The 114072-nt window shown below is 65.1% G+C and carries 105 protein-coding genes, 1 tRNA gene and 1 riboswitch (2 of these 107 only partly in view); of the genes, 43 read left to right on the forward strand and 63 right to left on the reverse strand.

Going from position 1 to position 114072, the window contains the following annotated elements; translation table 11 throughout:
- The 6 genes from E3T39_RS11575 to E3T39_RS11600 all read right to left on the reverse strand — a co-directional run.
- Positions 1-1276, reverse strand: the 5' portion of a protein-coding gene (locus E3T39_RS11575) for a DUF7059 domain-containing protein (RefSeq protein ID WP_134515420.1). It extends 281 nt beyond the left edge of the window; the window shows 1276 of its 1557 coding nt (coding positions 1-1276); it begins with the start codon at positions 1274-1276; its stop codon lies beyond the left edge, outside the window.
- A gap of 40 nt (positions 1277-1316) precedes the next feature.
- Positions 1317-2459: an FAD-dependent oxidoreductase gene (locus E3T39_RS11580; RefSeq protein WP_134515422.1), complete on the reverse strand. Its 1143-nt coding sequence runs from the start codon at positions 2457-2459 to the stop codon at positions 1317-1319.
- Positions 2452-3180 (reverse strand): class I SAM-dependent methyltransferase, encoded by a 729-nt coding sequence (locus tag E3T39_RS11585; RefSeq protein ID WP_134515424.1) that lies wholly within the window; start codon positions 3178-3180, stop codon positions 2452-2454. Before E3T39_RS11585 ends, E3T39_RS11580 begins: the two co-directional genes overlap by 8 nt.
- Positions 3181-4401, reverse strand: coding sequence for a type III polyketide synthase (locus E3T39_RS11590; RefSeq protein ID WP_134515426.1), 1221 nt, complete (start codon positions 4399-4401; stop codon positions 3181-3183). It lies immediately after the preceding gene.
- 51 nt (positions 4402-4452) lie between these two features.
- Complete coding sequence (locus E3T39_RS11595; protein ID WP_166784112.1) at positions 4453-5319, reverse strand: phosphatase PAP2 family protein; 867 nt, start codon at positions 5317-5319, stop codon at positions 4453-4455.
- Positions 5320-5415: 96 nt separating this feature from the next.
- Complete coding sequence (locus tag E3T39_RS11600) at positions 5416-6330, reverse strand: NADP-dependent oxidoreductase (RefSeq protein WP_134515430.1); 915 nt, start codon at positions 6328-6330, stop codon at positions 5416-5418.
- A gap of 174 nt (positions 6331-6504) precedes the next feature.
- On the opposite strand from E3T39_RS11600, the gene E3T39_RS11605 reads away from it, so the two are divergent.
- Positions 6505-7443, forward strand: a complete 939-nt coding sequence (locus E3T39_RS11605) for a phosphodiesterase (RefSeq protein WP_134515432.1) — start codon at positions 6505-6507, stop codon at positions 7441-7443.
- Here E3T39_RS11605 and E3T39_RS11610 read toward each other — a convergent pair.
- The 5 genes from E3T39_RS11610 to E3T39_RS11630 form a co-directional block, all read right to left on the reverse strand.
- Positions 7373-9169 (reverse strand): stealth family protein, encoded by a 1797-nt coding sequence (locus E3T39_RS11610; protein WP_134515434.1) that lies wholly within the window; start codon positions 9167-9169, stop codon positions 7373-7375. The genes E3T39_RS11605 and E3T39_RS11610 overlap by 71 nt on opposite strands.
- 247 nt (positions 9170-9416) lie before the next feature.
- The gene (locus E3T39_RS11615) at positions 9417-9845 is read right to left on the reverse strand and encodes a DUF1761 domain-containing protein (RefSeq protein ID WP_134515436.1); all 429 of its coding nucleotides are present in this window, start codon (positions 9843-9845) and stop codon (positions 9417-9419) included.
- A 53-nt stretch (positions 9846-9898) separates the two neighbouring features.
- Complete coding sequence (locus tag E3T39_RS11620) at positions 9899-11890, reverse strand: thioredoxin domain-containing protein (RefSeq protein ID WP_134515438.1); 1992 nt, start codon at positions 11888-11890, stop codon at positions 9899-9901.
- A gap of 23 nt (positions 11891-11913) precedes the next feature.
- Entirely contained in the window at positions 11914-12576 is a 663-nt protein-coding gene (gene pnuC / locus E3T39_RS11625; RefSeq protein WP_134515440.1) for a nicotinamide riboside transporter PnuC, read from the reverse strand.
- Between the two features lie 81 nt (positions 12577-12657).
- Positions 12658-13491 carry an aldo/keto reductase gene (locus E3T39_RS11630; RefSeq protein ID WP_134515442.1) on the reverse strand — a complete coding sequence of 278 codons (834 nt, stop codon included), beginning with the start codon at positions 13489-13491 and terminating at the stop codon, positions 12658-12660.
- Positions 13492-13592: 101 nt separating this feature from the next.
- On the opposite strand from E3T39_RS11630, the gene hrpA reads away from it, so the two are divergent.
- On the forward strand, positions 13593-17609 hold the full coding sequence (gene hrpA / locus E3T39_RS16485; RefSeq protein WP_134515444.1) for an ATP-dependent RNA helicase HrpA: 4017 nt from the start codon (positions 13593-13595) through the stop codon (positions 17607-17609).
- Between the two features lie 10 nt (positions 17610-17619).
- On the opposite strand, the gene E3T39_RS11640 is transcribed toward hrpA, so the two are convergent.
- Genes E3T39_RS11640 through E3T39_RS11650 form a run of 3 tightly spaced genes read right to left on the reverse strand, consistent with a single transcriptional unit; the run spans position 17620 to position 20297 of the window.
- Entirely contained in the window at positions 17620-18387 is a 768-nt protein-coding gene (locus tag E3T39_RS11640) for an amino acid ABC transporter ATP-binding protein (protein ID WP_134515446.1), read from the reverse strand.
- Positions 18387-19382 (reverse strand): amino acid ABC transporter permease, encoded by a 996-nt coding sequence (locus tag E3T39_RS11645; RefSeq protein ID WP_134515448.1) that lies wholly within the window; start codon positions 19380-19382, stop codon positions 18387-18389. The genes E3T39_RS11640 and E3T39_RS11645 overlap by 1 nt, the downstream gene beginning before the upstream one ends.
- 21 nt (positions 19383-19403) lie before the next feature.
- Entirely contained in the window at positions 19404-20297 is an 894-nt protein-coding gene (locus tag E3T39_RS11650; RefSeq protein ID WP_134515450.1) for an ABC transporter substrate-binding protein, read from the reverse strand.
- Positions 20298-20459: 162 nt separating this feature from the next.
- Here E3T39_RS11650 and E3T39_RS11655 point away from each other — a divergent pair, with 162 nt between their 5' ends.
- The gene (locus tag E3T39_RS11655) at positions 20460-20981 is read left to right on the forward strand and encodes a GNAT family N-acetyltransferase (protein WP_134515452.1); all 522 of its coding nucleotides are present in this window, start codon (positions 20460-20462) and stop codon (positions 20979-20981) included.
- On the opposite strand, the gene E3T39_RS11660 is transcribed toward E3T39_RS11655, so the two are convergent.
- From E3T39_RS11660 to E3T39_RS11680, 5 genes are read right to left on the reverse strand one after another with little or no spacing between them, the layout of a single operon-like run.
- Complete coding sequence (locus E3T39_RS11660) at positions 20974-21987, reverse strand: iron-siderophore ABC transporter substrate-binding protein (RefSeq protein WP_134515454.1); 1014 nt, start codon at positions 21985-21987, stop codon at positions 20974-20976. The two genes, E3T39_RS11655 and E3T39_RS11660, sit on opposite strands and share 8 nt — an antisense overlap.
- Positions 21988-22005: 18 nt before the next feature.
- Entirely contained in the window at positions 22006-22803 is a 798-nt protein-coding gene (locus tag E3T39_RS11665) for an ABC transporter ATP-binding protein (RefSeq protein ID WP_134515455.1), read from the reverse strand.
- Entirely contained in the window at positions 22803-23822 is a 1020-nt protein-coding gene (locus E3T39_RS11670; protein WP_134515801.1) for a FecCD family ABC transporter permease, read from the reverse strand. Before E3T39_RS11670 ends, E3T39_RS11665 begins: the two co-directional genes overlap by 1 nt.
- On the reverse strand, positions 23822-24874 hold the full coding sequence (locus E3T39_RS11675; protein WP_134515457.1) for a FecCD family ABC transporter permease: 1053 nt from the start codon (positions 24872-24874) through the stop codon (positions 23822-23824). Before E3T39_RS11675 ends, E3T39_RS11670 begins: the two co-directional genes overlap by 1 nt.
- Positions 24871-25848, reverse strand: coding sequence for a siderophore-interacting protein (locus E3T39_RS11680; RefSeq protein ID WP_134515459.1), 978 nt, complete (start codon positions 25846-25848; stop codon positions 24871-24873). Before E3T39_RS11680 ends, E3T39_RS11675 begins: the two co-directional genes overlap by 4 nt.
- Positions 25849-25967: 119 nt before the next feature.
- Between E3T39_RS11680 and E3T39_RS11685 the strand changes: the two genes are divergently transcribed.
- Complete coding sequence (locus E3T39_RS11685) at positions 25968-27176, forward strand: MFS transporter (protein ID WP_134515461.1); 1209 nt, start codon at positions 25968-25970, stop codon at positions 27174-27176.
- Positions 27177-27268: 92 nt separating this feature from the next.
- Here the strand turns inward: E3T39_RS11685 and E3T39_RS11690 are convergent, their stop codons facing one another.
- From E3T39_RS11690 to E3T39_RS11735, 10 genes are all read right to left on the reverse strand, one after another.
- Complete coding sequence (locus E3T39_RS11690; protein ID WP_134515462.1) at positions 27269-28447, reverse strand: putative Ig domain-containing protein; 1179 nt, start codon at positions 28445-28447, stop codon at positions 27269-27271.
- A 387-nt stretch (positions 28448-28834) separates the two neighbouring features.
- Positions 28835-29821 carry an aldo/keto reductase gene (locus E3T39_RS11695; RefSeq protein ID WP_134515464.1) on the reverse strand — a complete coding sequence of 329 codons (987 nt, stop codon included), beginning with the start codon at positions 29819-29821 and terminating at the stop codon, positions 28835-28837.
- 72 nt (positions 29822-29893) lie between these two features.
- On the reverse strand, positions 29894-31198 hold the full coding sequence (locus tag E3T39_RS11700) for a thymidine phosphorylase (RefSeq protein WP_134515466.1): 1305 nt from the start codon (positions 31196-31198) through the stop codon (positions 29894-29896).
- On the reverse strand, positions 31195-31623 hold the full coding sequence (locus E3T39_RS11705) for a cytidine deaminase (protein ID WP_134515468.1): 429 nt from the start codon (positions 31621-31623) through the stop codon (positions 31195-31197). Before E3T39_RS11705 ends, E3T39_RS11700 begins: the two co-directional genes overlap by 4 nt.
- Positions 31620-32918: an ABC transporter permease gene (locus tag E3T39_RS11710; protein ID WP_134515470.1), complete on the reverse strand. Its 1299-nt coding sequence runs from the start codon at positions 32916-32918 to the stop codon at positions 31620-31622. The genes E3T39_RS11705 and E3T39_RS11710 overlap by 4 nt, the downstream gene beginning before the upstream one ends.
- Positions 32915-34222 carry an ABC transporter permease gene (locus tag E3T39_RS11715; protein ID WP_134515472.1) on the reverse strand — a complete coding sequence of 436 codons (1308 nt, stop codon included), beginning with the start codon at positions 34220-34222 and terminating at the stop codon, positions 32915-32917. The genes E3T39_RS11710 and E3T39_RS11715 overlap by 4 nt, the downstream gene beginning before the upstream one ends.
- Positions 34219-35769, reverse strand: a complete 1551-nt coding sequence (locus E3T39_RS11720) for an ABC transporter ATP-binding protein (protein ID WP_134515474.1) — start codon at positions 35767-35769, stop codon at positions 34219-34221. The genes E3T39_RS11715 and E3T39_RS11720 overlap by 4 nt, the downstream gene beginning before the upstream one ends.
- Before the next feature lie 157 nt (positions 35770-35926).
- Positions 35927-37033 (reverse strand): BMP family lipoprotein, encoded by a 1107-nt coding sequence (locus tag E3T39_RS11725; RefSeq protein WP_166784113.1) that lies wholly within the window; start codon positions 37031-37033, stop codon positions 35927-35929.
- A 141-nt stretch (positions 37034-37174) separates the two neighbouring features.
- Positions 37175-38251 carry a BMP family lipoprotein gene (locus tag E3T39_RS11730; RefSeq protein ID WP_134515476.1) on the reverse strand — a complete coding sequence of 359 codons (1077 nt, stop codon included), beginning with the start codon at positions 38249-38251 and terminating at the stop codon, positions 37175-37177.
- A 40-nt stretch (positions 38252-38291) separates the two neighbouring features.
- The gene (locus tag E3T39_RS11735) at positions 38292-39413 is read right to left on the reverse strand and encodes a mannose-1-phosphate guanylyltransferase (protein WP_134515478.1); all 1122 of its coding nucleotides are present in this window, start codon (positions 39411-39413) and stop codon (positions 38292-38294) included.
- Between the two features lie 96 nt (positions 39414-39509).
- Here E3T39_RS11735 and E3T39_RS11740 point away from each other — a divergent pair, with 96 nt between their 5' ends.
- The 10 genes from E3T39_RS11740 (at position 39510) to E3T39_RS11785 (ending at position 48621) form a co-directional block, all read left to right on the forward strand.
- Positions 39510-40682, forward strand: coding sequence for a glycosyltransferase family 4 protein (locus E3T39_RS11740; protein WP_134515480.1), 1173 nt, complete (start codon positions 39510-39512; stop codon positions 40680-40682).
- Between the two features lie 110 nt (positions 40683-40792).
- Complete coding sequence (gene sdhC / locus E3T39_RS11745; protein WP_104191172.1) at positions 40793-41206, forward strand: succinate dehydrogenase, cytochrome b556 subunit; 414 nt, start codon at positions 40793-40795, stop codon at positions 41204-41206.
- Between the two features lie 11 nt (positions 41207-41217).
- Positions 41218-41670 (forward strand): succinate dehydrogenase hydrophobic membrane anchor subunit, encoded by a 453-nt coding sequence (locus E3T39_RS11750; protein WP_134515481.1) that lies wholly within the window; start codon positions 41218-41220, stop codon positions 41668-41670.
- A gap of 17 nt (positions 41671-41687) precedes the next feature.
- Complete coding sequence (gene sdhA / locus E3T39_RS11755; RefSeq protein WP_134515483.1) at positions 41688-43496, forward strand: succinate dehydrogenase flavoprotein subunit; 1809 nt, start codon at positions 41688-41690, stop codon at positions 43494-43496.
- Positions 43496-44257, forward strand: coding sequence for a succinate dehydrogenase iron-sulfur subunit (locus E3T39_RS11760; RefSeq protein WP_134515485.1), 762 nt, complete (start codon positions 43496-43498; stop codon positions 44255-44257). Before sdhA ends, E3T39_RS11760 begins: the two co-directional genes overlap by 1 nt.
- Positions 44258-44331: 74 nt before the next feature.
- The gene (locus E3T39_RS11765) at positions 44332-45405 is read left to right on the forward strand and encodes a YihY/virulence factor BrkB family protein (protein ID WP_134515487.1); all 1074 of its coding nucleotides are present in this window, start codon (positions 44332-44334) and stop codon (positions 45403-45405) included.
- 9 nt (positions 45406-45414) lie between these two features.
- Positions 45415-46269 carry an exodeoxyribonuclease III gene (locus tag E3T39_RS11770; RefSeq protein ID WP_134515489.1) on the forward strand — a complete coding sequence of 285 codons (855 nt, stop codon included), beginning with the start codon at positions 45415-45417 and terminating at the stop codon, positions 46267-46269.
- Complete coding sequence (gene trpS, locus E3T39_RS11775) at positions 46266-47270, forward strand: tryptophan--tRNA ligase (RefSeq protein ID WP_134515491.1); 1005 nt, start codon at positions 46266-46268, stop codon at positions 47268-47270. Before E3T39_RS11770 ends, trpS begins: the two co-directional genes overlap by 4 nt.
- Positions 47270-47875 (forward strand): GNAT family N-acetyltransferase, encoded by a 606-nt coding sequence (locus E3T39_RS11780; protein WP_134515493.1) that lies wholly within the window; start codon positions 47270-47272, stop codon positions 47873-47875. The genes trpS and E3T39_RS11780 overlap by 1 nt, the downstream gene beginning before the upstream one ends.
- Positions 47872-48621 (forward strand): HAD family hydrolase, encoded by a 750-nt coding sequence (locus E3T39_RS11785; protein WP_134515495.1) that lies wholly within the window; start codon positions 47872-47874, stop codon positions 48619-48621. Before E3T39_RS11780 ends, E3T39_RS11785 begins: the two co-directional genes overlap by 4 nt.
- Before the next feature lie 80 nt (positions 48622-48701).
- On the opposite strand, the gene E3T39_RS11790 is transcribed toward E3T39_RS11785, so the two are convergent.
- The 4 genes from E3T39_RS11790 to E3T39_RS11805 form a co-directional block, all read right to left on the reverse strand.
- Complete coding sequence (locus E3T39_RS11790; protein WP_134515497.1) at positions 48702-49643, reverse strand: endonuclease domain-containing protein; 942 nt, start codon at positions 49641-49643, stop codon at positions 48702-48704.
- Between the two features lie 391 nt (positions 49644-50034).
- Positions 50035-51549 carry a glycerol kinase GlpK gene (gene glpK / locus E3T39_RS11795; protein WP_134515499.1) on the reverse strand — a complete coding sequence of 505 codons (1515 nt, stop codon included), beginning with the start codon at positions 51547-51549 and terminating at the stop codon, positions 50035-50037.
- Between the two features lie 67 nt (positions 51550-51616).
- Complete coding sequence (locus E3T39_RS11800; protein WP_134515805.1) at positions 51617-52351, reverse strand: MIP/aquaporin family protein; 735 nt, start codon at positions 52349-52351, stop codon at positions 51617-51619.
- Between the two features lie 185 nt (positions 52352-52536).
- Complete coding sequence (locus tag E3T39_RS11805; protein ID WP_134515500.1) at positions 52537-54276, reverse strand: glycerol-3-phosphate dehydrogenase/oxidase; 1740 nt, start codon at positions 54274-54276, stop codon at positions 52537-52539.
- 194 nt (positions 54277-54470) lie between these two features.
- On the opposite strand from E3T39_RS11805, the gene E3T39_RS11810 reads away from it, so the two are divergent.
- The 7 genes from E3T39_RS11810 to E3T39_RS11840 all read left to right on the forward strand — a co-directional run bounded on the left by E3T39_RS11810 (position 54471) and on the right by E3T39_RS11840 (position 61027).
- Complete coding sequence (locus tag E3T39_RS11810) at positions 54471-55373, forward strand: sugar-binding transcriptional regulator (protein ID WP_241979690.1); 903 nt, start codon at positions 54471-54473, stop codon at positions 55371-55373.
- Between the two features lie 84 nt (positions 55374-55457).
- Positions 55458-55600, forward strand: a riboswitch (FMN riboswitch).
- A gap of 87 nt (positions 55601-55687) precedes the next feature.
- Entirely contained in the window at positions 55688-56731 is a 1044-nt protein-coding gene (gene ribD, locus E3T39_RS11815; RefSeq protein WP_241979664.1) for a bifunctional diaminohydroxyphosphoribosylaminopyrimidine deaminase/5-amino-6-(5-phosphoribosylamino)uracil reductase RibD, read from the forward strand.
- 7 nt (positions 56732-56738) lie between these two features.
- On the forward strand, positions 56739-57398 hold the full coding sequence (locus E3T39_RS11820) for a riboflavin synthase (RefSeq protein WP_134515504.1): 660 nt from the start codon (positions 56739-56741) through the stop codon (positions 57396-57398).
- Entirely contained in the window at positions 57395-58654 is a 1260-nt protein-coding gene (gene ribA, locus E3T39_RS11825) for a GTP cyclohydrolase II (protein ID WP_134515506.1), read from the forward strand. The genes E3T39_RS11820 and ribA overlap by 4 nt, the downstream gene beginning before the upstream one ends.
- Positions 58654-59130, forward strand: a complete 477-nt coding sequence (ribH, locus tag E3T39_RS11830; protein ID WP_134515508.1) for a 6,7-dimethyl-8-ribityllumazine synthase — start codon at positions 58654-58656, stop codon at positions 59128-59130. The genes ribA and ribH overlap by 1 nt, the downstream gene beginning before the upstream one ends.
- 33 nt (positions 59131-59163) lie before the next feature.
- Positions 59164-59520: a hypothetical protein gene (locus tag E3T39_RS11835; protein WP_134515510.1), complete on the forward strand. Its 357-nt coding sequence runs from the start codon at positions 59164-59166 to the stop codon at positions 59518-59520.
- A 154-nt stretch (positions 59521-59674) separates the two neighbouring features.
- The gene (locus E3T39_RS11840) at positions 59675-61027 is read left to right on the forward strand and encodes an MFS transporter (protein ID WP_134515512.1); all 1353 of its coding nucleotides are present in this window, start codon (positions 59675-59677) and stop codon (positions 61025-61027) included.
- 58 nt (positions 61028-61085) lie between these two features.
- Here the strand turns inward: E3T39_RS11840 and E3T39_RS11845 are convergent, their stop codons facing one another.
- From E3T39_RS11845 to E3T39_RS11855, 3 genes are read right to left on the reverse strand one after another with little or no spacing between them, the layout of a single operon-like run.
- Complete coding sequence (locus E3T39_RS11845) at positions 61086-61925, reverse strand: ABC transporter permease (protein ID WP_134515514.1); 840 nt, start codon at positions 61923-61925, stop codon at positions 61086-61088.
- Positions 61922-62785: an ABC transporter permease gene (locus tag E3T39_RS11850; RefSeq protein WP_134515516.1), complete on the reverse strand. Its 864-nt coding sequence runs from the start codon at positions 62783-62785 to the stop codon at positions 61922-61924. The genes E3T39_RS11845 and E3T39_RS11850 overlap by 4 nt, the downstream gene beginning before the upstream one ends.
- The gene (locus E3T39_RS11855; RefSeq protein ID WP_134515517.1) at positions 62782-63723 is read right to left on the reverse strand and encodes an ABC transporter ATP-binding protein; all 942 of its coding nucleotides are present in this window, start codon (positions 63721-63723) and stop codon (positions 62782-62784) included. Before E3T39_RS11855 ends, E3T39_RS11850 begins: the two co-directional genes overlap by 4 nt.
- Positions 63724-63790: 67 nt before the next feature.
- On the opposite strand from E3T39_RS11855, the gene E3T39_RS11860 reads away from it, so the two are divergent.
- The gene (locus E3T39_RS11860) at positions 63791-65743 is read left to right on the forward strand and encodes an ABC transporter ATP-binding protein (protein ID WP_134515520.1); all 1953 of its coding nucleotides are present in this window, start codon (positions 63791-63793) and stop codon (positions 65741-65743) included.
- Between the two features lie 181 nt (positions 65744-65924).
- On the opposite strand, the gene E3T39_RS11865 is transcribed toward E3T39_RS11860, so the two are convergent.
- Entirely contained in the window at positions 65925-67775 is a 1851-nt protein-coding gene (locus E3T39_RS11865; protein WP_134515522.1) for a phosphoenolpyruvate carboxykinase (GTP), read from the reverse strand.
- A 179-nt stretch (positions 67776-67954) separates the two neighbouring features.
- Here E3T39_RS11865 and E3T39_RS11870 point away from each other — a divergent pair, with 179 nt between their 5' ends.
- On the forward strand, positions 67955-69397 hold the full coding sequence (locus E3T39_RS11870) for a helix-turn-helix domain-containing protein (RefSeq protein WP_134515524.1): 1443 nt from the start codon (positions 67955-67957) through the stop codon (positions 69395-69397).
- A gap of 118 nt (positions 69398-69515) precedes the next feature.
- Here E3T39_RS11870 and E3T39_RS11875 read toward each other — a convergent pair whose 3' ends face one another.
- The 4 genes from E3T39_RS11875 to E3T39_RS11890 form a co-directional block, all read right to left on the reverse strand.
- Positions 69516-70313, reverse strand: a complete 798-nt coding sequence (locus tag E3T39_RS11875) for a 3-hydroxyacyl-CoA dehydrogenase (RefSeq protein ID WP_134515526.1) — start codon at positions 70311-70313, stop codon at positions 69516-69518.
- Positions 70313-71497, reverse strand: coding sequence for a thiolase family protein (locus E3T39_RS11880; RefSeq protein WP_134515528.1), 1185 nt, complete (start codon positions 71495-71497; stop codon positions 70313-70315). The genes E3T39_RS11875 and E3T39_RS11880 overlap by 1 nt, the downstream gene beginning before the upstream one ends.
- Positions 71498-71548: 51 nt before the next feature.
- Positions 71549-72355: a TrmH family RNA methyltransferase gene (locus E3T39_RS11885; protein ID WP_134515531.1), complete on the reverse strand. Its 807-nt coding sequence runs from the start codon at positions 72353-72355 to the stop codon at positions 71549-71551.
- Positions 72356-72420: 65 nt separating this feature from the next.
- Positions 72421-73902: an NAD-dependent succinate-semialdehyde dehydrogenase gene (locus E3T39_RS11890; protein ID WP_134515532.1), complete on the reverse strand. Its 1482-nt coding sequence runs from the start codon at positions 73900-73902 to the stop codon at positions 72421-72423.
- A gap of 176 nt (positions 73903-74078) precedes the next feature.
- On the opposite strand from E3T39_RS11890, the gene E3T39_RS11895 reads away from it, so the two are divergent.
- From E3T39_RS11895 to E3T39_RS11925, 7 genes are all read left to right on the forward strand, one after another.
- Positions 74079-75545, forward strand: a complete 1467-nt coding sequence (locus tag E3T39_RS11895; RefSeq protein ID WP_134515534.1) for a fumarylacetoacetate hydrolase family protein — start codon at positions 74079-74081, stop codon at positions 75543-75545.
- Positions 75530-76246: a GntR family transcriptional regulator gene (locus E3T39_RS11900; protein ID WP_134515536.1), complete on the forward strand. Its 717-nt coding sequence runs from the start codon at positions 75530-75532 to the stop codon at positions 76244-76246. Before E3T39_RS11895 ends, E3T39_RS11900 begins: the two co-directional genes overlap by 16 nt.
- A 3-nt stretch (positions 76247-76249) precedes the next feature.
- Entirely contained in the window at positions 76250-77764 is a 1515-nt protein-coding gene (gene hpaE / locus E3T39_RS11905) for a 5-carboxymethyl-2-hydroxymuconate semialdehyde dehydrogenase (protein ID WP_134515538.1), read from the forward strand.
- A 62-nt stretch (positions 77765-77826) separates the two neighbouring features.
- Positions 77827-78903, forward strand: a complete 1077-nt coding sequence (gene hpaD / locus E3T39_RS11910) for a 3,4-dihydroxyphenylacetate 2,3-dioxygenase (protein ID WP_134515540.1) — start codon at positions 77827-77829, stop codon at positions 78901-78903.
- A 12-nt stretch (positions 78904-78915) separates the two neighbouring features.
- Positions 78916-79701: a 2-oxo-hept-4-ene-1,7-dioate hydratase gene (gene hpaH / locus E3T39_RS11915; RefSeq protein ID WP_134515542.1), complete on the forward strand. Its 786-nt coding sequence runs from the start codon at positions 78916-78918 to the stop codon at positions 79699-79701.
- The gene (locus tag E3T39_RS11920; protein ID WP_134515544.1) at positions 79686-80507 is read left to right on the forward strand and encodes an HpcH/HpaI aldolase family protein; all 822 of its coding nucleotides are present in this window, start codon (positions 79686-79688) and stop codon (positions 80505-80507) included. Before hpaH ends, E3T39_RS11920 begins: the two co-directional genes overlap by 16 nt.
- A 54-nt stretch (positions 80508-80561) precedes the next feature.
- Positions 80562-81302, forward strand: a complete 741-nt coding sequence (locus E3T39_RS11925) for an IclR family transcriptional regulator (protein ID WP_241979665.1) — start codon at positions 80562-80564, stop codon at positions 81300-81302.
- On the opposite strand, the gene E3T39_RS11930 is transcribed toward E3T39_RS11925, so the two are convergent.
- Positions 81303-82580, reverse strand: coding sequence for a hypothetical protein (locus E3T39_RS11930; protein WP_134515546.1), 1278 nt, complete (start codon positions 82578-82580; stop codon positions 81303-81305). It abuts the gene before it with no gap.
- A gap of 234 nt (positions 82581-82814) precedes the next feature.
- Between E3T39_RS11930 and E3T39_RS11935 the strand changes: the two genes are divergently transcribed.
- Positions 82815-84161, forward strand: a complete 1347-nt coding sequence (locus tag E3T39_RS11935) for an MFS transporter (protein WP_134515548.1) — start codon at positions 82815-82817, stop codon at positions 84159-84161.
- Between the two features lie 297 nt (positions 84162-84458).
- On the opposite strand, the gene E3T39_RS11940 is transcribed toward E3T39_RS11935, so the two are convergent.
- The 6 genes from E3T39_RS11940 to E3T39_RS11965 form a co-directional block, all read right to left on the reverse strand.
- On the reverse strand, positions 84459-85901 hold the full coding sequence (locus E3T39_RS11940; RefSeq protein ID WP_134515550.1) for an aldehyde dehydrogenase family protein: 1443 nt from the start codon (positions 85899-85901) through the stop codon (positions 84459-84461).
- Between the two features lie 130 nt (positions 85902-86031).
- The gene (locus E3T39_RS11945) at positions 86032-86763 is read right to left on the reverse strand and encodes an alpha/beta fold hydrolase (protein ID WP_241979666.1); all 732 of its coding nucleotides are present in this window, start codon (positions 86761-86763) and stop codon (positions 86032-86034) included.
- Positions 86760-87350: an isochorismatase family protein gene (locus E3T39_RS11950; RefSeq protein WP_134515552.1), complete on the reverse strand. Its 591-nt coding sequence runs from the start codon at positions 87348-87350 to the stop codon at positions 86760-86762. The genes E3T39_RS11945 and E3T39_RS11950 overlap by 4 nt, the downstream gene beginning before the upstream one ends.
- Before the next feature lie 18 nt (positions 87351-87368).
- Entirely contained in the window at positions 87369-88862 is a 1494-nt protein-coding gene (dacB, locus tag E3T39_RS11955) for a D-alanyl-D-alanine carboxypeptidase/D-alanyl-D-alanine endopeptidase (protein ID WP_241979667.1), read from the reverse strand.
- Positions 88863-88895: 33 nt separating this feature from the next.
- On the reverse strand, positions 88896-89882 hold the full coding sequence (locus tag E3T39_RS11960; RefSeq protein ID WP_134515556.1) for a Gfo/Idh/MocA family protein: 987 nt from the start codon (positions 89880-89882) through the stop codon (positions 88896-88898).
- Entirely contained in the window at positions 89879-91261 is a 1383-nt protein-coding gene (locus E3T39_RS11965) for a DHA2 family efflux MFS transporter permease subunit (protein WP_134515558.1), read from the reverse strand. The genes E3T39_RS11960 and E3T39_RS11965 overlap by 4 nt, the downstream gene beginning before the upstream one ends.
- Positions 91262-91319: 58 nt before the next feature.
- On the opposite strand from E3T39_RS11965, the gene E3T39_RS11970 reads away from it, so the two are divergent.
- Complete coding sequence (locus E3T39_RS11970) at positions 91320-91589, forward strand: hypothetical protein (RefSeq protein WP_134515560.1); 270 nt, start codon at positions 91320-91322, stop codon at positions 91587-91589.
- Here the strand turns inward: E3T39_RS11970 and arsA are convergent.
- Together arsA and arsD are read right to left on the reverse strand one after the other, a co-directional pair.
- Entirely contained in the window at positions 91586-93337 is a 1752-nt protein-coding gene (gene arsA, locus E3T39_RS11975; protein WP_134515562.1) for an arsenical pump-driving ATPase, read from the reverse strand. The genes E3T39_RS11970 and arsA overlap by 4 nt on opposite strands.
- A gap of 4 nt (positions 93338-93341) precedes the next feature.
- Positions 93342-93734: an arsenite efflux transporter metallochaperone ArsD gene (arsD, locus tag E3T39_RS11980; protein WP_134515564.1), complete on the reverse strand. Its 393-nt coding sequence runs from the start codon at positions 93732-93734 to the stop codon at positions 93342-93344.
- Positions 93735-93830: 96 nt separating this feature from the next.
- On the opposite strand from arsD, the gene arsM reads away from it, so the two are divergent.
- From arsM to E3T39_RS12015, 7 genes are all read left to right on the forward strand, one after another.
- Positions 93831-94583 (forward strand): arsenite methyltransferase, encoded by a 753-nt coding sequence (gene arsM / locus E3T39_RS11985; protein WP_134515565.1) that lies wholly within the window; start codon positions 93831-93833, stop codon positions 94581-94583.
- 364 nt (positions 94584-94947) lie between these two features.
- Complete coding sequence (locus E3T39_RS11990; RefSeq protein ID WP_134515567.1) at positions 94948-95187, forward strand: hypothetical protein; 240 nt, start codon at positions 94948-94950, stop codon at positions 95185-95187.
- 217 nt (positions 95188-95404) lie between these two features.
- Entirely contained in the window at positions 95405-95866 is a 462-nt protein-coding gene (locus tag E3T39_RS11995; RefSeq protein WP_241979668.1) for a DUF305 domain-containing protein, read from the forward strand.
- A gap of 140 nt (positions 95867-96006) precedes the next feature.
- Positions 96007-96858 carry a M23 family metallopeptidase gene (locus E3T39_RS12000; RefSeq protein WP_134515571.1) on the forward strand — a complete coding sequence of 284 codons (852 nt, stop codon included), beginning with the start codon at positions 96007-96009 and terminating at the stop codon, positions 96856-96858.
- Between the two features lie 121 nt (positions 96859-96979).
- Complete coding sequence (locus tag E3T39_RS12005) at positions 96980-97804, forward strand: F510_1955 family glycosylhydrolase (RefSeq protein WP_134515573.1); 825 nt, start codon at positions 96980-96982, stop codon at positions 97802-97804.
- A 68-nt stretch (positions 97805-97872) separates the two neighbouring features.
- Complete coding sequence (locus tag E3T39_RS12010; protein WP_134515575.1) at positions 97873-98127, forward strand: SHOCT domain-containing protein; 255 nt, start codon at positions 97873-97875, stop codon at positions 98125-98127.
- Entirely contained in the window at positions 98124-99587 is a 1464-nt protein-coding gene (locus E3T39_RS12015) for a multicopper oxidase family protein (RefSeq protein ID WP_338145278.1), read from the forward strand. Before E3T39_RS12010 ends, E3T39_RS12015 begins: the two co-directional genes overlap by 4 nt.
- On the opposite strand, the gene E3T39_RS12020 is transcribed toward E3T39_RS12015, so the two are convergent.
- Both E3T39_RS12020 and E3T39_RS12025 read right to left on the reverse strand, forming a co-directional pair.
- Positions 99584-100252, reverse strand: a complete 669-nt coding sequence (locus tag E3T39_RS12020) for a DUF4166 domain-containing protein (protein ID WP_241979669.1) — start codon at positions 100250-100252, stop codon at positions 99584-99586. The genes E3T39_RS12015 and E3T39_RS12020 overlap by 4 nt on opposite strands.
- Positions 100249-100857, reverse strand: coding sequence for an SRPBCC family protein (locus tag E3T39_RS12025; RefSeq protein WP_134515579.1), 609 nt, complete (start codon positions 100855-100857; stop codon positions 100249-100251). Before E3T39_RS12025 ends, E3T39_RS12020 begins: the two co-directional genes overlap by 4 nt.
- 275 nt (positions 100858-101132) lie before the next feature.
- On the opposite strand from E3T39_RS12025, the gene E3T39_RS12030 reads away from it, so the two are divergent.
- Positions 101133-101546: a hypothetical protein gene (locus E3T39_RS12030; RefSeq protein WP_134515580.1), complete on the forward strand. Its 414-nt coding sequence runs from the start codon at positions 101133-101135 to the stop codon at positions 101544-101546.
- A gap of 184 nt (positions 101547-101730) precedes the next feature.
- Here the strand turns inward: E3T39_RS12030 and E3T39_RS12035 are convergent, their stop codons facing one another.
- Entirely contained in the window at positions 101731-102804 is a 1074-nt protein-coding gene (locus E3T39_RS12035; protein WP_241979670.1) for a tellurite resistance/C4-dicarboxylate transporter family protein, read from the reverse strand.
- Between the two features lie 420 nt (positions 102805-103224).
- Between E3T39_RS12035 and E3T39_RS12040 the strand changes: the two genes are divergently transcribed.
- Positions 103225-103938, forward strand: coding sequence for a hypothetical protein (locus E3T39_RS12040; RefSeq protein WP_134515584.1), 714 nt, complete (start codon positions 103225-103227; stop codon positions 103936-103938).
- A gap of 89 nt (positions 103939-104027) precedes the next feature.
- Positions 104028-104510, forward strand: a complete 483-nt coding sequence (locus E3T39_RS12045) for a hypothetical protein (RefSeq protein ID WP_134515586.1) — start codon at positions 104028-104030, stop codon at positions 104508-104510.
- A 557-nt stretch (positions 104511-105067) separates the two neighbouring features.
- On the opposite strand, the gene E3T39_RS12050 is transcribed toward E3T39_RS12045, so the two are convergent.
- The 6 genes from E3T39_RS12050 to topA all read right to left on the reverse strand — a co-directional run bounded on the left by E3T39_RS12050 (position 105068) and on the right by topA (position 112392).
- Positions 105068-105143: transfer RNA gene (locus E3T39_RS12050), tRNA-Thr, on the reverse strand.
- 46 nt (positions 105144-105189) lie between these two features.
- A complete protein-coding gene (locus E3T39_RS12055) occupies positions 105190-105828 on the reverse strand; it encodes a TetR/AcrR family transcriptional regulator (RefSeq protein ID WP_134515588.1) in 639 nt (212 codons plus the stop codon).
- A 36-nt stretch (positions 105829-105864) separates the two neighbouring features.
- Entirely contained in the window at positions 105865-107400 is a 1536-nt protein-coding gene (locus E3T39_RS12060) for an alpha/beta hydrolase (RefSeq protein ID WP_134515590.1), read from the reverse strand.
- Between the two features lie 63 nt (positions 107401-107463).
- The gene (locus E3T39_RS12065; protein ID WP_134515592.1) at positions 107464-108651 is read right to left on the reverse strand and encodes a DNA polymerase III subunit delta'; all 1188 of its coding nucleotides are present in this window, start codon (positions 108649-108651) and stop codon (positions 107464-107466) included.
- A 133-nt stretch (positions 108652-108784) separates the two neighbouring features.
- Positions 108785-109402 (reverse strand): dTMP kinase, encoded by a 618-nt coding sequence (gene tmk / locus E3T39_RS12070; protein ID WP_241979671.1) that lies wholly within the window; start codon positions 109400-109402, stop codon positions 108785-108787.
- Complete coding sequence (topA, locus tag E3T39_RS12075; protein WP_134515595.1) at positions 109399-112392, reverse strand: type I DNA topoisomerase; 2994 nt, start codon at positions 112390-112392, stop codon at positions 109399-109401. Before topA ends, tmk begins: the two co-directional genes overlap by 4 nt.
- A 206-nt stretch (positions 112393-112598) precedes the next feature.
- Between topA and E3T39_RS12080 the strand changes: the two genes are divergently transcribed.
- The gene (locus tag E3T39_RS12080) at positions 112599-112835 is read left to right on the forward strand and encodes a hypothetical protein (RefSeq protein ID WP_134515597.1); all 237 of its coding nucleotides are present in this window, start codon (positions 112599-112601) and stop codon (positions 112833-112835) included.
- 30 nt (positions 112836-112865) lie between these two features.
- Here the strand turns inward: E3T39_RS12080 and E3T39_RS12085 are convergent, their stop codons facing one another.
- The 4 genes from E3T39_RS12085 to E3T39_RS12100 all read right to left on the reverse strand — a co-directional run.
- Positions 112866-113216, reverse strand: coding sequence for an Rv3654c family TadE-like protein (locus tag E3T39_RS12085; RefSeq protein WP_166784114.1), 351 nt, complete (start codon positions 113214-113216; stop codon positions 112866-112868).
- Between the two features lie 23 nt (positions 113217-113239).
- Positions 113240-113590, reverse strand: a complete 351-nt coding sequence (locus E3T39_RS12090) for a TadE family type IV pilus minor pilin (RefSeq protein ID WP_241979672.1) — start codon at positions 113588-113590, stop codon at positions 113240-113242.
- Positions 113571-113774 carry a DUF4244 domain-containing protein gene (locus tag E3T39_RS12095; RefSeq protein ID WP_104127989.1) on the reverse strand — a complete coding sequence of 68 codons (204 nt, stop codon included), beginning with the start codon at positions 113772-113774 and terminating at the stop codon, positions 113571-113573. The genes E3T39_RS12090 and E3T39_RS12095 overlap by 20 nt, the downstream gene beginning before the upstream one ends.
- Positions 113775-113859: 85 nt before the next feature.
- On the reverse strand, positions 113860-114072 hold the final stretch of the coding sequence (locus tag E3T39_RS12100; RefSeq protein WP_134515601.1) for a type II secretion system F family protein. It continues 861 nt past the right edge of the window; the window shows 213 of its 1074 coding nt (coding positions 862-1074); its start codon lies off the right edge, out of view — the gene reads right to left on this strand; its stop codon occupies positions 113860-113862.

Below are 114072 nucleotides of genomic sequence, written 5' to 3' on the forward strand. Positions count from 1 at the left end.
GGGTGAGCTGTGTGCGCAACAGGCGCGCGTCATCCGCTTGAGCCTGCCAGTCGTGGGCGGCGAGGCACTCAGCGAGGTGCGCGCCGAGGCCGGCCGGGTTGTGGCCGAGGGCATCCGGCATGCGTTCGAGGCGACGCAAGACGGGGGCAGCGAGACCCGCGTGCGGCAGCCGCAGCAGCAGGTAACCGAAGCCGACCCGGCGCACGCCGCGTGCGTCAAAGTCATTCAGCCAGGCGTCGTAGAGCCGGTCGAAGTCGGGGCCGGGCCGGGTGCCGCCGTCGCGAATCCAGGTTTCGGCGTATTCGCCCGGTGATTGCACCTCGCGTTCGATGATCCACGCGTCGAGCAGAGACTCTCCAGGCCCCGGCGTGAGCCAGCGCTCGAGGCGCTCGAAGGCATCCGTTTCGCCGTGGTACTCCCAGTTGCCGAGCAGCTGCGCAACGCCGCCGGGCGTGAGATGGTCGGCTGCCCCGCGCACGACGGCCTCGACCAGGGCGTCGCCGACCATTCCGCCGTCGCGATACTCGTAGCTCGGCACGCCCTCGGCCCGAGGCGTGATCACGAACGGCGGGTTCGAGATGATGTGATCGAACCGCTCCCCCGCCACCGGCTCGAACAGGCTGCCGAGCCGAAACTCGATATTGTCGATCTCGTTGAGTTTCGCGTTCAGCGCCGCGAGTTCGAGCGCCCGCACCGAGATATCGGTAGCGACGACGTACTCGGCGTGTCGCGAGGCGTGCATGGCCTGAATTCCGCAGCCGGTGCCGATATCGAGCACGCGCTCCACCTCGCGCGGCATCATGAGTCCGCTCAAGGTTAGAGAAGCTCCGCCGATGCCGAGAACATGGGTTTCGCCGAGCGCATGCCCTAGCGCCAGCTCCCCGAGATCGCTCACAATCCACCAGCTATCGGCGCCGTGGGCGTCGATGAAGCTATACGGGCGCAGGTCGACGAGCGGACGCACTCCCGAGTTATCGTCGGCGCCCACAAGACCGAGTTCGAGTGCGCCGCCCGCCCCGAGCGACGGCAGCGCGGCGTCAAGGTCAGCGCGCGAAACCGGATCTCCGAGCAGGAACAGCCGGGCCAGGGTCGCGGAGGGCTCGTTTCGGCCGAGTTTGACAGCGAGGTCGGCGAGTGCCCGCCGGGCCGGAACCCGCTGATTGCGGTGCAGCGCGGCATCCGCTTCGATCCCCCACAGTCCGGTCAGGCCGGGAACCGAGAAGTGGGCGGCAGCGAGGTCGGTGCGCAGACGAGGGATGAGGGTTGCAGAAGTCACCCGTCTATTCAACTCGATGCGCGGCCGGTACCCGCACCAGTCACAGCCATCGCATGGTGAACGCCCTGGCGACGATCGCGTTGGCCGGCGGTAGCGTGAGTGAGCGCACGACGGCGTTGCGGGCGCCGAGCCGCACCCCGTGGGCGGGGCGGCCCATACTCATATTGAATCCGGCCTGCAGAGCAGCGCGACGCCCTGCACTGCGACGGGTGCGGTCGTACTGTGCCAGAACGGATGCCGCCGCCCCCGGCTCGAGCAACGCCCGCTGCAGCGCCGGCCCGAGTGCAACGGCGTCGAGCCAGCCGAGATTCATGCCCTGCCCGCCGATCGGACTGATCTCGTGCGCCGCGTCGCCAACCAGCACGATGCGGCCCGCAGCGTGCAGGGGCTTCGAATGCATGCGCCGCGCCAGCCTCTGCTGCACGGCGAACGCGCTGGCGGCCCCGAGTGGTTCGAGTACGCTCACCCCCGTTCGATGACGGATGAGCGCGGCCAGGTCGGCGCTGTCGGCATCCGTTGCGAGAAAATCGGTCATCGCCACCCAACGGCGACGACCACCGGGCAGCGGAAACGACTCGACCACGCCGCCACGCTCGAAATAGAGCACCGCGCCGGTATCGCCCAGACCAGGGTCGACGAAGTCGCCCATGAGGTAGGTTTCGCTGCGTCCAAGCTGCCGCCAGGCGATGCCCGCCGCCTCGCGCACCCGGCTCCGCGCTCCGTCTGCCCCGATCACGTAGCGGGCCTCGATCGGGCCGGAGTCGGTCGACACCACGACGGCGTCACCGCGGTCGCGCACCCCGGTCATCGTCACGCCGCTGCGATACCGTCCGGGCCGGAGCGCCTCGAATCGCGCGCGCAATAGGGCCTCCGTCTCGTACTGCGGCAGGGCGACCACGAACGGATATTTCGGTGCTGCCCGCTCAAACGACAGTTGCCCGAGCCTACGGCCGTCAGAGCGCACCTCCCCCTCGCGAATGCGCACGGCTCGCTCGAGGAGGGCGTCGGCGACGCCGATTGCGGCGAGGGCCCGCAGCGACGGCGGGTGAATGCCAATCGCCCGCGAGCGGAGCGACGGCTCTCCACGCTGCTCGAGCACCTCAACGTCAAGCCCGCGGACGGCGAGCACGCAGGCGAGCATCGTACCAACCGGCCCCCCGCCGACGATGACAACGTCACGCATCCGGCGTAGGAGCTGCCGGCTGCCTCGGAGCTTCCCAGCGCAGCTCCAATCGAGAGGGGAGGCCGCGCGACACGGTCCACTTGGCCGGCACAACCGCCCGCAATTCTTCGGCGGTATAGCTGCGTCGAATCGAGGTCAGCCCATCGGGGCGTATATAGGAGTGCCGAAAGAACGGCGAGGTCGCCGCCGCGAACCCGAGATAGGCGAAGTTCGATCGCTCGAGGTCGGCGTGCAGCACCCGGCGGCGGGCGAGCGCCTCCGAATCCACGAGCAACCCTTTTAGCTCGTCGACGCTCAAATGGTGCAGCACGTGATTCGAGACCACGAAGTCGAAGCGCTCGCCGTCCGCTACGAGGTCAGAGCTGAGCGCCCGCTGAAATGACAGCCCGGCGATTTTTGGCTGGCTGGTCGCGAACACGTGCGCGCGGGCATCCGGATCGATGCCGGTCACCGTGAGCCGCAGACCGTCTCGCACGGCCCAGCGAGCCAGCGACCGCGAGACGTCGCCACCCCCGGAACCGACGTCGAGCAGCGTCATCTCGGTCGTCGTCGATAGAGCGGGGCGGATGTTGCGGCGATAGATCCCCCACCATCCAGACACGACCGCGTTGACCACGCGAAAATCCTGATACGTGCGAGTGAGCATGGCCGGGTCGCACAGTGGAGAATCCATGAGTTCCACGGCCCTGTGCGCCCGCACGCGGAGCGACGGAAGCGCCATTCAGCCCTCGATCACAGTCATCAGGGCGGATTCCACGGTGAGGCCGGGGCCGAACGCCATGGCGCAGACCCGTTCGCCATCGGCCGTGGCCGCGCCGTCGAGAATGGACTTCATCACGAACAGAATGGTCGCGCTGCTCATATTGCCGTTGGTGCGCAGAGTTTCCCGCGATGGATTCAGCTGGTCAGCGCGCAGTTCGAGCTTCGCTTCGGTTTTGTCGAGAATGCTCCGGCCGCCCGGGTGGATCGCCCAGTGCTCGATCACCGAGCTGAGCGAGGCCGGGGGCGCGAGGGTGAGAACCCGGGCGGCCACAGTGCCATCGTCAGCTGATTCGCTCGTCTCCTCGGAGAGCCCAGCGGCGAGCTGCGCAGTGATCGACGCATCGCGGGCGAACAGCGGGGCGAGGGCGCCCTCGATGTGCTCGTCGATGATGTGCGGCACATAGGTGCTTAAAACCATCTCGAAGCCCTCGTCGCCGATCTTCCACGCCATGTCGCCCTCGCCGACCGGGGTGATCACCGTTTCGAACAGGTCGAGGCCGAGGGCCTTTTCGCCGGGCAGCGGGGCTCTGGCGCTGACGATGCCGGCGGCGGCACCGTCAGAAAACAAGGAGGAGGCAACGATGGTGTCCGGGTCGCTCGAGGAGCGCAGGTGCAGCGAGCAGAGTTCCGCGCTGACCACGAGCACGACGGCGTTCGGGTCGGCCTCGACGAACTGCTTCGCGGTGCGGAGGGCCGGCATCGCCGCGTAGCAGCCCATGAATCCCAGGTGGTAGCGCTGGGTACTGGCTTTTAGCCCGAGCTCCCGCACCAGCATGTAGTCGGGGCCGGGCGCGTAAAACCCGGTGCAGGAGACGGTAACGACGTGGGTCACATCTTCGGGCCGGATATCGGGGCAGGCCGCGAGCGCCCGGCGGCCAGCCTCAACGAAGAGTTTGGTGGCCTCGGTGATATACAGTTCGTTGCGCACTTTGGTGCCCGGCACCAGCAGAAGCTGCTGCCGCGCATCGAAGAACTGCGGTTCGGTCGCGTCGTTGTCGATGGTGAGTTCGGCGATAACGGTATGTCGGGTCTCGATACCCGACACGTTGAAACTCGTGCTGACCAGTCGTTGAGCGAGTCGGCTCAGCCCAGGCTGGGCGGCGAAGATGTCGCGCACCTGTTCCTGGATCAGAATCGTCGGGGGAACTACGGTCTGGAGCGCTCTCAGCGTGACGGCCATGAGTCAGTGTCGCACGTGGCTTCGATTGAGTACACCCCTGCTGCGCCGAATCTAGGGCAGGCGGGCGAACAGTCGGGTTCCGCTGAGCGCGAGCAGCAGACCGGCGGTCACGATGGCCGCAACTCCGCCCAGGTACGCGATGATCGTTCCGAGCGTGCCGACGCGCTCGAACAGGCTGCTATCCAGCACGAGAGTTGCGATGAGGGCCATGGCAGAGAGCGCCCCACAGCCGATCGACATCCACCGAACAACGCGAATCGTCGACTGGCGCAGCCCGGTGAAGGCCCGGCGCTGGGCTGTCGCTGCCGGGGTCGCAGTATCCGCTCGCGTCACGATGCCCGGGCGCGGCCAGGCCAGCACCGCCCCGGCTAGACACCCCCACACGGCGACCCAGAGCAGGGCTGCGATGACGTCGCTCGGCCGATGCCACTGGTTGGCGAGCGTCGCCACACCGGCCAGCACGGCGAAAGCTGTGCCCCAGCCGGCGACCATCGGGCGCAGTCGCGGGCTCGCGACCAGAAATACCACGAGAGCGGATGCCGCCGCCACCGTCGTATGCCCCGACGGGAATGAGTTTCCGGCATACCCTTCAACCGCGAGATCGGGTCGTGCCAGAATGCCGTATTTCAGCAGTTGGGCCGAGGCCGTGGCCGCCGCGGCCGCGACAAGCGCAACGATGAGGGTGCGCCAGTTGCGGCGCACGCGCGCGATGACCGCGGTCAGGACTACCCCGAATACCACGGCGATATCCGGCACGGAGTCGAGCACTCGGCCGGTGAACGGCGTGATGCTGTGGCGGCCAAAGTCGGCGCCGTCATAGGCGAGCTGGTCGGCTTCCTGGCCGGCGTGGCTGCGCACAAAGAAAAGATAGAGACCGAGGAAGGCGAGCGTGGCCAACGACGCCCCGACGAGGTACACCAGCGGTCCCTGCCTGAGGGAGCTTCGAGGAGACCGATTGCGCACGGTCAAGCATGCCACGTGTTTCTGGGAGGCGGTGTCTGCGGGTGCCGCTTATCAGGTGGCGAGCACGACCTTACCGCGCAGGTGTCCTGCCATGAGGTAGCGGTAGGCGTCCTGCACCTGCTCGAGCGGGAAGACCCGGTCGATGGGCAGCACGATCTCCCCGGCCGCAATCAGCCCGGCCAGCGCGTCGAGATCGTCGATGTTCGCAGCTTGACCGCCCACCTCGGTGATTCCGGTACCCGCACGATGGCCGCGCGCGGCGATCGTGTTGATGCGCGTGCCGGGAACGCCGAGTTCGAGGGCCGCGTCGATCGTGGCGGCGCCGTTGTAGTCGAGGGCAGCCGTCACCGTGGGGCCGGCGGCCAGCACCCGGTCGACCAGGCCGTCGCCGTAGGCCACGGGAATGACGCCGAGCCCGCGCAGAAATTCGTGATTGACCGGGCTCGCGGTGCCCACAACTCTCGCCCCGGTGCGTACGGCAAGCTGGCAGGCGAGGATGCCGACACCACCGGCGGCAGCACCGATCAGCACGGTGTCATCGATGGTCAGGCCAAGGGACGCAACGCTAGCCCAGGCGGCCCGTCCCGCAATGTCAAGACCCCCCGCCTGTTCAAAGGTGAGGGCGTCCGGCTTCTTGAGGATGCGCGTCGCGTCAACGACGACGAAGTCTGCCTGGGCATGCATCCGCTTGCCGCCGAACACGGCGTCACCGATGTGAAAACCCGAGACACCATCGCCCAACTCGTCGATGACGCCGGAGAAATCGTTGCCGTTGCCGCAGGGCGGAACCGCCTCGTACCGCAGTGCGGCCGGGCCGCCGTGAAAGATCTTGTAGTCGACTGGATTCAGGCCGGCAAAGTGCACGCGCACCCGCACCTCTCCACGCCCGGCCTGCGGCTGAGCATCGTGCACGATGCTCAGCACCTCGGGTCCACCAAATTCATCAATTTGTACGTAGCGCGCCATGCCGCCAGCCTAGGGCCACCTCTGATCGCACACACTTTTTTCCCATTTACCCCCATCGACGCCTGATTAATGCGTGGCGTACACCCGTTGTTCAAGAACTTCTGATCGAATAGTGTGAAGAATCGTGACGGTGTGCCAGAGAGAGCACGCCCGCGACAAACGAATGGACGCTCTGTGAGCTTTCGAACGGCTGAATACCCCCGGCCGGACCACTTTCTGTTGCACCTGAGCGACACCCACCTGCTGGCGGGAGGCTCGAAGCTCTATGGCAGCGTCAACGCTGAAAACCATCTGGCCGATCTTTTCGCCGAGGTCGAGGCCTCCGGCGTCCGGCCCCAGGCCATCGTCTTTACCGGCGATCTCGCCGACAAAGGCGAACCGGGCGCCTACGAACTGCTGCGTGAGATCGTCGAGCCGGCCGCTGCCCGCCTCGGCGCCCGCGTTATCTGGGTGATGGGCAACCACGACAACCGCTCGGCGTTTCGCGCTGAACTGCTCGACCAGGTGCCCAGCGAGGCGCCGATTGACCGATCGTATGACCTCAACGGTTTGCGTCTGATCACGCTCGACACCTCGGTGCCCGGCCACCATTATGGAGCGGTATCCGACGAGCAGCTGCTCTGGCTCGCTGAGGAACTGCGCGTACCAGCCCCCGACGGCACGATTCTCGCCATGCATCACCCACCGATCCCGAGCGTGCTCGACCTCGCGACCGTTGTCGAGCTGCGCGACCAGGATCGCCTGGCCAACGTGCTGCGCGGCTCCGACGTGCGCAGCATCATCGCCGGACACCTGCATTACTCATCGATGGCGATGTTTGCCGGCATCCCCGTGTCGGTGTCGTCAGCGACCTGTTACACCCAGGACCTCAACGTTCCCGTCGGCGGTACCCTCGGTCGCGACGGCGCCCGCGCGTTCAACCTCGTGCACGTCTACCCGGGTACCGTGCTGCACTCCGTGGTACCACTCGGCCAGTTTCCAACGCTTGAACACGTCGATGCCGCCGAAAGCGCGCGTCGTCTGCGCGCTTCCGGCGTCGAGGTTACGCCGTCGGAGACTCTGCCTGCATTGCGCGAGCCGCCAATGACCCGGCCAATCCCGGTTCTGCACTAGATACGACGCTGGCCCGTTCCCACGGTGCCACGATCGGAAAGTACAGCTCGAGAAATTCGGTGACCGCGGCGCGACGCACCTCGGTAGAGATCTCCGGGTGACTGCCGTCGTTTAGGCAGAACATGTCCTGATCGCGACGCTTGCGCAGATGGTTCATCTGTCGCAGGGCGATGCGCAGCGTCGTCTCGATGTAGAGCGAGCGCACCTGCGTCTGCGCGACCGCGCGACCGGTCATCAACGCGTAGTAGTGATAGAGCGAGTTGGTGACCGAGATGTCGGTCGCCGAACGGAACCGGCTGGCGGCTGTGCGGCTGAAGTCCTCGGGAAACTCCTGTTCCAGCTCAAGCAGCACGCTCTTGCGCATGGGTGCAGGCGTGTGCTCAAGGTGCCGAGTGGTGACCTTGCCGAAGCGCCCGCGCAACAGCGCCCGATTCACCCGAGCGGCGTTCTCGAACCCGCTGCGGGTCGGATCGTTCTCGCCCAGCCCGATACGAGTGGCCGCCTCCACGAACTTGGTCACCCCGCCCGGCGAGAAGAACAGCTCTGGGCCGACCGGGCGACCGAAGAACATGTCGTCATTCGAGTACAGAAAGTGCTCGGCCAGGCCCGGAATGTGATGCAGCTGGCTTTCCACGGCGTGCGAGTTATGAATGGGCAGCACGCTCGTGTCAACGAAGAAATCTTCACTGCGCATGATCGTGACGCGTGGGTGCTCGGCCAGCCACTCGGGCGCGGGCGAATCGGTCGCGATGAAGATCCGGCGAATCCACGGGGCGAACATATAGACACTCCGCAGCGCATACTTGAGCTCGTCGATCTGGCGAAAACGGGCGTCGGAATCGTCACCCTCACCGACTACGTAAGACTTCATACGCTTGGCACGTTCCCGCTGAAATTCGTCGCTCGACCCGTCGACCCAGCTGAACACAAGGTCGATGTCGAAGGAAACGTCGCTAGCCAGGTCGTCGAACATGTTCTGCAGGGTCAGCCACGTGCGCCCATACCGGTCGATGGTCGTTTCACGAGCTTCAGCGCGCGGCAGCCGGGTGCGCATGAGGGCGTTTTCAACGGGGGCGATGATTTCGTCTTCGCCGAAGCGCCACATCTCCAGCTGGAAAGCCGTCTGGGCGCCGTAGCGCAGGCGGCCGATCGGTTCGATGCGCGGCCGGTAGACGCGAAACACGGAGGACTTGCGCAGGGTCGTGAGAGCGCCGTCGGCGAGCAGAAATTGCTGGCTGACGTTGCCATCGAGCGGCTTGGCGTAGAAGGGCTCGTTGGCGAACGCCCGGCTCAATACCTTGGTGATTTCGTTGCGTCGCTTACGGTCAACGGCGATGACCGGCCGATTGTGGTCGCCGCGCACGAGCAGAAAGTCGATGCCGGCAGCGGTGAGGGCGTCGTACACGGCCACGAGGTCCTTCACCATGGACTCGTGCGGCGTGTAGTGGCCGTTGATGAGGGCGATCTCGCCCTTGCGCACGACGAGGTCGTCGCGGTCGAAGCGGCGAGTGCGGGCATCCGGTGTGATCAGTACCAGTTCGGGCTCACTGCTAAGCGACAGGGTCGCGATCAGGCCGGTGTTGGTCGGCGGTTCAGGGTCGCTCGAGTCGAAGCCGACGGAGTCGGGGCGAAGGGCGTCGGTGTCAAAGATGTCACCGCCGAAAGTATCGGGGTAACCCTGGTTGGGAGTCTCCGGTTGTGCCTCCGGAATATCGCGTGTCGCCATGGTCCTCCTTGAGAAAGTGGTGCGCTCGATCGTGGACCAGCCAGGGCTGACACCGCGGAGTGCGTCGAAATTGCCGGCGTGAATGATTCAGAGTGTTTCGCAGCGACGATCTTCTCGAGAAGCGACGAGGTTCTCGATGAGCGACTGGCGTTTGGTGAAACGCGGTGGCATATGTATTTAGTGTACGTCTCGAAGTCGTTAAAATGCTGCGGCGACCGATCGGACGGGCCGTGCCGGTCCAGCCGGGTCAGAGTGCTGAGATACCGAATAGGCCGATAATCAGGGCCATGAGGAGGATCGTGACGAGTTCGTGGGCGAGGTTCAGCACGGTGAGGCCGGCCGGGCGGCGGTCGAACGCGTCGTGCGTAACCATGCGGGCCGCGGTGAATCCGGCCCAGAGGATGAGCCCGGTGAGCAGTGTATTGAACAGAAAGTTTCCGCCGTAGAAGTTCTGGGCGATCGCCGCGGCTCCGGCGAGCACGGACGCCGTGACGAAGCTGACCAAGACCGTGATGATGATCGCACCGGTGCCGCTGCCCTTCATGCTTTCTTCGGTATGGCCGACCGCTTTCATCCAGTACCGGCCGAAGACTGCGCGGGTGTACCAGATGGAGCCGACGACCATGCTGGACGCGGTGGCCAGGAGCACTGCCCAAATGTTTATCTCGGGAACCACGAGGGATCCTTTCGGCGGGCCCCGGGGTGTGGGGCGAAGGTGATATCCCGATGTTAGTGCTTGTGCGGTCGAACGGTTTGTTGCTCTTCAGCAGCAATTTTGGGGAGAAGCACGGCTGTCGCGTCGAACGGGGGCAGCTTCGCCGGGTCGGTGACCGGCAGCTGGCAGACGAAGTCGCGACAGAGATACGCGGTGGGCTGACCGCTCGGCGCTGTGCGGTCCGCGAATAGGTCGAATCCGGCGGCGGTGAATGCCCGCGCCTGGGATTCTGAAACGGATGCGACCACTCCCGCCACGTGGCGGCGAGCGAGGTCGTGCAGGGTGACGGGGTACGGGGTTGTCGGCGGCTGGTCGTTCCTGCCCGGCTGGTCGGGCGAGACGATGACGAGCTGCTCGATCGGGGCATTGAATTCATCGAACAGCCGCAGGGCGGCGCCATAGGCGAGAGGTCGAGCGGGAGCGAGGCCCGCGACGAGGCTGAGGCCGGCCTGCGCGGCTCGTCGGTAGCGGTCGTCGCCGGTGAGGCGGTGCATAAGCAGTGCGGCGTCGGCGCTGGCGGACAGGCCGGAGGGGTAGGCACCCTCGGACGGATCGATGGTACTGACTAGTCCCTGCCTGCTGAGTACCGGATCCGCGCCGTGCGGCGGGCGGAAGCCGGAAGTGTCGGTGGCTGCCGGTAGCGTGCTGTCGAGCAGGTGACGAGCCTGAGTGGCGTAGGTCACGTCACCGGTGACCAGTGCGAGTTCGAGGAGTCCGCGCGAGTACATGCCGTAGTCCTCCAGGGTGGCTTTGGCGGCCGAGGTGCGCCCATCAACCGAGGCTCGTACGAGGGTGCCGTCGGCGCGCTCGTGGTGTGCGTGCAGGTAATCGGCTGCCCGGCGGGCCGCGGCGACGAACTCAGGTCGGTCGAAGGCAAAACCGGCTCGAGCCAGAGCTTGGATGGCCAGACCGTTCCAGCCCGTCAGCACCTTCTCATCGAGGGCCGGCGGGGTCTGATTCAAGCGGTCGCTCTGCTCGAGGGCGTAGTAGCCGCCCTCGACTCGTCGGCCATCGACGGTGCTCTCTGAGTCCTGCGCACTGGCGAACCCGCCCCCCGGAAGCTGCATCACGTCGCAGAGAAAACCGGCGATTTTCTCGGCGACCTGACGGGCCCAGGGCTGGCCAGTGAGTGTCCAGGCGCGGGTGTACAGGCTGAGCAGCTGGGCATTGTCGTAGAGCATTCGTTCGTAGTGCGGGTCACTCCAATCTCGGTTGACCGCGTAGCGAAAGAAGCCGCCCTCGATCGAATCCCGCAGCGGCGACGCGCCCATAATTTTGAGGGTGCGCAGGGCGAGCGCGGGGCCGTCGCCATTCGCAGCATCGCTCGCACCACCGTGCCCGAGCAGAAAGGAGAGTGCCGGGGCTACCGGAAATTTGGGAGCACCGCCGAAGCCTCCGAGCTGGGGGTCTTCGTAGCCGACCAGTTCGGCGACGGCCCGATCGAGCGCTTCGCTGCCCAGCTGCGCGCTGGCCCCGGAGCGAGCCGAGCCGGAGGCGAGCTCCAGTGCCGAGTCGGCGAGCAGCTCGGCCACCCTGCCTGCGCCGGCCGTCACCTCGGCGCGGCGGGTCTGCCAGGCATCCGTCACCGCGGTCAGAACCTCACGAAACGACGGATGCCCGGTGAGGGGCGTCGGCGGAAAGTACGTTCCCGCGTGAAATGCCTGCCCGTCGGGAGTGACAAACACGTTCAGCGGCCAGCCGAGCCCATCGACGAACGCGCTCGCCGCGGCCAGGTAGCTCGCGTCGACGTCGGGGTGCTCCTCCCGGTCAACCTTGATGCTCACGAAGTGGGCGTTGAGGTACTGGGCGATCGCCGGATCGCTGAAGCTCTCCCTCGCCATGACGTGGCACCAGTGGCAGGTGGAATAGCCGATCGACACCAGCACCGGCACGTCCCGCTCGCGGGCAGCGGCGAACGCTTCTTCCCCCCAGCCAAACCAGTCGACCGGGTTGTCGGCGTGGCTGCGCAGGTAGGGGCTGATGGCATCGGCGAGGCGGTTGGGCATGCTCCATTCTGCTCCCGGTTGCGTTATCGGGCCAGCAGGGCGTTCCGCCGCCGCTGCACCCGCACCCACACCACGAAGCCCACGAGGGTGAACGCCCCGTAGAACAGGTAGAGAACGGCGGATGCGTAGTAGCCGGCGCTGATCAGCAACGGCACGCCGACTACGTCGACCGCCACCCAGATGAGCCAGAATTCGGTCCAGCCCTTGGCCATGCCGTAGGTCGCGAGCAATGAGCCGGTGAAGATCCAGGCATCCGCCCAGACCGGCTCGAACGAGCCAAGGGCACGAAAGATGGGTGTGAGCACGAGCGTGCCGGCGACAAGTCCGAGGCCCAGCAGGATGCGGGTGCGGTTGCCGGCCCAGTGCGGCGCTACGGCAACGTGCACGGCCGAGTGGCGGCTGCGCTGCCACTGCACCCAGCCAAAGATCGATACGACGATGAACATGATCTGACGACCGGCCTGACCGAGCAGGTTGACCGGGTTGGGCGTGCCGAACACGGCCCCGAGGAACACCGTGAACAGCAACGCGTTGCCGATGATTCCCACCGGCCACGCCCAGATCCTGCGCCGCATGCCGCCGACCGCACTGGCTATGCCGAAGACATTACCGACGACCTCACGCCAGAGGATGGTCTGGCTACCGATCTGCAACTGGGCGTCGAACAGCCATTCAATCGGATTCATGGAGATCTTTCTGCAGGACAGCACGTGCTCGGTGACGCACAACTCATCCCAATCTACCCACTCCTGTGCGCATGCAGCGGGCTAGTTCACCTCGTTGGGGTGCGCGGATACGCGGCCGGCACGCTCGAGCGCGGAGATCATGGTGACCTCGGTGCGGGTCAGTTCGAAGTCGAAGACGTCGAAGTTCTCGGTCATGCGCGCGAGACGGTTCGATTTGGGGAACAGGATGTTGCCCATCTGCAGGTGCCAGCGAATAACAATTTGCGCGGGCGACTTGCCGTGCGCGTCGGCGGCATCCGCTACGACCTGCTCATCGAACAGGGGATATTTACCCTGGCCGAGCGGACCCCAGGCCTCGATGTTGATACCGTTTTCGCGAGAGAAAGCGGTGACCTCAAGCTGCTGGTGCGCCGGGTGCAGCTCGATCTGATTGATGGCGGGAACGATGTTCGTCTCGTGGAGCAGGCGGTCAAGGTGCGGCACCAGAAAGTTGGAGACGCCGATGGAGCGGGCCCGGCCGGACTCCTGAATCTTCTCGAGGGCTCTCCAGCTCTCGACGAACTTGTCGTTGGCCGGAGCCGGCCAGTGGATCAGGTAGAGGTCGACGTAGTCGAGGCCGAGTTTCTCAAGACTTTCTTCGAACGCATCGAAGGCCGACTGGGTGCCCTGACGGTCGTTCCAGAGCTTGGTCGTGATGAACAGTTCGGAGCGGTCGATGCCGGAGGAAGCGAGGGCCTTGCCCACGCCCTCCTCGTTGCCGTAGATGGCAGCGGTGTCGATGTGGCGGTAGCCGACCGAGAGCGCGTCGGCCACGATGCCTGTGGTTTCGTCGGGTTCGACCTTGAACACGCCGAAACCGAGCTGCGGAATCGTGTGGCCGTCGTTGAGGGTGATGGTGGGAACAGATTTCGTCATCGCATCAGCCTATTGGCTGCTGTTCTGCATCCACCCCCCTGAACACCCAATGTTCACTGACCGCGAAAGCACTGATACGACCGACGTAATATTAAGACTTCATGGAAACGCTGAATATCACCTTCCCGCCCGAACTGCCGGTCAGCCAACGCCGGGACGACATCGCCCGCGCGATTGCCGACAACCAGGTCGTGATCGTCGCCGGGTCGACCGGGTCGGGCAAAACCACCCAGCTGCCCAAGATCTGCCTCGAACTCGGCCGCAAGAACATCGGCCACACCCAGCCGCGCCGACTCGCTGCACGCACCATCGCCGAACGCATCGCCGAGGAGCTCGGGCAGGAAGTCGGCCAGCTGGTCGGCTACCAGGTGCGATTCACCGACAAGGTCGGCGCTGACACCCGCATCAAGCTGATGACCGACGGCATCCTGTTGAATGAGATCCACCGCGATCGCATGTTGCGTAAGTACGACACGATCATCATCGACGAGGCGCACGAGCGCAGCCTCAACATTGACTTTCTGCTCGGCTACCTGCGGCAATTGCTGCCCAAGCGCCCCGATCTCAAGCTCATCATCACGTCGGCCACCATCGACCCGGCCAGCTTTGCGAAGCATTTCGCGGCTGCGGACGGTACCCCGGCGCCCGTCGTCGAAGTCTCTGGCCGCACCTTTCCGGTGGAGATTCGCTACCGGCCGCTCGTGGCGGAGCCCGGCATTGATGACGACGACGACGGGGCGGATGCCGCTCCCTCGGTCGACCGCGACTACATCGAGGGCATCACCTCGGCTCTCGATGAGCTCGAGCGGGAATCCAACGGCGACGTGCTGGTCTTTCTCTCCGGCGAGACCGAGATTCGCGACGCCGCCGACGCGCTGCAGGGCAAGTACGCCTCCTTGGCCAGCCGTAACCCGACCGAGGTGCTGCCGCTCTACGGCCGGCTGTCGTCGGCAGACCAGCACCGGGTGTTCCAACCGTCGACGGTGGCCGGGGTGAAACGTCGCATCGTGCTGGCGACCAACGTGGCCGAGACCAGCCTGACGGTGCCGGGCATCCGCTATGTCATCGACGCCGGAACCGCGCGCATCAGCCGGTACAGCGTGCGCTCCAAGGTGCAGCGGCTGCCGATCGAAGCGATCTCGCAGGCCTCCGGCAATCAGCGCAGCGGCCGCAGCGGGCGCACGAGCGATGGCATCGCGATTCGGCTGTACTCCGAAGAAGACTATATGCGCCGCCCGGAATATACCGAGCCGGAGATTCTGCGCACCAACCTCGCCGCGGTCATTCTGCAAATGATCTCGCTCGGCCTCGGCGACATCGCCTCGTTCCCCTTTTTAACCCCGCCGGACAGCCGCAATATCAAGGACGGCCTCGACCTGCTCGCCGAACTCGGCGCCATCGAAGCTGTGGACAAAACCACCCCGCGCCTCACCCGCATCGGCCAGCAACTCGCGCAGCTGCCGATCGACCCGCGCTTTGGCCGCATGGTGATCGAGTCGAAAACCCAGGGCACCAGCCGGGAAGTCATGGCGATCGTCGCCGGGCTGACCATTCAAGACCCACGGGAGCGCCCGCTCGAACGTCGCGCCCAGGCCGACCAGTTCCATGCCAGGTTCGCCGACCCCACGAGCGACTTTCTCAGCCTGCTCAACCTCTGGAACTACCTCGAGAAGCAACAGTCCGAACTCGGATCGAGCGCCTTTCGACGCCTGTGTAAGAACGAATACCTCAACTACCTGCGGGTGCGCGAGTGGCAAGACGTACTGCGGCAGTTGCGCCAGCTCGCCAAACCGCTCGGCCTGCATCTCGGTGAGCCGAGCACGAACCCCGACGGTGTGCACCGGTCGCTGCTGGCCGGGCTCCTCTCCCACATTGGGCTGAAAGATGTTGCCAAGAAGGACTATGTCGGGGCCAGGCAGCAACGCTTCGTGCTCTTTCCCGGCTCGACCCTGGCCAAGAAACAGCCGAACGCTGTCATGAGCGCCGAACTGGTCGAAACCAGCAGGCTGTTCGCCCGTATGAACGCGGTCGTCGACCCGGCCTGGGCCGAACCGCTCGCCGGCAACCTATGCAAGCGCAGCTACTCCGAACCACACTGGGAGATGAAGCAGGGCGCCGCCGTCGTCTACGAACGCGTCACGCTGTACGGCGTGCCGATCGTGGCCCGGCGCCGGGTGCAGTTCTCGCGGATCGACCCGGCGTATGCCCGCGAGCTGTTCATTCGCCACGCGCTGGTCGAGGGCGAGTGGGACCGCGCGTCGGGGCCGCAATCGTCGGCGGCAGAGAAGGAAGCGGATCGCGGCGGACGCGGACCGTCGCGCAACGAACGCGTCGGCATCTCGGTCGATGGCGGCACGGCTTCGGGCGGGCGTGGTTCCGGCCGCGGCGCACCAGCCGTTGGCTCGAGCGCGAGCCGTGGCGGCCGGCCCGGCCAGACCGGCGACCCCGGCATGTGGGCGTTCGAACGGGCCAACGCCAGGCTGCGGGAAGAACTGGCCGAGCTGGAGGAGCGCACCCGGCGCCGGGACATCCTCTTTGACGACGAGGCCGTTTTCGACTTCTACCAGCGCCGTATTCCGGCCGAGGTGTCCTCGACCAAGAGCTTCGAGGGCTGGTGGCGTACTGCCCGGTTCGACACCCCCGACCTGCTCACCATGACCGCCGACGCGCTCGTCGCCGCGGACTCCCCCGAGATCGATGAGGGGCTCTTTCCGCCGAGCTGGCAACAGGGCGACCAGCGCCTGACGCTCGGATACCGGTTCGAACCCGGCGAAGAGGACGACGGCGTGACCGTGCGCATTCCGCTCGCGCTGCTAGCCCGCCTGTCGCCGAACGGTTTCGACTGGCAGGTGCCCGGCCTCCGCGCCGAACTCGTGACCGCCATGATCAAGTCGCTGCCGAAAAGTATCCGCCGCAATGTCGTTCCCGCCGCCGATTGGGCCGCGCGGTTGCTGGGCGAGCTGCCGGGTGAGCCCGGCATCGTCGAAACCCTGCCGACGCCGGTGCCGGAGGCCTCGTTCGCCGACACTCTCGCTGCACTGATTCAGAAGCTCACCTATGTGCCGGTTTCCGCGCCCGACTTCGAGCTCGGCCGGATTCCATCGCACCTGCGCATGACGTTCGTCGTTACCGACGAGCGCGGACGCACGGTCGCCGCCGACAAGAACCTCAACGATCTGCAACGACGGCTCGGCACCCGGGTGCGCGAGAGCGTCGCGAAGGCGACGAGCGCCGCGGCGCCGAGCAACGCGATCGAACGCGCCGGGATCACCACCTGGGACCTCGGCGAGCTCCCCCGCTTCCTCGACACCAAGCAGGGCGACAACACGATTCGCGGGTATCCGACGCTCATCGATGATGGGGCATCCGTTTCTATCCGCATGATGAGCACCGAGCTGGAGCAAGCCCGTGCGCTGCCCCGCGGCGTGCGCCGGCTGCTGCTGCTCGCGACGCCGTCGCCGGCCGCGTATGTGCAGCAGCACCTCACCGCCGCCGAAAAGCTCAGCCTCGCCACCAGCCCCTACAAAACAACGCAGGCCCTGTTCGAGGATTGCCTCGCCGCCGCGGTCGACGACGTGCTCTTTCGGGTGCGTCCGGGCGGCCAGGTGTTCATGAAGGCGGAGTTCGACACCATCCGTGATCGGGTGTCGGGGGTGGTAATGGACTCCATGTTCGAGACTGTGGGTCTGGTCGCCCGCATTCTGACCGCTCAACGCCTGGCTGATAAGGCGCTCAAGGCCGCCACCAGCATGGCGCTGCTGCCCGGAATCAGCGATGCGCGCCAGCAGCTCACCGCCCTGGTCTATCCCGGATTCGTCAGCGAAACCGGCTTAGCCCAGCTGCGGCACCTGCCGCGCTACCTCGGCGGCATCAGCGCGCGCGTGCCAAAACTCGTCGACAATCCCAGCCGCGACCGCGTCTGGATGAACGAAACCCAGGCTGCGACCACCCGGTTCGAGAACGCCGGCGGTACCATGCCGCTCAAAGCGGATGCTGACGTCTCCGTTCTGCGCGCCCGCTGGATGATCGAGGAGCTGCGCATCAGCCTGTTCGCGCAGGAACTCAAAGCGGCGGAGGCTGTCTCGCTGCAGCGCATTCAGAAGGTGCTCGCCGGGTAGCTCGCAGGGGCTAGAGCACCTTGGACAGGAAGGCCTGGGTGCGGTGGTGCTGGGGGTTGGCGAGGACCTCGGTGGGTACGCCGCTCTCGACGACGACTCCGCCGTCCATGAAGACCAGCGAATCGGCGACCTCGCGGGCGAAACCCATTTCGTGAGTGACCACGATCATGGTCATGCCATCGCGGGCCAAGCCCTGCATGACGTCGAGAACCTCGCCGACGAGTTCGGGGTCGAGCGCGCTGGTGGGCTCGTCGAACAGCATGAGCTTGGGCTCCATGGCCAGGGCGCGGGCGATCGCGACCCGCTGCTGCTGGCCGCCGGAGAGGTGCGCCGGGTAGTAATCCGCGCGCTCGGCAAGACCGACTCGAGCCAGTAGAGCGCGGGCGTTGGCCTCGACGCCGACCTTGGACAGCCCCTTGACCCGGATGGGTGCTTCCATCACGTTCTGGAGCGCGGTCATGTGTGGAAACAGGTTGAAGCGTTGAAACACCATGCCAATGTCGCGGCGCTGACGAGCTGCCTCCTTGGGTCGCATCTCGTAGAGCTTGTGGTTGGCTTCGCGATAGCCGATGAGTTCACCATCCACGCTCAGGCGTCCGGACGAGACGACCTCGAGATGGTTGATGCAACGCAGAAAGGTGGACTTGCCGGAGCCGCTGGGGCCGACCAGGCACATGACCTCGCCACGTTTCACTTCGAGCGAGATGCTCTTGAGCACCTCGTTGGAGCCAAAGCTCTTGGAGACGCGGTCGGCGACCACCATGGGGGTGTCGAGCATCAGCGGTCTCCCTTGTGCGGGTCGGTGGGGGGCAGCACAACGGTGGGTTGGCCACTGCCGATGACCGGGGTGACCCCGGTCATGGTGCCCGTGAGCGAGGCGGTGGCGTCATCCGCTTTCTTGTCTGGACGGCGGTCGCCGATGCCGCGGGCGAATCGCTTCTCGAGAAAGTACTGACCGACCATGAGGATAGAGGTGAAGAACAGGTACCAGATCGACGCGACGATGAGCATCGGCACGGTTTCGAAGGTCACGGCGGCGATGTCGCGGGAACGTGTGTAGAGCTCGAGGGTGAACGGAATGGCCGTCACGAGCGAGGTCGTCTTGAGCATCGAGATGACCTCGTTGCCGGCCGGCGGAATGATCACCCGCATCGACTGGGGAACGATCACGCGCACCATGGTTTGGAACCAGCTCATGCCGAGCGCGGTCGCCGCTTCTTCCTGCCCGCTGTCAACCGAGAGCAGGCCGGCGCGCACGATTTCGGCCATGTAGGCGGCCTCGTTGAGGGCCAGTCCCACGATCGCGAGAATGAACGCGCTCAACGCGACCCGGGTTGGAAAAGACACCCACGGGTCGGTGAAGGGCAACCCGATGTCGATGGTCTGGTAAATCGTGCCGATCAGGCCCCAGAATGCGAGTTGCACGTACACCGGGGTGCCACGGAAGATCCAGAGGTAGACCCAGGCGATACTGCTGACGACCGTGTTGGGTGAGAGCCGCATGATGGCCAGGGTCACCCCGAGAATGATCGCGATGACCATGGAGTAGACCGTGAGTTGCAGGGTGACGAACGCGGCCTGCGAGATGCGCTGGTCGAACAGGTACTTGCCGACCGCCGGCCAGTCGTAGGCCGGGCGCATCGCCGCATCGGCGATGAACAAGGCAACGAGGAGCAGTAACACGACCGCGAAGGTGTTGCGCCACGGGTGGCGCAGGCGAATGGCCTTGATACCCGGTTCCGTCTTAACGCCGGTCGCGGTCGTGTCAGTCATGATGTGGGTCGCTTACTCTGTCTAGCCGTTGGCGGCGACGTTGATGGTGATGGTGTCGATGCCACCATCGGTGACACCCCAGGCATCGAGGATCTTGCCGTATGACCCGTCGTCAACCATGGACTGGAGGGCAGCCTGCACGGCCGCCGTCAGCTCGGAACCCTTGTCGACCGTGATGCCGTATGGCGCAGTGTCGAAGCTTTCACCGGCGGGCGCCAGCTTGCCGTCAGTCTTGGAGATGGCGTATAGGGTGACCGGGGAGTCGGCGCTGAGCGCGTCGGCCTTGCCGAGAATGACCGCGTTGGTCGCTTCGTCCTGCGAAGGGTAGGGCAGAGATTCGATCTTCTCGAGACCGGCCGCGACGCAGGCCGCGCTCTTGGCGGGCAGCTCGTCGGTGTCTTGAACGGTGTTGTCCTGCACGGCGACGGTCAGGCCACAGGCGTTGTCGGGATCGACGGTGCTGCCAACGGGCGCGGCCCAGAGAATGCCGGCGTTGTAATAGTTGACGAAGTCAACCTGTTTCTCGCGCTCGAGGTTGTCGGTGAAGGAGGATTCGCCGATGTCGACTGTGCCACCGGTGATGCTCGGAATGATGGTGTCGAAGGATGCGATCTGGTATTTGGTGGTGAGGCCGAGCTTGGCGGCGATACCGTTAGCGAGCTCAATACCCCAGCCGATCGGTGCACCCGACTCGTCCTTGAACTCGTTCGGCGGGTAGGCCGCGTCGGTTCCGACGACGAGCACCCCTGCGCTCGCAATGTCCTCGGGGAGCAGCGCGACCGCGGCGGGATCCGCTTCGATGGTGCTCGCGGCATCGGGCGGCGTCGTTGCGGTCGGAGTGGAGTTGTCGACACAGCCGGTCAGCAGCAATACGGCGGCGGCAGCGAATGCCGGAACAATGTAGCGTGCGCGCATGGCACTTCCTTCTCTAGGTGGTCGAAAATGCGCGGGTTCGCCGATGAACCCACACGCGGGTAAGACCTAACGAGCCTAGTGCAAGCGCGGCGCGGCAAAATCGAGTGTTGACCCATTCAGGGAAATTTTGACGAGCGGATGTCACGGATCTATCGTCGATAGGTGTCTACCGAAACCCCGAACATTTTGTACACGTCACCGACCGACCCGCTCGCCGCCACACTGGTGGCCGAACTCTCGCGGGAGTACGACGAGCGTTACGGCCTGAACGATGGAATTCCGTCGTCGAGCGAGCTCAGCCGGTATCCGGCCCGCCGCTTTCAACCGATCGACGGCGGCACGTTTCTCCTGCTCGTGGAGAACGGCAGCGCTGTCGCCGGCGGCGCGTTCATGCGGGCTGACGATGCTGGCGCCGTCGAGATCAAGCGAGTCTGGACCCACTCGGCGCACCGGAGGCGCGGCCTCGCCCGCCAAGTGATGGCCGAGCTGGAGGCCGAAGCTGCCCGCCGGGGCATCCATTCCATTGTGCTGACCACGGGGGCGCGCCAGCCGGAAGCGGTGGCGCTGTATCTCACGCTCGGTTATGAGCCGCAGTTCGACCTCGACGCCGACCGAGAGTCGATCGGGTACCTGGAGTTTCGCAAGCGGCTCGACATGGTCAACGAGGAAAACGGCCCTACGTGACCGCGGCCGCGAGCAGGGCGACGTAGTCCTCAAGGCCCCAGGACAACGACAGTCCCGTGGGCGGGGAGACCGAGCTGATGAAGGCCGCGCCGACCGGGGACGCGACCGTGCCGGCCTGCACCTGCGGCATGGCCTGCGCGTAGCTCGCGGTAAGGAACGCGTTGGATTCTTCCTGGGTGGAACCGAAGTTCACCAGCAGGTCGCTGCCGAGCTGGTCGAGCTGCTCGTAGCTGAGCGTGTAATAAAAGCTTGCCTCGTCGGTTGCGAGCTCATCGACGGCGGGTGCGCTGACGAAACCCAGGTCAAGGGTGAAATCGACGCGCGGGTCATCCTTCTTATAGACGTAGAAGCTGCCGGCGCTGTCGCTTGTGAGGGCGATAGTCTTGCCGGCGAACTCGGGGTGCGCGGCGGCCTGGTCGGCGATCTCGGTGTCGATCGAAGCGAGTAGGGCGCTCGCTTCGTCGGTCTTGCCGAGCGCGGTGCCGGTGATCTCGATCAGTTCGCGCCACGGGGTGGACCAGGCGTCGCCCGGGTAGGCCACGACGGGGGCGATCTTGCTCAGCAGGTCGTACTCCTGCTCGGTGATGCCGGAGTAGGCGGCGAGAATCACATCGGGAGCGGCCGCGGCGATGTCCTCGTAGGGCGGTTCCTGGGTATCAGGCAGGATGAGCGGCATCTCGGTGCCTTCGAGAGCCTCAGCTATCCACGGCAGTACGCCGTTCTCATCGCCGGCATAGCTCTGGAACGGCATGGCAACCGGGGTCACACCGAGGGCGATCGCGTCGTCGGCGCTGCCCCAACCCCAGGTCGCAACGCGGGTTGGCTGCTCGTCGATCGTGGTTTCGCCGAAGGCATGCTCGATGGTGACGGGAAAGCTGCCGGATGCCGCGGCATCGGCGGCGGGGTCAGCCGCGTCATCGGCGGCGGCCGTGCAACCGGCAAGGCCGAGGGCGAGGATGCTCGCGGCGGCAGCGAGGGTGAGGCGTCGGGACACGAATTTCTTCATTAGGTAAGCCTAACCTAATTAAACCTGTCCATGGAATCGGCCGATCGGGACGACCATGGGGGCGCCACAGACCGGATCGGGAACGATTCGCGCCTCGAGGTCGAAGGCGTGCCGCACGATGTCGGCGGTGAGCGTCTCGGCGGGCAATCCGTTGGCCACGATGCTTCCCGCACGCATGACGACGAGATGGTCGGCATAGCGGGCGGCGAGGTTGAGGTCGTGCAGCACCATCACGACGGTCGTGCCGCGTTCGCGATTGCGTTCGAGCAGCAGGTCGAGCACCTCAATCTGGTGGGTCACGTCGAGGAAAGTGGTCGGTTCGTCGAGCAACAGAATCTCGGGATCCTGCGCGAGCGCCATGGCGATCCAGACCCGTTGCCGCTGCCCGCCGGAGAGGTCTTCGAGGCGGCGCCCGGCGAGTTCGCCAGTGTTCGTGGCGGCCATGGCCGCGGCGACGATCTCGTCGTCGGTGCTCGACCACTGCCGAAACCAGCCCTGGTGCGGGTACCGGCCGCGGCCGACGAGGTCGGTCACGGTGATGCCGTCGGGCGCGATGGGCTGCTGGGGCAGCAACCCCACGACGGTCGCGACCTTCTTGCCGGGCAGCGCGGCGATGTTGCGCCCACCCAGGGACACCTGGCCGGCATCCGGTTTCAGTAAGCGCGCGAGGCCTTTGAGCAGGGTGGACTTGCCGGAGGCATTAGCGCCGACGATGACGGTGATCGCGCCGGGAATGACCTCGAGGTCGAGGCTGTCGATTATGGGCGTGTGGTCGTAGCCGAGGCTGACGCCCTCGGCGCGCAATAGCTGGGTCATCAGGCGCCCTTTCCGGTTTTGTTGCTGGTGGCGATCAGCCAGAGCAGGTAGGGGGCGCCGATAGCGCCCGTGATGATTCCGGCGGGCAGTTCGAGCTGCCCGGGGAGCAGGTGCTGCGCGGTGAAGTCGGCCACGGTCGTGATGAGGGCGCCGACGAGCGCTGCGGGAATGAGAGCGAGTCCGCCGGTACCGAGTACGCGCCGGGCGATCGGCGCCGCCACGAACGCGACGAAGGCGAGTGGGCCGACGGCGGCGGTCGCCGTTGCGGCGAGCGCGACGGCGATCACGAGCAGCACGAGCCTGGTGCGTTCGGCGCCGACGCCGAGGCTCGTGGCAAGGTCATCGCCGAGTTGTAGGGCGCCCAGGCGCCCGCTCAGCACACGAATGACGGGCAGCAGCACGAGCAGCACGACGGCCACGAGGGCGATGTCTTGCCATCCGGCGCCGCTCACGCTGCCGACCAGCCAGAGCAGGGCGCCCTGAGCGTCGTTGAGATCGGCGCGGGAGAGCAGGTAGCCGAGCAGTCCCTGCACCATGAAAGCGACCCCAACGCCGATCAGCACGAACCGGTAGCCGACCACCCCGCCGCGGCGCGCCAGCAGGTAGATGACGCAGGCGACGATGATGGCGCCGACGAAAGCGGCGAGGGAGGTCGCGATGCTTCCGAAACCGAGGATGAGCATGCCGAAGACGGCGGCGGCGCTCGCTCCCCCGGTCACCCCGATGATGTCCGGGCTCGCGAGTGGATTGCGCAGCACGGTCTGGAACAGCGCGCCGGACAGCGCGAAGGCCACCCCCACGAGCAGGGCGAGGGTCAGCCGGGGCAGGCGCAGGGACAGCACGATGAAGTTCTCGCTCTGGGTGCCCTGGCCGGCGAGGGTGCGTAGCAGGTCGGGCACGCTGAGCGAATAGGCGCCGACGGCGAGGCTGAACGCGGCGACGATCACGACGGCACCGACGAGCACGAGCACGACGCTCCGGTTGCGCCTTGTGCGCTGGACGCGTGCGTGGGTGGTCATCACAGCCCGGCCAGTTTCACTCGGCGCACGAGGGCGATGAGTACCGGCGCTCCGAGGAACGCGACGACCAGGCCGGCCTCGATCTCGCCGGGCTGGGCGATGACGCGGCCGAGTACATCTGCCGCGACGAGCAGGGTCGGGCCGAAGAAAGCGGAGAAGGCGATGATGAGGCGGTAGTCGGGGCCGGTGATCCAGCGGGCCACGTGCGGCACAGCAAGGCCGACGAACACGATCGGGCCCGCCATCGCGGTCGCCGAGCCACATAACAGCACGATCGCGACGGCGCAGACGATGCGGGCGACCACGAGGTTCTGGCCGAGCCCGCGGGCGAGGTCGTCGCCGAGGGCGAGGGCATTGAGCATGCGGGCCGCGACGATGGCGAGAACCGCGCCGACCAGGATGAAGGGAGCCAGTGGCAGGGCGGCGTCGAGGCCGCGAGCAACCAGGGAGCCGGCCGCCCAGAATCGGTAGCGGTCGAAGGCCTCGGAGTCGGCAAGCAGCACGATCGTGATGAGTGAGGTGAACGCTGCCGTCAGCGCGGTTCCGGCGAGGGCGAGCTTCACCGGGGTGGCGCCTTCCCTGCCCAGGGATCCGATGAGGTAGACGATCGTCGCGGCCACGGCGGCGCCAATAAAGGCGAACCAGACGTAGCCGAGCGAGGACGTCACGCCGAACCAGGCGATACCGGCCACGACGAACAACGACGCGCCGGCATTGACCCCGAGCAGGCCGGGGTCGGCGATCGGGTTGCGGGTGACGCCCTGCATCAGGGCGCCAGCCAGGCCGAGGGCGAGGCCGGCGAGCAGGCCGACGACGGTGCGCGGCACCCGCAGGTCGAGAATGACGGTGTGGTCGGTCAGCGCACGGTCCGGGCTGAACAAAGCGCTCCAGACGGTGACCGGGGCGATCTCGCGGGTGCCGACGAGGAGCGACGCGGCGATGCTGAGCCCGAGCAGCACGAGGGCCGTGATGAAGCCGATGACGACGCGACGCGGGTGAACGCGGGCCGGCGCCGTTGCAGCGGATGCAGGTCGGTCAAGAGCCAGGGTCATTGAGCTTCGGACCGGCCCAGCCGCCAGTAGCCCATGAAAGCCACTCTCGAGCGGTCAATGCCCGTCTCGCTCACCAGAAAGCGTCGCAACAACTTGATCATGCAGCATTCGCCCGCAAGCCAGGCGTAGAAACCTGTGCCGCTCTCGTCGTTCGGCGCTTCCCAAAGCAGGTCGCTGTCCACGTCGATCTCGGCGAGCGGCTCCGGATGTGCGGCGCCAACCAGATTGATGAGCGCGCCATTGTCGGCGACCCAGTTGCGCACGGCTTCATCCAGGCGTTCTCCGTGCGGCGCTGTGCCGCGGGCCAGCCACGTGATCTCGCAACCGTTCGGCAACACGAGGGGCAAAGCATCCGCTTCGGTGGGCACTTCGATGAAGGCGCGGGCACGGCGGCCAGCGGGCAGGCTCTCGAGAATGCTGCAGATAGCGGGGGCGGCGGCTTCGTCACCGGCCAGCAGCAGTTCGGTCGCGTGCGCTGGGTGCCAATCGAGGCCGATGGCGCGGCCGGGGCTGCGCTCGTCGGGGCCGACGATGACAACGTCACTGCCGATAGACGCGGCCTGCAGCCAGCGCGCGGCCGGACCGAGCGGGCCGCGACCGGCGTGGGTCACGAAATCCACATCGATCTCGCGCTGTTCGGGGCGCACGGCGCGAATCGTGTAGGTGCGAAAGGGGTTGCGGTCGGCGTCGGGCAACGCACGCCAACGCTCATACCAGGTGCCGTCGGCACCGGTGCCCTCATCATCAGCGCCGATATCGAAGAGGCCACAGCCGGGCAGCGGCAACACGATCTTGACCCGCTGATCGAGTCCGGCAGTGCCAAAGGTCTCGAACTGAGCACCAAAGAATGTCACCCGGGTGAAATGATCACTCAGCGGGCGGATGCCGACCACGCTGGCCCGGTAGGGCCGGTAGGCCGGGCGTTCCGTGACCGCCGTGACCCCGAGACCGGCCACTGTCGGTAAGGTAAGCATTACCTTAGTATGGCATGCCTTGTCCCCACAATGGGCGGTGCGGTCGAGATTGTCAGGCCCACCCGGGTCACGTCGTCTGCCCCAGTTTTCGACGCACACGACCGTAGACTGAAATCATTGTGAAAAGTTACTGGACCCTCCTGCGTACACCCGGCGTGTCCCGCCTGATCGGCGCGCAGCTGACGGCCCGTTTTCCGTTCGGCATGCTCTCGCTCGCCTTTCTCATTCACATCGAGCAGATCTTTGATTCCTATGGAGCTGCCGGGCTGGTTCTCGGCGCAATGAGCATCGGCCAGGCCATAGCGGGTCCCCTCACCAGCCGCCTGATGGGACGCCTCGGCATGCGCCCGGTGATCATCGCGACCATGTTCATCTGCGCGGTGTCGATCATCGTGATGGCGCTGGTTCCGCTGTCGGTACTGAGCCTCATGCTCATCGGATTTGTGGCCGGCCTGTCAACGCCGCCGATCCAGCCGGCCGTGCGCACCATCTATCCCAAGATCGTCAACTCCCGCCAGCTCACCCCGTTGTTCTCGCTCGACGCTTCGGCGCAGGAGATCATCTGGGTACTCGGTCCCGTCATCGCGACCTTCGTGGCCCTGCAGGTTTCGACGACCGCGGGCATCCTGCTGGCCGCATTCTTTCTGGTCGCCGGCGGAATCTGGTTCGTCTCCCTGCCGGAGGTGGGTCGGGTGCGCATTCCGCGCAGCCGCCGCAAGCTCGGTGTGGTGCTGAAGAAGCCCGAAGTGCTGCTCAGCACCATCGTCGGGTTCACCCTCGTAGCCGCCTGCGCCGCCGTCGAGGCCGGGGTGGTCGCGGTGTTCGGGCACGGCAGCGCCGACGCGGGCTGGGTGCTGGGCATCTTCGCTGTCGGCTCCCTCATCGGCGGGCTCGCGCTCGGCCACGCCCCGATCGGACCGTGGGCACTCGCCGCCCGCATGCTCATCGTCACCATCGGGCTGGCCCTGGCGAGCCTGTGGCTCACCTTCTGGTGGCTGTCTCTGGCTTTGCTCGTGGCGGGGGTCGGCATCGCTCCCGCCTTCGCGGTCTTGTTCGGCATCGTCTCGGCGAGCGTGAAGTTCAGCGACACCGCCGAGGCCTACGGCTGGGTGGGCACCGGCCAGCTGATCGGCGCCGCCCTGGGCTCCGCCATTGCCGGGTTCTCGATCGACCATTCCGGACCGGTCTCGGCGATCTATGTCGCCGCTGGCTTCGCCGCCCTCGGCTGCATCATCCCCGCGCTCGGTCGTCGCTGGCACCCCGACCTGCGTGGCCGGGACATCAGCCCCATCCCCGACACCGAGCCCATCCAGGTGCAGGTCTCCTAGCCCAGTTCTCCTGGTATGGAGGGACGACCTCGACTGAACATCATCACCATCGGGCTCACCTTCGCAAGCCGCGACGTACCCGAATCCTGACGCTATGCGGGCAGGACCCTGATCGTGAACGTCCTGCGTGCAGTCGCACCGGTATTGTCCCTAACCTCCACGGTAAAGGTGAACGTCCCGGCCCTCGTCGGCGTGCCCGTGACTCTGGCCTCCGGCCTGTTCTCCAGGGTGTTTCCAACGAAGCGAGTTCCGTCCGGAACATTGCCGGAAGCCTGTTTGAACTTGAACGTCGACGGCCCCGGTGGATCGCTGCAAACGACGTAACCCAAATACGACTGTCCCACCGTGGCATCGGGCATTTGTGCCGGAGTGAGAAAGGCGAGTTGCTCGGCGGCGGCCACCGAGGCTGAAGCGTTCTCGGACGCGGCAGACGTATTCCCGGCGGCGTCGAAAGCGGCCACAGTGTACGTATAGGTGCCAACGGTGAGGCCGGAATCGATGAAGCTCGCCGAATCCGTCGTACCTAGGAAGGCGCCGTTACGATTGACGCGGTAACCGGTCACCCGGGTGTCGTCCGTGCTGACTCCCCAACTCAGGCTGACCGTGGATCCGACGACAGTAGTCGCCAGATTCGTCGGAATCGAGGGAGCGGTGGTATCCGTGACCGGCGGTTGCGGCACCGTTACCGAAGCGCTGTTGCTGGCCGCAGATACATTGCCCGCACCGTCAACGGCAGCGACCGAATACGTGTAGGTTCCGGGGCTGCGGCCGCTGTCGTTATAGAAGGTGTTCAGCACGGTGGTGATCACGACGCCGTTGCGGGTCACCCGGTACCCCGTGACGCCCACATTGTCGGTACTGGCGGTCCAGCCAAGATCCGCGGTGGTGCCGGAGAGTGTCGCCGTCACGTTGGCGGGCACACTGGGAGCGGCGGTGTCCGACGTCGGCGGCCGCGTTACGGCGCACCCGGACAGCGTCCTGGTGGTCACTGCTGTTGAGCCGTCCCGCATGTCCACCGTGCAGTCGGCGGGCGCTGAATACGGGTCACGAACGATGCGGAACTTACCCGAGCTGTCACTGCGGCCCATCACGACGTTATCCACACTGATGTCGCGGGAGGCAATGGCGGTCCCCTCAATCCGCAGAGCTGAACCGCTGACCTCCGCCCTTAAAACGGAAACGACAGCTGCCGCCGGTGTTGCGGTGATCAAACCGGGCAGCATGGCAGCCAACAAAATGGCCGCGACAGCCAGATACTTTCTACTGAGCATGATCATGTCCTCACTCTGAGGTTCCGATAGAGGATGCCGATCCCTGTAGCGTTTCCCAGCGACGGCATCCGCTGATGCACGAGACCATCCATACCGCAACCGGTATCAAACCTGTGGCGGGGTTCCCGGTCTGGACAACGGGCTCAAGTCAAACGAGGCACGCAATGAAACCAAACCCGTAGCGGGACTGTACCCCATTCATCTTGAATTGCAAGGTCACGCATGGTGATACTTCCGCGGCTCTGCCGAATCACCGGGTAGCCCCGAGGCCCGCGAGCCGCGAGCCCGCAGGCGCGATCGGCGCGAAGTCGGCACGCCGACAGCCACCGCGACCCTGACGAATTGGATCGATCGGCTGATCCGGGCCTCGGCCGTGGCCCGTCAAATTTACCAGCGCGGGTGGATCTGCTCCCGCAGGAGCCGGTCGTAGATGTCCTGCACGCCCTCGTTGAAGGCGACGCCAAGCGGCTCGGCCACGCCGGCCGCGGCATTCCCCTGCGCTTGCGCGACCGAGCGGGCTCCCGGGATGACGGCGCTCACGCCGTCGATCTGGGCGACCCAAGCCAGCGCGGCCTGGGCCGGCGTGAGGCCGGCCGGAGTTAGGGCGGCGAATTCGGTCGCGGCCTGCAGGCCGACCTCGAAGTCGACGCCGGAGAAGGTCTCGCCGACGTCAAAGTGGCTGCCGTCACGGTTGAAGTTGCGGTGGTCGCTGTCGGCGAACACGGTCTCGTGAGAATATTTGCCGGTGAGCAGGCCGCTGGCCAGCGGAACCCGGGCGATGATGCCGACCCCGGCGGCGCGGGCGGCGGGCAGCACCTCATCGAGCGGCTTAAGCCGAAAGGCATTCAGGATGATCTGCACCGTGGCGACACCCGGGTGACTGATCGCGGCGACGGCCTGGTCGCAGGTCTCCACGCTCACGCCATAATTCTTGATGACACCCTCGTCGACGAGGGTGTCGAGTGCGTCGTAGACCTCGCCGGAGTCGAAGACCGCGCTCGGCGGGCAGTGCAGTTGCACGAGGTCGAGGGTGTCCATGCCGAGGTTGGTGCGCGACCGGTCGGTCCACTCGCGGAAGTTCGCGAGCACGAAATTCTCCGGCAGCTGCTGCACCCGGCGACCCATTTTAGTGGCGACGGTGATCTCCGCACCTGGAGCGTCGTGCGCAAGAAAATGCCCGATCAGACGCTCACTGCGGCCGTCACCGTAGACATCCGCTGTGTCAAAGAAAGTGACGCCGGCGTCAGCGGAAGCTGCCAGCACGCCGGTCGCGTCGGCGTCAGACACGGCGCCCCAGTCGCCCCCGAGCTGCCAGGTGCCCAGGCCGATCACGGAAACAATGCGGCCAGTTCGTCCGAGGATTCGTTTTTGCATGTCCCCAGCTTAGGCACCGGATGCACGTCGCGGCCGCACCGTCTTGCTGGCTGCCGGGCGCGCGCGACGCCGCTAACGACTCCCGATCCGCTCGGCGATCAGTGGACCGCCATCCAGCACGGGCTCCCCCGGATCGCCGATGCGCCAGGCACCAGCAACGGCCTCGAGCGCCCGGGCGAACCGCGCCGGCTCGTCGGCGCTGAGTGTAAAGAGCGGCTGGCCCTTGACCACGGCGTCACCGGGCTTGGCGTGCAGGTCAATTCCGGCGGCATGTTGCACCGGATCCTGCTTGCGCGCCCGGCCAGCACCGAGCCGCCAGGCGCCGATGCCGAACGGCAGCGCCTGCTGGTCGACCAGCACGCCGCTCCTCTCGGCGAGCACGACGTGGGTTTCGCGCGCGACCGGCAACGCGGCATCCGGGTCGCCGCCCTGCGCCCGAATCACAGCACGCCACTTGTCCATGGCGCGGCCGTCCCTAAGCGCTGCTCCCACGTCGACGCCGGTGATTCCGGCGAGCGAGAGCATCTGTTCGGCGAGGGCTACCGTGAGTTCCACCACGTCCGCCGGCCCGCCGCCGGCCAGTACCTCGACCGATTCGCGCACCTCGTTGGCGTTGCCGATGGCCAAACCGAGCGGCACGTTCATGTTGGTCAGCAGAGCGGATGTCGCCACCCCGGCATCCTCACCGAGCTCGACCATCGTGCGTGCCAGTTCGCGTGATCGCTCGATGTCTTTCAGGAAGGCGCCGGAGCCGAACTTCACATCGAGTACGAGCGCACTGGTGCCCTCGGCGATCTTCTTCGACATGATGGACGACGCGATCAGCGGAATCGATTCGACCGTGCCGGTGATGTCGCGCAGGGCGTAGAGCTTGCCGTCGGCCGGGGCCAGCCCGCTGCCGGCCGCGCAGACCACACCGCCGATCTCCTTCAGCTGCTTGAGCATTTCGGCGTTGGTGAGATTGGCCCGCCAGCCGGGAATCGACTCAAGCTTGTCGAGGGTACCGCCGGTGTGGCCTAGGCCACGGCCGGAGAGCTGCGGCACCGCCGCCCCGAACACCGCGACGAGCGGCATCAGCGGCAGGGTGATCTTGTCGCCGACACCGCCGGTGGAATGTTTGTCGGTGGTCGGTTTGCCGAGGCCGGCAAAACTCATGCGCTCACCGCTCGCGAGCATAGCCATGGTGAGGGCGCGAATCTCGCTGCGGCTCATGCCGTTCAGAAAGATGGCCATGGTCATGGCGGCCATCTGCTCGTCGCCGACATAACCACGCGTGTAGGCGTCGATCAGCCAGTTGATCTGCGGCTCGCTGAGTTCGCCGCGGTCGCGCTTGGTGTGAATGAGGTCTACGGCGTCAAAAGCTTCGATGGTGGTCATGGCGTGGGTTCCTTCACAGCGTGGTACTCGGCGAGTTGCCGCGGCCCAAAAGCATCCGGCAGCACCTCGTCGATGGTTTTGACGCCGGAGACCGTTTCGAGCAGCATGCCTGGTGCGGAGTGCTCATAGAGCAACTGTCGGCAGCGGCCGCACGGCATGAGAATGCCGCCGTTGCCGTCGACACAGGTGAACGCGACGAGCTGGCCGCCGCCGCTTCGATGCAGCGCGGAGACCAGACCGCATTCCGCGCACAGGGTGAGGCCGTAGGAGGCGTTTTCCACGTTGCATCCGCTGATCACCCGCCCGTCATCGACCAGCGCCGCGACACCAACCGGAAACTTCGAGTACGGCACGTAAGCGGTAGCCATGGCGGCGAGGGCCTGCGAGCGTAGCAAGGCCCAGTCCACCAAATCAGCCTGGATCATGATTTTATGTACGGCTTGCCCGATGCGGCCGGCCCACGCGAGCGGCCCACCAGCCCGGCGACGGCGAAGATGGTCACGAGGTAGGGCAGCATGAGCATGAACTCGCTCGGCACCGGCGAGCCGATGATGCTCAGTACGCTCTGCAGGTTGCTCGCGAAGCCGAACAGCAGCGCCGCGAGTGTCGCCCGAATCGGATCCCAACGCCCGAAGATCACCGCAGCGAGAGCGATGAAGCCCGCGCCCGCAGTCATCTCCTTGCCGAAGGCTCCGACCGACCCCAGCGTGAAGTACGCGCCGCCCGCCCCGGCGATCGCGCCGGCGAGCGACACGTTCCAGAATCGGGTGGCAGCCACCTTGATACCGACTGTGTCAGCGGCTTGCGGATGCTCCCCCACGGCTCGCAAACGCAGGCCCCACTTGGTATGGAAAATACCGAAGTACACCGCGATGACAGCGAAGTACATGATGTATACGATCAGGGTCTGACGGAACAGCACCGGGCCCAGAATCGGAATCTCACTGAGGAACGGAATGTTGATGCGGTCAAACTTGGGCGGTTGGTTGAGGGTCGCCGCGTTCGGGGCCAACAACTGCGTGAACAGGAAGCCGGTGACACCGGAGACCAGCACGTTGAGCACCACACCGACGATGACCTGGTCAACGAAGTACTTGATTGAGAACGCCGCGAGTACAAAAGCCACGAGTACTCCGGCCAACATGGCGGCGAGCAGCCCGAGCAGCGGCTGCCCGGTGATGCTCGCGACGAGCGCCGAGGTGAACGCGCCGGCGAGCAGCTGCCCCTCGATGGCCACGTTGACGACGCCGACCCGTTCTGAGATCACACCGCCGAGGGCACCGAAGATGAGCGGTACGGCGAGGCTGAGGGACCCGAAGAGCAGGCCGGGAATCGGAATCGACGCGCCGGCTGACGCCCAGGCCAAAAAACCAAGCAGCAGCAGGAATGCGAACACACCGATAAGCCAGATCGGTGTCTTGCGCGAATTGCGCACGAGCCAGGCGCTGCCGGTCGCGATGGCCAGCAGCAGCACTGATATCACGATGCCGGTCGCCCGGGTCGGAAAGTCAACGGTCGGCAGCTGGATTAGGTCGGAGGTCGTGGACAGCACCATGGTGCTGATGCCGTCTCTCCCAAACGCGACGAGCATGATCGCGCCGAGTACGGTGAATATGCCGAGCGCGATCGGCGTTTTCCAGCTGCGGATGACCGCGGTCGCCGGGCCGTCGTCGGGCGGGGTCGGCTGGGTGGGCAGGCTGACGGGGGCAATGGTGCTCATTTCGCTGCCACCTCCGTGACGATGATGGGGCGCGGACGGCGCGGGGTGTCCCCCGGCGTCGGCAGGCGGAAGATAGCGCGCACCAGCGGTGGGGCCGCGATGAACAGCACGATGAGGGACTGTACAACGAGGACGATATCAATGGGCACGCCTTCCGCGGCCTGCATCGAGAAGCTGCCGGCCTTGAACGCTCCGAAGAGGATGCCCGCCACGAAGACTCCCCAGGGCCTGGACCGTCCGAGGAGCGCGACGGTGATCGCGTCGAAGCCGATGCCGGAGTCGACCGTGGCGCCGAACCCGCTCGTGGTGGTGCCGAGCACCTGGTTGATGCCGGCCAGGCCGACGAGGCCACCGGAGAGCAGCATGGCGTACACATACATGCGCTGCACACTGATGCCGGCAACGCGGGCGGCGTTCGGGTTCTCCCCGACAGCGCGAAACTGAAAGCCCAGGTTGGACCGAGACAGCAGCCACCAGGTGAAGATGGTGGCGGCAATCACGAGGATGAAACCGAGGTGCAGGTTGTAGTCCGCGCCGAGCAGTTCGGGAAAGACTGCCGTTTCTTTGCTGGCCGGACTCTTGGGAGTGTTCGATCCCGGAGTCCGCAGGAATCCCTCGCGCAGCAGGTAGCTCACGAGGTAGAAGGCGACGTAGTTGAGCATGATCGTCGTGATCACTTCGTGCGCGCCCGTCCGGGCCTTCAACAGACCGACGATCCCTCCCCACAGTGCTCCGCCGAGAATGCCTGCAACGAGCGCCGCTACCAGGTGGATGCCGTACGGCAGGTCGACCGCGAAGGCCACCCAGCCGCCGATCGCGGCGGCAATGAGCATCTGGCCGCGGCCGCCGATGTTGAACAGGCCGACACGGAAACCGAGGGCAACGCCGAGACCGGCCGCGATCAGCGGGGTTGCGAAGACGAGCGTCTCGGTGAAGGGGGTGATCCCCTCCGCGAAGCTGTCCCGACCGAAGTTGTAGATCGACCCCTGGAACAGAGCAGAGTAGGCCCCGGAGACGGCGCCCCAGACGTTACCGAGCAGGTCGCTTGGTCGGGAGAAGAAGTAGCCGGCCGATTGCTGCACGTCGTCATTGGTGGCGGCGATCATGACGGCGCCAACGAGCAGGGCGAGCACGACGGCGAGAACCGAGATTATGGCACTGCCGCTCGTGATCTCACGGAACACGCCGTGCCAGCGGGATTCCGCATCGGTTTGCGGCCGGTCCCGCCGCGACGCGGGCTTGATGGCCTGACCTGCGGGCGGAGTTGCCGACCCCGGCGGAGTTTGCGGCGGGGTGTCGCTCATGCGGCGGCTCCTTCGGTCGGTGCGGGGGGCAGAGGTGCGGAAGAATTCGGTGCCGGCTCTCCGGCCATCATCAGGCCGAGAACGGCACGGGGCGTGTCCCCGGGCACGATGCCGATGATTCGGCCGCGGTACATGACCATGATGCGATCGGCGAGCGCGGCGACCTCGTCGAGTTCGGTCGAGATCACGATGACCGCGGCGCCGGCGTCGCGAGTCGCGACGATACGCTCGTGCACGAACTCAATCGAGCCCACGTCGAGTCCACGGGTCGGCTGTGCAGCGATGAACAATCGAAGCTCGCGGCTGAGCTCCCGCGCCAACACGACCTTTTGCTGGTTACCACCCGACAGGCGCCCGACAGGCGTGTCAATGCCCTGCGAGCGCACGTCGAATTCTTTGACCTTGGCGGTGGCGAATTCGGCGAGCAGCGCGAGTTGCAGGTTAAAGCGTTTGACGAACGGCAGCGCGTGGGAGCGGTCGAGCATGAGGTTCTCGGCGATTGTGAACCCGCCCACGAGGCCGTCTTCGGTGCGGTCTTCGGGCACGAAGCCCACGCCGGCGTCGAGCACCTGGCGCACCGAGTGTCCGCGCAGGGTTTTTCCATCGAGGGTGATCTCACCGACCACGCGCGGCTGCAGGCCCATCAGGGCTTCGGTCAGTTCGGTCTGTCCGTTGCCCTGCACTCCCGCGATGGCGAGGATTTCGCCGGCGGCCACGGTGAAGCTCACATTGTTCACGAGCACCTGGCCGCGCGGGTCGATCACGGTCAGCCCCGACACGACGAGGGCGGGCTCGCTCGGCGTTGCGGGCGCTTTGTTAACGGTGAGGTCGACGGCCCGGCCGACCATGAGCGAGGCGAGCTCTTCGTTGGTGGCGGTCGGACTGGCTTCGCCGACGACCTTTCCCAGACGGATGACCGTGATGCGGTCAGCAACTTCACGCACCTCGCGCAGTTTGTGCGTGATGAAGACGATGGAGGTTCCGGCGGCCTTGAGCTGGCGCATGATGGCCATGAGTTCGTCGGTCTCCTGCGGCGTGAGCACGGCGGTCGGCTCGTCGAAGACGAGCACCTTCGCGTCTTGGGAGAGCGCCTTGATGATCTCGACCCGCTGCTGCACACCAACGGGGAGGTCTTCGATCAGGGCATCCGGGTCGACGGCGAACCCGAATCGATCGGAAATTTGCTTGACCCGCACGCGCGCAGCCGCAAGGTCAAGCCGCCCACCGGCCTTGGTCTCTTCGTGCCCGAGCATCACGTTCTCGGCGACCGTGAACACGGGAATGAGCATGAAATGCTGGTGCACCATTCCGATGCCGGCCTTCATCGCATCGCCGGGCCCCGCAAAATGCGCGGCTTTATCGTCGAGCAGAATCTCACCCTCCTCGGCCCGGTACAGGCCGTAGAGCACGTTCATCAGGGTGGATTTGCCGGCACCGTTCTCTCCGAGCAGGGCGTGGATCTCTCCGGCCTCGACCGTTAAATTGATGCTGTCGTTAGCAACGAGGGCGCCGAACCGTTTGGTGATGCCGCGAAGTTCAAGCTTCATAGTCTTCGATTCTATGCGTGCGATTGCGGCCCACGAACGGGGTCACGGTGAACGAAATCGGGGAGGTCAGCCTGCGCTGACCTCCCCGATTTTACTGTGAGAAGCGGATGCTGCCCCGAGCCCGCGTGGACCCTGCCGAGGCGACCGATCCGGTCTTCTACTGCTGCGGAGTGGCTTCGGACTCGATGACGAGGGAGCCGTCGATGATCTGCGCCTGCAGTTCTTCGATCTCGGTCATGATCGTCGGGTCGACCTTGGACTCCCACTCGTGCAGCGGAGCGAGGAGTACACCCTCGTTTTCAAGGGTGCCGACGTACGGCGTAGCGTCGAAGTCACCGGCGGCAGCATCGGTGATGATGAGCTGCGTGGCATCCGTCATCTGCTTCATCACCGAGGTGAGGTACAGCGCGGCGAATTCGGGCGTGGTCTCGAACAGGTCGCTGTCGACGCCGATGATGGCGACGTCCTTGCCGGAGTCGTTGATGGCCTGAGCCGTGCCCTGGAAGAGCGGTCCGGCGACGGGGAGGATGATGTCAGCGCCCAAGCTGATGAAGTTCTCACTCGTGGTCTTGCCCGCAGCGATGTCGTCGAAGCTTCCGGCGAACGCGCCGGTCTGAGTGGCCTTGTCCCAGCCGAGCAGCGTGACGTCGGTGCCCTTGGCTTCGTTGAAGTAAGCGATGCCGTCGGCGAAACCGTCCATGAAGATCGTGACGGAGGGGAACTGCAGTCCGCCGTAGGTAGCGACAATGCCGGTCTTGCTCGTTCCGGCGGCGAGGTACCCGGCCAGGAACGCTGCCTGCGCGGTGTCGTAGAGTACCGGCTTGACGTTCTCGAGCTCGAGCGGCGAGAAGTCGTCGTTGCTGAGCGCAGAGTCGATGATGGCGAAGTTGGTTTCGGGGTTGTCGATCGCGGCGTCTCGGGTGGCGTTGGCCAGGGCGAAGCCGACGGTCAGAATAAAGCTGCAGTCCTGATCGATCATGCTGGTGACGTTGCTGGCGTACTGGTCTTCGGCGGTGGACTCGGCCTGATTGAAGTCGACGCCGAGCTCGTCGGCCGCGGCCTCGATGCCGGCGAAGCTCGACTGGTTGAAAGACTTGTCGTTGAAGCCACCGAAGTCGGAGACGATGCAGGGTGTGAAGTCGCTGGCGGCGGCGGAGTTGGTGTCGTCGGTCGTGGCGGGCGCCTGAGCACAGGCGGCGAGCATGGCCACAGTGCCGAACATGGCAAGACCACCAAGTACGGTCTTACGGGTCGAAATTGTCAAGAGGACCTCCAGGGTGCTGCCCAGCGAGATCGCACGGGCGTGGTGCGCTCCACGTTACCGAATGTAACGCTGCGCGGATGAGCATTGTGGGGGCGCGAGCGAGTCGTTACCAACCCGCGACATTGTGGGTACAAATCTCCCCTATTGGGGCGTACTCGGTCCCGTCACGGTGAGAGTCCCCGCTATGATGGCGGCCCGAATCTGCTCCAGTTCGTCAGCCAGGTCGGCCGAGACCCGAGCGGACTGATCGTGGAAATCGGCGATTTCAACGCCACCGTTGGCGAGTGTGCCCACGTACGGTGTGTTGTCAAATGTGCCATCAAGGTCGTCGCTGATGATTTCAACGACCGCGTCCTGGGTGTTCTTTAGCACGCTCGTCAGCAGCACCGTCCGATATTGGTCGGGGAGGGTGTCGTAGCCGTCACTGTCGACCCAGATGATGGCGACGCCGTCATTTTCGATGGCGGCGGCAGCTGCGCCCTCGCCGACCTGGCCAGCAACGGGCATGATGACGTCGGCGCCCTGATCGATGAGACCCTGGGCATAAGACTTGCCCTTGTTAATGTCGTCGAAATCGCCGGTGAAGGACCCGTCCTGTGCGGTTTTGTCCCAGCCGAGCACAGTGACGGCCGCACCGTGGGCGGTGTTGTAGGCGGCGACGCCGTCGACGTAGCCGTCCATGAACAGCGTCACGGGCGGCTGGTTTCCGCCGCCGAAGGTCCCGACGATGCCGGTTTGGCTCACGCCGGCCGCGAGGTATCCGGCGAGGTATGCTGCCTGGGCCGTGTCGAACACGATCGGCTTCACGTTGTCGGCGTCGACCTGCTCGTCGACGATCGCAAAGTGCACGTTGGGGTTGGCCGTGGCCTGTTCGAGTGTGGCGTCGGCAAGCTCGAACCCGACCGTGAGAATCAACTCACACCCGGTCGCGACCGCCTGGGTCACGTTGGGGGCGAGGTCGGCCTCTGCCGTTGAGACGATCGCGTCCACGTCTATGCCGAACTCGACTGCCGCAGCCTGGAGGCCCTCCCAGCTTGACTGGTTAAAGGAGCGGTCCTCCAGCCCCCCGGAGTTGGTGACCATGCGCGCGCAGTAGTCCGGTTCCGGGCTCTGCGCGGTCCGCTCCGGTGCCGGCGCACAGCCAACGAGCACGGCGACGGATGCCGCCACCACAGACAGCAGTGCAGCGTTGCGTGTACGTGTGGTGCGGCGGGTCATGGCGCTCCTTTGCAGCAGTGCTTACGATACCGGTACGGGCCTAGAGCACGTCGCTCGACCCCGAAAGCTTCAGCGCGTCGACGACCGCCTTGACCTTCTGGGCGTTCGCGCTCGTGGTGACCAGCAACGCGTCGGGCGTGTCGATCACGACAATGTCTTCGACGCCGATCAGCGCGATCATGCGGCCGGTGTGGCTGACCACGATGCCGCTCGACGAATCGGCGAGCACCCGTGCTCCCTCGCCGAGGATGGCAAGGTTGGCTTTGCGTCCGCCCGAGTGAAGCTTGGCGATCGAGGCGAAGTCCCCCACGTCGTCCCAGTCGAATTGGCCGGGAATCACGACGAGCTTGCCGGCGGCGGCGGCCGGTTCGGCTACCGAGTAGTCGATGGCGATTTTCTTCAGGCGCGGCCAGACTTGATCGACGACGGCGCCACGGGCCGGGGTATCCCAGGCGGCGGCCAGTTCGAGGAGCCCGGCGTGCAGCTCGGGCTCGGCCGCCGCAATCTCGGCCAACAGGCGGTCGGCACGGGCAATGAAAATGCCGGCATTCCACAAGTAACGGCCATCGGCGAGGTAGCGCTCAGCAACATCGGGGCTGGGCTTTTCGACGAAGGAGTCAACGGCCAGGGCGCTCGGTGCCCCATCGATGGCCAGAGAAGCGGCGCTCTTGATGTAGCCGAAGCCGATCGCGGGCTCGGTCGGCTGTATGCCGATCGTGACGATGTAGCCGGCATCCGCTGCGACAACCGCCTCCATCACCGCCGAGCGAAACAGCGCGTCGCCCTTGATGACATGGTCGGCGGGGAACGACCCGATGATCACGCCGGGTTCACGCAGTTCCAAAATCGCCGCGGCGAGGCCGATCGCGGCGGTCGAGTCGCGTGGTTCACTCTCGAGCACGACGTTCGGGTCGGTCAGTTCGGGCAACTGCTGTTCAACGGCCGCACGGTGCGCCCGCCCGGTGACGACCATGATGCGCTGTTCGTTCGAGAGCGGAACGAGGCGATCCCAGGTGTCGCGCAGCAGGGTGTGTCCGGACCCGGTGAGGTCGTGCAGAAATTTGGGGGCGTCCGCCCGCGACAACGGCCACAGCCTCGAGCCGATGCCGCCGGCGGGAATGACGCTGTACAGGCGGTCGATGGGATCAGTGGACGTAATCATTGCCTCAGACTATCCGGCGCCCGCACTACGACGGCCCGCGACCATTGTTCATGCGCCCGTTACTCGGCGGCAATGCTCGTTACCTACTCTCAAACCATGCGGATCGCAGTAATCAGCGAAAGTTTTCTCCCCACCGTGAGCGGTGTGACGACGAGCGTCTGCAGGGTGCTCGAGCACCTGGCCGCCGCCGGTCACGAGGCCATGGTCGTCGCCCCCCACGGCGCCCCCGCCGAGTACGCCGGTTTTCCGGTGCACACCGTCTCCGCGGTCAATTACCGCGATTTTCCGGTCGGCATGCCGAGCCCGCAGGTGCAGAAACTGCTCGCCGATTTTCGCCCCGATGTGCTGCACGCAGCCTCGCCGTTTCTGCTCGGCGCCCAGGGCATCAGCGCCGCCAACCGGCTCGACATTCCTTCGGTCGCGATCTTTCAAACGGATGTCGCCGGCTACGCACACCGAAACCACCTCGGCCCCGCCACGGCCCTGGCCTGGCGGTTTGTGAAGTGGGTGCACGAGGGCGCCACCCGCACTCTCGTTCCGTCGTCGTCGTCAATGGCTGCCCTGCTGCGCCTCGGCGTTCCGCGCCTGGCGATGTGGACTCGCGGAGTCGACCTTGCCGCGTTCCACCCGAATCTGAAGAGTGACCCGGCGGTGTGGGCCCTCCGGGAACGGATCGCACCGACGCCCTCCGACGGAGCAGCGCCCGACGTGATTGTCGGGTACGTCGGCCGCATGGCCCCGGAGAAGCAGGTGGAGCGACTGCGGGCGCTGCGCGGGGTGCCGGGCATCCGTTTGGCTCTCGTCGGAGACGGGCCGAGCGTCCCTTCCATTCGGCGCGCTCTTTCGGGTATGCCGGTCACCTGGCTGGGACGCTTGTCGGGCCGCGAACTTGCCGTTGCCTATGCGAGCTTTGACGTGTTCGTGCACGCGGGCACCGAGGAAACCTTTGGACAGACGCTTCAGGAAGCGCACTCCGCCGGCCTGCCCGTAGTCGCCCCGCGCGCTGGCGGACCGATCGACCTCGTGACGCACGGCGTAAACGGCTACCTGTTTCGGCCGGACGACGACGGCGACCTGCGGCACTGGGTGTGCCAACTCGTGCGCGACCCGATGCTGCGGGCACGTATGGGCGAAGCCGGGCGTCGCGCAGTGCTCGGGCGCTCCTGGCCGACGGTCTGCGCCGAGCTGGTCGAGTACTACGAGCAGGCCGTCGACGAGCGACTGGCCGTACGCGCCGACACACACGTGCCACCTTCGATGCAGCGTTAGGTCACCCTAACCGGCACGAGCGGGCGGACCGCTTGTAGACTAAGGACATGTGCTTATAGCGCATTCTCGGTCTCACTAAAGAGCCATTATTCAGCCAGGGAGGGTTGTTCATGCCACAGACGGCAGGAACCCTAGATTCTCAGCAGAAGACGACGTCACGTCGCCCCGCCGGCACCCTGTATCGGGGTAACACGGGCATGTGGTCGTGGGTGTTGCACCGCATCACCGGCGTCGCGATTTTCTTCTTTCTGCTCGTTCATATTCTCGATACGGCGCTCGTGCGAGTCAGCCCCGAAGCGTACAACGCGGTCATCTCGCAGTACCAGACGCCGATCATGGGTCTCGGTGAGGTCGCACTCGTCGGCGCCATCGTATTCCACGCGTTCAACGGACTGCGCATCATTCTGATCGACTTCTGGAACGCCAAGTACCAGCGCGTGCTGTTCTACGTCGTCATCGGCCTCTGGGTCGTCACCATGCTGGGCTTCGTGCCGCGCCACCTCATCAACGTGTTTAGCCACTAGGGGGCGACAATATGACTTCAACAATCGAAGCTCCCCGCAGCCCGTATAGCCGCAGCACGAAAAAGAGCGGTGTCAACTGGGAAAAGTGGGGCTGGATCTACATGCGTGTCTCCGGCGTCGTGCTGGTCGTGCTCATCTTCGGCCACCTGTTCGTCAACCTGTGGGTCGGTGAGGGCGTCAGCGCCCTGAACTTCGCGTTCGTCGCCGGCAAGCTGACCGACCCGTTCTGGATGGTCTGGGACATCCTCATGCTCTGGCTCGCCCTGATTCACGGCGGCAACGGCATGCGCACCCTGGTCAATGACTACGCCACCTCGCGGATCAGCCGCGGCATCCTGAAGATCGCGATTTTGGTCAGCGTTGTCGCGCTGATCGTGCTCGGCACCCTCGTGGTATTCACCTTCGATCCCTGCCCTGCCGGTGCGCCCGCCGACCTCGTGGCCTCATTCTGTAAGTCCCTCTAGGAGCTGCACACACAAATATGACTTCTTCCACAACGCAATCGGAGTCCACCGTCGTAGACGGCGTGCACTACCACCAGCACGACATCGTCATTGTGGGAGCGGGTGGGGCTGGCATGCGTGCCGCCATCGAAGCCGGCCCCCACGCCAGCACCGCGGTCATCTCCAAGCTCTACCCGACGCGTTCGCACACCGGTGCGGCGCAGGGCGGCATGGCTGCGGCCCTGGCCAACGTCGAGGAAGACAACTGGGAGTGGCACACCTTCGACACGATCAAGGGTGGCGACTACCTGGTTGACCAGGACGCCGCCGAGATTCTGGCCAAGGAAGCCATCGATGCCGTCATCGACCTCGAGAACATGGGCCTGCCGTTCAACCGCACCCCAGAGGGCAAGATCGACCAGCGTCGTTTCGGCGGCCACACCCGCGACCATGGCAAGAGCCCGGTTCGCCGCTCCTGCTATGCCGCCGACCGCACCGGCCACATGATTCTGCAGACGCTCTACCAGAACTGTGTCAAGCGCGGCATCAACTTCTTCAACGAGTACTACGTCCTCGACCTCGTCATGACCAACGTCGACGGCGTCGACCAGCCGTCGGCTGTGGTCGCCCTCGACCTGTCGAGCGGCGAGCTGCACGTGTTCCAGGGCAAGGCGTTCATCTTCGCCACCGGCGGTTTCGGCAAGATCTACAAGACCACCTCGAACGCGCACACCCTCACCGGTGACGGCGTCGGTATCGTCTGGCGCAAGGGCCTTCCGCTCGAGGACATGGAGTTCTTCCAGTTCCACCCGACCGGGCTGGCCGGGCTGGGCATCCTCTTGACCGAAGGAGCCCGCGGTGAGGGCGCCATTTTGAGGAACGCCTCCGGTGAGCGCTTCATGGAACGGTACGCGCCGACCATTAAAGACCTCGCCCCGCGTGACATCGTCTCGCGCTGCATGCTCAAGGAGGTCGCGGAGGGCCGCGGCGCCGGGCCGGAGAAGGACTACCTCTACCTCGACTGCACGCACCTTGGCAAGGAACTACTCGAAACCAAGCTGCCCGACATCACCGAATTCGCCCGCACCTACCTCGGCGTTGACCCGGTCACCGAACCGGTGCCGGTCATGCCGACCGCGCACTACGCGATGGGCGGCATCCCCACCAACGTGAAGGCCGAAGTCTGGCGCAACAACGAGCAGATCGTTCCCGGCCTGTACGCCGCCGGCGAATGCGCCTGCGTCTCGGTGCACGGCTCCAACCGTCTCGGCACCAACTCGCTGCTCGACATCAACGTGTTCGGCAAGCGCGCCGGCAACAACGCGGTCGAATACGTCAAGACGGCGTCGTTCACACCCCTGCCGGAAGACCCGGCCAAGGAGGTGCGCGAACTGCTGGAAGGCATCCGCTCGTCAACCGGAACCGAACGCATCGCCGTGCTCCGCAAGATTCTGCAGGAAGAAATGGACAAGAAGGCGCAGGTGTTCCGCACCGACGAGTCCCTCGCCGAAGTCACCGAGACCATCCACGTGCTGCGTGAGCGTTACAAGAACATCGGCGTGCAAGACAAGGGTCGTCGCTTCAACACCGACCTGCTCGAGGCCGTTGAATTGGGCTTCCTGCTCGACCTCGCCGAGGTCGTCGTCTATTCCGCCCGCAACCGCAAGGAAAGCCGGGGCGGGCACCAGCGTGAGGATTACCTCGTGCGCGATGACGAGAACTATCTCAAGCACACCATGGCGTACCTCAAGGGTGACGCGATGAGCGCGGATGCCGCCGACCACATCAAGCTCGACTGGAAACCGGTTGTCATCACCCGCTACCAGCCGATGGAGAGGAAGTACTAGTGAGTAACGCCACGATTGATCAGAAGCCCGTCGTTCCCGAGGAGATCAAGTCCTTCACGGTCACGCTCATTATTCGTCGCTTCAACCCGGAGGTCGACGACGAGCCGCACTGGCAGGACTTCGACGTGCAGCTCTACCCGACCGACCGGGTGCTCGACGCGCTGCACAAGATCAAGTGGGAACAAGACGGATCGCTGACCTTCCGTCGCTCCTGCGCGCACGGCGTCTGCGGCTCGGATGCGATGCGCATCAATGGCCGCAACCGCCTGGCCTGCAAGACGCTCATGAAGGACCTCGACGTCACGAAGCCCATCTACGTGGAGGCCATCAAGGGCTTGCCGCTGGAGAAGGACCTCATCGTTGACATGGAGCCGTTCTTCGCCTCGTTCAAGGAGGTGCAGCCGTTCCTCATGAACAGCGTCACCCCGGTGAAGGGCAAGGAACGCATTCAGACGGTCGCCCAGCGCGCTCGCTTCGACGACACCACCAAGTGCATCCTGTGCGCCGCGTGCACGTCGAGCTGCCCGGTGTTCTGGACCGACGGCCAATACTTCGGCCCGGCCGCGATCGTCAATGCGCACCGCTTCATCTTCGACTCCCGCGATGAGAATGCGGCCGTGCGCCTCGACATTCTCAACGACAAGGAGGGCGTGTGGCGTTGCCGCACGACCTTCAACTGCACGGAAGCCTGCCCTCGCGGCATCCAGGTGACCCAGGCCATCGCCGAGGTCAAGCAGGCCATTATGCGTGGCAAGGCGTAACAGCTCGATCTGCTGTGAAGACACCCCCGTCGATTCGACGGGGGTGTCTTAGGTTGGTCGAATAAGCTGACACCGTGAAAGAGCTGGTAGAGCGCGTTCTGGCCTGGCGTCCCGTTCGGGTGCTGACCCATTTCAACACCGTGGGTGGTGGCATCCTGGCCGCCGAAATGTCCTACCAGGCGATCTTCGCCATTTTCGCGGCCGTCTGGGTGGGCTTCTCAATTGCCGGTTTGTTCCTGACCGCGAACCAGGGATTGCTGAATGCCCTGTACGCGATCATCAACCAGTCGGTTCCCGGCCTTATCGGTACCAAAGGCATCATCGACCCTGAGCTGCTCGCTACCGCTGGCATTCTCACCTGGACCGGCGCCATCGCACTGGTCGGACTGCTCGTGACCGCTCTGGGCTGGCTGTCCGCGACGGCGCAGGCCGTGCGCACCGTGTTCGACATGCCCCAGCAGACCACGTTTTTCCTCTGGGTCAAGTTGCGCGAACTCGGCCTCGGGCTGGTGTTTGGCCTCGCCCTCGTTCTGTCGGCGTTGGTCTCACTCGCGAGCACCGCGCTGCTCGGCGTGCTGTTCGGAATCTTTCAGATACCCCAGGACTCGTTCTTCTATGAAGCTTCGGCCAGGGTGATCGGCCTGATCGTCGTGCTTGTCATCGACACCCTCACGCTGGCCGGTCTATTCCGGGTGCTGTCCCGGGTGCGCATTCCCTTGCGGCGGCTGGTCGCTGGCGCTCTGCTCGGCGGAATCGCACTCGGCGCGCTCAAGTTCCTTGGCGGCGCCCTACTCGGCGGGGCCAGCCGCAACCCGTTGCTCGCGACCTTCGCTGTGATCATCGGGCTGCTGATCTGGTTCAATCTCGTGAGCACGGTGACGTTGATCGCCGCGTCCTGGATTGCGGTCGGCATGAACGACGCGGGAATTCCGCCCCACACGCTCAGTGCCGATGAAGCCGCCGAAAATCAGGAGCAGCGCATGCATGATGCTCTGCGGTTGACCGCGCAGGCCGAACTCGCCGCCGCCAGGGTCGACCTCGATGCATCGCCCTGGTATGCCCGCTGGAGCGCACGTCGACGGCTCCGCGCGGCCGAGAGCATCGTTGACGGGTATGCCAGGGCGGATGCGGTCGACGCCCGTAAGTAGACTTGACCCATGCCTCAAGCCAAACCGCTCCGCATTGCCAGCATCAACACAAACGGGGTACGAGCCGCGTACCGCAAGGGAATGGGCGACTGGCTGCAGACCCGTGATGTGGACATTCTCGCCATTCAAGAGGTGCGCGCCTCGACCGAGGACCTCGAGGGTCTGTTGGGGCCGGACTGGAACATTCTGCACGACGCCGCGACCGCCAAGGGCCGGGCCGGTGTCGCCCTCGCCAGCCGGGCGGGCGCATCCATTCACCGGGTTGCCTTCGGCGCCGAAGAATTCGACAGCGCCGGTCGCTGGCTCGAAGCCGACTACGAGGTCGACGGCCAGCTCATTACCGTCGTGAGCACCTACGTGCACTCCGGCGAGACCGACACCCCGAAGCAGATTGAGAAGTACAAATTTCTCGACGCCATGATCGCCCGGCTGCCCGAACTGACCGAGCACAGCCCGCTCGCTCTCGTGCTCGGCGACCTCAACGTGGGCCATCGCACGCTCGACATCAAGAACTGGCGCGGTAACAAGAAGCACGCGGGTTTTCTGCCAGAGGAGCGGGAGTATTTCGATCGCATCCTCGGGGCGGAAGGCGACGAGCGCTACAACGCGGGTGCCGGCCTGGGGTGGGTCGATGTCGGGCGCAAGTGGGCCGGCGAGGTCGAAGGGCCGTACACGTGGTGGTCCCAGCGCGGGCAGGCATTCGATACCAATACCGGGTGGCGCCTGGATTACCATCTGGCCAGCCCAGAGCTGGCGGCATCCGTTTTGAATTATGCGGTCGACCGGGCCGCGGCGTACGACCAGCGCTGGAGCGACCACTCCCCCGTCGTTGTCGACTATGACCTTTCTGGAGCCAAATCATGACCAAACCCCGCTTGTATTCGGGCATGCAGCCCTCCGCCGAGTCCCTGCAGATCGGCAACTATATTGGCGCGCTCCTGAACTGGAAGTCGCTGCAGCAGACGCACGACGCGTTCTTCTCCATCGTCGACCTGCACGCCATCACCGTCGCCCAGGAGCCTGCCAAGCTCCGCGAGAACACGCGGGGCACGGCGGCGCAGTACATTGCGGCTGGCATCGACCCGTCGGCGTCGACGCTGTACGTGCAGTCGCACGTTGCCGCGCACGCGCAGCTGGCCTGGGTGCTCAACACCATCACCGGGTTCGGTGAGGCGAGTCGCATGACGCAGTTCAAGGACAAGTCCGTGCGGCACGGCGCCGACGCGACATCCGTTGGCCTGTTCGCCTACCCGACTCTGATGGCGGCGGATATTCTGCTGTATCAAACCACGGTGGTGCCGGTCGGGGAAGATCAGCGTCAGCACGTGGAGCTCACCCGCGACCTCGCTCTGCGCTTCAACTCACGGTTCGGCGACACCTTCACGATTCCCGAAGTGGCGATCGTGAAGGAGACCGCGAAGATCTACGACCTGCAGAATCCCACGTCGAAAATGAGCAAGTCGGCCGAGTCGCAGGCCGGTATCATCTGGCTGCTCGATGAGCCCGGCGTCACCAAGAAGAAGATCATGCGGGCCGTGACGGATGCCGACGGCGGCGTGGTCTTCGACCGCGAGAACAAGCCGGGTGTGGCCAACCTGCTCACGATCTACTCCGTGCTTGCGTCGCAATCGATCGAGTCGCTGGAAAACGAGTATGCCGGACGGGGTTACGGAGACCTGAAAAAGGGGCTCGTCGAGGTGGTTCTCGGTACCTTCGATCCGATCCGCGAACGCGTGGCCGAGCTGCTGGGCGACCCGGCCGAGCTCGACCGGGTGCTCGCTTCGAACGCGGCCCGAGCTTCTGACATCGCGAATGAGACCCTGGCCACCGTCTACGACCGCGTCGGCTTTCTGCCCCCTCGCTGATGCAGCCGTTCGCGCTCTCATCACCGCTGGTACTGCTTGATACGCCCGTCGTCGCAGACACCGACCGGGTCTTCGAGTACTGCCAGGACCCGCTCTTTGAGCGCTACCTGACCGTTCCGTGGCCTTACCGCTTCGAGCACGCCGAAGGATTCCTCGCTGAGTACGTCCCCGCCGGATGGATGTCGGATCGGGAATATACCTGGGCGTTGCGGGACCCTGGCGGACCAGAACTGCTGGGCATCATTGGGCTGCGCCTGACGGGCGAATCCGTCGCGGCGGACGCATCCGTTCACCGGGTGGGGTCGATCGGATTCTGGCTGGGTGCCCCGCACCGTGGCCGCGGGCTCATTCCCGAAGCGCAACGACTCGTCGCTGATTGGGCGTTCGCGGAGGGGATTATCGATGTTCTGCACTGGGAATGCCTGCTCGGAAACGTCGCGTCAGCCCGAGCGGCCTGGAAGTCGGGGTTTCGCTATACCGGCGTCGGGCCATCCGTCGCCGCCTATCGGGACGGAAGCTACCCCGACTCCTGGCAGGGCCACCTCGCCGCCGGAGATGACCGCAGCCCGCAGCCCGGCTGGCCAGCCGCGGCCCTCGCCCGATGACCACGCCCCGGGTCGTGCTGTTCGACCTCGACGACACCCTGTTCGCTCACCGGGCCGCGGTCGCGGCGGGTATCCTGCTGCACCTCGACCGGGTTGGCGGCGCCTTCGCGGCCGGTGACCGAACGGCAGCGACCGTGCTGTGGGACGCGCTCGAGGAGGAGCACTATCACTCCTACCTCGCCGGCGCTCTCACCTTTGCCGGCCAGCGCCGCACCCGCGCCCGGAATTTCGCCGCCTCGTTCGACATCGCGCTGACCGACACCGAGGCGGATGAGTGGTTTGACGAGTATTTCCAGAGCTACCGGGCCAGCTGGCGGCTGCACGACGACGCGCTCCCCTGCTTCGATGAGCTCGCCGAGATGATTCCCGGAGTGCGTTTTGGCCTCATCACGAACGGCGACCCGGTTTTTCAGGGCGAGAAAATTCGTCGGGTCGGCCTGGCCGACCGGTTCGAGCATGTCGTCGCCTCGGGTGCGCTCGGCTTTGCCAAGCCCGACGCGCGCATCTTCGAACACGCCTGCGCATTGTTTGGCGTGCTCGTCGAGGAGACGGTTTACGTGGGCGATCGGCTGCGCACGGATGCCATGGGCGCGGCCGCCGCGGGGCTGACGGGGGTCTGGCTCGACCGCGCCGGCGCATCCGCTGTCAACGTCGCCGACACAGACAATGCCGCCCGCCTTGGAGTTCTCCGCATCGATACTCTCGCCAGTCTGCCGGGCCTGTTTGCTGCCCTTCCCGGGGCATAACTCCTGCAAATTGCAGTCGGTGCCCGGCGCCGGCCCGGAATTGCGGGCTTCTGTGCCGGCTCGCGCGAAATCTGCAGGAGTTATGCGCCTCGGATGCCCATTGCCGGGGCGACGCTGTCGACTCGGGAGCTGCCATACCGGCAAATGTCGACGAGCTTCTGAATTGCTCGAAGCACTCCCTCCGGATCGAACATGATGTCCTGATAGAGCACGCGGAGTGTCACATAGCCGAGGGCTGCCAGCAAGCGATCTCGGGTGCGATCGCGAGTGTGTTCGTCCCAGGTCTTGTGGTGACTCTGGCTGTCCGCCTCAACGACTACACAGCCCTCGACCAGTACGTCGACCCGGCCAACCTGATCGATGTACACCTGGATGTCGCAGCGGTACCCGGCGGAGCGGAACAGGTCGCGCAGGACGGACTCTTGGCCGGCATCCACTCGTGCATCGATGCGGGAACGCAGACTGCCATGCTTGTCGGGGACATGGGCAAAGATCTCATCGAGGTCGGCTGCCCGAATCTTGTGCTCGTGCAGGGCTGTGTCGAGCGCCGCCAGGGCGAAGCGAGGTTCCTGACACTGGATAATCTGGGCGAGGGCGTCGCGGGCCCCTACGCGGTATTCGGTGCCATCAGTGCTGTCGATGAGCGGCCACCAGTGCAGCTCGACGCCGTCCCGCGGGGCGGCAGCCAGAGGAACGTGCCGGCTTTGGGGACTGCGCAGACGGGATGCCTCCCGCGGAATATGCACGTGGGTAAATTGCGAATCGAACGCAAAAAAGCCGATCTCTCGGGCCGCCGAAACGCACGCTTCGCGCCCGCCGACGCGAACCGCCTCCAGGGTGTGGCGGTCAGTTCCCGGTAGAGCGTAATGATCGCGGCGCACTCGGATGAGGGTGTTGCTGCGCACTGCAGCCGTGATGTGTTTGGGTCGCATGCCGCTGTTCAATAAGTCCTGTCGGCTGACGATACGGCACTGGCCAGCGTGGGAGGTCAAAAATGGGTTCATGCAGACGATCGTCGTCATTCTCCGGTCACTACGACCGCCCCGCAAGCAATCTGGGGAGAGCACTTTCAGTCGCCTGTGGATAACTCTTTCGTGCCGCACCCCGCGCGCCGGCGCATAACTCCTGCAATCTCTGCCCGCGTCCGCAATCTAGCCCGGAAGCACGCGGGTCGGCCGGACCAGGACCCCAATTTGCAGGAGTTACGCGTTCGGGCCATCCCCGAGTGACGACGGTCATCCAGAAGGGCTGTCGAGCCGGATTGACGGATCGCCGAGCGGCACCGGGGCATAACTCCTGCAAATTGCAGCCGTTGCATTCGAGAACCGCGAAAAAACGGGCCTCCGAAAATTCCCTGCGGCAAATTGCAGGAGTTATGCGCGTTGGTGGTGGTGGTGATGGTGGTGGTGAGGACTACTGCACGTCTTCGTCTACCCAGTCGAGGGTCTTCGTGACGGCCTTCTTCCAATTGCGCAGGAGACGAGCGGCTTCCTCTGGGTCCATGGCGGGCTCCCAGCGGGAGTCCTCCTGCCAGTTGGAACGGAGGTCGTCGAGGCCGCTCCAGAAACCCACGGCGAGGCCGGCCGCGTAGGCGGCGCCCAAGGCTGTGGTCTCCGCGACAACCGGCCGAACGACCGGCACGCCGATGATATCGGCCTGGAACTGCATGAGCAGGTCGTTGGCCGTGGCACCACCATCGACCTTGAGCTCGGTCAGCGGCACCCCGGAGTCCGCGTTGACCGCGTCGAGCACCTCGCGGGTCTGATAAGCGATGGCCTCCAGCGCTGCCCGGGCGATGTGACCCTTGTTCACATAGCGGGTGAGACCGACGAGGGCTCCGCGCGCGTCCGACCGCCAATACGGCGCGAACAGGCCGGAGAAGGCGGGCACGAAGTAGGCACCACCATTGTCGGTGACCGTCTTGGCGAGGTCTTCGATCTCGGAGGCATTCTTGATGATGCCGAGCTGGTCCCGCATCCACTGCACGAGCGAGCCGGTGACAGCGATCGACCCCTCGAGGGCGTAGTGCACCGGGGCGTCGCCGAGCTTGTAGCCCACGGTGGTGAGCAGGCCGTTCTTCGAGTGGATGATGTCGAGACCGGTGTTGAAGATCAGAAAGTTTCCGGTGCCGTAGGTGTTTTTCGCCTCGCCCTGATCGAACGCAGCCTGGCCGAAGGTCGCGGCCTGCTGGTCACCGAGGATTCCGGCTATCGGCACCTCGCGCAGCAGGCTGTGCCCGCTAGCGATGCCGTACACCTCGGATGACGACTTGATCTCCGGCAGCATCGACTTCGGCACGTCGAAGATACTCAGGATCTCATCGTCCCACTGCAAGGTTTCCAAGTCCATGAACATGGTTCGGCTGGCGTTGGTGACGTCGGTCGCGTGCACGCCGCCCTCGGTGCCGCCGGTCAGGTTCCACAGCACCCAGGAGTCGGTCGTGCCGAACAGGAGGTCGCCGGCATCCGCTTTCGCGCGTGCCCCTTCAACGTTTTCCAAGATCCAGACGATCTTGGTTCCGGAGAAGTAGGTGGCCAGCGGCAAGCCGACCTTCGCCTTGAACCGATCGATGCCACCATCCGCTGCCAAGCGGTCGACGATCGGCTGCGTGCGGGTGTCCTGCCAGACGATGGCGTTATAGACGGGCACGCCGGTGGTCTTGTCCCAGACGACAGCGGTTTCGCGCTGGTTGGTGATGCCGACGGCTTCGATGTCGTGGCGGGTGATGTTCGCCTTCGACAGCGCCTGGCCGATGGCCTCACGGGTGTTGTCCCAAATTTCCTTCGGGTCATGCTCGACCCAGCCGGCCTGCGGCAGAATCTGTTCGTGCTCAAGCTGACCGGTCGAAATAATCGACCCAGCCTTGTCGAAGACGATCGCGCGGGAGCTCGTGGTTCCCTGGTCGATGGCGAGAACGTACTTGGCCATGTGTAACTCCTTTGTTGTTCCAGGTGAGAAATACGATGTTGAAACGATAAAGACTATGTCGGCAGGCTTAGCCCAGGACGGGCAGCAGCACACCCGATGACGCGCCGGCGAGCACACCGCCGATGATAGGACCGAGAACCGGAACCCAAGAGTAGGACCAGTCGCTGCCGCCCTTGCCCTTGATCGGCAGCAGGAAGTGCGCGATGCGGGGACCGAGGTCACGCGCGGGGTTGATGGCGTACCCGGTGGGCCCACCGAGCGAGGCACCGATGGCGATCACCAACAGCGCCACCGGCAGCGCGCCAAGTGCGGCCAACCCGCCAGCATCGCCATTGCGGCCGAATCCGATGACCACGAAGACGAGCACAAAGGTGCCGATGATCTCGGTGACGAGGTTCCACCCGTAAGAGCGGATGGCCGGCCCGGTCGAGAAGACGCCGAGCTTGTTGGCGGCATCCGGCTCCTGATCGAAGTGCTGCTTGTAGGCGAGCCAGACAACAACGGCACCGAGAATACCGCCGATCATCTGCGCCCCGATGTAGGTCAATGTCGATACAACGTTGACGGGCACGCCTGAGACGAAGGTGTCTTCCCCGCTCGCGATGAGACCGAGAGTGACGGCCGGGTTCAGGTGGGCACCGGAGTTGTAGGCGGCGATGACGCCGGCGTAGACCGCGAGGCCCCAACCGATCGTGACCATGAGAAAACCACCGCCAAAGCCCTTGTTCTTGGCGAGTGCGACGTTGGCCACCACACCGCAGCCGAGTAATACGAGGATGGCCGTTCCCACGACCTCTGACATAAAGACGACACCGAGATTGTCCACATTGACCTTTCAGATGGGGTGCTGTTCACCGCACGCAACCGTGTTGTCGAGTGCGGCTGTCGTGCGTGTTGTCTAAAACGTATCGGCGCACGGGCCAGAGTGAGCAGGTTTCTCCTGCACGTTCGTGCAGATTGTCAGTACTCGTCAGCCCCGAGAGGGGGTTAGTCGACCAGAACGGCTTCGGCGACCGGGGCGAGGTCGACCCCGTGCACGTCGATCAAGGTACCGCGAGCCAGCTCGATCTCTTCAGCGCAGCGTGCGGCATCCCAGCCGAGAACGGGGGCGACGACGAGCGCCAACTCCTCGATCAGAGGAGTGGTCACGCTGCCAACGAAGGCCAGGCTGGTGCGGCGCAGCAGTACGTCGATCAGCCGCACGACGCCCTCGAACCCGGCTAAAAACTCGATTTCGCGCCGCGTATAGGCGGCGTTGTGCACGAGGGGGGCATCCGCTGGACCGACCGGATCGATGAGAAAGTCAATAACCTCGCTCGCCCTGGTGCCGTAGCGAGCGAGCAGGGCCGCGGCGCGATCGGTGCCCACCTCGTCGCCGTGGGAAGTGACCCAAACCAGGTGGGCAGCCTCCGAGGCCGGCCAGTCGCGGCCGCCACCGATAGCGAGGCCCTCGGTAGAGACAGTGCGCGGCAGGCCGAGCAGTTTCAGGATGTCGGTGCTCAAGTTCTCGGCGAGGGCGCGGAAGGTGGTCCACTTGCCGCCGACCAGGCTGAGCAGGGTGCCGTCAGCGGCGTCGGTGCGGGGCAACGGCCGGGACTCAATGCGGTAGTCGCGGGAGACGAAACCCGGTGTTTCATCGTCGTGTCGCGGTAACGGACGCACACCGGCGAAGCGAAACACGATGTGCGAACGATCGACCTGCACCGTTGGGAAAACGTGCGCGACCAGATCGAAGAAATAATCGATCTCGTCTTCGGTGCAGCGAATGGGCTGGGTCATGTCGTGCTCGAGGTCGGTGGTACCGACCAGAACGCGACCCTTGAGCGGGTAGATCAACACGATGCGGCCGTCTTCGTGCTCGAAGAAGATCTCCCGGCCTCCGGTCGCTGCCAGGAGTGCCGGGTTGTCGAGCACGACGTGGGAACCCTTGGTGCCGCCCATGAAAGTGCTCGGCTGGCCGAGAGCGTCATTGGTCAGGTCGGTCCACGGCCCGCTCGTGTTGACGACGATATCCGCTTGAAAAGTGAATTCTTCACCGGTGATGCTGTTGCGAAGGAGCACGCCGCTTTCGTTCATGCCGGCTGCCTCGACATAGTTGGCGGCACGAGCGTGCGGACCGGCGTCGAGGCCGTCGCGCAGCACGTCGAGGGCGAGGCGTTCGGGGTCATGCATGGCGGCGTCGTAGTAGGTGGCCGTGTACTTGAGGCCAGGGTTCAGCAGCGGCAGGGCGGCGAGTGCCTTGGTGCGGCCCGTGAATTCGTGGCGGGGTACCGTTCCACCGTCACGGGAGAAGGCGTCGTAGATCATCATGCCGATTTTGATAAGCATTGCGCCGCGCTCGACGTGCTTGGCGCCCTGCTTGTGGGTGAGAAAACGCAGCGGCGCGGCCATCGCGCCCGAGAAGGTCGAGAAGATGGGAATGGTCGTCTGCAACGGCTTGACGTAGTGCGGCGCGATCTTGAGCAGGCCGTTGCGTTCCTCGACCGACTCCTTGACCAGGCGGAACTCTCCATTTTCGAGGTAGCGCACGCCGCCGTGGATCATGTGCGAGCTGGCCGACGAGGCGCCGGAGACGTAATCGTTCTTGTCAACGATGACCACGTCGACGCCTTGCAGGGCCAGATCGCGAAAGGTGGCAATGCCGTTGATACCGGCGCCGATGATGAGCACCTGAGCGCTCGGGCGCTTGGAGATTGCAGTCGAAGTCTGTGAGTTCAAGAACGACATTGTTGTCACCTCTGTCTCGGGGATTGCCCGAAAATTTGCGTAGGGCAAGCCATATGAATAGATTCAGTCTGACAGTCCGACACAATTTCTCAATCGGATTGAACATACGTGCAAGGAGCCCCGTGACCTTCGATACCGATCCCGCACAGTCCGATCGCAGCCGTGACGCCCTGACCGCCGCGCACCTGTATTACATGCAGGACCTCACGATGGATGCCATCGCTCAGGAGCTGCACACCTCCCGTTCCTCGGTCTCCCGCCTGCTCAGCCACGCGCGCGAGACCGGCCTGGTGGATATTCAGATTAAGTCTCCACTGGATGCTCCGAGTCACCTCGAGCAGCAGATCGAGGCTCGATTTCAGATCACCGCTCACGTCGTTCCGGTGCCGGACAGCGCGAATGACGTCGATCGGCTCGAGCGTGTCGCCCTCTCGGTTGCACGGATTCTCGGCCAATACTTCGACTCAAACATGACTATGGGTATCGCCTGGGGTTCCACCATGAACGCGATCAGCCGGCACATCACTCCTAAACAGACCCACAACTCTCAAATCGTGCAGCTGAACGGTGCCGGAAACATGCGCACGACCGGCCTGGGCTATGCGAGCGAAATTCTCGGCCGTTTCGGCACGGCGTTCGGCGCGCACGTGCAGCAGTTTCCGGTGCCCGCCTTCTTCGACGACCCGGCTACCAAGCAGGCATTGTGGCGGGAGCGCAGCGTCAGCCGCCTGCTCGAGATGCAGGCCATCATGGACATCGCCTTATTCGGTCTCGGTTCCCCCTTCTCCGGCGTGGTCAGCCGCGTCTACGCGGGCGGCTATCTCGAACAGGCCGAATTCGATGCGCTCGGCGCAGCCGGCGTGGTCGGCGACGTGGCGACGGTCTTCTACCGCGCTGACGGCTCGGCCGACGGTATCGCCCTGAACGAACGGTCCACCGGCCCGGACTTCACCGTGCTGCGGCGCACGCCGCGCCGCATCTGCGTCGTGGCTGGCCGCTCCAAGCTCGCTAGCCTGCGCGGTGCCCTCGCCGCATCGCTCATCACCGACCTATTCGTCGATGAGAGCACTGCCCGCGCGCTGGTCGAGGCCCCCTGACATCGTTACCCCCACAGAGGATGTCCCCAGGAATACCACAACGTGCAGCCTGTTGCACTATAACTAGAAGTAGAACTTGCAGTACACGTGCTCCGGGGTCGGTGTAATTCCGAACCGGCGGTTAAAGTCCGCGACCCGTTAGTCCCTTGAGATTGTTCGAGGGACCAGCGGTTGAGCTGGTGAAACTCCAGCACCGACGGTCAAAGTCCGGACGGGAGGCGCACGAGTTGGTTGGCTCCTATGGTCGACCGACGGGTTTGTGCATGCTGCACACCCCATACCCCCGGAGCTCGTCCGACACGGATGAGGGCGGGATGACAAACAACGCGGCAGTCGGCCTGGACAGCCCGGTCCTGGCCAGCGCAATGCGCCGAGCCCTCGAACTTGCCGCCCGCGGTCCGGACACCGGCGTGAACCCACGGGTCGGCTGCGTCATTCTGAACGCCAACGGCGAGACCCTCGCCGAAGGCTGGCATCGCGGCGCCGGCAGCCGGCACGCCGAGGTCGACGCGCTATCCCAGCTCGCCCCCGGGCTGTCCCGAGGCAGCACCGTCGTCGTCACACTCGAACCGTGCAACCATGTCGGCCGCACCGGTCCGTGCGCGGTGGCCCTGATCGACGCCGGCGTCGCCCGCGTCATCTACTCCGTGACCGACCCCGGCGAGCACTCCTGCGGCGGTGCCAAGCGGCTGCACACGGCCGGCATCGCGGTGGAGGGTGGCCTGCTCGCCGACGACGGCGAGACCCTTCTCGGCGACTGGCTTGTCGCCGCCCGCCTCGGCCGCCCCTTCATCACGCTCAAGTGGGCATCCAGCCTCGACGGTCGCGCGGCCGCTTTCGATGGCTCCAGCCGCTGGATCACGGGCGCGACGGCCCGCCTCGACGTGCACCGGCGTCGCGCCGCCAGCGATTCAATCCTGGTCGGCACCGGCACCGTGCTCGCCGACGACCCGGCACTGACCGCCCGCGACTTCGCTGGCGATCTCCTCGCCGGGCAGCCCATTCCCGTGGTCGTCGGCCGACGAACGTTGCCGGCATCCGCTGCGGTATTCGCACACCCGCACCCGCCACTATTTTTCGACGGCCTCGACCTGCCTGGCCTGCTGGCCGACCTGCACAAGCGGGCCGTGCGCACCGTGTTCATCGAGGGCGGGCCCACCGTGGCAAGTGCCTTCGTCGCCGCTGGGCTGGTCGACGAGTACCTGATCTACCTGGCGCCGACGCTGATCGGTGGCCCCCGACTGGCCCTTGGCGATATCGGCGTAGAAACCATCGGCGAGCAGCGTCGCCTCTCCATCCACTCCCTCCACCGCCTCGGCGACGATATTCTCATCGTTGCGCGGCCGCAAACCACCTAAGGAACCCATGTTCACCGGAATCATTGAGGAGCTCGGCCAGATCGAGCGCATCGAGACCACAGCGGATGCTGCCCGCTTCACCATCCGCGGCCCGCTCGTGGTCGAGGGCGCCGGCCACGGCGACTCGATCGCCGTCTCGGGGGTCTGCCTCACCGTGGTGGAGCGCACCGCCGAAACTTTCACGGCCGACGTGATGGCGCAGACCCTGCACATGTCGACGCTGTCCGACGCCCGCGTCGGCTCCCCGGTCAACCTCGAACGCGCAGCGCTCGTCGGCGGGCGCCTCGGCGGTCACATCGTGCAGGGCCACATCGACGGCACAAGCACCGTGCTCGCCATCACACCGGGAGACGCCTGGCGGGTGCTGCGATTCAGCCTTTCCCCCCACCTTGCCCAGCTCGTGGTCGACAAGGGCTCGATCGCAATCGACGGCGTCTCGCTTACGGTGAGCAACATCAGCCCTGCCACCGAGGCGACTCAGTGGTTCGAGGTGTCACTCATACCAGAAACCCTCTCCGCCACAACCCTCGGCGAGCGCCGGGTCGGCGACCTCGTCAACATCGAGACCGACATTCTGGCCCGCCACGTTGAACGAATGCTGGCCCTCGGCGCCGCCGCAAAAACCCCAGAATCCCAGCACGCAACCGCACCAAGGAGCGCATCATGAGTCTCGCCGATATTCCCTCCGCACTGGACGCCCTGCGCCTCGGCCGACCGGTCATCGTCGCCGACGACGAGGGCCGCGAAAATGAGGGTGACGTCATCATCTCGGCCCAGCTCGCCACCCAGGAATGGATCGCCTGGACCGTGCGCTACTCGTCCGGGTTCATCTGCGCGCCGATGACCAACGAGCTCGCCGACCAGCTCGATTTGCCGGTGATGGTCGTGAACAACGAAGATCCGCTCGGCACCAACTACACGGTGAGCGTCGACGCCGCCGACCGGCTGTCGACCGGGATCAGCGCCGCCGACCGCGCCCACACCCTGCGGGTGCTCGCCGACCCCGCGTCGGCACCGGCGAGCCTGCACCGCCCCGGCCACATCCTGCCGCTGCGTGCCAGAGATGGCGGCGTGCGCGAACGGGGCGGCCATACCGAAGCCGGTGTCGACCTGATGAAACTGGCCGGTCTGGTTCCAGTCGCGGCGATTGCCGAGATCGTCGCCGAAGACGGTGAGATGATGCGCCTCCCCGGCTTGCTCGAACTCGGGGAGCGAGAGGGTCTGCTCGTCATCACGATCAAAGACCTGATCAGCTACCTCAATGAGTTTCATCCCGACGAGGCCCTGCCGACACTCGCCCCGCTCATCGAGGCACCGCGGGTCGACTTCGAAGTGGAGACGACGGTACCCACGCGGCACGGTGCTTTCCGGGTACGCGCATACCGGGACCGCTCGACCGGTGCCGACCACGTTGCTCTCGTTGCGGGCACCCCGGTCGACGGCGCCATCGTGCGCGTGCACTCCGAGTGTCTCACCGGCGAAGCGTTCGGCTCGCTCAAGTGTGAGTGCGGACCGCAGCTGAACGCTTCGCTCGACATCATCCAGGCGGAAGGCGGCGTGGTCGTCTACCTGCGCGGCCAGGAGGGGCGCGGCATCGGCCTCATCAACAAGCTGCGGGCCTATGCGCTGCAGGAAGACGGCCTCGACACCCTTGACGCCAACCTGGCGCTGGGTCTACCCGGTGACAGCCGCGACTATGGCGCGGCCACGAGCATCCTGCACGATCTGGGATTGCGCGAGGTACGACTGCTGACCAACAATCCCGAAAAAGTGCGCCAGCTCGAGCTACACGGCATCACCGTGACCGAGCGTGTACCGCTTGTCGTCGGCATCGGGGAGTTCAACGAGGAGTACGTTGCTACCAAACGGGACCGGATGGGGCACCATATCTCCAACATCGAAATCATGAATGGAATCGCCTAATGGCTGGAACCGGACCCACAATCACCGTTGACGGACGCGGCCTGCGCGTCGTCATCGTAGCCGGACAGTGGCACGACGTGATCACCGACGGCCTCATCGCCGGTGCCACCCGGGTACTCGAAGCGAGCAACGCCGAGTTCTCGCTCGTGCGGGTACCGGGCAGCTTCGAGCTGCCCGTCACCTGCAAGGTCGCTCTGGACAGCGGGGCCGATGCTGTCGTCGCCCTCGGTGTGATCATTCGCGGCGGCACCCCCCACTTCGACTTCGTGTCGAATGCGGCAACGGATGGCCTCACCCGCGTCGCGCTCGACACCGGCAAGCCGGTTGGCTTTGGCGTGCTGACGCTGGACGATGAGCAACAGGGTCTCGACCGGGCCGGACTACCCGGTTCGAAGGAAGACAAGGGCGCGGAGGCGGCATCCGCTGCTCTGGCCACCGCGCTGGTGCTTCGGGAGCTACGCGGGCACATCGGGTAATTAGAGGTGCGTTTGAGTGCCTAGGCTGAACGCATGGACCTTCTACGCAACATTCTGCTCATTCTGCACTTCGTCGGTTTGGCCTCGCTGCTTGGTGGCTTCCTCGTGCAGATCAAGCCGATCATTGCCGGCAAGGGCACGATTGTCGCCGCGATGTTCCACGGTGCGCTGACCCAGTTGGTCACCGGTGTGCTGCTCGTCGGCATCATCGAAATGGGCTCGCTCGGCCATATCGACAACATCAAGATCGGCCTCAAGCTGCTCGTGCTGATCGTGATCACCGTGCTCGTGATCGTGAACCGCAAGAAGCCGAGCGTGTCCTCGCTCGTGCTGTGGGCCATCGGCGCCCTGACCTTCGCCAACATCGTGATCGCGGTGCTCTGGAAGTAACGGGTCGCGAAGGCGATAGCCCCGGGGGTAAGCTGTTTTGTGACCTCTACACGCGGCCACACCACTATTCGTGCGTAAACGCTTCCGCGGGAAGTCAGATCGACTTGCGGGTTTCGTCGGCGCTCAGCCATCCCGACCGGAGCGTTTCACCTTCATGTCTACAAGCACAGCGTCAGTTTCGACGCCGACCACACCTTTGAATCCGAAGGGCCGCGTCATTATGGCGAGCCTCATCGGCACGACCATCGAGTTCTACGACTTTTACGTCTACGCGACGGCCGCCGTGCTGGTCTTTCCGCACCTGTTCTTTCCCACCGGTAACGAGACCACAGCACTCCTCGCTTCCTTCGCCGTCTTCGGCGCCGCCATGGTCGCCCGCCCGATCGGCGCACTGTTCTTCGGCCACTTCGGTGACCGCAAGGGACGCAAGGCCACCCTGGTGGGCGCGCTGCTCACGATGGGCATCGCGACGTTCCTGATCGGCCTGCTGCCGACCTACGACATGATCGGCTGGTGGGCACCGTTCATGCTCGTCATCCTGCGTCTCGCCCAGGGCTTCGCCCTCGGCGGCGAGTGGAGTGGCGCTGCCCTCGTCGCGACCGAGAACGCACCCGTAGGCAAGCGCGCCTGGTACGGAACCTTCCCGCAGGTCGGCGCCCCGCTCGGCTTCATCATCGCCAACGGCTTGTTCCTCGGCCTGGCGCTCGCCCTGCCGTCGACCGACCCGACCCGTCCGTCAGAGGCGTTCCTCGAGTGGGCGTGGCGCATTCCGTTCCTGTTCTCGGCTGTGATGGTCATCGTCGGTCTTTGGGTGCGTTTGCGCCTGGTCGAAAGCGAGGTCTTCACCAAGGTCGTCAAGGCCGACCGGGTCGAGAAGCTGCCGCTCGCGGCGGTGTTCAAATCCAACTGGCGTGAACTCATCCTCGGTACGTTCATCATGCTCGCGACCTACGTATTGTTCTACCTGATGACCACGTTCACGCTCGGCTACGGCCGGGCCGCGACGGATGCCCCGGTTCCGGGACTCGGCTTCAGCTACAACAACTTCATCCTCATGATGATTCTCGGCGTCGTGTTCTTCGGAATTTTTACCCTCGCCTCCGGCCCCTGGGCGGACAGGCATGGCCGCCGCAAGACACTCATCATCGTGACCATCGCCATCATCGTGTTCGGTTTGCTGTTCGTGCCGTTGCTCGGCGCCGGCTTCCCCGGCGTGATGCTGTTTCTCATCGTCGGTTTCTCGCTGATGGGGATGACCTTCGGTCCGATGGGCGCGCTGCTGCCCGAGTTGTTCCCGACGAGCGTGCGCTACACCGGCTCAGCCTTCGCCTACAACATGAGTTCGATTCTCGGCGCGGCCGTCGCCCCGTTCATCGCCATCTGGCTATGGACGCTTGGCGAAGGCAGCCCGTTCTGGGTCGGTATCTACCTTTCGATCATGGCCGTCATTACCCTGATCGCGCTGGTCCTCAGCCGCGAAACGAAGGACCTCGACCTGCACCGGTAGGTTGTCGCCGCACAGCAAACGCACCCCTCTCGCGATCGCGAGGGGGGTGCGTTTCTTTTCAGTTCAAGAACAGGGCCTTGAGGCGGCGAGTGGTGAAGACCAGGCCGATCACGATCATCACGACGTAGTAGAGCACGTGCCAGAGCAGGCCCGGGTCTATCTGCCCGGTGGTCAAGGCACGAACCAGCTCGACGCCATGCCAGAGCGGAAGTGCCTGAATCACGTACTGGATGCCCTGCGGATAGACGCTGAGCGGATAGAACGTGGCCGAGAACAGAAACATCGGCAGCATTACAAAGTTGATCCAGTCCATCTGCTGGAAGGTCTTCATGTAGCTCGTGACCGCCATGCCCACGCTCGCGAAACCAAACGCGATGAGGAGCACCGCCGGCAACGCGACCAGCGCCCACCAGGACAGATTGAGCCCAAGCGCCTGCATGACGAGCAGGAATCCGGTCGCGTAGAGCAGCCCGCGCAGCAGGGCGAGCGAGATCTCGCCCAGCGCCACGTCGAGCGGGCCGAGCGACGTGGACAGCATGCCCTCGTAGAGCTTGGCGAACTGCATCTTGAAGAACACGTTCCAGGTCGAGTCGTAGATGGCACCGTTCATCGCGGCGACGGCGAGCAGGGCCGGAGCAATGAACGCCGCGTAGGAGACCTGAGCGCCGTCAGCGGTCTGCACCTGGCCGATCAGGGCTCCGAGACCGAGGCCCATCGACAAAAGGTAGAAGATGGGCTCGACGAATCCGCTAAGCACCACGAGCGAGTTGGTGCTGCGCGTGGCCCGCCAGCCGCGCGCCATCACACTGCGCGCGTTGCCGGCATACAGACTGCCAAATGGTCGGGTCGAGCCAGCGGATGCCGCGATCGTCGACGGGGAGAGCTGCGGCCCGGTCATTTGTTCAACCGGCGCACGGTGAGACGGCGCGCCCAGATCCAGCCGATAGCCAGCAGGGCGGCGAGGTAAAGCACGTGCACGACGCTCAGCCAGATCGGCTCCGGCAGGCCATAGGCAAAGACGCGCGAGAGCTCCGTGCCGTGCCAGAGCGGCGAGATCCAGCCGATCCATTGCAGGTACGGTGGCAGCACGTCGAGCGGGAAGAACGTGCCAGAGAACAGGGTCATCGGTAAAATCACGAAGCGTTGCACCATGGCGAGCTGCCCGGTGTCGTCCTTGAGGGTGGCCGTGTAGCCCATGACGAGCGCGCCGAACGCGAGTCCGGTGAGCAGCGCCACCAGCACGGCCACGAACCCGAGCGCACCGGGCACTGCCCCGAAGACCAGCATGAAGACGTAGAAAATCGCGCAGGTGAGCAGCATGCGCGCGGCGACCGAGATGACGATGCCGTTGATGATCTGGCCGGGTTGGATGGAGCTCGCGTTCATACCGAAAAAGGTCGGGTTCCACTTGAAACCGAGCATGATCGGGTAGGTGAACTCCTCAGCGGCGACCGCGATCGCGCTACTCGCGAGCAGCGCTGGGGCCAGAAAAGCGAGGTAGCTCACGCCGGTGACCGCGTTGTCGCCGAGATTGCCGTTCACGAGGCTGGCCAAGCCGACGCCCATCGCGTAGAGGTAGACGAGCGGGCTGCCGACCGCGGTGAAGAGCACGGTCTGGGCATACGACCGCATCACCCGGAACCGGTGCTCGGCCACATACCAGGAGCCGTAGCGGCGGGTGCGCGCCGCGGCCGCAACGGCCGCCGCGAGCGTCTGTGAGCGGATGCTGTCGCTCACGCCGTGCTGAAAGTCGCTCATTCGATCAGGTTTCGGCCGGTGAGACGCAGGAACACGTCTTCGAGGCTGGAGCGGCGCACGAGGCTGGTGATGGGGTGAAGGCCGGCCGCGGTCATCCGCTCTAATTCGTGCTCGCCGCTGTCGCTGTAGACCAGGATGCGGTCGGGCAGCACGTCGACCCGCTCACCATAGCCCTGGATGCGACCGGCGACCTCGGCATTCTGGGTAGAACCGAAGCGCACTTCGAGTACTTCGCGGGAGGAATACCGGCGAATGAGGTCGGCTGGCGAGCCCTCCGCCATGATGCGACCCTTGTCGACGACGACGAGGCGGTCGCAGAGCTGTTCGGCTTCATCCATATAGTGCGTGGTCAAAAGCAGGGTCGTGCCCTGCTCTTTGAGGCGGAACAGACGGTCCCACAGAATGTGTCGCGCCTGTGGGTCGAGGCCGGTCGTCGGTTCGTCGAGCAGCAGGATGCGCGGGTCGTTGATCAGGGCCCTGGCGATGGTGAGGCGGCGTTTCATGCCGCCAGAAAGGTCATCGACCTTGGCGCCGGCCTTGTCGGCGAGCTGGGCGAACTCGAGCAGTTCATCGGCGCGGCGGGCCACCCGGGCGCGGGGCAGCCCGAAGTAACGGCCGTAGACCAGCAGGTTCTCGCGCACCTTCAGTTCCATGTCGAGGTTGTTCTCCTGCGGCACCACGCCGAGCTGCCCGCGAATCTCGGGACCGTAGCGATTGGGGTCGAGACCGAGCACGTCGAGGTCACCGCTGGTGCGGGTGGAGACCGCGCCGATCATGCGCATCGTCGTGGACTTGCCTGCGCCATTGGGGCCGAGCAGCCCGAAGGACTCCCCCGGCGCGACCTCAAAACTGATGCCGTCGACAGCGACAAAGTCCTTCGAGTTTTTTACGGGATAACTCTTGACGAGATTCTGGGTGGCGATGACAGGCGCTGGCACAGTTCTAACCTAGACCGCCACCGCTCCAGTGGGGATGGTTCGCATCTGCGGCGGTTAAGATTTATGAGTGACTACCGCTACCCGTGCGCCCGAAACCTCCGCTGCCCCCGCCTCCCCCACCGCAGTCAAGCCGCCCCGCGGCCGACGCGGCCGCCCCGCTCCCACCGGGCCGAGGGCGACGTTCAGCCAGTTGCTGCCCTACCTGTTCGAGCACAAAAAGGTCCTCAGCGTCGTCATCGTGCTGAGCGTGCTCGGGGCTGCCGCGAGCCTGGCCCAGCCTCTGCTGGTGAGCCGAGTCATCACGATTGTGCAGGCTGGAGATCCGCTCGGATCCCTCGTCGGACTGCTGATCGCCCTCGTGGTACTTTCGGGCCTGATCAGCGGCTACCAGCACTACCTGTTGCAGCGCACCGGCGAGGGGGTCGTCCTCTCGAGCCGCCGCAAACTGGTCGGGCGCCTGCTGCGCCTGCCGATCAGCGAGTTCGACGCCCGTCGCACCGGAGACCTCGTCTCTCGCGTCGGCAGCGACACCACCCTGCTGCGCGCGGTGCTCACCCAGGGCCTGGTCGAAGCCATCGGCGGATCGCTCACCTTCATCGGTGCGCTCGTGGCAATGCTCATCATCGACCCGGTGTTGCTGGGACTGACCGTGCTCGTCATCGCGGTATCGGTGGTCACCGTCACCCTGCTGTCGCGTCGCATCCGCACCGCGAGCACGGCCGCCCAGGTCAAGGTCGGCGACCTCGCCGCCAGCGTCGAACGAGCGATCAGCGCCATCCGCACCGTACGTGCCGCCAATGCAACCGAACGTGAAGTCGCTGTGATCGACGAGGACGCCCGCGGTGCCTGGCGCATGGGGATCAAGGTCGCCAAGATCAGCGCCCTCGTCGTGCCGATCGCCGGCATCGCCATGCAGGTGTCGTTCCTCGTCGTACTCGGCGTCGGCGGTTTTCGCGTCGCGAGCGACGCCATCACCATTGCCGATCTGGTCGCGTTCATTCTCTTTCTCTTCATGATGATCATGCCGCTCGGCCAGTTCTTCGGCGCGATCACCTCGGTCAACTCCGCGCTCGGCGCGCTCGGCCGCATCCAGGAAATCATCGATCTGCCCGCGGAAGACCAGTTCGACCGAGACATCGCGCCGCTCGCCATGACCGTTGGTGCCGCGAACGAAAAGGTTCGACCAGAGGCCGCCGCTATCAGCTTCGAGAATGTGCACTTCGGCTATGCTGCGGCGCCGGTCGAGGTTGACGCCGAAGCAGATCCTGACAGCCCTTCGACAACGGATGCTGCCGGCTCGGTCGCTTCCGCTTCCGCCGCCGCAGGTGCCGCGGAAGCCCGTCCGGTGCTTCAGGGAGTCTCCTTCAGCGCCCCGCGCGGGCTGCGCACGGCACTCGTCGGACCCAGCGGTGCCGGTAAAAGCACGATCCTCGCTTTGATCGAGCGGTTCTACGACGTCTCCGATGGCACGGTGCGGCTCGGCGGGCTGGACATCCGTTCGCTGGATCGCACCGCGCTCCGCTCCCAGATCGGTTACGTCGAACAGGATGCCCCCGTGCTCGCCGGATCGCTGCGCGATAACCTGACACTGGCCACCCCCGATGCCACCGACGAGGACTGCATTAAGGTGCTCCACGCGGTCAACCTGGGCGAGGTACTCGAACGCGACCCGGCCGGACTGGGAGCCGCCGTTGGTGAATCGGGCGTGAAACTCTCCGGTGGCGAACGCCAGCGGCTTGCGATCGCCCGGGCGCTGCTCGCGGCTCCGCCGATTCTGCTACTCGACGAATCCACGTCGAGCCTCGACGGCAAGAACGAGCAGATGATGCGGGAGGCCATTGACGCCGTCGCGGCCGATCGCACGCTCATCGTGATCGCGCACCGCCTGTCGACCGTGGTCGACAGCGACCAGATCGTGGTGCTCGACCACGGCGAGGTGGTCGGCGTCGGCACCCACTCCGAACTCGTCGTCTCGACCCCCCTCTATCGGGATCTCGCCAAGCACCAGCTGCTCGTCTAGCCCGCCATGCCGGTACGTATTGCCGGTAGAAATGCAACACGCCGGGCAAACTCTGTTGAGGTGACGGCGTGTCACGAAATCTACCGGCGTTACGTTCACCGATAGCGCAGAGTCAGCAGCTGAAACGGGACGCAAATGGCCCCGTCACGGGACGTGACGGGGCCATTTGCGCTGTACGAAACTAGTCTTTCAGATGGTAGCGCACGCTCGCGAGCTCGGCACGCAGCGCCGGCGGCACCCTGTCGCCGAACTTGTCGAAGTATTCCTCGGTGAGGTCGCACTCGGCCAGCCAGCTGGTCTGGTCGATCGCGAACAACTGGTCAACGGCTTCCTTTGACAGGTCAAGACCGTCCAGGTTCAGGCCGTCCTCGGCCGGGAGAAGCCCGATCGGGGTGTCGATGGCGTCGGCCGTGCCCTGAATGCGGCGAATCATCCATTCGAGAACCCGCGAGTTCTCGCCGAATCCGGGCCAGATGAATCCGCCGTCCGGGCCCTTACGGAACCAGTTGACCTGGAAGATCGCCGGGGCGTTGGTGCCGAGTTCCTTGCCGACCTTGAGCCAGTGACCCCAGTAGTCAGCCATGTTGTAGCCACAGAACGGGAGCATCGCAAACGGGTCGCGACGCAGCTCGCCGACGATGCCGTCAGCGGCCGCGGTCTTCTCCGAAGAGATCGTGGCGCCCATGAACACGCCGTGCTTCCAGCTGCGAGCCTGCGCCACCAGCGGAACGTTGGTCGCCCGACGGCCGCCGAAGACGATGGCATCGATCGGCACGCCGCCGGCAGCTTCCCAGTCGTCGGCGATCGACGGGCACTGAGCGGCCGCAACGGTGAAGCGCGAGTTCGGGTGCGCGGCGGTACGACCGGAGTCGGGCGTCCAGTCCTTGCCCTGCCAGTCGATCAGGTGGTCTGGAGCTTTTTCGGTAAGACCTTCCCACCAAACGTCTCCGTCATCGCGCAGGGCAACGTTAGTGAAGATGGTGTTGCCCCACATGGTGGAGACGGCGGTCGGGTTGGTGGTTTCACCGGTTCCGGGGGCGACTCCGAAGAAGCCGGCTTCCGGGTTGATCGCCCAGAGACGACCGTCTTCGCCCTGACGCAGCCAGGCGATGTCGTCGCCGATGGTCTCGACCCTCCATCCGGGGATGGTCGGGCGCAGCATCGACAGGTTCGTCTTGCCGCAGGCCGACGGGAAGGCTGCGGCGACGTGGAACACACCGCCGTCGGGCGAGATGAGCTTGATCAGCAGCATGTGCTCGGCCAGCCAGCCCTCGTCCCGGCCCATCACCGACGCGATGCGCAGGGCGAAGGACTTCTTGGAGAGCAGTGCGTTTCCACCGTAGCCGGACCCGTAAGACCAGACCTCGCGGGTGTCGGGGAACTGCACGATGTACTTGTCGTCATTGCAGGGCCACTCCACCTCGGGGCGAGTGATGCCCGACTGGTCGACGAGCGGGTAGCCGACGCTGTGCACGGTGTGCACCCACGGTTCGCCGGCTTCGATCATGGTCAGCACGGTCTCGCCCATGCGGGTCATGATGCCCATGTTGAGCACGACGTAGGGAGAGTCCGTGATCTCGACGCCGAGCTGCGAGATCGGGCCGCCGAGCGGACCCATCGAGAACGGCACGATGTACATGGTGCGACCGCGCATGGAGCCGGCGAAGACACCGCGCAATTCGGCGCGCATGGCCGACGGTTCGGCCCAGTTGTTGGTGGGGCCGGCATCCGCTTCGTCGTTGGAGCAGATGAAGGTGCGATTCTCGACGCGGGCGACGTCCTTCGGATTGGTGCGAGCAAGAAAGCTGTTGGGGCGCCATTCCGGGTTCAGCCGGATGAGCTGACCGGAGGCGACGAGAAGTTTGGAAAGCTCGTTGGCCTCACGCTTGGAGCCGTCGCACCAGACGATCGCGTCGGGTTCGGTCAGGCGCGCGATCTCATCGACCCAGGCCTGCAGGTTGGGGTCGGTGCTACCCGTGCGGGTCGGGTAGGCGTCCCCGGTGTTCTGGCGGGAAGAGTTGGTGAGAGTCATCGTCTGGCCTTTCTGTTCTGCTCGGGTAGGTGCAAAGTTGTGGAACGCCGGGCTGCGTTGCTTACGTGGCGTTGCGTACGGCCATAATTTCGGCTACAAACCAAGGATGGCCCCCTTTCCAGAAGAGAAACCGCGATATTGCTAGTTAAGAATCACTGTTCTTTAGATATCGTTAAGGAATGTCGCCTCAAGCTTCCGATCTGATCACCCTCGGCCATCGCATCCGCCATTTTCGTGGCGAACGCGGACTGACGCTCGACCAACTCGGTGAGCGCGTCAGCCTCGCTGGAAGCCAGCTGTCGTTGATCGAGAACGGCCGCCGCGAACCGAAACTCTCCACCCTGCAGGACCTCGCGACGGCCCTTTCGGTCAACCTGGCCGAGCTGCTCCGCCAGGAAGCGCCGAATAACCGGGCGGCGCTTGAGATCGAACTGGATCGGGCGCAGAAGAATCCGCTCTACGGCGCGCTCGGACTGCCGGTCGTAAAGGTGACCAAGGGGATGCCGCTGCCGGCCATTGAGTCGCTCCTCGGCTTGCACCGCGAGCTGTCCCGCCGGGCCAGTGAAGCCATCGCGACCCCGGAGGAGGCGCGCCGCGCCAATACCGAATTGCGCGAACGGATGCGTGAACAGGGCAACTACATGCCCGAGATCGAGGAGCTCGTGGAAGAGCGGGTGCGCGCCAGTGGGCATATCTCGGGCGCCCTCACCCACCGCGAGGTCAGCGTTATGGCCGATCAGCTCGGCTTCAGCCTGATCTATGTGAATGATCTGCCGGCCTCCACCCGGTCGGTCACCGACCTGGCCAACGGGCGCATCTACCTGCCGCCGGCCTCGATTCCCGGCGGCCACGGCCTGCGTTCGATGGCGTTGCAGGCGATGGGCCACCGGCTGCTCGGGCACGAGCGACCTGGCAGCTACGCCGAATTCCTCTGGCAGCGACTCGAGATCAACTACTTCGCAGCGGCCTGTTTGATGCCGCGCGAGGCATCCGTTGCCTTTCTTTCACATGCCAAGCAGGAGCGGGAGTTGGCCGTGGAAGACTTTCGTGATGCCTTCGGCGTTACCCACGAGGCGGCGGCATTGCGGTTGACCAACCTCGCCACCTCACACCTCGACATGACCCTGCACTTTCTGCGGGTCAACGGCGACGGCGCCCTGCAGAAGGGGTACGAAAACGACGATCTGCCGTTTCCGGTGGACGTCACCGGGTCGATCGAGGGACAGTACGTCTGCAAGCAGTGGAGCGCCCGCAGCGCCTTCACCCACACCAACCGCACCACGGAGTACTACCAGTACACCGACACCCCGGCCGGCACCTACTGGTCGGCGACCCAGACCGGATCAACGGATGCCGGTGAGTTCTCGATCAGCGTCGGCGTTCCGTTTGCGCAGGCGAAGTGGTTTCGCGGGCGGGAAACCACCCAGCGCACGGTGTCGCGCTGCCCGGACGAGTCGTGCTGTCGGCGACCCAACTCGGATGCTGCCGCCCGCTGGGCGGGCCGGGCCTGGCCGAGCGCACGGCTGCACGCGCACGTACTGTCGCCGCTGCCGTCCGGAACCTTTCCGGGCGTTGACGACTCCGAGGTGTACGCGTTCCTGGAGGCGCACGCGGCGGAGTAGCAGCAGCCCTCTGCGCCGCTGCCGGGCTGAACAGGCGGCAGCCGACCGACGCCCATTGCGCCACAGGGCGAAGATGAACGGCGGAACAACGACGATCCCGCTAGTACGAGAGATGTGACTACTTCGGCTGCATTCGAATGGCCCCGTCAAGACGGATAGTTTCTCCGTTGAGCATAGGATTTTCGATGACATGCCGCACCAGGAATGCAAATTCGTCGGGGTCTCCAAGCCGGGACGGATGCGGCACCTGAGCGCCCAATGAATCTCGCACCGACTGCGGCAGCCCCTTCAGCATGGGAGTGTCGAAAATGCCGGGCGCGATCGCGACGACGCGAATCAGGCTCTGCGCGAATTCGCGGGCGAGCGGAAGGGTCATCGCGGCAACGCCACCCTTGGAGGCGGCGTAGGCCGCCTGACCGATCTGTCCGTCGAACGCGGCGACCGAGGCGGTGTTCACGATGACACCACGTTCGGCGCCGCCTTGGCGGTCCGGGTCGCCCACGGGCTCGGTGCGCTGCATCGCCGCAGCGGCCAGCCGCACTACGTTGAACGTGCCCACCAGGTTGATGCGAATAGCACGCTCAAAATCTTCGAGCGGCAGCGGCCCGTCGCGGCCGACCGTGCGAGCGCCGGGCGCGATGCCGGCGCAGTTAACCACGATGCGCAGCGGCCCCTGTGCCACCGCGGCGTCGACGGCGGTCTGCACATCGCCGGCGCTCGTGACGTCACCGGCCACGAACCGGGCCCGGTCGCCAAGCGACGCAGCGATCTCCTCGCCGGGAGCGCCGGGCAGATCCAGCAAGACCACGGATACCCCGGCTTCGTGCAGGGTGCGAACGCAGGCCAGACCGAGGCCGGAGGCGCCTCCGGTGATGAGGGCAGAGCATCCGGCACTGAGCAAATTGACGGCGTGCATCAGAGCCTCTCGATCAGGGTGGCATTGGCCATGCCGCCGCCCTCGCACATGGCCTGCAGGCCCCACCGGCCACCGGTCATTTCCAGGTGGTTGAGCAGGGTACCGAGCAGGCGCGTGCCAGAGGAACCGAGGGCGTGGCCGAGGGCGATAGCGCCACCACGCGGGTTGAGGCAGTCGGGGTCTGCGCCCGTCTCGCGTAGCCACGCCAGCGGCACGCTCGCGAAGGCCTCGTTGATCTCGTAGGCGTCGATGTCGTCGATACTCAGGCCAGCCCGCGAGAGGATGCGCTGGGTCGCCGGAATCACGCCGGTCAGCATGAGCAGTGGGTCGCTGCCCACCACGGTGAAACTGTGAAATCGGGCGCGCGGGTTCAATCCGAGCTGCGCGGCCCGTTTAGCGCTCATGATCAGGGTCGCCGAGGCGCCGTCGGTCAGCGGCGAGGAGTTGCCGGCCGTGACATGCCAGCCGAGCTTGGGAAATCGGGCGGCGAGAGCGTCGGTGCGAAAGGCGGGGCGCAGACCCGCCAGCGAGGCGTGCGACGTGCCCGCGCGGATGGTCTCGTCCTCGCTGACCACGCTGCCGTCCGGCCGGGTGACGGTCACGATTTCGCCAGCGAAATCTCCCCGCTCGGCCGCCGCAGCTGCGAGCCGGTGGGAGCGGGCCGCGTAGCTGTCGAGGGCGTCGCGGCCAAGGTTCCATTTCTGGTTGATGAGCTCGGCGGAGACGCCCTGATTGACGAGGCCATCGGGGTAGCGCTCGTGCATAAGCGTGCCGTATGGGTCTTGGGAGCCGACCGATGACCCGAGGGGAACGCGGCTCATCGACTCGACGCCGCACGCGATGACGATGTCAGCGCTGCCGCTCATGACGGCCTGGGCGGCGAAGGCGGTAGCTTGCTGGCTGGATCCGCACTGCCGGTCGATCGTGGTGCCGGGAACGGTGTCGGGGAACCCGGCGCTCAGCAGAGCAGTGCGGGTGACGTTGTTGCTCTGCTCGCCGACCTGGCTGACGCAGCCGCCGATCACGTCGTCAACGAGCGCCGGGTCGAGGTTGTTTCGGCCGACCAGTTCGCGCAGCACAGTGGCCAGGAGGTCGGCCGGATGAATGCCATCGAGAGCTCCCCCGGGTTTGCCCCGGCCCGACGGAGTACGCAAAACATCTACGATGACAGCTTCATTGCTCATGACCACAGCCTAGGCCCGCCGGAGCGACCGCAGCGGGCAAGCTGTGTTCGGTTACCCGGAGAGCGCCCACATGGCGACTGCACTCGCCGCGGCGACGTTGAGCGAGTCGATGCCGTGCTTCATTGGAATCTGCACGACGCTGTCCGACGATGAAAGCGCCTCGGGCGTGAGCCCCTCGCCTTCGGCGCCGAGCAGCAGCGCCAGGCGCTCGTGCCCGGTGCCGTCGAAGTCGCGCAAGCTGACGGCGTCCTGGGTCAGCGCGAGAGCGGCGACGTGAAAACCGTGCCGCGTGAGCAGGGCACGAGTCTCCGCCCACTCACCGACGCGGGTCCACGGTACCTGCAGCACTGTGCCCATAGACACGCGGATGGCCCGGCGGTAGAACGGGTCTGAGCAACGGGGCGTGACCAGAATGGCATCCGCTCCGATGGCGCCGGCCGAGCGAAAGATAGCGCCGACGTTGGTGGGGTCGGACACGTTTTCGAGAATGACGATGCGGCGCGCACCAGCCAGCAATGTGTCGGCAGAGGGCAGTTCGGGCCGGTGCATCGAGGCGATCAGCCCGCGGTGCAAGATATACCCGGTGAGTTCGGCGAGCATTTCCCCGGGGCCCACGAACACAGGAACCTCGGCCGCGAAGTCGCCGAGCACCGCGAGAGCCTCGTCGGCCGTGTTGCCGAGCGCGAGCACCGACCGCGGAACATGTCCCGCGCGCAGTGCCCGTTCGAGCACGAGCGCCGATTCGGCGATGTAGAGTCCGTGCTCGGTGCCGCGGGCCTTCTTGAGGGCCACGTCGGTGAGGTGGGCGTAGTCGACCAGTCGCGGGTCGCTCAGGTCGTCGATCGCGATCAAGGGCATCCGCAAAGTCTAACCAGCGGCCCGGCCGGGCACCGTGCGCCCGGCCGGAATACGGCTTCTGTCCGTTACGGGGTCGGCGTGAGCGTGTATTTCGTCGACAGGTACTCCTGGATACCCTCGAGTCCGCCCTCGCGGCCGAGTCCGGACTGCTTGACACCGCCGAACGGTGCGGCGGCGTTGGAGACGACGCCGGTGTTCAGGCCCATCATGCCGGTCTGCAGCTTGTCGATCATGCGCTGTCCCCGGGCCAGGTCGGTCGTGAACACGTAGCTGATCAGGCCGAACTCTGTGTCGTTGGCGAGGCGCACGGCATCCGCTTCGTCGGTGAACGTGCTGATCGCGAGCACCGGGCCGAAGATTTCGTCGCGCAGAATATCGCTGCCCGGCTTGACATCGGTGAGCACGGTGGGCGCGTAGAAGGTGCCCTCACGCTCGATCGCCGCGCCGCCGGTGAGCAGGGTCGCGCCGCGGGTGAGGGCGTCCTGCACGAGGGAATCGGCCTTGGCGACGGCTTTGCCATCGATCAGCGGGCCGATGGTAATGCCGGTTTCTGTACCACGCCCGATCTGGAACGCCTCGACCTTGTCGGTGATACGCCGGGCGAATTCGACGGCGACGGACTCGTGCACGATGAAGCGGTTGGCCGCGGTGCAGGCCTGGCCAATGTTACGGAACTTGGCGATGAGGGCGCCGTCGACGGCTTTGTCGAGGTCGGCGTCAGCGAAGACGACGAACGGGGCGTTGCCGCCGAGTTCCATCGAGGTGCGCAGCACGTTCTCGGCGGAAAGCTTGATGAGCGACTTACCGACCGCGGTCGACCCGGTAAAGCTGAGCTTGCGGAGGCGTGGGTCGGCGATGATCGGCTCAGTGACCGCGCCCGACTGCGACGTCGTGATGACGTTGACAACGCCGGCGGGCAGGCCGGCCTCCTCGAGCAGGGCCACGAAGTGCAGGGTCGTCAGCGGTGTGAGTGCGGCGGGCTTGACGACGACGGTGCAGCCGGCGGCGAGTGCCGGGGCGATCTTGCGGGTCGCCATGGCCAGCGGAAAGTTCCACGGGGTGATTAAGAGGCAGGGGCCGACCGGGTGCTGGGTGACGATCATGCGACCGGTTCCCTCTGGATTGGCGCCATAGCGGCCGCTGATGCGCACGGCTTCCTCGCTGAACCAGCGCAAAAACTCGCCGCCGTAGGCAACCTCGCCGAGTGCCTCTGGCAGGGGCTTGCCCATTTCGATGGTCATGAGCAGCGCGAACTCCTGCTTGCGTTCCTGCAGCAGGTCAAAGGCTCGGCGCAGGATTTCGCCGCGCGCGCGGGCCGGAGTCGCTGCCCAATCGGCCTGCGCGGCGTCGGCGGCGTCGAGGGCTGCGGCGCCGTCGGCTACGCTCGCGTCGGCGATGGTCTTGATGACTCGGCCGGTAGCCGGGTCGGTGACATCAAGGGTGCGCCCGCCTGTGGCGGCGACCCACTTGCCGTTGATATAGAGCTGGCTGGGCACGCGCGCGAGCAGCTCGGATTCGTTCGTTGGCGCTTCGGTAACAACCGTCATTGCATCTCCCATGCTCGTATCTGCCCGTCGATCTGACGGTATTAGCCTAGCTGCGCCCACCGACGGGGTCGCGGGCCGCTCGGTTTCATGATCGAGCCGCTGATCAACGGGGTTGCGTCTTTGGCATGATCGTATATCATTTCAAATACACACGCAGCGCTGCGAGAGGACATCACATGCAGAACCCCGCACCATTCACCGGTACCCCCGGAAAGGTGATCGCCCTGCACCTCAACTACCCCTCCCGCATTGCTCAGCGCGGCCGCGTGCCGGAACAGCCCTCCTACTTTCTGAAGCCCGGCACCTCGGTGAGCGCGTCGGGCACCCCCATCGAACGCCCGGCCGGCACCGAACTGCTCGCCTTCGAAGGTGAGATCGCCCTGATCATCGGCCACAGCATCCGTCGAGTGAACCCGGAACAGGGCTGGGCGGCCGTCTCTGGCGTCACCGCCGCCAACGACTTCGGCGTCTACGATCTGCGCTACGCCGACAAGGGGTCGAATCTGAAGTCCAAGGGCGGCGACGGCTTCACCCCGCTCGGCCCGAACGTGCTCAACGCCAGAGGCGTTGAACCCGATGCCCTGCGGGTGCGCACCTGGGTCAATGGCAAGTTGGTGCAGGAAGACACCACCGCGCAGCTGGTCTTCCCGTTCGGCCGTCTGGTTGCCGATCTCTCCCAGTTGATGACGCTCGAACCGGGCGACGTGATTCTCACCGGAACCCCGGCCGGCTCCTCCGTGGTGCAGCCCGGTGATGTGGTCGAGGTCGAAGTCGATGCCCCGACCGCGCCGGGCGCGCCGAGCAGCGGGCGGCTGGTCACACCGGTCGTCGCTGGCGCGGTCGCGATGGCCGAATACGGCGCCGGCCCGAAGATCGACGATCTGCAGCGGGCTGAGGCGTGGGGGTCAGCCGAAGCGGCCGGATTACCGGCATCGACCGGCCCCGCCACCATTTTGACCGACGAGCTCAAAGCGAAGATTAACTCGGTTGGCACCGCCACGCTCAGTTCCCAACTGCGCAAACGCGGCCTGAACAACGTCTCGATCGACGGGCTTCAGTCCACTCGTCCCACCAAACGTCTGGTGGGGCTCGCCCGAACCCTGCGATTCATTCCCAACCGGGAAGACCTCTTCATCTCCCACGGCGGCGGCTACAACGCGCAGAAGCGCGCCTTTGACTCGCTGCGCCCCGATGATGTACTCGTGATCGAGGCCCGCGGCGAGACCGGTACCGGCACGGTCGGGGACATCCTCGCCCTCCGCGCCCAGGTGAACGGCGCGGCCGGTCTGGTGACGGATGGTGGGGTGCGCGACGTGACCGCCGTGGCCGCCCTCGAGATCCCCACCTACTTCGCCAACGCACATCCGGCCGTTCTCGGCCGCAGGCACGTGCCGTGGGACACGGACCTCACCATTTCCTGCGGCGGTGCGGCCGTGCAGCCCGGCGATGTGATCGTGGGAGACGCCGACGGCGTGCTTGTGATTCCGCCGCGCTTAATCGAGGAGGTCGTGACCGACGCGATCGAGCAGGAGCGTGAGGAGACCTTTATCGCCGAGATGGTTGCCGCGGGCGAGGGCGTCGACGGGCTGTACCCGCTGAACGCCACGTGGAAAGGACGGTACCAGGAATGGCTATCCCAGTGACGGTCCCGCCCATCGGCCTGAGCAAGTCCCAACTCGCCTATCAATGGATCAAGGCGCGCATCTCAGACGGAACGTTCACGCCGGGCTACCGTTTAGTCCTGGGCGCGATCGGTAAGGACCTGGGCGTGAGCGTCGTACCGGTGCGCGAGGCGATCCGCCGCCTCGAAGCGGAGGGGCTGGTCACCTTCGAGCGCAACGTCGGAGCGCAGGTCGCCATGCTCGAAGAGACCGAATATCTCTATACGATGCAAACGCTGAGTGTCGTGGAGGGCGTCGCGACCGCACTGTCGGCGCCGTTCATCACCACCGCCGACATTGAACGCGCCCGCACGGTCAACCAGGCCATGGTCGCCTCCCTCGAAGACCTCAACCCGCACCGGTTCACCGAACTCAACCTCGAATTTCACTCGATCCTGTTCGAGAACTGCCCAAACCCGCACATCCTCGACCTGGTGCACCGCGGCTGGAACCGCATGAAGGTGCTGCGCGACTCGACCTTCAGTTTCGTGCCCGGCCGCGCCCGCGACTCAGTAGCCGAGCACGACAACCTGCTGCAGCTGATCGAGTCGGGCGCCGACGCGCTCACGCTCGAGCTGGCGGCGCGCGCCCACCGCACCGGCACACTGGATGCCTTCCTCGCTTACCAGAAATCGCATCACCCCCACCCAGCATCCGACCCGTCCCCGAGAAAGAGAGCCTGACCGATGACACAGACGTCTGTCCAGACCACACACTACGTACCGGCCGACCTGCCCACCAGCATCCGTCATTTCATCGGTGGAGAATTCGTCGACAGCGTCGGCGGCGAGACGTTCGACGTGCTCGACCCGGTCTCGAACCAGACCTACGCCACCGCGGCCGCCGGCCAGCAGGCCGACATTGATCTGGCCGTGGCTGCCGCGAAGGAAGCCTTCTCCAGTGGACCGTGGCCGCGCCTGCTGCCCCGCGCCCGGGCCAGGGTGCTGCACCGCATCGCCGACGCCGTCGAGGCGCAGGATGCCCGGCTCGCCGAGCTGGAAACCTTCGATACCGGGCTGCCGATCACCCAGGCCCTCGGCCAGGCGCAACGCGCGGCCGAGAACTTTCGCTTCTTCGCCGACCTGATCGTGGCGCAGGCCGACGACACCTACAAGGTTCCGGGCAAGCAGATCAACTACGTCAACCGCAAGCCGGTCGGTGTGGCCGGGCTGATCACGCCGTGGAACACCCCCTTCATGCTCGAAAGCTGGAAGCTGGCCCCCGCGCTCGCTTCCGGCTGCACCGTCGTGCTGAAACCGGCCGAATTCACGCCGCTGTCGGCGAGTCTCTGGTCCGAGATCTTTCGCACTGCCGGGGTGCCCGACGGTGTGTTCAACCTGGTCAACGGCATCGGCGAGGAGGCCGGCGATGCGCTGGTCAAGCATCCCGATGTGCCGCTCATCTCCTTCACCGGCGAGACCACGACCGGCCAGACCATCTACCGAAACTGCGCCGCGAACCTGAAGGGCATGTCGATGGAGCTCGGCGGCAAGTCGCCCGCCGTGGTCTTTGCCGATGCCGACCTTGACGCCGCCATCGACTCGACCCTGTTCGGCGTGTTCTCGCTCAACGGCGAGCGCTGCACCGCGTCGAGCCGCATCCTGGTGGAACGCTCCATTTATGACGATTTCTGCGCCCGCTATGCGGCCCGCGCTGCGAGCATCGTGGTCGGCGACCCTCATGACCCGAAGACCGAGGTCGGCGCACTCGTTCACCCGGAGCACTACGCCAAGGTCATGAGCTACGTCGAAATCGGCAAGACCGAGGGTCGCCTGCTCGCCGGCGGCGGCCGCCCCGATGGACTGCCAGAGGGCAACTATGTCTCCCCAACGGTCTTCGCCGACGTCGCGCCGACCGCCCGCATCTTTCAGGAGGAGATCTTCGGCCCGGTCGTAGCCATCACCCCCTTTGACACGGATGCCGAAGCGCTCGCGTTAGCCAACGGGGTCAAGTACGGGCTGGCGGCCTACATCTGGACCACCGACCTCACCCGCGCGCACAACTTCGCGCAGTCGGTCGATGCTGGAATGGTCTGGTTGAACTCGCACAACGTGCGGGACCTGCGCACCCCGTTCGGCGGCGTCAAGGCTTCAGGCCTCGGCCACGAGGGCGGCTACCGCTCGATCGACTTCTACACCGACTCGCAGGCCGTGCACATCACGCTCGCGCCCGTGCACACGCCCCGCTTCGGCGGCAAGTAGCGCGCCCAGCATCCGCTTCACACCAGCAGTATCCCCGCATCACCTTCAACGAGGAGAACCCCATGACACTTAACCCGATCCCCACCCCCACTGCTACCCCGCCCGACATCCTCCGCTGCGCCTACATGGACATCGTCGTGACCGACCTGGCCCGCTCACGCGAGTTCTACGTCGACATTCTCGGCCTCGTCGTTACAGAGGAGAGCGACACCGAGATCTACCTGCGCAGCTTCGAAGAGTTCATCCACCACAACCTCGTACTGCGCCAGGGGCCGATCGCCGCCGTCGCCGCGATGGCCTTCCGGGTGCGCAGCCCCGAAGACGTCGACCTCGCCGAGGCCTACTACCAGGAGCTCGGCTGCCGCACCGAACGCCGCACCGACGGCTTCGTCACGGGCATCGGCGACAGCGTACGTGTCGAAGACCCGCTCGGCTTTCCCTATGAGTTCTTTTACTCGACCACCCACGTTGAGCGCCTCGCCTGGCGCTACGACCTACAGGGTCCGGGCGCGCTCGTGCGCCTCGACCACTTCAACCAGGTCACGCCCGATGTCGGTCGTGGCCGCAAATACCTCGAAGACCTGGGCTTTCGTGTCACCGAAGACATTCAGGACTCCGACGGCGTCACCTACGCGGCCTGGATGCGCCGCAAGGACACCGTGCACGACACCGCCCTCACCGGCGGCAACGGGCCGCGCATGCACCACATCGCCTTCTCAACCCACGAGAAGCACAACATCATCTACATCTGCGACAAGCTCGGCGCGCTGCGCAAGAGCGACCTGATCGAGCGCGGACCCGGTCGCCACGGCGTCTCCAACGCGTTCTACCTCTACCTGCGCGACCCCGACGGCCACCGCGTCGAGATTTACACGCAGGACTACTACACCGGCGACCCCGACAACCCCGTCGTCACCTGGGATGTGCACGACAACCAGCGCCGCGACTGGTGGGGCAACCCCGTCGTACCCAGCTGGTACACGGATGCCTCGCTCGTGCTCGACCTCGACGGTAACCCCCAGCCGGTCACCCTGCGCACCGAGTCCAGCGAAATGGCCGTGACCGTCGGCGCCGATGGCTTCTCGTACACTCGCAAAGACGACGAGCTGGCCGGCTTCAAACTCGGCACCACCCTCTAGGAAGAAGCGCGCATGCTTGACCAGTCAGCCATCGCAGAAATCGCAGACGAACTCGTCGCGGCCGGCCTAAACCGGTCTACCGTTCCCCTCCTGACCGCCCGCTACCCCGGCATGACCGTCGACGACGCCTACGCCGTGCAGAGCCTGTGGAAGGAGCGCGGCATCGCCGCCGGCCGCCGACTCGTCGGCCGAAAGATCGGCCTGACGTCCAAGGTCATGCAGGTTGCGACCGGCATCACCGAACCCGACTACGGTGTGATTTTCGCTGACGAGGTCTACGAGAATGGCGCAAGCATCCGTTTCGACAGCTTCTCGAACGTGCGAATTGAGGTCGAGCTCGCGTTCGTGCTCGGCAAGCCTCTGTCCGGGCCGAACTGCACCCTCTTCGACGTGCTCGATGCCACGGACTACGTGGTTCCGGCGTTGGAAATACTCAGTTCGCGCATTGAAATGGCCGGCCGCACGATCGTCGATACCATCTCCGACAACGCGGCGATGGGCGGGATGGTGATCGGCGGCACGCCCGTGAAGGTCGGCGATATCGACCTGCGCTGGGTGTCGGCGCTGCTCTATCGCAACCAGACCATAGAAGAATCCGGCGTGGCCGCGGCCGTGCTGAACCACCCCGCTGCCGGCGTCTACTGGCTGGCGAACAAGCTCGCTCAGCACGGAACCAGCCTTGAGGCCGGGGAGATCATTTTGGCCGGCTCGTTCACCCGCCCGATGTGGGTGGAACAGGGCGACACCGTGCACGCCGACTACGGACCATTGGGAGCCATCACATGCCGATTCGAGTAGCAGCGGACCCGACCTTTCGAGACGTTCTCGGGAGCACTGAACGGGCGCAGATTGGCATGTGGGTGTGCTCCGGCAGCGCACTGGTGGCCGAAATCTGCGCCGGCAGCGGCCTCGACTGGCTTTTGATCGATACCGAACACAGCCCCAACGGCCTCGAATCGACGCTCAGCCAGCTGCAGGCCGTACACGGCTACCCGATCGTGCCGCTCGTGCGGGTGCCTACCGGCGAGCGCGTCATCGTCAAGCAGCTATTGGACCTCGGCGCTCAGAACCTGTTGATCCCGATGATCGACACCGCCGCGCAGGCCCGCGAGATGGTGTCCGCCGTGCGCTACCCGCCGCACGGGGTCCGCGGGGTCGGCAGCGCCCTCGCCCGGGCCTCCCGGTGGAACCGCATCGACGACTACCTGGCTTTCGCCAACGAGACGATCTCACTGTTCGTGCAGATCGAGACGACGGATGCCGTGGCCAACGTCGCCCAGATCGCCGCCGTCGACGGCGTCGACGGCCTGTTCATTGGTCCGTCGGATCTCGCTGCGTCGATGGGCCTGCTCGGTCAGCAGGACCATCCCGACGTCGTCGCCTCCGTCGAGCGCTGCATTCGCACCGTCACGGCGCTCGGCAAACCCGTCGGAGTGAATGCTTTCGCGCCCGCGACCGCCGAGCGCTACCTCGCGGCGGGCGCCCGCTTCGTGCTCGTCGGTGCCGACGTGGCTATCCTCGCCCGGGCTTCGGAGAAGCTCGCCGCCTCCTTCATCAGGCCAACGGGTCTGGCCGGGCCCGAGGTTCCGCGGCCGAGTTACTGAAGCGACAGCGTTACTGAGCGACAGCGCGCCCGAGCCGAATGCGAGAATAGGAGGGTGTCGATCCCAGAATTCGCCGAGACCTCCGGCAGCCCCCAGCCGGCGCCCGCCGCGCACTCGCAAACCCTGTCTCGCGGCATCCGGGTGTTGGAGATTCTCGCTGACACCGACAAGCCGATGAGCATCGTCGAACTCGCAGCAGCCCTCGACGTACACCGTTCGATCGCTTATCGCATCCTCCGTACTCTTGAAGATCACGGCCTCGTCGTGCGGGACCCGGCTGGACTGGTGCGGCTCGGCGCGCGCCTGGCCGCCCTGGCTCGCGGGGTGTCCCGCGACCTGCAGGCCACGGCCCTGCCGGTGCTCACCCGCATCGCCAACGAGCTGGGCATGACCGCGTTCATCGCCGTGCTCGACCAGAGCGAAATCGTCACGCTCGTGAGCATCGAGCCGCGGCAGGCCCACGCGACTGTCGCGCAGCAGCCGGGCACGCGGCATCCGCTGAACAGAGGCGCGCCTGGAATCGCCATTCAGTCCGGGCTGGGCGCCGCGCAGTGGGCCGCGCTCGGCCACGCGGAAACCCGGCGCAGCGAGGCCCGCGAGGTCGCCGACCTCGGCTATGCCTCCAGCCACGACGAGGTCATTCCCGGCCTGTCGTCGATCGCCGTGCCCCTCGTTGTGCCCGGAGAATCACCCGCCTCTCTCGCCGTCGTGTACATCTCGAGTCTGCATTCCCCCACCGACATCGGCGCTGCACTCACTGCGGCCGCGCGCACGATCGTCGCCGGGCTTCGCTGATTATTTGGCCACGCACAGGCTCTGCATGCCTACTCGCACGGTCGACCCAACGTGGCGAGCGCGCAGTTGCGATACGACGCTGGGCTCGTCGGCATAGGCGTAGAACTCGGTGTTCTCGGGGGCGCTGGGGTGGCCATCGGTGGTCCATCCCGTCGTGATTCGAAGATACGCGGCGGCCGCGGCGTCGAAATTGACATCCCAGTCGTCGGTGTCCGCGCCGGAGAAGGTGAGCTCCATGCCGTAGCCGATTCCCGTACCCAGGCAGTCGAATGCATAGGGCGCGGCCGCCACGACCAGGTCGAGGGCCGCGCCGGGAATTGCCCCCTGCCGCTCCGGCTCCGCGAAGGCCGGCCCGAATCGTGCGGTCGTCTGGGTGACGAACGCCGCGAACTGTTGCTCGAGTTCGGCGGCCGACAGCGCCGTCGACGGCTCGGTCGGCCGCGCGATGGGCGGCGCCGCCGGCGGCAGCACGAGTTCCACTTCGCCCGATGACGGTGGCACGGTCATCGGGGCGCTGTCGGTCGCCGACGGTGCGATCCGTTCACCGACCGAGACAACCTTGGCGATCGTACCCACACCTAGCGCAAGCGTGAGCCCGAGCAGCACGACCGCGGCGACCAGGCCAGCGACCGCAACGGATGCCGCATCCGCTCCCCCGGACCGCTCGCGGGCCCGCAGCACCCAGCCGCCAATACCCGCCGCGAGGGCCAGCAGCGAAATAGCGGCGGCGACAAGAAGCTGACCGACATAGATAGGAATCTGAGTGTACGGGTCCGCCGCGCCAGACCCGCCTTGGCCGACGCCGAGCCCCAGATACAGCATCCACGCCGGCGACAGAACGGAAGCTACCGCGAGCAACCCGCACAGTCGCCGCAATCGACGAACCCGAAGCGAAGGCAGCCTCCCGGCCAGGTAGGCGAAGTTCACACCGGATGCTGCCGGTGCGAGCCTGGGCACCGACCAGACACCCGCGATCACACCGACCACCATGCTCGCAATGCCGAGCACGAGCACGATGGACAGGCCGGTGGTCACGCCCTCAGCGGTCGCACTCACCCACGCATCCGGCCCGGCAGAGCAGAGCATGCGGGGTGGAAAAAAATCGTAGCGTACGCGGTCGCCCGAGCTTTGTACCCGGGCGCAGGTCTCCTCCGGGTCCCAGGCGCCAAGTACGAAGGTGGCCGTGACGATCGGCCAGAGCAGGGTCACGATCAAGCCGGCGATCAGTACACCGAATGCGCTGCGGGCTCGGAGCACTGCGGATTTCTGAGAAGTCATCCCCTCCACGCTAGCGGTGCGCGCCCCGAAGCCGCTCGTCACCGCCCCCGTGCAGGGTGCAAAATCGCACTCTCACTGCCGTGAACATAACCATCCCGCACAATACTGACCAATAGGTAGGTAATCCTTGATTTTCCTGCCATACTGCCCCAGTGCCGCTTTTTCTCCGCACGATCCACACACTTTGCAGCAGCACCCGACCCAGCACCGCAGTGAGATACGAGGGAGTATTCCATGGCTTTTACGACCGAGCGCACGCACGCACGCAGCGCTAAACGGAACGAAGAACGGCGAGTCCTCGCCGGCACGATGGTGGGCACCACCATCGAGTGGTACGACTTCTTCATCTACGCCCAGGCCGCCGGTCTCGTGCTGGCCGGTCTGTTCTTCGCACCGCTCGCCGGCGAGAACGCAACGCTAGCTCAGCTGATCGCCTGGGCCTCGCTCGGCATCAGTTTTCTGTTCCGCCCGCTCGGCGCTATCGTCGCCGGGCACCTCGGTGACCGCATCGGTCGCAAGGCCATGCTGGTCTTCACCCTCGTCATGATGGGCGCGGCCACCGCACTCATCGGCCTGCTGCCGACCTTCGACCAGATCGGCGTCTGGGCACCGATCCTGCTGATCGTGCTTCGCATCCTGCAGGGATTCTCGGCCGGCGGCGAATGGGGTGGCGCGGCGCTCATGAGCGTCGAGCACGCACCCATCAACAAGCGCGGATTCTTCGGTGCCTACCCGCAGATCGGCGTTCCGGTGGGGCTCATTCTCGCCACCGGTGTGATGATCGCCGTGACCACCTCGATGAGCGAAGAAGCGTTCCTCAGCTGGGGTTGGCGTATTCCGTTCCTCGTCTCCGTGCTGCTCATCGTCGTCGGCTGGGTCATCCGCCGCGCGGTCGCCGAAAGCCCGGTCTTCAAAGAGATGCAGACCCGCAAGAAGGAATCCGCTGCACCGCTCAAGCAGCTCTTCCAAAACCACTCGCGTCAGGTCATCCTCACCGCACTGATCTTCATCGCCAACAACGCGGCAGGTTACATGCTCATCGCTTTCTTCAACTCGTACGCCACCAAGCCCGCCGAAGCTGGCGGACTCGGCATGGAGCGCACCCCGGTGCTCATCGCCAGCACCGTCGCCGCCGTGTTCTGGCTCGCGTCGACCATGCTCGGCGGCATCCTCTCCGACAAAATCGGTCGCGTGCGCACGTTCCAGTTCGGCTACGCGTTCCTCTTCATCTGGGCGATCCCGATGTTCCTGCTCATCGATACCGGCGACATCGTCTGGTTCGCGCTCTCGCTCATCATTTTGGCTAGCGGACTCGGCTTCTCCTACGGCCCACAGGCCGCACTCTACGCCGAAATGTTCCCCGCCCAGGTGCGCTACTCCGGCGTTTCGATCGGCTATGCCCTCGGCGCGATTCTCGGTGGAGCTTTCGCCCCACTGATCGCGCAGCTGCTGCTCGACGAGACCGGTCAGTCCTTCTCGATCGGCATCTACCTCATGGTCCTCGCTACGATCTCCTTCGTCGCGGTGACCCTCGTGAAGGAAACCCGCGGAGTTCCGCTGGGCATAAGCACGCACGAGTAACTCTCGTAAATCCGAACCGTGCCGCCCGGAGTGAAACCCGGGCGGCACGGTTATTTCGTGCTCCCGTGTGCACGGGGTCCGACCCGGAACGCGGGCCCTGACCCTCCTGTGTAAGAGGTGCACGGTCACGCTGGCATCGACGAGGCGTTGAGCATGATCGATTCGGCCATTCCGCCGCCAACGCTGATCACGTCGGATTGCTGGGCATCTCCTCGGTCAGGTTCTTCGTAAATGAAACGAGAAACGCCGCACCCGCCGCTGCGAATGAGCGGGAGGTGCGGCGTTACAGTGCCGGGTCTAACCGTTGATGACCTGCGGCACACCGAGCGCCTTGAGACCCTCAACGCCAAACTCGAGCCCGTAGCCGGACTGCTTGGACCCGCCGAAAGGAATCATCGGGTGCACTGCGCCGTGCGCGTTGATCCAGACCGTGCCGGTATCCAGGCGCGCGGCCACCGCGCGGGCGGCAACCAGGTCGCTCGACCAAACCGAACCGCCGAGACCGACGTCAACACTGTTCGCACGTGCAATGACCTCGTCGAGGTCGGTATAGCGGATGATTGGAAGCGCCGGCCCGAACTGCTCCTCGCGTACAAGTGGGTTGTCGTCGTCGATGTCCGCGATGAGGGTGGTCGGGTAGAAGAAGCCGGGGGCGTCCAGGTCGGGGTTGCCGCCGATGAGCACGCGGGCTCCGGAATCCTTGGCGGCCTGCACGAGACCGGCGACAATATCAAACTGTGCCTTGTTCTGCAGCGGCCCGAGCACGTTGTTCTCGTCGAGTCCGACGCCCATCGGCATCTTCGCGGCGACCGCGGTCAGCGCGTCGCAGACCGCGTCGTAGATGTCGTCGTGCACGTACAGGCGCTTGAGCGCGGCACAGGTCTGGCCGGTGTTGATGAACGCACCCCAGAACAGTCCCTCGGCGATGGCTTGCGGGTCGGCATCGCGCAGCACGATGCCGGCGTCGTTGCCGCCGAGTTCGAGGGTGAGGCGCTTGACCGTGTCGGCCGAGCTCTTGATGATGGCTTTGCCGGTCGCTGTCGAGCCGGTGAACATGACCTTGCCGATGCTCGGGTGCACGGCGAGGCCGGCGCCGATCGCGCGGCCGCCGGAGACGACGGTGACAAGCCCCTCTGGCAGCACCTGGTTGAGCACGGCGACGAGGGCGAGCACGCTGAGCGGCGTGTACTCGGACGGCTTGACGACGACGGCGTTGCCCATGCGCAGGGCGGGAGCAATCTGCCAGATCGAGATCATCATCGGCCAATTCCACGGGCCGATCGCGCCGACGACGCCGATCGGGCGGTAGGTGATCGCGGCGTGGGTGGTGCCGTCGTCTATGAGCACCTCGGAGTCCAGCACAGTCGCCGCCGCGGTGCGCAGCCATGCGGATGCTCCGCCCACCTCAAAGCGCGCGTTGGGTCCGTTGAGTGGTTTTCCCTGTTCGCGGGAGAGAAGCTGGGCGAGAGCTTCAGCTGCGGCGTCGATCGCGTCGGCGGCACGTACCATGACGGCGCTGCGGGCTTCGTGACCGAGGGCAGCCCAAGCCGGCTGGGCCAGCGTTGCCGCGGCGATGGCAGCTTCTAGGTCGTCGGCGTTGTGCACCGGGGCGAGGCCAACGACCGCGCCCGTCGCGGGGTCCAGAATCTCGCGTGTCTCGCCCGTTGCGGGGGTGATGGCCGCGAGCAGCCCCTCAAAGGTGTCGAGCGTCGGAGTTGCCAGGGTGTCGTTCGTTGTCATGAGTCCTCCACGTTGAGTGCGGCGACTGGAATCCCGCCGTGGCTCCACCGTAGGCGCGAGCATGCGCAACCACTTGCACGAGAGCGCTGCCCACCCACCATCCCGCGCACATCATGCCCGGGCCCGGGGCTCAGTTCAAGAACTCCAGAGCAGCGTGCTTGAACTCGCGGGCGGTCAGCGCGCTGAGGTGGGTGTGGCCGGGCAGTTCGACATACCCGGCACCGCGGTCGGCCGCGAGGGCGGCTACCCCGGCCGGAATCTGGTCGGCGCCACCCGCCACGAACAATTGTGGGATGCCCGCCGGCACGTCCAGGGTGCATCCGGCCATCCCCTGCACGCACGCCAACAGCGCCTCCCGGTCGGCTCCGGCGATGATCGCCGGCCCGAGTACCGCGGCAATGGTCGGGTCGGAAGGAACGTCGCCAGACCGCAGGAACCGGTTGACCTCGCCCTGATCCCAGGTATCGAATAGTTCGTGCGGCCCGGCCCCGCCGAGCACGAGGCTGCGCACGCGTTCGGGCGCAAGCCTGGCCAAGGCGGCCACGACCCGCGACCCCAGGGAATAGCCGATTACGTCGACCTGCTCGAGCTCGAGGGTGTCGAGCACGGCCACGAGGTCGGCGGCCAGCTGCCTCGGTAGATAGTCGGCAAAGCGGTGCGGTCTGTCGCTGCGCCCGTGCCCGCGCAGGTCGGGCGCGATCGCGCCCCGCCCGACTTCCCCGAGCGCCCGCACCCACCCCGAGCCAGTCCAGGTGACCGCCGCGGTCGACGCGAAACCGTGCACGAGCAGAACCGGCCGCTCCCCCGGCGCGGCGTCGAAGGCGATACGCACACCGTCGAGCCGTCTCGCGAACTCTGTCACTCGACGGCGTCACTCGCGGCGAACACCGCGCCGGCATGCGCCAGCTCGGCGAGGGCCGTCGCGGTCGATTCGGCGGCGACCCCGGCCACCAGGTCGGTCAGCACGCGCACGTGCTGGCCGTGTTCGAGCGCGTCGAGGGCAGAGGCCCGCACGCAGTAGTCAGTGGCGAGGCCGACGACGTCGACCTCCGTCACCCCCCGCTCACTCAGCAACGCCCCCACGGTCTGTCCGGCCTCGGTGGTGCCCTCGAAGATGGAATACGCTGGCTTGCCCTGGCCCTTGCGAATGTGAAAGGTCACGGCATCCGTGGTTAGTGCTTTGTGGTATTCGGCGCCCGCGGTGCCGGCAACGCAGTGCACCGGCCAGGTCGTGACGTAATCGGGGGCGGTATCGCGGGCGAAGTGACCACCGTTGTCGTTGCCGATATCGTGCCAGTCGCGCGAGGCGAAGACATATTTATAGGCAAGCGGATGCTCTGCCAGCAGAGCGCTCACGCCCGCCGCGACCGCGTTGCCCCCGTCAACGCCGAGCGCGCCACCCTCGGTGAAGTCATTCTGAACGTCGATGATGAACAGTGCACGGGTCACGATGTCTCCTTCGAATGGTCAGTTATTGGACAGATTGTCGCCGCAGTGAAAGAACCCGGTGGCCAGTGTGTCGATGGCGATTTTAGCGCTCGAGCTCACGTTGCCGATGGCCACGTTACTGATGGCATAGATGGCGAAGGTGAGTGGGGTACCATCGGCGGCGCGAATGACCCCGGCGAGCGTGTAGCCGGTGTCGATCCAACCGGTCTTGGCGAACACTGCGCCGTCGGCGGCGGCATTCGCACCGGCGAAACGGTCGTTGTACGAGAGGGACCCGCCAGGTCCGCCGGCGATCGGCAGCCCGTCGAAGAGCACGCCGAGGTTGCCCTCGCGGGCGTTGACCTTAATAAACAGGGCCGTCAGGTAGGCGGGCGAGACAGCATTGTGGGGGCTGAGGCCCGAGCCGTCCTTGATGATCATTCCGGTCGTGTCGATGCCGTAGGCGGCGAGGCCACCGACGATGCCCTGCTGCAGTGCGGAGAAGGAGTTGCCGGCACCGTGTTCGATGGCAACGAGGCGGGCGAGCATCTCTGCGATGGTGTTGTCACTCACAATTAGGGACTGCTGAATGAGCGTTGACACCGGCGCGGACTGCACGGCACCAAGTTGGGCGGTACCGGCCGGGGCGGTGGCCGAACTGATACTGAGGCCCCCGCCGAGCGCGTCGGCAAAGGCCTGACCGGCCCGGGCAATCGGGTCTTCGCTGCGCGCCGACGTGCTGCGAGTCGGGTCGTTGCGGTCACCGTCGACCATCAGCGCGGTGATCTCGGGCATGGAGCCGAGGCCGAGCTCGGTGCGGGCCCAGCCCTCGTCCCAGTCGGGGCCGGAAAAGTACGAGGCGTCGAGCACGAGCGAGGTGATCGGCGGATTACTCGGGTCGGCGGCCCAAGCGACCATGGTCTGGGTGGCGAGGTCGTCGAGGTGGGCGGCGCCGGTGTAGAACGGCTCCTGACCCGTGGGCAGCCGCGACAGGGTGAGGTCTCCCCCGCCGACAAGCACGACCTGACCGGGTTCGGCGCCCTTTACGACACGGGTCGTGGCCCGGTAGTCACTGCCGAGCACGTTGAGGGCGGCGGCCGAGGTGAGCACCTTCATGACGCTCGCCGTACGTGAGGCGGTCGATCCACCCCGGTCGAACAACACCTCGCCGGTGCTGGCATTGACGACGTGCGCCTGAAAATCGGCGAGGCGGGTGTCGGCGGCGAGCCCGGCGACCGAGCAGGTACGCAGCCGGCTGGCCGTGGTCCCTTCGGCGGGCACCGGCCGAGCCGGGTCGATGGTGGGAGTGGGGCTCGGCGCGGCCGCGGGTGACGCCACAACGGATGCCGCAGCCGGCTCGGCCGCGCCGGTCTGGGTTCCGGCGAAGACGGCTCCACTGCCCAGCAGTACGAAGACGAGAGCACCGGCGGCGATCAGCCAGGCCCGGCGGTACCGGGCGAAGACTGCGCCGATTCCGCTGCGCGGGGCAGGGTCGGCCGCGGGGGCTACGGGTGTCTGCACGCTTTCATCCACCTCCGTATGGTATCCGACGCGCCGTCGGGCCAGCTATTCACCCGGGTAGCGCAGGCCGATCCTGGCCCGAACCGCGTCAAGAGTGTGCATGATGGCGACCGATTCTTCGGCCGGCATGATGTCGCTCGAGACCTTGCCGGCACGAATCAGGGCCTCGGCTTCGAGCGCTTCGAAGTGCATTCCGCGGCCGGGGAACTCGGTCGACACATACGTTTCGAGCACGGTGCCCACGTTGTCCAGTACCCGAAAACCGGTTGGCGCGTACCAGACGGCGTCGATGTCAATGCGCCCCTCGGCGCCGACGATCGACGCCGAGGTGGGGCCGAGGGTATCGCTCGCCGAGAAGGTCGTGGCGATTTGCCCACCCGTATAGCGAAAAATCGTCGCTACCTGGGCATCCGCTCCGGTGGTCTTGAACGAGGCACTGGCCAGGATCGTTTCGGGCACCCCGAAGACAGCGTGCGCGAAATTCACCGGATAGACCCCCAAGTCGAGCAGGGCACCGCCGCCCAGGGCCAGGGAATTGATCCTGTGTTCCGGGTCGTCGGGAAGGTCCTGGGTATGGTCGGCGAGCAGGCTGCGCACGTCGCCGAGCGTGCCGGCCGCCAGAATCTCGCGGATACGAACCATATGCGGCAGAAACCGGGTCCACATGGCTTCGAGCACGAGCAGATTCTTGCTCGCGGCCAGGTCGACGATCTGTCGGGCTTCTCTGGCGTTGAGCGCGATCGGCTTCTCGATCAGCACGTGTTTACCCGCATTCAACGCGAGGGCAGCGTGCTCGGCATGAAACGGATGCGGTGTCGACACGTAGATGACGTCGACCTCGGGATCGTTGACCAGCGCTTCGTAGCTGGGATGTGCCGTGGGAATGCCGAATTCGGCGGCGAAGGCATCCCCTGACGCCTGACTGCGCGACCCGACGGCCTGCACCGTGTGGCCGTTCTGTACGAGGTCGCTCGTGAACAGGTGGGCAATGCCGCCGGTGGCCAGGATTCCCCAGCGAATCGAATCTGTCATGCCTGGAGCTTATCGGCCGGTACCGACACGGGGTTCTGGATGCCGATACCCGAGATGATTCCGCCTCCGACCAGCAGAATTCCGGTGACGATTGCGGCGCGGTGGAACCCGTCGACGTCGAGCACCGGGCCCACGATAATGCTTGCCGCGGCGATGGCCACCAGCCCGGCGACCCGGGAGATCGCGTTATTGACCGCGGAGGCGATGCCGGCCCGGCCGGGTTCTATGGCGCCCAGAATGGCGGAGGTCAGCGGCGCGACCGTGATCGTCAGGCCCAGACCAAAGATGATGACTCCGGGCAGAACCTGGCTGGAATAGGCAACGCTCGAGTCGATGCGCAGCATGACGAAAAACCCGATACCGGCGATGATCGGCCCAGCGCACATGAACAGGCGCGGGCCAAATCGGCCAGCCAGACGGCCGATGACGGCGGACAGGGCGATGCTCAAAATACTTACTGGCAGCAGGGCCAACCCAGCGAGCGTCGCGCTGTATCCGCCGACCTGTTGCAAGAAGACAGCGAGCAGGAACGTGCCGAGCGACAAGGCGGCGTAGATCAGAGTCGTCGCGACGTTTCCCACCCAAAAGTTGCGCACCCGAAACAGGCTGAGCGGCATCATCGGCGCTTTCACGCGGTTTTCATGCCAGATAAACGCCGCAAAACTCAGCAAACCGACGATGAGCGGCACCAGAATGATCGGACTGCCCCAGCCGAAGTTGGCCTGTTCGATCAACGCGAAGACGGGCAGCGCCACGCCGAGCACTCCGAGGACCGCTCCGATGACGTCGACGCGGGGCGCGGCATCCTCTGACCGGTCGCCCGGCAACCGCGCCAACAGGACCAGGGTGAGCGCGATCGGCACGATGTTGATGGCGAACACCAGTCGCCACGACACCAGGTCGACCAGCAGACCACCGATGAGCGGGCCGGCGATGAAGGCGGTGCTGGTCCAGGCGGTCCAGGTTCCGATCGCGCGGGCCTGGCCGGCACCCGAAAACGTGCTGAAGATGAGGGCGAGCGAGCTCGGCACCAGCAGCGCACCGGCAACGCCCTGTAGGGCACGTGCGCCGATCAGAAAGGGAGCGCTCGGAGCCACCGCACAGAGAACGGATGCCGCGGCGAAGCCCACCAGACCCCAATACAACACCCGCTTGCGCCCGAACGCGTCGGAGAGCGAACCGGCCAGCAGAATAATGCCGCCGAGGGTGATCAGGTAGGCGTCGACGACCCACTGCTGGGTCGAGATACCACCACCAAGTTCGCGGGTGATCGCGGGGAGGGCCACATTGATGACGGTGCCGTCCAGGAAGGCAATGAACGAGGCCAGCACCGCGACCACGAGAACGAGTCGTTGGGTATCGGTCGGTGAACGAGTCATGATTCGAGTTAACCCCACGTGCCGCCGCGGCGTGCAATTAATAGGTCAGACTAGACCAATGATCACCCTGCAGCAGGATGCCGATGGCTTCATCCGCATGAACCGCCACTTTCCCGACAACTCACTCATCAGCATTAGCTTCACCGGAGGGGCCTCGGAAGAGTTCAGCGGAACCCGGCTGAACGCCATCTTTGACGACGCCCTGGCCGAGTTTCGCGGACAGAACCGCCTCGAGGGAGCAAAAGGTTTCTCCCGGGCGCCGGCGAAAACCGTTCAGCCCACGAAGAACATCACCGTCGTCAAGGTGCACCCCGGAATGGCCGTCTAACCGCGACCGGGCGCCGTTAGCGCGGCGAGCCTGTCAACACCGATCGGTTCATCGGCCAGCAACGGCACGATCGCGACCCGATCGGCATGGTCGAACACCCTGTCGATCTGGATGGCTTCGTTCGCAGCGCGCGCCTGCAAAAACGGCGTCTCGGGGCGCGCTGCGGCAATGGAATTGTTGACCACCCAGCCCCACGGCTGGATTCCGGCTCGCTGGAGATCCTGCTGAAGTTCCTCGGCCTCGAGCACCGGCGTCGTCTCGGCCAGTGTGACGAGCAGCACCTTGGTCAGCGCCGGATCCTGCAGCCGCATCAGCGGGGTCACGAAAGACATACTCTCGCCCATCTGACGCGCAATTTCACGATGGTACGACCCGGTGGCATCGAGCAACAGCAGGGTGTGGCCGGTCGGAGCGGTGTCGACGACAACGAATTCGCGACGCGATTCGTGCACGGCCTGTGAAAATTGCCGGAACACGGCGACCTCATCGGTGCACGGCGAGAGCAGGTCTTCGGCCAGGGCGGCCCGGCCGTCGGCGTCGAGATTCTTCCCCTTGGTAGCCATAACGTGATTCCGATACTCTCGAATCGCCTCGTCCGGGTCAATACGCGAGACACGCAGCCCCGGCAGGCTTCCGTGCAGGGTATCGACCAAGTGGGCTGCCGGGTCCGTCGTGGTCAGGTGCACAGCGTGGCCGCGCTGGGCCAGGGCAACGGCGATTGCTGCAGCGATCGTGGTTTTGCCGACGCCACCTTTTCCCATGCACAAAATCAGGCCGTGCCCGGTCGGTTCCAGTTCGTCGACGAACTGGCTGAGCGGGGCATCGGCCACTTCGACCGGAGTCTGCGGCGGCACTGCAACATCGTTGCCGGCCTGAAACAGGGTGCGCAGCGCGCTAATGCCCATCATGTTGCCGGTCTTGAGCTCGAGCAGGTCGCGCGGCAACATACCGATGGCCGGCGGAAAATCGTTCAGCGCGGCCGACTCGCGTTTGCGTACCGCTGCGGCTATCGGCTCAGTTCCCGCGCCGGCTGGCAGCATCCCATTGATAACGACATAGCCGCCGAGAATTCCGATCTGCGCCAGCTCACCGTGGGTGCGATCGATCTCGCTCAAAGCGGATGCCTGCGCGCGCGCCACGAGCACCAGCCGCGTGCGCGCGGGGTCGGCCAGGGCAGCGACCGCGGCCGCGTACACCGTCTTGTGCTTCTCCAGCCCGGATAGCGGGCCGAGGCACGACGGATCGCCCTTGCCCGCGTCGAGGAATTCCGTCCAGGAGCCGGGCAGCTGCAGCAGACGAATGGTGTGGCCGGTCGGCGCGGTGTCGAACACGATGTGGTCGTAGGTCGCCAGCAGGCTGTCATCGGTCAAGAGGTTCGTGAACTCGTCGAACGAGGCGACCTCGGTAGTGCACGAACCGGACAGGCCCTCAGCGATGCTCGCGAGCTCACGCTCCGGCAGGAGCCCCCGCACCGGGGCGATGATGCGTTCGCGATAGGCATCCGCGGCCTGCTCCGGGTCGATTTCAAGGGCATTGAGACCGGCAATCGCGTCAATCGGAGTGACTGTGTTGCCGATCGTGAGACCGAAAACCTGTCCGATGTTGGAGGCCGGGTCGGTACTCACCAGCAACACACGGCGGCCCCGGGTGGCAAGTTCAATGGCGGAAGCGCAGGCAACGGATGTCTTGCCGACGCCACCCTTGCCGGTGAAAAACAGAAATCGAGGCGGGTCTTTGAGAAACTTCATACTGCTAGCAGCAGCCGGTGGCGCCGCAGCATCCGCTTTCCGATTTCTCGGTCAGGCCGAGCTGGGGTCGCTCGGCTGGCTCGCTCGTGACGGGAGCGAGGCCGGCGAAGGCGAGCAGCTGGGATTTCGAGGGGTAGGTGCCGGTCGCGACGGTGACGCCGTCGACGACGGTGAGCGGCAGTCCGGTCGAACCGACGACGTGCATGAAGGCGCGCACGGTCTCATCCGTGGTGAAGGCGAGCGGGTCGGTGGCCAGGTTATGGCGCCGGATGTCAGCGCCAAGGTCCTGCAGACTGCGCACGGTCGCCGTCACCTCGACCAGGGACTGGTCGACGTCGACGCCGCAGACTCCGGTGTCGCAGCACAGTGCCGGTTCGTAGATTCGGATGGCAGCCATGTCGATCTCCCTCAAAAGTTCAGTCGTCGCTCGCTATATCGATAAGTATCAATGTAGCAGTAGGCTGGTGCCGCACCTACCGGAAAGGATCAATTCATGACCGAGAAATCTGAGATCACGGAGCTTGTTCGCGAGCGATACGCGACGGCCGCACTGCAATTGAGCGACGCCCCAAGTGCATCGTGCTGCGTGCCGACCGATTTGGGCAACGGCGACGTGTTCGGCTCAGCGCTCTATACCGGCGACAAAAATTTAGAGATTCCCGAGGAAGCATTTCTGGCCAGTCTGGGCTGTGGCAATCCGACGGCCGTCGCCGACCTGCACCCGGGTGAAACGGTGCTCGACCTCGGCTCCGGCGGCGGCATCGACGTGCTGCTCTCCGCCCGCCGCGTGGGCCCGACCGGCTTTGCCTACGGGCTCGACATGACCGATGAGATGCTCGCACTCGCCCGGGCCAATGCGGCCAAGGCCGACGCCACCAACGTCGAGTTCATCAAAGGGCAGATGGAGGCCATCCCCCTGGCCGACGACAGCATCGACGTCATCATCTCCAACTGCGTGATCAACCTGTCCGCTGACAAGAATGCGGTCATCTCCGAGATGTTCCGGGTCTTGAAGCCTGGCGGGCGCCTCGGAATCTCCGACGTGGTGGCCGAAAACCACCTGAGCGCGGAGGAACGCATCGAGCGCGGCAGTTACACCGGTTGTATCGCCGGGGCTCTTTCGAACCAGGAGTACCTCGACGCGCTCGCCGCAGCAGGATTTGTCGACTCGACCGTGGAATATACCCACGAAGTCGCCCCTGAAATGCACGGGAGCATCGTCAAAGCGGTCAAACCCAGCGTCTAGTCTTTTCGTGAAGCGACCGGTCACACTCGCACCCCGCAAACAGCAGTCCTGAAGGCACTCAGGATTCGCCGCCGGCCGTGCGGTATTCTGCGAGGGAAGACATTTGACAGCTCGGTCTTGGGCTGCGGGCAGAGAAGTAGGTGAAATGACGCTGGATCGTGCGGTGCGACGACTGGTTGCACCCGTCTCTGTGTCGCCTTTCGTCTCCTTACTCGCTCTGGCCGCACTGCTTTTCGCAGTTTTTGCCATCCATTCTGAGACCACCGGGCATGCCATGCACACGCTTGTCCCTGCTGCATCGCCCGTTACTGCTTCAGCGATTATTGCTGAGCACCACACTCCGGTGACGGGTATGGCTGCGGTCATGGCTGCTCCCGTCATCGCGGCAATCTCGTCCGGAAGCCTCGACGGCATGCTTGATTGCGCTCTGCTGGCGATGACGTGCGTTCTGCTACTCACTCTCGTCGTTATGGTATTGCTGACTCGACTCCCGACCCGGTATCGGCGTCTGCTCGATACGGGCATGATTCCGAAATCATGGCGCGCCGCCGCCCAACCGAGTCAGCGGCCCAGCCTCACTCTGCTGTCCATCTGTCGCGTTTAGACCGAGATACAGTTCCGAGCCAGCATCTGGCGTCGGAACTTTGCCGTGCCCGCGGCCACCCGGTTTTTACTGCCAAATGACGAATGGATGAACGATGCTTAAACCACGAACTTTCTTGTATGTTGCTGTGACCTTGGCGGCAGCTCTCACCCTCACCTCATGCGCTGGCGGCAGCCCGGCCGCCGATTCAGCGAGCCCCTCTGCCAGCCACAGCACAGTGGCGTTCAATTCCGCCGACGTGACCTTTGCACAGATGATGATCCCCCATCATGAACAGGCCGTTCAAATGAGCGATGATCTTCTCGCGAAGGACGGCCTCGATCAAAGCGTGATCGACCTCGCGACCGAGATCAAGGCTGCCCAGGAACCGGAGATCACCCAGTTGAAAGATTGGTTGACGGCGTGGGGCGAAGATGACAACAGCATGTCAGGCATGGGCGGCAGCTCTGACGGGATGATGTCCGAAGACGACATGATGACGCTGCAGGACGCCGACGGAGCGGAGGCCAGCACCTTGTTCCTCGAACAGATGACTGCGCACCACAAGGGCGCCGTCGCGATGGCGCAGCTCGAAATTGATGAGGGGGAGAATGCGGATGCGCAGGCGATGGCCGCCAACATCGTCAAGACGCAGACGGCTGAAATCGCCGTCATGGCCGAGCTTCTCGCCTCACTCTAGAGCGGCACATTCGGGGCGGGTTCTTTTCTCCAGAGCCCGCCCTTGGACACCACCGTTCGTTTTCTGATTCACCTGCAAGGACATATTTATGTATCGCCGACAATTTTTTCACCTGATGACTACTCCCGGGGCAGTGCTCCGTGGATAGCACCGGTCACGTCGCCACGGCCCCGCACATCTCCGGTGCAATTCCGCAAATGTCACGCCGCGATGTGCGCGCAATGGAGAATCTGGTTCGTGCGGGCCGATCCGGCTCACCGAGAACGGCGCCACCGGTCAAAGTCCCCCTCCGGCCCATCCCCCTGCGCCAGCGTGCTGCGGCAGCCAGCGCCATGGCGATGATCGCGCTCCTCGCGATTGGCACGTCCCTACCCGCACTCGCTGTCAACCCAGAACCACCGCAGGCCTCTGCTGCGAGCGCCGAGAAGACGGCCGATCTACAAAGCGTCACAGCCGCGGGTACAACATCCGTCCCCATTGAACGCGATGGATACACCATCACGGAAGCGCCTGAACCCGCCTCGTATACCGAAGTTGCCACCAACGGGGAATACGCCAGCCTGAGTCCGGGCCAGCTCAGCGATCAAGGTTGGGCTCTACCAGTTCTGGGCAGAATATCGAGCCCGTTTGGTTCTCGCCCGAACAAGCCAGTTGATGGTGTCGGCGACTTTCACAACGGCACCGACATTGCCGCTCCCTGCGGCCAGCCCGTCTTCGCTGCGACCGGAGGAAAAGTTGTCACCTCGGGCGCCCAGGGCTCCTATGGCAACTGGGTTCTCATCGACCACGGTGACGGCATCGAAACGGGCTATGCCCACAACAGTCAGCTCCTCGTTGACTCCGGTCAGCTCGTTGTAGCCGGTGAAATTATCGCCCTGGTGGGGTCAACGGGTGCGTCGAGCGGCTGCCACGTGCACTTCGAAACGCGCGTCGACGGCGAAGGCACCAACGCCGAATCATTCATGAGCTCCAGAGGAGTCACTCTTGGTTAAATGCAAGCGATCAACACGCCGAGTGATTGCCTTGTCCGTACCGCTCGTTGGCCTCATGGTTCTGACGGGGTGTTCTGCCAACGATTTGGACTCGACGGCGGTATCACCCAGCACTGCCCCGATGGCAACCGCTTTCGAACACGTGCATGGCCTCGGCGCCGACCCTCTCACTGGAGACACCTACGCTGCCACGCACCAGGGGGTGTGGCTCATCCCGACCGGAGTGCTGCCCGACACCTATCTGGCCGGAGCGCCACGAGCCGACACGACCCAACCCGTGCAGCTCGGCGGCCTGGCGCAGGACACGATGGGCTTTACCGTGGCCGCGCCCGGCCAGTTGATGGCATCGGGTCACCCCGATCCAGCCGAACCCAGCGATCTGGCGCTCCCTAATTTGGGACTTATCTCCAGCACAGACGGTGCGTCGTCGTGGTCACCGTTGTCGCTGGCCGGCAAGACCGATTTTCACGATCTGGATGCTGTCCCCCTCGACGACGGCACCCTCCGCGTCTACGGGTACGACGCGGGCGCCGGGGGCATTTCCGTCAGTGACGACTCCGGCCTCACCTGGTCAGCGGGAGCGCAGCTCGCACTCCGCGACCTGAGCGCGGATCCATCCCAGGTCGATCGGCTCTACGCAACGACCGCCTCGGGCGTGCTGGTGAGCGCCGATGCGGGCCGCACTTTCACCGCGTTGGCTGGCGCACCGGCGCTGCTCCTGCTGGATTCCGCCGCCGGAGGATTGGTCGGTCTCGATCCCAACGGCGGAGTCTGGCGCCAGGACGGCCAGACGTGGGCGCAAACCGGAACGACCGGTCGCACCCCCGAAGCGTTCACCGTCGTCGGCGGATCCGCACCCTGGATCCTCGTCGCGGATGCCACCGGCATCGCCGCCAGCAGTGACTTTGGAAACACCTGGACCGCACTGGTATCGCTCTCCAGCTAGCAGGAAGTCAGAAAAGATACCCCCAGCGGTATGATTAAATATTTACAAATCACGAAAGGAATCGCATCATGATGTGGGGCAATGGAAGCCTGGGTTGGTCCTGGGGGTTCGGATTGCTGGCTTTGGTTGGCATCGCCATCCTCGTGTATCTCGTCATTCGCTTATCTACCAAAAACGGGCAGAATAGCCCCTCCTCACCGTCCGTCCCCGCGTCGCCTGATCTGACCAGCGCGCGGAAGATCCTCGACGAGCGATTCGCTCGCGGGGAGCTGGCGGCAGAGCAGTACCGCGAACTGGTCCGGGTGCTCGCGGAAGGCCGATGATGGCTGACATTAGCCGCCGAAACGCTCTCATTCTTGGCGGGGTAGGGATTGGCGGGGTAGCCATCGGAGCAACTGGCTTCCTCGTGAATCAAAAATCGGGAAGACCGCTGGCTTCGGAAGCCGTGTCTGGGGCCGACCTCGTTCAGCCCACCGAATTACGCAGCTCCAACGGTGTGCTGACGGTGGCCCTGGAATCGTCGTCTCAGCACGTAAGCATTGCCGGACGCGACGTGCGCGCACTCAGTTACAACGGGGGCGTTCCTGGCCCCACACTGCGCGTTCGCGCCGGCGACATTCTCAATGTCAGCCTGCGTAATGGCCTGACCGATCCGAGCAACCTGCACGTGCACGGCCTCCACGTTTCTCCGGAGAACAATAGCGACAACATGTTCGTCACGATCGAAGCCGGCGACTCGTTCGACTACCAGTACGAACTGCCCAACAATCACGCTCCGGGCGTGTACTGGTATCACCCGCACCATCACGGTTTCGTCGCCGACCAAGTGTTCGGAGGTCTCTATGGCGCCATCATCGTGGAAGACCCCGAGGAGATTCCCGCTACCCGGGAGCGCGTACTTGTCATCTCCGACATCACCTTCGATTCATCCGGCACCATTCCAACTGCCACGGCGATGCAGAAGATGTCGGGTCGCGAGGGCGAGCTCGTTCTGGTCAACGGGCAACTCTCCCCCACATTGAACGCTGGCGCAGGCGAGCGTGAACGCTGGCGGGTCATCAATGCGTGCACCTCTCGCTTCCTGCGGCTTCGACTCGACGGTCAGCAGCTCACCCTTCTCGGAATCGACTCCGGCCGGTTCGAATCCGCCCGCGATGTTGACGAGGTTGCCTTAGCCCCAGGCAATCGTGCCGATCTCCTGGTGACGGGTCGCGTCGGCACGTCCACGCTTCGGGCCCTCCCCTACGACCGCGGCGCAACCGGCGGAATGATGGGCGGCGGCACCTCTACCTCCGTCGATATTGCGTTGGCTATGCTCGTAGTGGCCGACGCCCGCATCACCGAATTGACCGCGATACCGGACCAGCCTGCACCAAACGACCTCCGGTCGGTGGCCGTCACCGCTCGCCGCCAGTTGGTGTTCGCCATGGGAATGGGTGGCAGCATGCGCGGCGGCATGATGTCAGCTACGATCAACGACCGCGCATTTGATGCCACCCATATCGACACGACCGTGCAATTTGGAAGCGTCGAAGAATGGACTCTCACCAACACCAGCACTCTCGATCACCCTCTGCACCTGCACGTCTGGCCGATGCAGATCATTGAACAGGATGACCGACCAGTCGAGTCGGTCATCTGGCAGGACGTCGTGAACATACCGGCACGCAGCACCGTGCGCGTTCGGGTCAAGTTCGATGATTTCAGCGGACGAACCGTCTATCACTGCCATGTCCTCGACCACGAAGATGCCGGCATGATGGGCATCATTCAAGCGCTCTAAACGCGCCGTTCGTGTCGACGGGGCTTGAGGCGCTCTGGAGCGTCGGAAGCTTCAACGAAGTCGCAGGTGAATTCCCCTTCGTAGCCGAACAGGAATCCAAAGACACGGTTTCGCACGTCGAGTCTGACTCGGTAGACGCCAGCTGCGTCGTCGTAGGATTCGTGCAGTTCTGCCCGACCGCTGAACAGCATGGGAAACCGGAACGCGACGGGGCCCTCGTAGAAGCGTTGAGCGCCCGAACGCAACCGTAGTGACCCGTCCGGTTGAACCGACAGGTCGAGGTCAACTGCCAGATGCTGATGCGTACCCAGGTAATCCAGGACTTTGCCGCCGCTGAGGACCATAGTTGCGTCGAACCGGCTGGGCCGGTCGCGGACCTGGTACTCGCGCACGAAGGTGACGGTCTCGCGCCCGTAGGGGTCGAGGTAGGGGTAGTTCCAGATCGTGAACGGTACGTTTGTGCCGAGGTCGGGAATGAGGATATTGCGTATCTTTCCAAGGCGCAGGAACGGGATCGTCCACCATGGCCCTCGACTGATCCGCAGCATCGTGCCGCGACCGATGCACGCGTAGCCGGCGTGCAGACCGACTCCGAATCGTCGTTGCAACATCGGATGCAACCGGTCGAAGTCTGCGCCTAAAGATTCCTGAAAGATCGACGTCACGGTGCCTCCAGCGTGTGCAGGGATGTGGGAGCCAGGGTCATGGCGTTGCCGCGCCGGGGTGTCCGCCGGCATCGCGCAGCCTGCGGCCGGCCCGGGCGCCAGAACGCGAGGACGGACCCGATCGTCCACCGCTCTGGCAGCGTTCCGGTTTCGGCCCAGATTCGTAGGCGGTCAAAGCTCCACGCGGTCATCCATCCAATAATCCGCCGCATGACCAGCCGGTCGATCAGCCGACCCCACCCCGGCTCATAGTCAAAGCCGGTTATGAACGTCGTCCCCTGGGACGTTGGAATGTACCGCCAGTAGCCTCGTCCTGCTCGGAGCGGCGAAAGGCGGTCATCCGTCGTAAAACGCAGCGCCGACGTCAGTGTTCCGTCGGGCCGCTGCTTCTCTCCGAGCGAGGTACCCGTCCCCCTAATCGTATGAAAGAGCAGCCGACGCTGGTAGATGAAGCGGCTTCCACCAGTCGGAATCGTCGCGATCGGGCTGATAGAGCTAAAACGCAGATCCCACCGTGGATGCTGATCCGGGTCTTGAGTGAGCTGCCACACACGGTCAACATCGGCTTTGATCTCGATCTCCACATAGATCGCCGTCTCGCCCATGAACCCAGCATGCCTCATCGACGAAAATTGCCCGAATCGCGAGCCGCGACAAAAAACGATCCTCATAGATCGTCCTCGAACGGTGAAACGTCGCCCAGTGAGGGCGTTTTCCGCGACGCTCATGACCTTAGAGGTGCCGGAGCTTGGCGCTCGTCCGCCTTGATCAGAACGCCCCTAGACCCTTTGAGATGGCTACGCAGCCTGAGCGGCAACGAGTTGTCATCGTATGACTCTGTCGTGCCGCGTACTGCGCTTTGTAATGCCACACTCGTGACATGACTTCCAAAATTCGGTTGAAAAATCGCCTCGTATTAGTGCTTCCCGCAGTGGCCATTGTGGTCGTTACTTGGCTCGTATTCTGGATGGCGCAAGGATTCCCCACCATGTGCAACCTCGTCGCCCCGTGCCAGGGCCCTGAGGTCAGGGTTGCACCGGCTCTCCTTTTCGGCGGGATGATGCTTGCACCGTTGGCGGCGGTGATTCTCATGTCCGTCGTTCGCTCACCGGCAGGTTGGCTCGTCGTACTGTCCTATGTCGCCCTCGTGCTTCTAGCGGTTGTCGGGTACGTCGTCATCAGCTTCAGCGGCGGGTTCGGCGTTGATGCGGCATTCCTCGCTGGTCTCCTCGGAACTTGCGGGACAGCAGCGCTCGCCTATGTGGGAATCACTGCCCTTCGACGCGAGACTTGAGCAGCGACGTTTCCAAGCCGGAACCAGACTGGCGAGCCCTCTGATGGCGAAAGCAGCGATTGCCGACCGCCCGCGGAATCCGCCGGAACTTGATCTGCAGCGCGCACTCGACGGAGTGACATCGACCATACCGGGGCCATTCGACAACGACCGATGGATCGGAACCGTGATGGTCGGCCGACGGCTACTGAACGGCGTTCTCGTGCCGTCGGGCATCACGTCGGACGCGACCTGCCCGGAACGGTTGGCGCGCCATCGCTGTGAAAACGAGGAGCCATACGACCAGCGCGGCCCACAGCGTGACGGTACCAATCTGGCCGACGAGCGGCAGCGTGTCGGCCTGACCCAGATAGATTCCGGCGACGGCATACATTCCGACGGGGAACGCGATGCTCCACAGTGTCGCTTGATAGCGCAGTGGTACGTGGCGTTTGAAGTGACGCCAGATCCCCACGGCGATGAGCACGGGGATGAGCCAGGTCGCGAAAGCCCAGAACATCACGGATATGCCGCCGACCAGTCCGCGAGTCGCGCTTACCATCGGAGCATCCGCCATTTCGACGATGCGGGCGCCGGCCAGAACTGTGATCGCGCAGGCGCCCATCGATACCCAGTACGGCGGATCGAGATCTTCCGGCCGCAGTGTGTAGAGCATCAGGCGCAGTGAGACGAACACCCCAGCGGCTCCATAGAGGAAAATGCCGACCGACCACGACAATATGGCCAGTACCGCGAGCAGCGCCCTGGCATCGCCCGCGACCGGTTCGAGCGCCGCTGCCACGACGGCGACCGACTGGCTCGCAACGACCCAGATAAACCAGGTTCCGTTTGCCGACCCCAGTACGGGGCGTGCCGTGCGGCCCAGTACAGCGAGCCAGGGCACCGCGTAACCGAGCACGACCCAGGCCACACCAGCCACGCCCAGGAGCACCGTTGCCGCAAGAAACCATCCTTCCACGGCCAAACGCGCAGCCAGCACATTGGTGCCGGCGACGAAGGTGAAGAACTGGAATCCCCGGTTCGGGTCGTGCAGGTCATCGAGAAAGTCTGATCGGAACGCCACGAACCGCCATGTAGTCAGAACCAGGAGTGCCAGATAAGCTCCGGCGCAGACCACCAGGAGCGCGTAGCTGAGGCCTGCGACCCCGATCAAGTTCATGCCGATCGAGAGGATGCCGGTGGCCATGACCATGGCGAAATATCCAGGTGGCATCGTGCGTACGGCGGCGCGCACTCGCACACTTCGCTCGGACGCCATCATTACAGGTTACCCTCCGAGCGGAACTCGCGGCTCTCGCGTGTCCAGTTGTAATCTGTGCGCGTGACGAACTTTCTGGCGCAGGTTGGGATCGGCGACCGCATTCAAGCCATGGAGCCGCCTGTCAGAATCGAACTGACGACCTTTTCATTACGAGTGACCGATGGGTGCCCGAAAACACGCCGCGGGGCGTCAAAATCGTTGATTTTATGGTCTTTTTTAGCTCGACGTGATCACCAAAAACAGCATCACTTACGTAGGCCAGTGGGAGTTGAGACGGCTAGTTCGAGCCGTCCATTCTCGCCGTGTTATTTATTCCGTTTCGTGGGCGATCCCCCTGTACAGTAAGCGCATAATCCTCACAGCTGTGACGCACTCCCGCGCTCATGGTTTTGCGTGGTGGAAGAACGGAATCCCCGCATGAGAAAAATTTCGCTCGGCCTGGTCGGCATCGTTGCCGCAGCCGTCAGTCTCGCCATTGTAGTACCTGCGAACGCCGCCAGCAGCGTCCTCTACGTACCGGACAGCTTCAACTCCGCACTTTCTGACACGAGGGCGACAGGGCACTACGAAGTGGTCGCTTCCGGTCTCCACATTTATACCGACTCGACCACCAGCACAGACAAGGTCGCTGAGTACGTCGACACGAACACCCTGCTCGCCGCAGCCGGCGAACCAAACCTTGAGTACACGAACACAGCCGGGGGCATCCCCGGCACCCAGCTCATCGTCGACTTCGACGCTGACGGCACTGCCGATGGGATCCTCGTCGGAGAGCCTGGCACCTATGGCGACGACTGGTGGTTGAGCAACTCCGCAGACCTGTTCGTCAAGGACGGAGCACCGTCCCACATGGGCGGATTCGGCAGCGACAACCACGGCACCCTCGGCCAGTGGCGGACCGCCTTCCCGAACGCTGACGTCACCGCGTTCGGCTTCTCCCTCGGTTCAGGAGTCAAGGGCGATGGCGTCCTCAACGCGATCAACTTCGCTGGCACTGAATACACGTTCGGAACTCAGACTGTGCTCGCGGGCAAGGACAACTGCAAAAACGGCGGGTGGGAAACTAGCACGAGTCCCGTCTTCAAGAATCAGGGTGACTGCGTCAGCTCTTTCGCCTCGTCGAAGGGGTAGTTGTACTCGGCACGGACATTGGTGCCAGTTCGGGCTCGTGTAGGGTGAGGGCCTCCGAGCTTAGGGACTGCAGATAAAGGAGGACCCCAATGGTCACGACAGCACTGCGCAGCGCATATCAAAAGCTGTTCGAAGTGGCAGCACTTCCCGATTTCGGCGAAGCCGCTGACGGGGGTTGGAACGCCGATCAGATTCTGGCTCATCTCCTCAGCGTGGATGCCGCAATAGCGGCGGTTGCGCTCGGAGTTGTTGCGGGCTCGCGTCCCAGCTTCGACAACCGGATTTCTCTCGATTCCTGGAATCTGGACCGGATAATCGCCGACCACGCAGGTAGGGCCGACTTGATCGACCACGTTCGAAGTCAAGCCACGATACTGTGCGACATTGCCGATCAACTCGGCGGCCACGCTTCCTCGGTGCTGATCCCGGCGCTCCTGCTCTCTAACGACGACCTCGTGCTTGACCGGCCCCTTCCCCTTGCAAGCCTCATCGACGGACTCGCAGAGGACCACGTCCCGGTACACACCCAACAACTCCTCGACCTTCGCGTCGCCGTCCGCGAGCACAGCTAATATCGGCAGTCTCAGCCGAAGTCGACACCGCCAGGCGCCGGACCTCGCCCTTGGGTCTCGGGCGAACCGCCACGGTGGTCTCGAGCCATTCCCAAGTGAGGTTGCTCCTGCTCTGCGGCAATTCGAAGGCCTGGCGACGGATTCTGAGCCCGTCAGGGTCCCTCTTGCGGACGCGCGGTCCGACCTTCGTGCGCGAAAGTCGGGACAATGGCTCCATGCGCCTCAACAGCTACTGAGCATGTCGCCTGCACGAATGAAACGACAACGTCACGAACTAAACGTTGCTGGTCGGCGACGCCTGCGCCGAGACGAGTCGCACCACAATCGCTGCTGGCGGCACCGACGTGACAATCGACCTGACTTCACCCATGAGGAGTCGATCCCCGCGCGGCAGCAATGCCGGAGAACCTCTTTGAAGACGATTTAGACGCCGTTGCAGACGCCCTCAATATCCGCGCACTTAAAACAATATGGGCAAATTGTGGGCAAATCCGGCAAATCCGAACAAACATACCGAAAAGCCTGTTTCAGAAACTCTATCTGACCAGGAGTTTTAGTGGAGCCGCCTGTCAGAATCGAACTGACGACCTTCTCATTACGAGTGAGATGCTCTACCAACTGAGCTAAGGCGGCGTTACCAGAACACCTCATAAGGCACTCGGTGACACAGCAGCCAAGCCTAGTCGTTTCTGCGGGTGATTCTGTACACCTCGGCGAATGACGCGTCAACGCGGTCCGACAACGTGCTCGCTCCATCGTCCTCAGCCCAGCACCGCCAGGCATGACGGATGGCTGCCACGGCCACCAGGGTGAACAGCAGCGCGCGCTGGTTCAGCTCGGCCTGGTCCTGAGCGAGAGCCGGAGCATCCGCTGTGAAGCGTCTCTGGATGATCTGCTGCAATTGGTCTTCGAAGTCGCGCAGAGTGGCCATGCGCATGCCGAACAGGTAGGCGTTTTCCTTCATGACCGAGCGGCGCAGCTGGTGGATCTCCCGGTCTGCCTCCGTGCGCTGCAAGCTCTTGGAGAGCAGCACTGCCAGGTCGGCCAGCACGTCGCTGTCGGGGCCGCCGGCGACAACGGTTTCAATATCTTCAGCGGATGCCATTCTTGGCGAGTCGCCGATGAACGCGGCGTCTTTTGAGGGGAAGTAGTTGAAGAACGTGCGCGGCGAAACGTTGGCAACCCGGCTGATGTCTTCAATGGTGACGTGGTCGATGCCGCGCTCACGAGACAGGGTGAGTACGGCCTGCTGAATGGCACGGCGGGTGGCGAGGCGCTTGCGCTCGCGCAGTCCGGGCACCCCAGTTTCGATCGACATGCTCCAATTATTTCACAGCACGCAAAACTGCCTGGGTCAGCACTGCGGGTCGGATGCCGGCACGATACCGTCGACAAGATAGGAGTCGACAGCATCGTTCACGCAGGAATTCGACTTGTTGTAGGCGGTGTGGCCCTCACCCGTGTAGGTCACCAGGCTGCCACTGTCGAGCTGTTCGGCCAGCTGCTGCGCCCAGACGTATGGGGTTGCCGGATCGTTGGTGGTGCCGACAACCAGAATGGGTGCCGCTCCTGACGCGTGGATCTCGGTGCGTTCGCCGGTGAATTTGTGGTGCCAGTTGGCACAGCCGATGTCGCCGAAGCTCATGAACTGACCGATCACCGGGGCCGCAGCCTGGAGCTCGGCGGCCTCGGCGCGCATTGCGGTCGGGTCGGCGTTGTAGGCGTAGTCGATGCAGTTGATGGCCATGAACGACTCGGTCGAATTGTCGGTGTAGTGACCGTTGACGTCGCGACCGTTGTAGGCATCCGCGAATTGAAACGCGCTCTCGGCGCTGCCGTGCAGCACTGTGTAAAACATATCGCTGAGTTGCGGCCACGCTGTGGCCTGATAGAGCGGGTAGATAATCGCCGTGAGGAGCGCGTTTCCGCCGAGTTGACGGCCGTCCTTAGCGGTGATGGGGCTCGCGTCCACCGAATTCAGCAATGCGCCGATCGTCGACATCGCCCTGTCCACGCTCCCTCGGAAAGGGCAGTCCTCGCCCTCGAGACAGTCAGTGAGGTAGGCGCGCAGGGCATTTTCGAAACCCACCGCCTGGGTCTTGGTCACCTCGAAATTACTGGTCGACGGGTCGACTGCCCCATCGAGCACGAGACGACCGACCTTCTCGGGAAAAAGTTCGGCATAAGTGGCGCCGAGAAAGGTGCCATAGGAGTAGCCCAGGTAGTTCAGGTGAGTGTCGCCGAGCACGGCGCGCAGCAGGTCGAGGTCGCGGGCGGCGCTCTGGGTGTCGACCGTGCCGAGCAGCGGCCCGGTGCGCTGGGCGCACGCCGCTGCGAAGGCGTCGGAAGAGGCTGTCAGCTCGGCAATCCAGGCATCCGTGCCGCGCTCTGCGGTCGTCAGCCCGTAGATGTACTTATCCATCGCAGAGGAACCGTAACAGGAGACCGCGGAGGAGCGCCCGACGCCGCGGGGGTCGAAACCGACGATGTCAAAGCTCGCCTGCAGGGTGGCGTCGGTGGCATAGTCGAGAGAATCCTTGACGAAGTCATAGCCGGAACCACCGGGCCCGCCGGGATTGACCAACAGCGAGCCGATCCGGTCGTTGCCGGTGGCGACCTGACGCACCAGGGCGAGCGATATATCCTCGGCGGCCGGGTCGGTGTAGTCGAGCGGCGCAGTGGCCTCGGTGCACTGCAGGCCGTCGCCACAGTCGCTCCACTGCAGCACCTGGCTGTAGAACGGAGCGAGGCTGTCCGTCACCTGCTCGCCGGTGGGCGTGGATTCAGTGGGTGCGGAATTCGCGGTGAAGAGGGTCGCGCATCCGCTGAGAACGAGTGTAAGAGTCAGAGCGGCGGCCGCGATACTGGTAACGCGATTGCGTCGGTTCAACGTGTTCCTCTTTCATGGCGTCAAGCGGATGCTGCGGTTCAGGCTACCGAAGGCGGCTGGGAGTCACTGTGGGTGATGCAGCTGTGGGCGACGGATCGCCGACACGAGCATCGCCTCGAGCGCGAGGGCCGGGGCAACGTTGGATTGAATACGCTGACGTGCCACGGCAATCGCGTCCATCGTGGCGACCGTGGCTGCTGGGGCGCTGGCCGCACTCGCCATGCGCAGTTCGGCGAGCAGCTCACGGTTGATCACAGCTTGTTCCCGGCCAAGCTGCACCATGCAGACGTCCCGGTAGAGAGAGGCCAGGTCAACCAGAATGCGGTCGATGCCGTCGTGCAGGCTGCGCTTTGCCCGACGCTTTTGGTCGTCCTCGAGATCCTTGATCTGGCCGCGCAGCCCCGGCGGCACGGACTGCCCGGCCTCGATTCCGAGCGAGCGCAGCATGCCGTCGCGCTCCGTGGCATCCAACTCGAGGGTGATTGCCTTCGCGTCGTCACCCGCGATCGCGAGCAACCGGGCGGCCGCATTGACCGCCGACGACACCGAGCGGATGCCGAGGGCGGCGCGCAGGGTCTCCTCGCGTCGTGCCCGCGCGTCCGCATTGGTGGCAAGCCGCCTGGCCATGCCGATGTGGCTTTGGGCGAGCCGGGCGCTGAGTTCTGCAATGGCCGGGTCGACGCCATTGCGGCGCACGAGGAGGTCGGCGACATCGGCAACACTGGGAACGCGTAGGCGCACTGTGCGCACGCGGGACCGAATAGTGGGGAGCAAATCTGCCTCGCTCGGCGCGCACAAAATCCACACCGTGCGTTCGGGTGGTTCTTCGAGGGCCTTGAGGAGCACGTTCGAAGTGCGCTCGACCATGCGGTCGGCATCTTCGACGACGACGACCCGGTAGCGACCGACCGACGGCGAGTACTGTGAGCGGGCGACAGCCTCCTTGACGGTCTTCATCGGGATGATGACGCCCTCAGTGCTGAGCACGCTGAGGTCGGGGTGGGTGCGCGCGTCGACCTGACGGGCGGCAGCGAGGTCGCCATCGGGGGTACCGGGGCTTAGCAGGGCCGCCGCAAAAGCGAAGGCGAGGTTAGAGCGGCCGGAACCCGGCGGACCGGTGATGAGCCAGGCGTGCGTCATGGAAGACGATTCGGCGGTGGCGGAACCGGTACCGGACGGTGCCCGCAGCGCCGCCGCCCGAAAGATGGCGATCGCGTCGGCCTGTCCCGTTAGGTTGTCCCACACTGCCATGAGTCAAGGGTAACCCGCCCCGCCGACACCGCAGTCGACGCGCCTGGCCCGCGTTCCGGGCCCGGGTCGGAACGCGGGCCCATGAAGATGGATCACGGGCCCGGTTGCGCACGGCATGACCCGGCCCTGACTGTTAGAGGAGGGGCGCTACCCGGGCTCTGATGCTGGCGGCGATGTCGGCGGTGGGGGCTGCGGCATCCAGTACCAGGAACCGGTCGGGTTCGGCGGCAGCCAATTCCAGGAACGCAGCGCGCACGCGGGCATGAAAGTCGTTCTTCTCGGCCTCGAGCCGGTCGAAGACTTTGTCGTCGGCATCGAGCCGGGCCCGGGCTACGCGCGAGTCGAGGTCGAGCAGCACGGTCAGGTCGGGAAGCAGACCTTCGGCCGCCCAGAGCGACAAATCACGCACCTCAGTGGCGCCGAGCACACGCCCGGCCCCCTGATAGGCGACCGAGGAGTCCAGATAACGGTCCTGCACGATCACGTCACCGCGAGCGAGCGCCGGCCGCAGCTTGGTGCCCACGTGCTGGGCGCGGTCGGCGGCGTACAGCAGCGCCTCGGCGCGCGGGTCTACCTCCCCGCGATGGTGCAGCACGATCTGGCGAATCTCCACGCCGACATCCGTTCCCCCTGGCTCGCGGGTGCGCACGACAGTGCGCCCCCGCTCTTCGAGCCAGTCGGTCAACAGCTGCGCCTGCGTGGTTTTGCCGGAGCCGTCGCCGCCCTCGAGGGTGATGAAGAGACCGGTCACGACGCCTTCGGCGCGATCGTGGTCGTGGCAGCGGATTCAGCGGCCGAACTGGCCGCTTTCTTCACGGCGGGCTTCTTCACTGCGGGCTTCTTGACCGGGGCCGTGCCGGCCAACGCCGCCTTGGCTGCCGCGTTCGCGGCCCGGGTCGCGGCGGCCTTCTTCGCGGTGGCCGCCTTCGCTGCTGCAGTCGGCGCCTTCTTCACCGCCGGCTTCTTGACGGCGGCTTTCTTGGCCGGTGCCTTCTTACGCGGCGCGGCCGGGCCCTTGGCCCGCTTGTCCGCGAGCAGCTGCACGGCCCGGTCGAAGTCGATCTCCTCGATGTCCTCCGACTTGGGAATCGTCGCGTTGGTGACCCCATCGGTCACATACGCACCAAACCGGCCGTCCTTGATCTTGATCGCCTTGCCACTTTCGGGGTCGGGTGCTTCGAATTCCTTCAGGGCACTCGACGCCCGGCGCGCGCCGTACTTCGGCTGCGCGTAGAGCTCGATCGCGCCCGGAAGGTCGATGTCGAAGATCTGGTCTTCGCTCGTGAGCGACCGGGTATCGATGCCCTTCTTCAGGTACGGCCCGAACTTGCCGTTCTGCGCCAGAATCTCGGTGCCGGTCTCCGGGTCGAGCCCGACCGTGCGCGGCAAGGCAAGCAGGCGCAGCGCCGTTTCGAGGTCAACGGTGGCCAGGTCCATGGACTTGAAAATGGATGCTGTACGCGGCTTGTCGGCAGCGGCCACCTTCTTGGCTGCCGGCTTGCGCTTAGGCTTCGCGACGGTGACCTCGCCGGTGGCGGGGTCGATCGTCTCAACCGGGGCGGCAACGACGACTGGGACGACCGGTTCGGCCGGGGCCGGCGCGAGCTCGGTGACGTACGGCCCGAACCGACCGTCTTTCGCAACGATTTCCTTGCCGTTCTCGGGGTTGAGTCCGATCACTCGGTCAGTGACGACGGGGGCATCGATGAGCTCACGGGCCTTGGTCGCGGTCAGTTCGTCGGGAGCGAGTTCCGGCGGGATGTTTACGCGGCGGGGCGGGGCATCCGCTGCAGCGTCGGGATCGATGACTTCGAGATATGGACCGTACTTGCCGATACGCAGGGTGATGTCGTCGCTGATGGTGACCGAGTTGATCACCCGCGGGTCGATCTCGCCGAGGTTGTCGATGACCTGGCGGAGACCCCGGTGCTTGTCACTGCCGAAGTAGAAGCTATTGAGCCAGTCGAGTCGGTTGGCTTCGCCGCCGGCGATGCGGTCGAGGTCGTCCTCCATCTCGGCGGTGAAGTCATATTCGACCAGGTCGCCGAAGAATTCTTCGAGCAGGCGCACGACCGAGAACGCGATCCAGTTGGGAACGAGCGACTGGCCCCGCGGCGTGACATAGCCGCGCTCGGTGATGGTCGAGATGATCGAGGCGAACGTCGACGGGCGGCCGATGCCGAGCTCTTCGAGCTTCTTCACCAGGCTGGCCTCGGTGTAGCGGGCGGCCGGGGTCGTTTCGTGGCCCTTGGCCTCGAGGTCCTGCAGGGCCAATTTCTGGCCCTCTTCGAGCGGCGGCAGCTTCGACTCGGTCGCAACGGCCTCCGCGTTGCGCTCCTCGTCCTTCGACTCCTCGTAGGCGAGCATGAAACCACGGAACGTGATGACCGTTCCACTGGCCGAGAACTCAGCGAGAGCGCCCGACGCCGCGGCGTGCTCCGATGCGCCAGTCGGGCCAGCCGCGATGGTCACGGAGGCAGTCGAGCCGGTGGCATCCTTCATCTGCGAGGCGACGGTGCGCTTCCAGATCAGGTCGTACAGCTTAAAGTCATTGCCACGCAGGCTTGACGCGAGCGACGCCGGGGTGCGGAAAGTGTCGCCGGAGGGGCGAATGGCCTCGTGCGCTTCCTGAGCGTTCTTGCTCTTGCCCTTGTAGGCGCGCGGGGCATCCGGAACCGTCTCGGCGCCGTACAGAGCAGCGGCCTGCGTGCGGGCGGCGGTGAGGGCCTGCTGCCCGAGCGACGGCGAGTCGGTACGCATATAGGTGATGTACCCGTTTTCGTACAGCGACTGGGCAACGCTCATGGTTTGGCGGGCGGTGAAGCGCAGCTTGCGCGCCGCTTCCTGCTGCAGGGTCGACGTCGTGAATGGTGCGGCGGGGCTGCGACGATACGGCTTGGAGGTGACCTTGGTCACTTCCAGCTTCACACCGGGGCTCTTCAGCGCGATGGTCAGGGCCTGTGCGGCGGAGGCGTCGAGGGTGACGGCCTTCACGCTGGGCTTCAGAGCACCGGAGTCGTCGAAGTCGCCACCGGTGGCAATTCGCTCACCGTTCAGGCGCACGAGCTTGGCATCGAACGCCTGGTCAGTTTCTGAAGCGGATGCCGCCAGTCGCGCCAGCAGATCCCAGTACCCGGCGGAGACGAACGCGAGGCGCTCCTTCTCCCGGTCGACGACGAGGCGGGTCGCGGCGCTCTGCACGCGGCCGGCGGACAGGCCGGGGCCGACCTTGCGCCACAGCACCGGGGAAATCTCGTAGCCGTAGATGCGGTCGAGGATACGGCGGGTTTCCTGCGCGTCGACCAAGGCGGTGTCGAGGTCGCGGGTGTTGTCTTTGGCGGCGAGGATCGCGTCTTTGGTGATCTCGTGAAAGACCATGCGCTTGACCGGAACCTTGGGCTGCAGCACCTGCAACAGGTGCCAGGCAATGGCCTCACCCTCGCGGTCCTCATCAGTTGCGAGCAAGAGTTCGTTCGCATTCTTGAGGGCCCGCTTGAGCTCGCTAACGGTCTTTTTCTTGGCGTCAGAGACTACGTAGTACGGTTCAAAGCCGTTCTCCACGTCGACCGAGAATCGGCCGAGAGCACCTTTCTTCAGCTCCGGCGGCAGGTTTTTCGGCTCGATCAGATCGCGAATGTGACCGACCGAAGACAAAACCTCGTAGCCATCGCCGAGATAGGCGGCGATCGACTTCATCTTGGTCGGTGATTCAACAATGACCAGCTTCTTAGTGCCTGGCACCAGACTCCTCTTTATACGTAGTGACCAAATGTGGGCCAAGGCACACCATACACACCGGAATGGAGTGCCCGCCTAATCGACGGGCACGTCTCGGCGCGTCACGCTCGCGCACACGTCGTTCCCAGCCACCGCTCAGTTCGCTCTGAGGGAGCCGCACAACAATCCCGAACCCTTGCCGATTGCCCGCCCAAGTGCAGAATAGTCCCATGGGTACAATGACGGCCACATACACCGCGAAGTTGACGGATGGGCCCCTTCAGGGCAAGACAATCACGACGACCTTTCTCGACTCGGGTGATCCGCAGCCGCGCATCGAGATTCCGGCCGACTCCGGCAAGCGCTACCTCTACGCGCGCGGCGCCGGCCTGGAGTTCGAGGGTTCCGCTTCCCCCGGCCGCCCGAGCGCGGTCGAATACCGCTACCTCGAAGTGCTCCTCTCCTAGTTCGCCCGGCCCGGCTCACCGGGCGTCCCATCAGGGCGGCGGCCCGGCCCGGGCACTCGCGAAAATATCTATGCCCTGCACTCGCCGCCCCACCGAAACGGATGCGATCAGCCCCGTGACTGTACAGCGCGTGACGGCAGTCCCATTCAGCGACGCCACAGCCCGCGCGGCCTCGCACGGGTAGCCCGCGATCGCGCCGGAGGCGGTGTCTGCGGCGGCGAGCGCGGACGCGTCGGCCGCGTTCGCGACTGACCGGCCGACCGCGAGCAGTGCGAGGACCGATACGACAAGCGTCGTCAGCAACACTGTGGCAGCGAGCACCGCGAGGGCGAGGATAGACCCCGCTCCTCTCTCGGAGCCCTCGCACGCGGCGTCTGGCACGTTCGCCGTGTCGCCGCACGCGCTCATTGACCGCCGGCCAGGGCACATGAGTGTGCCTCGAGGGTTAGCCCGGCAAAGATCCCCGGCAGACTGTGCGCGGTAACTCGAGCACAGACGAAATCGCCGCGACGTTCCGAAGCCAGGCTGGCCCCCGGCACGCTGTGGAGGACGAGGCCGGCGGCGCGCGCCGCGGTGTCGCCACGCGCGAGCGCACGAGCGGCGCTGGCAGCGGCATCCGTCAGCCGCACGTGCACGCCGACCACCTGCACAGCACCGAGGCAGCAGGCCAGAACGAGCACGACCGCCGGCAGCGCCGTGGCGAATTCGGCGGTCGTACTGCCCCTGTTATTTGCGCTACCCAATACTGAGGGCACGTCGCACCAGATCGGTGAGCATTCCCCGCACCTCGTCGCTGCGCAGAATGACGATGAGCAGCCCGGCAAACCCGACCGCGGCCATCGTGGCGACAACGTATTCCGCCGTCGCGGCTCCGGCTTCGTCGGCCAGGGTTTTCAGGGTGGTCTTTGTATACACAGACTCATCTCCTTCGGCGTCCATCGACGCGGGTTGGGCGGCACGAGCACATTCACTCTGCTCCCATCCGTCAGCGCGCGCCGCGGCATCCGCTTATCTGTGGAGAGTTTCAGAACGTCGTCAGGGTGGAGGAGAGCACGCTGAGCAGCAACGGCACCACGCCCACCAGCATGAACGCGGGCAGCACGCAGAGGCCGAGTGGCAGCATGAGCGTGACCGAGAGAGTTGCCGCCCGACGTTGTCCAGCACTTCGGGCATCACGACGTAGCTGTTCAGCCTCGCTGCGCAGCAGCTCTGCCGCGGGAACTCCCGCACGTGTCGA

Origin of the sequence: Cryobacterium suzukii, assembly GCF_004403185.1 — a bacterium.
GTDB lineage: Bacteria > Actinomycetota > Actinomycetes > Actinomycetales > Microbacteriaceae > Cryobacterium > Cryobacterium suzukii.

What these genes read in the sequence shown, in the direction of transcription:
- E3T39_RS11580 (WP_134515422.1), bottom strand. Translation starts at nt 2,459, where the DNA reads ATGCGTGACGTTGTCATCGTCGGCGGGGGGCCGGTTGGTACGATGCTC.
- E3T39_RS11585 (WP_134515424.1), bottom strand. Translation starts at nt 3,180, where the DNA reads ATGGCGCTTCCGTCGCTCCGCGTGCGGGCGCACAGGGCCGTGGAACTC.
- E3T39_RS11590 (WP_134515426.1), bottom strand. Translation starts at nt 4,401, where the DNA reads ATGGCCGTCACGCTGAGAGCGCTCCAGACCGTAGTTCCCCCGACGATT.
- E3T39_RS11600 (WP_134515430.1), bottom strand. Translation starts at nt 6,330, where the DNA reads ATGGCGCGCTACGTACAAATTGATGAATTTGGTGGACCCGAGGTGCTG.
- E3T39_RS11610 (WP_134515434.1), bottom strand. Translation starts at nt 9,169, where the DNA reads ATGGCGACACGCGATATTCCGGAGGCACAACCGGAGACTCCCAACCAG.
- E3T39_RS11620 (WP_134515438.1), bottom strand. Translation starts at nt 11,890, where the DNA reads ATGCCCAACCGCCTCGCCGATGCCATCAGCCCCTACCTGCGCAGCCAC.
- pnuC (WP_134515440.1), bottom strand. Translation starts at nt 12,576, where the DNA reads ATGAATCCGATTGAATGGCTGTTCGACGCCCAGTTGCAGATCGGTAGC.
- E3T39_RS11630 (WP_134515442.1), bottom strand. Translation starts at nt 13,491, where the DNA reads ATGACGAAATCTGTTCCCACCATCACCCTCAACGACGGCCACACGATT.
- hrpA (WP_134515444.1), top strand. Translation starts at nt 13,593, where the DNA reads ATGGAAACGCTGAATATCACCTTCCCGCCCGAACTGCCGGTCAGCCAA.
- E3T39_RS11640 (WP_134515446.1), bottom strand. Translation starts at nt 18,387, where the DNA reads ATGCTCGACACCCCCATGGTGGTCGCCGACCGCGTCTCCAAGAGCTTT.
- E3T39_RS11645 (WP_134515448.1), bottom strand. Translation starts at nt 19,382, where the DNA reads ATGACTGACACGACCGCGACCGGCGTTAAGACGGAACCGGGTATCAAG.
- E3T39_RS11650 (WP_134515450.1), bottom strand. Translation starts at nt 20,297, where the DNA reads ATGCGCGCACGCTACATTGTTCCGGCATTCGCTGCCGCCGCCGTATTG.
- E3T39_RS11660 (WP_134515454.1), bottom strand. Translation starts at nt 21,987, where the DNA reads ATGAAGAAATTCGTGTCCCGACGCCTCACCCTCGCTGCCGCCGCGAGC.
- E3T39_RS11665 (WP_134515455.1), bottom strand. Translation starts at nt 22,803, where the DNA reads ATGACCCAGCTATTGCGCGCCGAGGGCGTCAGCCTCGGCTACGACCAC.
- E3T39_RS11670 (WP_134515801.1), bottom strand. Translation starts at nt 23,822, where the DNA reads ATGACCACCCACGCACGCGTCCAGCGCACAAGGCGCAACCGGAGCGTC.
- E3T39_RS11675 (WP_134515457.1), bottom strand. Translation starts at nt 24,874, where the DNA reads ATGACCCTGGCTCTTGACCGACCTGCATCCGCTGCAACGGCGCCGGCC.
- E3T39_RS11680 (WP_134515459.1), bottom strand. Translation starts at nt 25,848, where the DNA reads ATGCTTACCTTACCGACAGTGGCCGGTCTCGGGGTCACGGCGGTCACG.
- E3T39_RS11690 (WP_134515462.1), bottom strand. Translation starts at nt 28,447, where the DNA reads ATGCTCAGTAGAAAGTATCTGGCTGTCGCGGCCATTTTGTTGGCTGCC.
- E3T39_RS11695 (WP_134515464.1), bottom strand. Translation starts at nt 29,821, where the DNA reads ATGCAAAAACGAATCCTCGGACGAACTGGCCGCATTGTTTCCGTGATC.
- E3T39_RS11700 (WP_134515466.1), bottom strand. Translation starts at nt 31,198, where the DNA reads ATGACCACCATCGAAGCTTTTGACGCCGTAGACCTCATTCACACCAAG.
- E3T39_RS11705 (WP_134515468.1), bottom strand. Translation starts at nt 31,623, where the DNA reads ATGATCCAGGCTGATTTGGTGGACTGGGCCTTGCTACGCTCGCAGGCC.
- E3T39_RS11710 (WP_134515470.1), bottom strand. Translation starts at nt 32,918, where the DNA reads ATGAGCACCATTGCCCCCGTCAGCCTGCCCACCCAGCCGACCCCGCCC.
- E3T39_RS11715 (WP_134515472.1), bottom strand. Translation starts at nt 34,222, where the DNA reads ATGAGCGACACCCCGCCGCAAACTCCGCCGGGGTCGGCAACTCCGCCC.
- E3T39_RS11720 (WP_134515474.1), bottom strand. Translation starts at nt 35,769, where the DNA reads ATGAAGCTTGAACTTCGCGGCATCACCAAACGGTTCGGCGCCCTCGTT.
- E3T39_RS11730 (WP_134515476.1), bottom strand. Translation starts at nt 38,251, where the DNA reads ATGACCCGCCGCACCACACGTACACGCAACGCTGCACTGCTGTCTGTG.
- E3T39_RS11735 (WP_134515478.1), bottom strand. Translation starts at nt 39,413, where the DNA reads ATGATTACGTCCACTGATCCCATCGACCGCCTGTACAGCGTCATTCCC.
- E3T39_RS11740 (WP_134515480.1), top strand. Translation starts at nt 39,510, where the DNA reads ATGCGGATCGCAGTAATCAGCGAAAGTTTTCTCCCCACCGTGAGCGGT.
- sdhC (WP_104191172.1), top strand. Translation starts at nt 40,793, where the DNA reads ATGCCACAGACGGCAGGAACCCTAGATTCTCAGCAGAAGACGACGTCA.
- E3T39_RS11750 (WP_134515481.1), top strand. Translation starts at nt 41,218, where the DNA reads ATGACTTCAACAATCGAAGCTCCCCGCAGCCCGTATAGCCGCAGCACG.
- sdhA (WP_134515483.1), top strand. Translation starts at nt 41,688, where the DNA reads ATGACTTCTTCCACAACGCAATCGGAGTCCACCGTCGTAGACGGCGTG.
- E3T39_RS11770 (WP_134515489.1), top strand. Translation starts at nt 45,415, where the DNA reads ATGCCTCAAGCCAAACCGCTCCGCATTGCCAGCATCAACACAAACGGG.
- trpS (WP_134515491.1), top strand. Translation starts at nt 46,266, where the DNA reads ATGACCAAACCCCGCTTGTATTCGGGCATGCAGCCCTCCGCCGAGTCC.
- E3T39_RS11780 (WP_134515493.1), top strand. Translation starts at nt 47,270, where the DNA reads ATGCAGCCGTTCGCGCTCTCATCACCGCTGGTACTGCTTGATACGCCC.
- E3T39_RS11785 (WP_134515495.1), top strand. Translation starts at nt 47,872, where the DNA reads ATGACCACGCCCCGGGTCGTGCTGTTCGACCTCGACGACACCCTGTTC.
- E3T39_RS11790 (WP_134515497.1), bottom strand. Translation starts at nt 49,643, where the DNA reads ATGACGACGATCGTCTGCATGAACCCATTTTTGACCTCCCACGCTGGC.
- glpK (WP_134515499.1), bottom strand. Translation starts at nt 51,549, where the DNA reads ATGGCCAAGTACGTTCTCGCCATCGACCAGGGAACCACGAGCTCCCGC.
- E3T39_RS11800 (WP_134515805.1), bottom strand. Translation starts at nt 52,351, where the DNA reads ATGTCAGAGGTCGTGGGAACGGCCATCCTCGTATTACTCGGCTGCGGT.
- E3T39_RS11805 (WP_134515500.1), bottom strand. Translation starts at nt 54,276, where the DNA reads ATGTCGTTCTTGAACTCACAGACTTCGACTGCAATCTCCAAGCGCCCG.
- E3T39_RS11810 (WP_241979690.1), top strand. Translation starts at nt 54,471, where the DNA reads ATGCAGGACCTCACGATGGATGCCATCGCTCAGGAGCTGCACACCTCC.
- ribD (WP_241979664.1), top strand. Translation starts at nt 55,688, where the DNA reads ATGACAAACAACGCGGCAGTCGGCCTGGACAGCCCGGTCCTGGCCAGC.
- E3T39_RS11820 (WP_134515504.1), top strand. Translation starts at nt 56,739, where the DNA reads ATGTTCACCGGAATCATTGAGGAGCTCGGCCAGATCGAGCGCATCGAG.
- ribA (WP_134515506.1), top strand. Translation starts at nt 57,395, where the DNA reads ATGAGTCTCGCCGATATTCCCTCCGCACTGGACGCCCTGCGCCTCGGC.
- ribH (WP_134515508.1), top strand. Translation starts at nt 58,654, where the DNA reads ATGGCTGGAACCGGACCCACAATCACCGTTGACGGACGCGGCCTGCGC.
- E3T39_RS11835 (WP_134515510.1), top strand. Translation starts at nt 59,164, where the DNA reads ATGGACCTTCTACGCAACATTCTGCTCATTCTGCACTTCGTCGGTTTG.
- E3T39_RS11840 (WP_134515512.1), top strand. Translation starts at nt 59,675, where the DNA reads ATGTCTACAAGCACAGCGTCAGTTTCGACGCCGACCACACCTTTGAAT.
- E3T39_RS11845 (WP_134515514.1), bottom strand. Translation starts at nt 61,925, where the DNA reads ATGACCGGGCCGCAGCTCTCCCCGTCGACGATCGCGGCATCCGCTGGC.
- E3T39_RS11850 (WP_134515516.1), bottom strand. Translation starts at nt 62,785, where the DNA reads ATGAGCGACTTTCAGCACGGCGTGAGCGACAGCATCCGCTCACAGACG.
- E3T39_RS11865 (WP_134515522.1), bottom strand. Translation starts at nt 67,775, where the DNA reads ATGACTCTCACCAACTCTTCCCGCCAGAACACCGGGGACGCCTACCCG.
- E3T39_RS11870 (WP_134515524.1), top strand. Translation starts at nt 67,955, where the DNA reads ATGTCGCCTCAAGCTTCCGATCTGATCACCCTCGGCCATCGCATCCGC.
- E3T39_RS11875 (WP_134515526.1), bottom strand. Translation starts at nt 70,313, where the DNA reads ATGCACGCCGTCAATTTGCTCAGTGCCGGATGCTCTGCCCTCATCACC.
- E3T39_RS11880 (WP_134515528.1), bottom strand. Translation starts at nt 71,497, where the DNA reads ATGAGCAATGAAGCTGTCATCGTAGATGTTTTGCGTACTCCGTCGGGC.
- E3T39_RS11885 (WP_134515531.1), bottom strand. Translation starts at nt 72,355, where the DNA reads ATGCCCTTGATCGCGATCGACGACCTGAGCGACCCGCGACTGGTCGAC.
- E3T39_RS11890 (WP_134515532.1), bottom strand. Translation starts at nt 73,902, where the DNA reads ATGACGGTTGTTACCGAAGCGCCAACGAACGAATCCGAGCTGCTCGCG.
- E3T39_RS11895 (WP_134515534.1), top strand. Translation starts at nt 74,079, where the DNA reads ATGCAGAACCCCGCACCATTCACCGGTACCCCCGGAAAGGTGATCGCC.
- E3T39_RS11900 (WP_134515536.1), top strand. Translation starts at nt 75,530, where the DNA reads ATGGCTATCCCAGTGACGGTCCCGCCCATCGGCCTGAGCAAGTCCCAA.
- hpaE (WP_134515538.1), top strand. Translation starts at nt 76,250, where the DNA reads ATGACACAGACGTCTGTCCAGACCACACACTACGTACCGGCCGACCTG.
- hpaD (WP_134515540.1), top strand. Translation starts at nt 77,827, where the DNA reads ATGACACTTAACCCGATCCCCACCCCCACTGCTACCCCGCCCGACATC.
- hpaH (WP_134515542.1), top strand. Translation starts at nt 78,916, where the DNA reads ATGCTTGACCAGTCAGCCATCGCAGAAATCGCAGACGAACTCGTCGCG.
- E3T39_RS11920 (WP_134515544.1), top strand. Translation starts at nt 79,686, where the DNA reads ATGCCGATTCGAGTAGCAGCGGACCCGACCTTTCGAGACGTTCTCGGG.
- E3T39_RS11930 (WP_134515546.1), bottom strand. Translation starts at nt 82,580, where the DNA reads ATGACTTCTCAGAAATCCGCAGTGCTCCGAGCCCGCAGCGCATTCGGT.
- E3T39_RS11935 (WP_134515548.1), top strand. Translation starts at nt 82,815, where the DNA reads ATGGCTTTTACGACCGAGCGCACGCACGCACGCAGCGCTAAACGGAAC.
- E3T39_RS11940 (WP_134515550.1), bottom strand. Translation starts at nt 85,901, where the DNA reads ATGACAACGAACGACACCCTGGCAACTCCGACGCTCGACACCTTTGAG.
- E3T39_RS11960 (WP_134515556.1), bottom strand. Translation starts at nt 89,882, where the DNA reads ATGACAGATTCGATTCGCTGGGGAATCCTGGCCACCGGCGGCATTGCC.
- E3T39_RS11965 (WP_134515558.1), bottom strand. Translation starts at nt 91,261, where the DNA reads ATGACTCGTTCACCGACCGATACCCAACGACTCGTTCTCGTGGTCGCG.
- E3T39_RS11970 (WP_134515560.1), top strand. Translation starts at nt 91,320, where the DNA reads ATGATCACCCTGCAGCAGGATGCCGATGGCTTCATCCGCATGAACCGC.
- arsA (WP_134515562.1), bottom strand. Translation starts at nt 93,337, where the DNA reads ATGAAGTTTCTCAAAGACCCGCCTCGATTTCTGTTTTTCACCGGCAAG.
- arsD (WP_134515564.1), bottom strand. Translation starts at nt 93,734, where the DNA reads ATGGCTGCCATCCGAATCTACGAACCGGCACTGTGCTGCGACACCGGA.
- arsM (WP_134515565.1), top strand. Translation starts at nt 93,831, where the DNA reads ATGACCGAGAAATCTGAGATCACGGAGCTTGTTCGCGAGCGATACGCG.
- E3T39_RS11990 (WP_134515567.1), top strand. Translation starts at nt 94,948, where the DNA reads ATGGCTGCTCCCGTCATCGCGGCAATCTCGTCCGGAAGCCTCGACGGC.
- E3T39_RS12005 (WP_134515573.1), top strand. Translation starts at nt 96,980, where the DNA reads ATGGCAACCGCTTTCGAACACGTGCATGGCCTCGGCGCCGACCCTCTC.
- E3T39_RS12010 (WP_134515575.1), top strand. Translation starts at nt 97,873, where the DNA reads ATGATGTGGGGCAATGGAAGCCTGGGTTGGTCCTGGGGGTTCGGATTG.
- E3T39_RS12015 (WP_338145278.1), top strand. Translation starts at nt 98,124, where the DNA reads ATGATGGCTGACATTAGCCGCCGAAACGCTCTCATTCTTGGCGGGGTA.
- E3T39_RS12025 (WP_134515579.1), bottom strand. Translation starts at nt 100,857, where the DNA reads ATGGGCGAGACGGCGATCTATGTGGAGATCGAGATCAAAGCCGATGTT.
- E3T39_RS12030 (WP_134515580.1), top strand. Translation starts at nt 101,133, where the DNA reads ATGACTTCCAAAATTCGGTTGAAAAATCGCCTCGTATTAGTGCTTCCC.
- E3T39_RS12035 (WP_241979670.1), bottom strand. Translation starts at nt 102,804, where the DNA reads ATGGCGTCCGAGCGAAGTGTGCGAGTGCGCGCCGCCGTACGCACGATG.
- E3T39_RS12040 (WP_134515584.1), top strand. Translation starts at nt 103,225, where the DNA reads ATGAGAAAAATTTCGCTCGGCCTGGTCGGCATCGTTGCCGCAGCCGTC.
- E3T39_RS12045 (WP_134515586.1), top strand. Translation starts at nt 104,028, where the DNA reads ATGGTCACGACAGCACTGCGCAGCGCATATCAAAAGCTGTTCGAAGTG.
- E3T39_RS12055 (WP_134515588.1), bottom strand. Translation starts at nt 105,828, where the DNA reads ATGTCGATCGAAACTGGGGTGCCCGGACTGCGCGAGCGCAAGCGCCTC.
- E3T39_RS12065 (WP_134515592.1), bottom strand. Translation starts at nt 108,651, where the DNA reads ATGGCAGTGTGGGACAACCTAACGGGACAGGCCGACGCGATCGCCATC.
- E3T39_RS12080 (WP_134515597.1), top strand. Translation starts at nt 112,599, where the DNA reads ATGGGTACAATGACGGCCACATACACCGCGAAGTTGACGGATGGGCCC.
- E3T39_RS12095 (WP_104127989.1), bottom strand. Translation starts at nt 113,774, where the DNA reads ATGGACGCCGAAGGAGATGAGTCTGTGTATACAAAGACCACCCTGAAA.